123 protein-coding genes, 4 tRNA genes, 1 other RNA gene and 3 pseudogenes (1 of these 131 only partly in view) are annotated in these 106,899 nt (G+C 65.7%); 80 read left to right on the top strand and 51 right to left on the bottom strand.

Translation table 11 applies throughout. The annotated features are described in order from the left end of the window. Together C448_RS13315 and C448_RS13310 are read right to left on the bottom strand one after the other, a co-directional pair. Window positions 1–26 carry the 5' end (the start) of a sugar phosphate nucleotidyltransferase gene (locus C448_RS13315; protein ID WP_004055507.1) on the bottom strand. Its footprint begins 940 nt before the window's first position, so the window shows 26 of its 966 coding nt (coding positions 1–26); its start codon is at window positions 24–26; the stop codon falls past the left edge of the window. Between the two features lie 83 nt (window positions 27–109). Next, window positions 110–1,192, bottom strand: coding sequence for a DUF373 family protein (locus C448_RS13310; RefSeq protein WP_004055506.1), 1,083 nt, complete (start codon window positions 1,190–1,192; stop codon window positions 110–112). Between the two features lie 180 nt (window positions 1,193–1,372). Here C448_RS13310 and C448_RS16185 point away from each other — a divergent pair, with 180 nt between their 5' ends. Both C448_RS16185 and C448_RS13305 read left to right on the top strand, forming a co-directional pair. Further along, window positions 1,373–1,513 (top strand): hypothetical protein, encoded by a 141-nt coding sequence (locus C448_RS16185; protein WP_160162793.1) that lies wholly within the window; start codon window positions 1,373–1,375, stop codon window positions 1,511–1,513. A 138-nt stretch (window positions 1,514–1,651) separates the two neighbouring features. Then, window positions 1,652–2,644: a radical SAM protein gene (locus C448_RS13305; protein WP_004055505.1), complete on the top strand. Its 993-nt coding sequence runs from the start codon at window positions 1,652–1,654 to the stop codon at window positions 2,642–2,644. A gap of 231 nt (window positions 2,645–2,875) precedes the next feature. On the opposite strand, the gene C448_RS13300 is transcribed toward C448_RS13305, so the two are convergent. After that, window positions 2,876–3,367, bottom strand: a complete 492-nt coding sequence (locus tag C448_RS13300; RefSeq protein WP_004055504.1) for a hypothetical protein — start codon at window positions 3,365–3,367, stop codon at window positions 2,876–2,878. A gap of 114 nt (window positions 3,368–3,481) precedes the next feature. Here C448_RS13300 and C448_RS13295 point away from each other — a divergent pair, with 114 nt between their 5' ends. Then, window positions 3,482–4,708: an MFS transporter gene (locus tag C448_RS13295; RefSeq protein WP_004055503.1), complete on the top strand. Its 1,227-nt coding sequence runs from the start codon at window positions 3,482–3,484 to the stop codon at window positions 4,706–4,708. A 29-nt stretch (window positions 4,709–4,737) separates the two neighbouring features. Here C448_RS13295 and pdxS read toward each other — a convergent pair whose 3' ends face one another. Continuing rightward, a complete protein-coding gene (gene pdxS, locus C448_RS13290; RefSeq protein WP_004055502.1) occupies window positions 4,738–5,646 on the bottom strand; it encodes a pyridoxal 5'-phosphate synthase lyase subunit PdxS in 909 nt (302 codons plus the stop codon). Between the two features lie 230 nt (window positions 5,647–5,876). Here pdxS and C448_RS13285 point away from each other — a divergent pair, with 230 nt between their 5' ends. Next, on the top strand, window positions 5,877–6,596 hold the full coding sequence (locus C448_RS13285) for a DUF1405 domain-containing protein (RefSeq protein ID WP_004055501.1): 720 nt from the start codon (window positions 5,877–5,879) through the stop codon (window positions 6,594–6,596). A gap of 66 nt (window positions 6,597–6,662) precedes the next feature. Next, window positions 6,663–7,712 carry a hypothetical protein gene (locus C448_RS13280; RefSeq protein ID WP_004055500.1) on the top strand — a complete coding sequence of 350 codons (1,050 nt, stop codon included), beginning with the start codon at window positions 6,663–6,665 and terminating at the stop codon, window positions 7,710–7,712. 33 nt (window positions 7,713–7,745) lie between these two features. On the opposite strand, the gene C448_RS13275 is transcribed toward C448_RS13280, so the two are convergent. The 8 genes from C448_RS13275 to C448_RS13240 form a co-directional block, all read right to left on the bottom strand. Then, window positions 7,746–8,630: an HFX_2341 family transcriptional regulator gene (locus tag C448_RS13275; RefSeq protein WP_004055499.1), complete on the bottom strand. Its 885-nt coding sequence runs from the start codon at window positions 8,628–8,630 to the stop codon at window positions 7,746–7,748. A gap of 68 nt (window positions 8,631–8,698) precedes the next feature. After that, entirely contained in the window at window positions 8,699–9,040 is a 342-nt protein-coding gene (locus C448_RS13270; RefSeq protein WP_004055498.1) for a tRNA-binding protein, read from the bottom strand. Between the two features lie 322 nt (window positions 9,041–9,362). Continuing rightward, a complete protein-coding gene (gene hemA / locus C448_RS13265) occupies window positions 9,363–10,697 on the bottom strand; it encodes a glutamyl-tRNA reductase (protein ID WP_004055497.1) in 1,335 nt (444 codons plus the stop codon). Further along, window positions 10,694–11,353, bottom strand: coding sequence for a precorrin-2 dehydrogenase/sirohydrochlorin ferrochelatase family protein (locus C448_RS13260; protein ID WP_004055496.1), 660 nt, complete (start codon window positions 11,351–11,353; stop codon window positions 10,694–10,696). The genes hemA and C448_RS13260 overlap by 4 nt, the downstream gene beginning before the upstream one ends. A 154-nt stretch (window positions 11,354–11,507) precedes the next feature. Continuing rightward, complete coding sequence (gene ahbB / locus C448_RS13255) at window positions 11,508–12,638, bottom strand: siroheme decarboxylase subunit beta (RefSeq protein WP_004055495.1); 1,131 nt, start codon at window positions 12,636–12,638, stop codon at window positions 11,508–11,510. 36 nt (window positions 12,639–12,674) lie between these two features. Further along, window positions 12,675–13,070, bottom strand: a complete 396-nt coding sequence (locus C448_RS13250; protein WP_004055494.1) for a DUF5778 family protein — start codon at window positions 13,068–13,070, stop codon at window positions 12,675–12,677. A gap of 75 nt (window positions 13,071–13,145) precedes the next feature. Further along, window positions 13,146–13,340, bottom strand: a complete 195-nt coding sequence (locus C448_RS13245; protein WP_004055493.1) for a cold-shock protein — start codon at window positions 13,338–13,340, stop codon at window positions 13,146–13,148. Window positions 13,341–13,342: 2 nt separating this feature from the next. Next, complete coding sequence (locus tag C448_RS13240) at window positions 13,343–13,537, bottom strand: cold-shock protein (protein ID WP_004055492.1); 195 nt, start codon at window positions 13,535–13,537, stop codon at window positions 13,343–13,345. A gap of 124 nt (window positions 13,538–13,661) precedes the next feature. Between C448_RS13240 and uppS the strand changes: the two genes are divergently transcribed. After that, a complete protein-coding gene (uppS, locus tag C448_RS13235) occupies window positions 13,662–14,591 on the top strand; it encodes a polyprenyl diphosphate synthase (RefSeq protein ID WP_004055491.1) in 930 nt (309 codons plus the stop codon). A 20-nt stretch (window positions 14,592–14,611) separates the two neighbouring features. On the opposite strand, the gene C448_RS13230 is transcribed toward uppS, so the two are convergent. Beyond that, window positions 14,612–15,220 carry an undecaprenyl diphosphate synthase family protein gene (locus tag C448_RS13230; protein ID WP_049916352.1) on the bottom strand — a complete coding sequence of 203 codons (609 nt, stop codon included), beginning with the start codon at window positions 15,218–15,220 and terminating at the stop codon, window positions 14,612–14,614. A 338-nt stretch (window positions 15,221–15,558) separates the two neighbouring features. On the opposite strand from C448_RS13230, the gene C448_RS13225 reads away from it, so the two are divergent. Both C448_RS13225 and C448_RS13220 read left to right on the top strand, forming a co-directional pair. Next, window positions 15,559–16,923 carry a DUF92 domain-containing protein gene (locus tag C448_RS13225; RefSeq protein ID WP_004055489.1) on the top strand — a complete coding sequence of 455 codons (1,365 nt, stop codon included), beginning with the start codon at window positions 15,559–15,561 and terminating at the stop codon, window positions 16,921–16,923. Continuing rightward, a complete protein-coding gene (locus C448_RS13220; RefSeq protein ID WP_004055488.1) occupies window positions 16,920–17,336 on the top strand; it encodes a GNAT family N-acetyltransferase in 417 nt (138 codons plus the stop codon). The genes C448_RS13225 and C448_RS13220 overlap by 4 nt, the downstream gene beginning before the upstream one ends. Here C448_RS13220 and dnaG read toward each other — a convergent pair. Next, window positions 17,315–18,745 carry a DNA primase DnaG gene (gene dnaG / locus C448_RS13215; protein WP_004055487.1) on the bottom strand — a complete coding sequence of 477 codons (1,431 nt, stop codon included), beginning with the start codon at window positions 18,743–18,745 and terminating at the stop codon, window positions 17,315–17,317. The two genes, C448_RS13220 and dnaG, sit on opposite strands and share 22 nt — an antisense overlap. Window positions 18,746–18,927: 182 nt before the next feature. Here dnaG and C448_RS13210 point away from each other — a divergent pair, with 182 nt between their 5' ends. From C448_RS13210 to C448_RS13195, 4 genes are all read left to right on the top strand, one after another. Further along, on the top strand, window positions 18,928–19,203 hold the full coding sequence (locus C448_RS13210) for a 4a-hydroxytetrahydrobiopterin dehydratase (protein ID WP_004055486.1): 276 nt from the start codon (window positions 18,928–18,930) through the stop codon (window positions 19,201–19,203). A gap of 63 nt (window positions 19,204–19,266) precedes the next feature. Further along, window positions 19,267–19,890, top strand: coding sequence for an HAD family hydrolase (locus C448_RS13205; protein ID WP_004055485.1), 624 nt, complete (start codon window positions 19,267–19,269; stop codon window positions 19,888–19,890). A gap of 47 nt (window positions 19,891–19,937) precedes the next feature. Further along, window positions 19,938–20,768: an MBL fold metallo-hydrolase gene (locus C448_RS13200; RefSeq protein WP_004055484.1), complete on the top strand. Its 831-nt coding sequence runs from the start codon at window positions 19,938–19,940 to the stop codon at window positions 20,766–20,768. A gap of 53 nt (window positions 20,769–20,821) precedes the next feature. Further along, window positions 20,822–21,997, top strand: coding sequence for a hypothetical protein (locus tag C448_RS13195; protein ID WP_004055483.1), 1,176 nt, complete (start codon window positions 20,822–20,824; stop codon window positions 21,995–21,997). A gap of 1 nt (window position 21,998) precedes the next feature. Here the strand turns inward: C448_RS13195 and C448_RS13190 are convergent, their stop codons facing one another. Both C448_RS13190 and C448_RS13185 read right to left on the bottom strand, forming a co-directional pair. Further along, the gene (locus C448_RS13190) at window positions 21,999–23,765 is read right to left on the bottom strand and encodes a cbb3-type cytochrome c oxidase subunit I (protein WP_004055482.1); all 1,767 of its coding nucleotides are present in this window, start codon (window positions 23,763–23,765) and stop codon (window positions 21,999–22,001) included. 113 nt (window positions 23,766–23,878) lie between these two features. Beyond that, a complete protein-coding gene (locus C448_RS13185; protein WP_049916351.1) occupies window positions 23,879–24,289 on the bottom strand; it encodes a DUF6789 family protein in 411 nt (136 codons plus the stop codon). 269 nt (window positions 24,290–24,558) lie between these two features. Between C448_RS13185 and aceA the strand changes: the two genes are divergently transcribed. From aceA to rpiA, 5 genes and pseudogenes are all read left to right on the top strand, one after another. After that, window positions 24,559–25,614, top strand: coding sequence for an isocitrate lyase (gene aceA, locus C448_RS13180; RefSeq protein ID WP_004055480.1), 1,056 nt, complete (start codon window positions 24,559–24,561; stop codon window positions 25,612–25,614). A 141-nt stretch (window positions 25,615–25,755) separates the two neighbouring features. Beyond that, a pseudogene (locus C448_RS13175) lies at window positions 25,756–27,231 on the top strand (malate synthase). Between the two features lie 53 nt (window positions 27,232–27,284). Further along, window positions 27,285–28,286 carry an AIR synthase family protein gene (locus C448_RS13170; RefSeq protein WP_049916340.1) on the top strand — a complete coding sequence of 334 codons (1,002 nt, stop codon included), beginning with the start codon at window positions 27,285–27,287 and terminating at the stop codon, window positions 28,284–28,286. 126 nt (window positions 28,287–28,412) lie between these two features. Beyond that, window positions 28,413–29,453: an NADP-dependent phosphogluconate dehydrogenase gene (locus C448_RS13165; protein WP_004055478.1), complete on the top strand. Its 1,041-nt coding sequence runs from the start codon at window positions 28,413–28,415 to the stop codon at window positions 29,451–29,453. Between the two features lie 2 nt (window positions 29,454–29,455). Further along, window positions 29,456–30,325: a ribose-5-phosphate isomerase RpiA gene (gene rpiA / locus C448_RS13160; protein WP_004055477.1), complete on the top strand. Its 870-nt coding sequence runs from the start codon at window positions 29,456–29,458 to the stop codon at window positions 30,323–30,325. A gap of 1 nt (window position 30,326) precedes the next feature. Here the strand turns inward: rpiA and C448_RS13155 are convergent, their stop codons facing one another. Next, window positions 30,327–31,193 carry a fumarylacetoacetate hydrolase family protein gene (locus C448_RS13155; protein WP_004055476.1) on the bottom strand — a complete coding sequence of 289 codons (867 nt, stop codon included), beginning with the start codon at window positions 31,191–31,193 and terminating at the stop codon, window positions 30,327–30,329. Window positions 31,194–31,289: 96 nt separating this feature from the next. Between C448_RS13155 and xacF the strand changes: the two genes are divergently transcribed. Continuing rightward, window positions 31,290–32,753, top strand: coding sequence for a 2,5-dioxovalerate dehydrogenase (gene xacF, locus C448_RS13150; RefSeq protein ID WP_004055475.1), 1,464 nt, complete (start codon window positions 31,290–31,292; stop codon window positions 32,751–32,753). A gap of 71 nt (window positions 32,754–32,824) precedes the next feature. On the opposite strand, the gene C448_RS13145 is transcribed toward xacF, so the two are convergent. Then, window positions 32,825–32,899 (bottom strand) — tRNA-Arg (locus C448_RS13145). Window positions 32,900–32,986: 87 nt separating this feature from the next. On the opposite strand from C448_RS13145, the gene C448_RS13140 reads away from it, so the two are divergent. Both C448_RS13140 and C448_RS13135 read left to right on the top strand, forming a co-directional pair. Next, window positions 32,987–33,826: a geranylgeranylglycerol-phosphate geranylgeranyltransferase gene (locus tag C448_RS13140; RefSeq protein ID WP_004055474.1), complete on the top strand. Its 840-nt coding sequence runs from the start codon at window positions 32,987–32,989 to the stop codon at window positions 33,824–33,826. A gap of 38 nt (window positions 33,827–33,864) precedes the next feature. Then, entirely contained in the window at window positions 33,865–34,272 is a 408-nt protein-coding gene (locus C448_RS13135; RefSeq protein ID WP_004055473.1) for a CoA-binding protein, read from the top strand. A gap of 41 nt (window positions 34,273–34,313) precedes the next feature. Here the strand turns inward: C448_RS13135 and C448_RS13130 are convergent, their stop codons facing one another. After that, window positions 34,314–34,631, bottom strand: coding sequence for a DUF5798 family protein (locus tag C448_RS13130; RefSeq protein WP_004055472.1), 318 nt, complete (start codon window positions 34,629–34,631; stop codon window positions 34,314–34,316). An 84-nt stretch (window positions 34,632–34,715) separates the two neighbouring features. On the opposite strand from C448_RS13130, the gene C448_RS13125 reads away from it, so the two are divergent. Beyond that, on the top strand, window positions 34,716–35,126 hold the full coding sequence (locus C448_RS13125; RefSeq protein WP_004055471.1) for a DUF7548 family protein: 411 nt from the start codon (window positions 34,716–34,718) through the stop codon (window positions 35,124–35,126). A 494-nt stretch (window positions 35,127–35,620) separates the two neighbouring features. Further along, window positions 35,621–35,933: signal recognition particle sRNA (gene ffs, locus C448_RS15690), an RNA gene on the top strand. 66 nt (window positions 35,934–35,999) lie between these two features. On the opposite strand, the gene C448_RS16840 is transcribed toward ffs, so the two are convergent. The 3 genes from C448_RS16840 to mvaD form a co-directional block, all read right to left on the bottom strand. Continuing rightward, window positions 36,000–36,629 (bottom strand): hypothetical protein, encoded by a 630-nt coding sequence (locus tag C448_RS16840; RefSeq protein ID WP_004055470.1) that lies wholly within the window; start codon window positions 36,627–36,629, stop codon window positions 36,000–36,002. Window positions 36,630–36,676: 47 nt separating this feature from the next. Then, complete coding sequence (locus C448_RS13115; protein ID WP_004055469.1) at window positions 36,677–37,801, bottom strand: NAD(P)/FAD-dependent oxidoreductase; 1,125 nt, start codon at window positions 37,799–37,801, stop codon at window positions 36,677–36,679. A gap of 439 nt (window positions 37,802–38,240) precedes the next feature. Next, window positions 38,241–39,212: a phosphomevalonate decarboxylase MvaD gene (gene mvaD / locus C448_RS13110; protein ID WP_004055468.1), complete on the bottom strand. Its 972-nt coding sequence runs from the start codon at window positions 39,210–39,212 to the stop codon at window positions 38,241–38,243. 173 nt (window positions 39,213–39,385) lie between these two features. Here mvaD and C448_RS13105 point away from each other — a divergent pair, with 173 nt between their 5' ends. Together C448_RS13105 and nth are read left to right on the top strand one after the other, a co-directional pair. Beyond that, window positions 39,386–40,912 carry an SLC13 family permease gene (locus tag C448_RS13105; RefSeq protein ID WP_004055467.1) on the top strand — a complete coding sequence of 509 codons (1,527 nt, stop codon included), beginning with the start codon at window positions 39,386–39,388 and terminating at the stop codon, window positions 40,910–40,912. Between the two features lie 71 nt (window positions 40,913–40,983). Further along, window positions 40,984–41,670 carry an endonuclease III gene (nth, locus tag C448_RS13100; RefSeq protein WP_004055466.1) on the top strand — a complete coding sequence of 229 codons (687 nt, stop codon included), beginning with the start codon at window positions 40,984–40,986 and terminating at the stop codon, window positions 41,668–41,670. A 148-nt stretch (window positions 41,671–41,818) separates the two neighbouring features. On the opposite strand, the gene C448_RS13095 is transcribed toward nth, so the two are convergent. Continuing rightward, on the bottom strand, window positions 41,819–42,307 hold the full coding sequence (locus C448_RS13095) for a DUF7321 family protein (RefSeq protein ID WP_004055465.1): 489 nt from the start codon (window positions 42,305–42,307) through the stop codon (window positions 41,819–41,821). Between the two features lie 92 nt (window positions 42,308–42,399). Between C448_RS13095 and C448_RS13090 the strand changes: the two genes are divergently transcribed. Genes C448_RS13090 through C448_RS13055 form a run of 8 tightly spaced genes read left to right on the top strand, consistent with a single transcriptional unit; the run spans window position 42,400 to window position 47,511 of the window. Next, entirely contained in the window at window positions 42,400–43,305 is a 906-nt protein-coding gene (locus C448_RS13090; RefSeq protein WP_004055464.1) for a DUF7319 domain-containing protein, read from the top strand. A 57-nt stretch (window positions 43,306–43,362) separates the two neighbouring features. After that, the gene (locus C448_RS16945; RefSeq protein ID WP_004055463.1) at window positions 43,363–44,016 is read left to right on the top strand and encodes a plastocyanin/azurin family copper-binding protein; all 654 of its coding nucleotides are present in this window, start codon (window positions 43,363–43,365) and stop codon (window positions 44,014–44,016) included. Between the two features lies 1 nt (window position 44,017). Beyond that, complete coding sequence (locus C448_RS13080; RefSeq protein WP_004055462.1) at window positions 44,018–44,407, top strand: DUF7318 family protein; 390 nt, start codon at window positions 44,018–44,020, stop codon at window positions 44,405–44,407. Between the two features lie 2 nt (window positions 44,408–44,409). Next, on the top strand, window positions 44,410–45,321 hold the full coding sequence (locus C448_RS13075; RefSeq protein ID WP_004055461.1) for a hypothetical protein: 912 nt from the start codon (window positions 44,410–44,412) through the stop codon (window positions 45,319–45,321). Continuing rightward, window positions 45,318–46,112, top strand: coding sequence for a cytochrome b (locus tag C448_RS13070; RefSeq protein WP_004055460.1), 795 nt, complete (start codon window positions 45,318–45,320; stop codon window positions 46,110–46,112). Before C448_RS13075 ends, C448_RS13070 begins: the two co-directional genes overlap by 4 nt. A gap of 4 nt (window positions 46,113–46,116) precedes the next feature. Next, window positions 46,117–46,905, top strand: a complete 789-nt coding sequence (locus C448_RS13065) for a cytochrome b family protein (protein ID WP_004055459.1) — start codon at window positions 46,117–46,119, stop codon at window positions 46,903–46,905. Then, window positions 46,902–47,246, top strand: a complete 345-nt coding sequence (locus tag C448_RS13060) for a DUF7315 family membrane protein (protein WP_004055458.1) — start codon at window positions 46,902–46,904, stop codon at window positions 47,244–47,246. Before C448_RS13065 ends, C448_RS13060 begins: the two co-directional genes overlap by 4 nt. Continuing rightward, on the top strand, window positions 47,239–47,511 hold the full coding sequence (locus C448_RS13055; protein WP_004055457.1) for a DUF7314 family protein: 273 nt from the start codon (window positions 47,239–47,241) through the stop codon (window positions 47,509–47,511). Before C448_RS13060 ends, C448_RS13055 begins: the two co-directional genes overlap by 8 nt. 424 nt (window positions 47,512–47,935) lie before the next feature. On the opposite strand, the gene C448_RS13050 is transcribed toward C448_RS13055, so the two are convergent. Both C448_RS13050 and C448_RS13045 read right to left on the bottom strand, forming a co-directional pair. Then, the gene (locus tag C448_RS13050) at window positions 47,936–48,385 is read right to left on the bottom strand and encodes a DUF7313 family protein (protein WP_004055456.1); all 450 of its coding nucleotides are present in this window, start codon (window positions 48,383–48,385) and stop codon (window positions 47,936–47,938) included. A gap of 36 nt (window positions 48,386–48,421) precedes the next feature. Continuing rightward, window positions 48,422–49,156 (bottom strand): NAD(+)/NADH kinase, encoded by a 735-nt coding sequence (locus tag C448_RS13045; protein WP_004055455.1) that lies wholly within the window; start codon window positions 49,154–49,156, stop codon window positions 48,422–48,424. Window positions 49,157–49,260: 104 nt separating this feature from the next. Between C448_RS13045 and C448_RS13040 the strand changes: the two genes are divergently transcribed. Genes C448_RS13040 through C448_RS13035 form a run of 3 tightly spaced genes read left to right on the top strand, consistent with a single transcriptional unit; the run spans window position 49,261 to window position 50,282 of the window. After that, window positions 49,261–49,716 (top strand): hypothetical protein, encoded by a 456-nt coding sequence (locus C448_RS13040; protein ID WP_004055454.1) that lies wholly within the window; start codon window positions 49,261–49,263, stop codon window positions 49,714–49,716. 53 nt (window positions 49,717–49,769) lie between these two features. Then, complete coding sequence (locus C448_RS16380) at window positions 49,770–49,937, top strand: HEWD family protein (protein WP_004055453.1); 168 nt, start codon at window positions 49,770–49,772, stop codon at window positions 49,935–49,937. A 48-nt stretch (window positions 49,938–49,985) separates the two neighbouring features. Further along, complete coding sequence (locus tag C448_RS13035; RefSeq protein WP_004055452.1) at window positions 49,986–50,282, top strand: PRC-barrel domain-containing protein; 297 nt, start codon at window positions 49,986–49,988, stop codon at window positions 50,280–50,282. 2 nt (window positions 50,283–50,284) lie between these two features. Here C448_RS13035 and C448_RS13030 read toward each other — a convergent pair whose 3' ends face one another. After that, a complete protein-coding gene (locus C448_RS13030) occupies window positions 50,285–51,724 on the bottom strand; it encodes a DHH family phosphoesterase (protein WP_004055451.1) in 1,440 nt (479 codons plus the stop codon). A gap of 113 nt (window positions 51,725–51,837) precedes the next feature. Here C448_RS13030 and C448_RS13025 point away from each other — a divergent pair, with 113 nt between their 5' ends. Both C448_RS13025 and C448_RS13020 read left to right on the top strand, forming a co-directional pair. After that, window positions 51,838–52,632: a class I fructose-bisphosphate aldolase gene (locus C448_RS13025; RefSeq protein WP_004055450.1), complete on the top strand. Its 795-nt coding sequence runs from the start codon at window positions 51,838–51,840 to the stop codon at window positions 52,630–52,632. Continuing rightward, window positions 52,632–53,480, top strand: a complete 849-nt coding sequence (locus tag C448_RS13020) for a class 1 fructose-bisphosphatase (protein WP_004055449.1) — start codon at window positions 52,632–52,634, stop codon at window positions 53,478–53,480. The genes C448_RS13025 and C448_RS13020 overlap by 1 nt, the downstream gene beginning before the upstream one ends. On the opposite strand, the gene C448_RS13015 is transcribed toward C448_RS13020, so the two are convergent. Then, window positions 53,477–54,091 (bottom strand): class I SAM-dependent methyltransferase, encoded by a 615-nt coding sequence (locus C448_RS13015; protein ID WP_004055448.1) that lies wholly within the window; start codon window positions 54,089–54,091, stop codon window positions 53,477–53,479. The two genes, C448_RS13020 and C448_RS13015, sit on opposite strands and share 4 nt — an antisense overlap. A 108-nt stretch (window positions 54,092–54,199) precedes the next feature. On the opposite strand from C448_RS13015, the gene C448_RS13010 reads away from it, so the two are divergent. Beyond that, window positions 54,200–55,936 (top strand): acyl-CoA carboxylase subunit beta, encoded by a 1,737-nt coding sequence (locus tag C448_RS13010; RefSeq protein ID WP_004055447.1) that lies wholly within the window; start codon window positions 54,200–54,202, stop codon window positions 55,934–55,936. 27 nt (window positions 55,937–55,963) lie between these two features. On the opposite strand, the gene C448_RS13005 is transcribed toward C448_RS13010, so the two are convergent. Together C448_RS13005 and C448_RS13000 are read right to left on the bottom strand one after the other, a co-directional pair. After that, window positions 55,964–56,395, bottom strand: a complete 432-nt coding sequence (locus C448_RS13005) for a PaaI family thioesterase (protein ID WP_239640586.1) — start codon at window positions 56,393–56,395, stop codon at window positions 55,964–55,966. A 40-nt stretch (window positions 56,396–56,435) separates the two neighbouring features. Continuing rightward, a complete protein-coding gene (locus tag C448_RS13000; RefSeq protein WP_004055445.1) occupies window positions 56,436–56,753 on the bottom strand; it encodes a cupin domain-containing protein in 318 nt (105 codons plus the stop codon). Between the two features lie 114 nt (window positions 56,754–56,867). Between C448_RS13000 and C448_RS12995 the strand changes: the two are divergent. After that, a pseudogene (locus C448_RS12995) lies at window positions 56,868–57,607 on the top strand (ribonuclease H-like domain-containing protein). Window positions 57,608–57,671: 64 nt separating this feature from the next. Here the strand turns inward: C448_RS12995 and C448_RS12990 are convergent. Continuing rightward, window positions 57,672–59,435 carry a PGF-CTERM sorting domain-containing protein gene (locus C448_RS12990; protein WP_004055444.1) on the bottom strand — a complete coding sequence of 588 codons (1,764 nt, stop codon included), beginning with the start codon at window positions 59,433–59,435 and terminating at the stop codon, window positions 57,672–57,674. A gap of 131 nt (window positions 59,436–59,566) precedes the next feature. Next, window positions 59,567–60,019, bottom strand: coding sequence for a MaoC family dehydratase (locus C448_RS12985; RefSeq protein WP_004055443.1), 453 nt, complete (start codon window positions 60,017–60,019; stop codon window positions 59,567–59,569). A gap of 163 nt (window positions 60,020–60,182) precedes the next feature. Between C448_RS12985 and gdhB the strand changes: the two genes are divergently transcribed. The 3 genes from gdhB (at window position 60,183) to C448_RS12970 (ending at window position 63,651) form a co-directional block, all read left to right on the top strand. Continuing rightward, a complete protein-coding gene (gene gdhB / locus C448_RS12980) occupies window positions 60,183–61,463 on the top strand; it encodes a glutamate dehydrogenase GdhB (protein ID WP_004055442.1) in 1,281 nt (426 codons plus the stop codon). Window positions 61,464–61,493: 30 nt separating this feature from the next. After that, window positions 61,494–62,330: an HpcH/HpaI aldolase/citrate lyase family protein gene (locus C448_RS12975; RefSeq protein WP_049916338.1), complete on the top strand. Its 837-nt coding sequence runs from the start codon at window positions 61,494–61,496 to the stop codon at window positions 62,328–62,330. A 67-nt stretch (window positions 62,331–62,397) separates the two neighbouring features. After that, a complete protein-coding gene (locus C448_RS12970; protein ID WP_004055440.1) occupies window positions 62,398–63,651 on the top strand; it encodes a Glu/Leu/Phe/Val family dehydrogenase in 1,254 nt (417 codons plus the stop codon). A 270-nt stretch (window positions 63,652–63,921) separates the two neighbouring features. Here the strand turns inward: C448_RS12970 and C448_RS12965 are convergent, their stop codons facing one another. The 6 genes from C448_RS12965 to C448_RS12940 all read right to left on the bottom strand — a co-directional run bounded on the left by C448_RS12965 (window position 63,922) and on the right by C448_RS12940 (window position 68,301). After that, a complete protein-coding gene (locus C448_RS12965) occupies window positions 63,922–65,163 on the bottom strand; it encodes a tripartite tricarboxylate transporter permease (protein WP_004055439.1) in 1,242 nt (413 codons plus the stop codon). Between the two features lie 99 nt (window positions 65,164–65,262). Further along, window positions 65,263–65,604, bottom strand: coding sequence for a 50S ribosomal protein P1 (gene rpl12p, locus C448_RS12960; RefSeq protein WP_004055438.1), 342 nt, complete (start codon window positions 65,602–65,604; stop codon window positions 65,263–65,265). A gap of 20 nt (window positions 65,605–65,624) precedes the next feature. Beyond that, the gene (locus C448_RS12955; RefSeq protein WP_004055437.1) at window positions 65,625–66,665 is read right to left on the bottom strand and encodes a 50S ribosomal protein L10; all 1,041 of its coding nucleotides are present in this window, start codon (window positions 66,663–66,665) and stop codon (window positions 65,625–65,627) included. Then, the gene (locus C448_RS12950; RefSeq protein WP_004055436.1) at window positions 66,665–67,303 is read right to left on the bottom strand and encodes a 50S ribosomal protein L1; all 639 of its coding nucleotides are present in this window, start codon (window positions 67,301–67,303) and stop codon (window positions 66,665–66,667) included. Before C448_RS12950 ends, C448_RS12955 begins: the two co-directional genes overlap by 1 nt. A gap of 109 nt (window positions 67,304–67,412) precedes the next feature. Beyond that, window positions 67,413–67,676: an amphi-Trp domain-containing protein gene (locus tag C448_RS12945; protein WP_004055435.1), complete on the bottom strand. Its 264-nt coding sequence runs from the start codon at window positions 67,674–67,676 to the stop codon at window positions 67,413–67,415. Between the two features lie 145 nt (window positions 67,677–67,821). Further along, entirely contained in the window at window positions 67,822–68,301 is a 480-nt protein-coding gene (locus C448_RS12940; RefSeq protein WP_004055434.1) for a 50S ribosomal protein L11, read from the bottom strand. 186 nt (window positions 68,302–68,487) lie between these two features. Between C448_RS12940 and C448_RS12935 the strand changes: the two genes are divergently transcribed. Genes C448_RS12935 through C448_RS12925 form a run of 3 tightly spaced genes read left to right on the top strand, consistent with a single transcriptional unit; the run spans window position 68,488 to window position 70,833 of the window. Beyond that, window positions 68,488–69,597: an OBG GTPase family GTP-binding protein gene (locus tag C448_RS12935; protein WP_004055433.1), complete on the top strand. Its 1,110-nt coding sequence runs from the start codon at window positions 68,488–68,490 to the stop codon at window positions 69,595–69,597. Further along, window positions 69,597–70,034, top strand: a complete 438-nt coding sequence (locus C448_RS12930) for a TIGR04206 family protein (RefSeq protein WP_004055432.1) — start codon at window positions 69,597–69,599, stop codon at window positions 70,032–70,034. Before C448_RS12935 ends, C448_RS12930 begins: the two co-directional genes overlap by 1 nt. 31 nt (window positions 70,035–70,065) lie before the next feature. Beyond that, entirely contained in the window at window positions 70,066–70,833 is a 768-nt protein-coding gene (locus C448_RS12925; protein ID WP_004055431.1) for a VOC family protein, read from the top strand. Between the two features lie 377 nt (window positions 70,834–71,210). Here C448_RS12925 and C448_RS17250 read toward each other — a convergent pair. Next, window positions 71,211–73,262 (bottom strand): annotated as a pseudogene (locus C448_RS17250) (IS1634 family transposase). Window positions 73,263–73,522: 260 nt separating this feature from the next. On the opposite strand from C448_RS17250, the gene C448_RS12905 reads away from it, so the two are divergent. Genes C448_RS12905 through C448_RS12895 form a run of 3 tightly spaced genes read left to right on the top strand, consistent with a single transcriptional unit; the run spans window position 73,523 to window position 75,653 of the window. Beyond that, window positions 73,523–74,632 (top strand): glutamate--cysteine ligase, encoded by a 1,110-nt coding sequence (locus tag C448_RS12905; protein ID WP_004055427.1) that lies wholly within the window; start codon window positions 73,523–73,525, stop codon window positions 74,630–74,632. A 36-nt stretch (window positions 74,633–74,668) separates the two neighbouring features. Next, on the top strand, window positions 74,669–75,124 hold the full coding sequence (locus tag C448_RS12900) for a helix-turn-helix domain-containing protein (RefSeq protein ID WP_004055426.1): 456 nt from the start codon (window positions 74,669–74,671) through the stop codon (window positions 75,122–75,124). 40 nt (window positions 75,125–75,164) lie between these two features. Next, on the top strand, window positions 75,165–75,653 hold the full coding sequence (locus C448_RS12895) for a phosphopantetheine adenylyltransferase (protein ID WP_004055425.1): 489 nt from the start codon (window positions 75,165–75,167) through the stop codon (window positions 75,651–75,653). Here the strand turns inward: C448_RS12895 and C448_RS12890 are convergent, their stop codons facing one another. Together C448_RS12890 and C448_RS12885 are read right to left on the bottom strand one after the other, a co-directional pair. Continuing rightward, a complete protein-coding gene (locus tag C448_RS12890; RefSeq protein WP_004055424.1) occupies window positions 75,654–75,962 on the bottom strand; it encodes a transcription initiation factor IIB family protein in 309 nt (102 codons plus the stop codon). It lies immediately after the preceding gene. 199 nt (window positions 75,963–76,161) lie between these two features. After that, window positions 76,162–77,187 carry a tyrosine--tRNA ligase gene (locus C448_RS12885; RefSeq protein ID WP_004055423.1) on the bottom strand — a complete coding sequence of 342 codons (1,026 nt, stop codon included), beginning with the start codon at window positions 77,185–77,187 and terminating at the stop codon, window positions 76,162–76,164. 85 nt (window positions 77,188–77,272) lie between these two features. On the opposite strand from C448_RS12885, the gene C448_RS12880 reads away from it, so the two are divergent. After that, window positions 77,273–77,716 carry a hypothetical protein gene (locus C448_RS12880; protein WP_004055422.1) on the top strand — a complete coding sequence of 148 codons (444 nt, stop codon included), beginning with the start codon at window positions 77,273–77,275 and terminating at the stop codon, window positions 77,714–77,716. Window position 77,717: 1 nt separating this feature from the next. On the opposite strand, the gene C448_RS12875 is transcribed toward C448_RS12880, so the two are convergent. Then, window positions 77,718–78,737 carry an Mrp/NBP35 family ATP-binding protein gene (locus C448_RS12875; RefSeq protein ID WP_004055421.1) on the bottom strand — a complete coding sequence of 340 codons (1,020 nt, stop codon included), beginning with the start codon at window positions 78,735–78,737 and terminating at the stop codon, window positions 77,718–77,720. A gap of 156 nt (window positions 78,738–78,893) precedes the next feature. Here C448_RS12875 and C448_RS12870 point away from each other — a divergent pair. The 18 genes from C448_RS12870 to C448_RS12785 all read left to right on the top strand — a co-directional run bounded on the left by C448_RS12870 (window position 78,894) and on the right by C448_RS12785 (window position 90,186). Beyond that, window positions 78,894–78,978, top strand: a tRNA-Ser gene (locus tag C448_RS12870). 15 nt (window positions 78,979–78,993) lie between these two features. Beyond that, on the top strand, window positions 78,994–79,512 hold the full coding sequence (locus C448_RS12865; RefSeq protein ID WP_004055420.1) for a 30S ribosomal protein S13: 519 nt from the start codon (window positions 78,994–78,996) through the stop codon (window positions 79,510–79,512). A gap of 1 nt (window position 79,513) precedes the next feature. Then, complete coding sequence (locus C448_RS12860) at window positions 79,514–80,041, top strand: 30S ribosomal protein S4 (protein ID WP_004055419.1); 528 nt, start codon at window positions 79,514–79,516, stop codon at window positions 80,039–80,041. Continuing rightward, complete coding sequence (locus C448_RS12855; protein WP_004055418.1) at window positions 80,038–80,433, top strand: 30S ribosomal protein S11; 396 nt, start codon at window positions 80,038–80,040, stop codon at window positions 80,431–80,433. The genes C448_RS12860 and C448_RS12855 overlap by 4 nt, the downstream gene beginning before the upstream one ends. 3 nt (window positions 80,434–80,436) lie before the next feature. Further along, on the top strand, window positions 80,437–81,183 hold the full coding sequence (locus C448_RS12850; RefSeq protein ID WP_004055417.1) for a DNA-directed RNA polymerase subunit D: 747 nt from the start codon (window positions 80,437–80,439) through the stop codon (window positions 81,181–81,183). 126 nt (window positions 81,184–81,309) lie between these two features. Beyond that, window positions 81,310–81,394: transfer RNA gene (locus C448_RS12845), tRNA-Leu, on the top strand. 18 nt (window positions 81,395–81,412) lie between these two features. Then, window positions 81,413–81,763: a 50S ribosomal protein L18e gene (locus tag C448_RS12840; RefSeq protein ID WP_004055416.1), complete on the top strand. Its 351-nt coding sequence runs from the start codon at window positions 81,413–81,415 to the stop codon at window positions 81,761–81,763. Next, a complete protein-coding gene (locus C448_RS12835; RefSeq protein WP_004055415.1) occupies window positions 81,760–82,194 on the top strand; it encodes a 50S ribosomal protein L13 in 435 nt (144 codons plus the stop codon). Before C448_RS12840 ends, C448_RS12835 begins: the two co-directional genes overlap by 4 nt. Before the next feature lie 7 nt (window positions 82,195–82,201). Beyond that, window positions 82,202–82,597, top strand: a complete 396-nt coding sequence (locus tag C448_RS12830) for a 30S ribosomal protein S9 (RefSeq protein ID WP_004055414.1) — start codon at window positions 82,202–82,204, stop codon at window positions 82,595–82,597. Window positions 82,598–82,613: 16 nt separating this feature from the next. Beyond that, the gene (locus C448_RS12825; protein ID WP_004055413.1) at window positions 82,614–82,805 is read left to right on the top strand and encodes a DNA-directed RNA polymerase subunit N; all 192 of its coding nucleotides are present in this window, start codon (window positions 82,614–82,616) and stop codon (window positions 82,803–82,805) included. A 5-nt stretch (window positions 82,806–82,810) separates the two neighbouring features. After that, window positions 82,811–82,990, top strand: coding sequence for a DNA-directed RNA polymerase subunit K (locus tag C448_RS12820; protein WP_049916348.1), 180 nt, complete (start codon window positions 82,811–82,813; stop codon window positions 82,988–82,990). Next, window positions 82,987–84,186: a phosphopyruvate hydratase gene (gene eno, locus C448_RS12815; RefSeq protein ID WP_004055411.1), complete on the top strand. Its 1,200-nt coding sequence runs from the start codon at window positions 82,987–82,989 to the stop codon at window positions 84,184–84,186. Before C448_RS12820 ends, eno begins: the two co-directional genes overlap by 4 nt. Beyond that, window positions 84,183–84,944, top strand: a complete 762-nt coding sequence (gene rpsB, locus C448_RS12810; protein ID WP_004055410.1) for a 30S ribosomal protein S2 — start codon at window positions 84,183–84,185, stop codon at window positions 84,942–84,944. Before eno ends, rpsB begins: the two co-directional genes overlap by 4 nt. A 128-nt stretch (window positions 84,945–85,072) precedes the next feature. Beyond that, window positions 85,073–86,056 (top strand): mevalonate kinase, encoded by a 984-nt coding sequence (gene mvk, locus C448_RS12805; RefSeq protein ID WP_004055409.1) that lies wholly within the window; start codon window positions 85,073–85,075, stop codon window positions 86,054–86,056. A 154-nt stretch (window positions 86,057–86,210) separates the two neighbouring features. Then, window positions 86,211–86,954, top strand: a complete 744-nt coding sequence (locus C448_RS12800) for an isopentenyl phosphate kinase (RefSeq protein WP_004055408.1) — start codon at window positions 86,211–86,213, stop codon at window positions 86,952–86,954. A 168-nt stretch (window positions 86,955–87,122) separates the two neighbouring features. Then, complete coding sequence (locus C448_RS12795) at window positions 87,123–88,469, top strand: ribonuclease J (protein ID WP_004055407.1); 1,347 nt, start codon at window positions 87,123–87,125, stop codon at window positions 88,467–88,469. Next, window positions 88,466–89,509, top strand: a complete 1,044-nt coding sequence (gene idsA3, locus C448_RS12790; RefSeq protein ID WP_004055406.1) for a geranylfarnesyl diphosphate synthase — start codon at window positions 88,466–88,468, stop codon at window positions 89,507–89,509. The genes C448_RS12795 and idsA3 overlap by 4 nt, the downstream gene beginning before the upstream one ends. Window positions 89,510–89,556: 47 nt before the next feature. Continuing rightward, a complete protein-coding gene (locus C448_RS12785) occupies window positions 89,557–90,186 on the top strand; it encodes an SDR family oxidoreductase (protein ID WP_004055405.1) in 630 nt (209 codons plus the stop codon). Window positions 90,187–90,189: 3 nt separating this feature from the next. Here C448_RS12785 and C448_RS12780 read toward each other — a convergent pair whose 3' ends face one another. Further along, the gene (locus tag C448_RS12780; protein ID WP_049916347.1) at window positions 90,190–90,618 is read right to left on the bottom strand and encodes a DUF5804 family protein; all 429 of its coding nucleotides are present in this window, start codon (window positions 90,616–90,618) and stop codon (window positions 90,190–90,192) included. A gap of 182 nt (window positions 90,619–90,800) precedes the next feature. Here C448_RS12780 and C448_RS12775 point away from each other — a divergent pair, with 182 nt between their 5' ends. Both C448_RS12775 and tbsP read left to right on the top strand, forming a co-directional pair. Continuing rightward, entirely contained in the window at window positions 90,801–91,205 is a 405-nt protein-coding gene (locus C448_RS12775; RefSeq protein WP_004055403.1) for a VOC family protein, read from the top strand. A gap of 107 nt (window positions 91,206–91,312) precedes the next feature. Continuing rightward, complete coding sequence (tbsP, locus tag C448_RS12770; RefSeq protein ID WP_004055402.1) at window positions 91,313–92,131, top strand: transcriptional regulator TbsP; 819 nt, start codon at window positions 91,313–91,315, stop codon at window positions 92,129–92,131. Here the strand turns inward: tbsP and C448_RS12765 are convergent. The 3 genes from C448_RS12765 to C448_RS12755 all read right to left on the bottom strand — a co-directional run bounded on the left by C448_RS12765 (window position 92,125) and on the right by C448_RS12755 (window position 94,136). Then, window positions 92,125–92,970 carry an SDR family NAD(P)-dependent oxidoreductase gene (locus C448_RS12765; RefSeq protein ID WP_004055401.1) on the bottom strand — a complete coding sequence of 282 codons (846 nt, stop codon included), beginning with the start codon at window positions 92,968–92,970 and terminating at the stop codon, window positions 92,125–92,127. The two genes, tbsP and C448_RS12765, sit on opposite strands and share 7 nt — an antisense overlap. A gap of 165 nt (window positions 92,971–93,135) precedes the next feature. Further along, window positions 93,136–93,438, bottom strand: coding sequence for an antibiotic biosynthesis monooxygenase family protein (locus C448_RS12760; protein ID WP_004055400.1), 303 nt, complete (start codon window positions 93,436–93,438; stop codon window positions 93,136–93,138). A gap of 68 nt (window positions 93,439–93,506) precedes the next feature. Next, window positions 93,507–94,136 (bottom strand): hypothetical protein, encoded by a 630-nt coding sequence (locus C448_RS12755; RefSeq protein WP_004055399.1) that lies wholly within the window; start codon window positions 94,134–94,136, stop codon window positions 93,507–93,509. 125 nt (window positions 94,137–94,261) lie between these two features. On the opposite strand from C448_RS12755, the gene C448_RS12750 reads away from it, so the two are divergent. From C448_RS12750 to C448_RS12735, 4 genes are all read left to right on the top strand, one after another. Continuing rightward, window positions 94,262–94,777 carry an MOSC domain-containing protein gene (locus tag C448_RS12750; protein ID WP_004055398.1) on the top strand — a complete coding sequence of 172 codons (516 nt, stop codon included), beginning with the start codon at window positions 94,262–94,264 and terminating at the stop codon, window positions 94,775–94,777. Between the two features lie 39 nt (window positions 94,778–94,816). After that, window positions 94,817–94,900: transfer RNA gene (locus C448_RS12745), tRNA-Leu, on the top strand. Between the two features lie 357 nt (window positions 94,901–95,257). Then, window positions 95,258–95,680, top strand: a complete 423-nt coding sequence (locus C448_RS12740; protein ID WP_004055397.1) for a hypothetical protein — start codon at window positions 95,258–95,260, stop codon at window positions 95,678–95,680. A gap of 54 nt (window positions 95,681–95,734) precedes the next feature. Next, complete coding sequence (locus tag C448_RS12735; protein WP_004055396.1) at window positions 95,735–96,244, top strand: hypothetical protein; 510 nt, start codon at window positions 95,735–95,737, stop codon at window positions 96,242–96,244. A 102-nt stretch (window positions 96,245–96,346) separates the two neighbouring features. Here the strand turns inward: C448_RS12735 and C448_RS12730 are convergent, their stop codons facing one another. Together C448_RS12730 and C448_RS12725 are read right to left on the bottom strand one after the other, a co-directional pair. Then, complete coding sequence (locus tag C448_RS12730; RefSeq protein ID WP_004055395.1) at window positions 96,347–96,916, bottom strand: hypothetical protein; 570 nt, start codon at window positions 96,914–96,916, stop codon at window positions 96,347–96,349. Window positions 96,917–96,980: 64 nt separating this feature from the next. After that, complete coding sequence (locus C448_RS12725; RefSeq protein WP_239640584.1) at window positions 96,981–97,499, bottom strand: FxLYD domain-containing protein; 519 nt, start codon at window positions 97,497–97,499, stop codon at window positions 96,981–96,983. Window positions 97,500–97,637: 138 nt separating this feature from the next. Here C448_RS12725 and dacZ point away from each other — a divergent pair, with 138 nt between their 5' ends. The 3 genes from dacZ (at window position 97,638) to C448_RS12710 (ending at window position 99,571) form a co-directional block, all read left to right on the top strand. After that, window positions 97,638–98,450 carry a diadenylate cyclase DacZ gene (gene dacZ, locus C448_RS12720; RefSeq protein WP_004055393.1) on the top strand — a complete coding sequence of 271 codons (813 nt, stop codon included), beginning with the start codon at window positions 97,638–97,640 and terminating at the stop codon, window positions 98,448–98,450. Then, window positions 98,450–99,229: a mechanosensitive ion channel domain-containing protein gene (locus tag C448_RS12715; protein ID WP_004055392.1), complete on the top strand. Its 780-nt coding sequence runs from the start codon at window positions 98,450–98,452 to the stop codon at window positions 99,227–99,229. Before dacZ ends, C448_RS12715 begins: the two co-directional genes overlap by 1 nt. Before the next feature lie 66 nt (window positions 99,230–99,295). Further along, window positions 99,296–99,571 carry a ubiquitin-like small modifier protein 1 gene (locus tag C448_RS12710; RefSeq protein ID WP_004055391.1) on the top strand — a complete coding sequence of 92 codons (276 nt, stop codon included), beginning with the start codon at window positions 99,296–99,298 and terminating at the stop codon, window positions 99,569–99,571. Here C448_RS12710 and C448_RS12705 read toward each other — a convergent pair. Continuing rightward, window positions 99,568–100,293, bottom strand: coding sequence for a nucleoside phosphorylase (locus C448_RS12705; RefSeq protein WP_004055390.1), 726 nt, complete (start codon window positions 100,291–100,293; stop codon window positions 99,568–99,570). The genes C448_RS12710 and C448_RS12705 overlap by 4 nt on opposite strands. Before the next feature lie 34 nt (window positions 100,294–100,327). Continuing rightward, window positions 100,328–100,699 (bottom strand): ArsR/SmtB family transcription factor, encoded by a 372-nt coding sequence (locus C448_RS12700; protein WP_004055389.1) that lies wholly within the window; start codon window positions 100,697–100,699, stop codon window positions 100,328–100,330. Between the two features lie 65 nt (window positions 100,700–100,764). On the opposite strand from C448_RS12700, the gene C448_RS12695 reads away from it, so the two are divergent. The 4 genes from C448_RS12695 (at window position 100,765) to C448_RS12680 (ending at window position 104,164) form a co-directional block, all read left to right on the top strand. After that, window positions 100,765–101,832, top strand: coding sequence for an aminotransferase class I/II-fold pyridoxal phosphate-dependent enzyme (locus C448_RS12695; RefSeq protein WP_004055388.1), 1,068 nt, complete (start codon window positions 100,765–100,767; stop codon window positions 101,830–101,832). Window positions 101,833–101,881: 49 nt separating this feature from the next. Continuing rightward, window positions 101,882–102,259, top strand: coding sequence for a translation initiation factor IF-5A (locus tag C448_RS12690; protein WP_004055387.1), 378 nt, complete (start codon window positions 101,882–101,884; stop codon window positions 102,257–102,259). After that, a complete protein-coding gene (speB, locus tag C448_RS12685) occupies window positions 102,260–103,069 on the top strand; it encodes an agmatinase (protein WP_004055386.1) in 810 nt (269 codons plus the stop codon). It begins immediately after the preceding gene. A gap of 66 nt (window positions 103,070–103,135) precedes the next feature. After that, the gene (locus tag C448_RS12680; RefSeq protein ID WP_049916333.1) at window positions 103,136–104,164 is read left to right on the top strand and encodes a sodium:calcium antiporter; all 1,029 of its coding nucleotides are present in this window, start codon (window positions 103,136–103,138) and stop codon (window positions 104,162–104,164) included. 18 nt (window positions 104,165–104,182) lie between these two features. Here C448_RS12680 and C448_RS12675 read toward each other — a convergent pair whose 3' ends face one another. Then, window positions 104,183–105,520, bottom strand: coding sequence for a tryptophanase (locus tag C448_RS12675; RefSeq protein ID WP_004055384.1), 1,338 nt, complete (start codon window positions 105,518–105,520; stop codon window positions 104,183–104,185). A gap of 524 nt (window positions 105,521–106,044) precedes the next feature. Further along, window positions 106,045–106,899, bottom strand: an 855-nt coding sequence (locus C448_RS12670) for an IS4 family transposase (protein ID WP_004055383.1), incomplete at its 5' end; no start/stop codon positions are given.

The following is a 106,899-nucleotide window of genomic DNA, read 5'->3' as shown; positions in this document are numbered from 1 at the left end:
CCTCCGGCGAGTACGATTGCATCCATGCAAATTCGCTCTCGGCGGCCGGATAAGTCCCTTTCCATTGCCCACTCCGGTGACGGTCGCCATCATCCGACGAGGACGGCCCTCAGACCGGTTCCGGAGTGCTCGGGAAGCGTGATTCGACGATGGCGAACGCGAGCGTGCTGGCGAGCCCCAACAGCGTGCCGGCGGTGAGCGCGACCGCCATGTAGGTCAGCCCAACCTCGCCGAGGAGGAACGCGCTGACCGCGTAGAGAACGGCCGCGATGGCGAGCACGTAGAACGGTGCGTTGAGATACCGCCAGCGAAAGCGCTCGGCGAGATAGGTGTCGGTGATGCGGCCGACGCTGCTGGTGATGCCCGCGGCCGCGAACCAGGGCGTCGCGCCGACGATGAAGGCGGCGACCGTCTCGACGGGGCTGAGCGCCGCCGCGACGCTGTGGGCGTCGAACGTCGTCATCCCGCGGACGCCGCCGATGGCGAGCAGCGCCGCCGCGACCACCGTCGTGATGAGCATCACCCGGCCGGCGTAGAGGCCGCGTCGCGCCCGTGCGACAGCCTCGTCGATGGCGCGTTCGAGGCCAAGCCCGCGAAAGAGAACGTAGAGCCCGAGCAGCGCCGAGATGAGACCGAACACCGCCGCGCCGGGCACGCCGAGCTGGCCGGCGATCTCGGCGAGCGGGTAGATGAGCAGGAGGATGCCGAGCGGGACGAGGATCGTCCCCCTCGTCTCGGGGTCGTCGAGCACCTGCTTCATCGTGTAGTACATCGACTCCAGGTTCTGTGCCTGGCGGACGACGACCCGCTGGACGCCGTCGATCGGCAGTCGCGAACGGATCACCGGGATCACCGATTCGTCTTGTGCGCCGTCGGTGACCACCAGTGCGTGAACGTCCTCGCCGGTGGTCAGCCCCGCGAGGATGTGGTCGATCTCCTCGCCGACCTTCCTGTTGGCCGCGACGCCGCCGCTCTCGACGCCGGTGACGGCCGCGACTTCGACCTGCTCGTCGGTGATGTCGTCGTGGATGTGCAACCCCTCGAAGAGTACGTTCGAGTCGGAGTCCTCCGGATCGGTCGTGGCGAGCGCGACGGCGGCGCTCTCGACGGCCTCCCTGCCCACGACGGGTGTCTCGACGCCGGCCTTCCGTCCGAGGTCGTCGTCGAGATCGATGCACAGCACCAGCAGCATGCGGCCGGCTACGCGACCCGCCGTTAACTGCTTTCGGTGCTGGCCGCCACGCTCCTAATACGTCCTAACCCACACAGGAGTAGTATTACATGTTCTATCATTACATTTATTGGGGCGGCCCGGATCAGTGGTTCGTGTCGAACGATGGCGCACCCGTCGCCGTCGTTCGCAGGACAACAGATGTACACGGATATCGAGAACACCGGCGCGCCGATGGTGCCCGAGATCACTCGCAACGACTCCGACGACCGAACCGACGCGCGACGCTTCCGCGAGGAGATGGTGTTGAGTCACCGACTGCCCGATCGATATCGGGAGTAGCAGTCGTTCCCGACTGTCGGGTCCCTCGGCAGCCACGGTAGCGACAGTCGATCCGAAAGTGCGTGCGGTACTGCTGCTCCCGAGAGCCGATCCGAGTCGTACGTCTTTTCAGGACTGCGCCCCCAGTCGTTTCAACGAATGATTTCGAAGGGCTGTGAACAGTGCGCCAAGGGTGGGAAGATGGTGCTGTTCGTCTACGGCTACTGCGACCAGCGCGACTGCTTTTACTGTCCGCTCGGCGAGAACCGGAAAAACGTCACCGACGTCTACGCCAACGAGCGCCTCGTCGAGGACGACAGCGACGTGATCGAGGAGGCCCACCGGATGGAGGCACTGGGAACGTCGATCACCGGCGGCGAGCCCCAAGAAGCGATGGCGAAGACCTGCCGCTATCTCTCGATGCTCAAAGACGAGTTCGGCGCGGACCACCACACGCACCTCTACACGGGCATCACCGGCGGGCGCGAGAACATGCGCCGGCTCTCCGAAGCGGGTCTCGACGAGATCCGCTTCCATCCGCCCTACGAACTGTGGGGAGACATGCACGGCACCGAATGGGAGGAGATCCTCTACATCGCGCGCGAGGAAGGACTCACCCCGGCGTTCGAGATTCCGGGCATCCGCGCCGAGGAGGAGTTCATCGAGTTCCTCGACGAGGGCGCGGCCGACTTCTGCAACATCAACGAATTCGAGATGAGCGATGGCAACTACGAACGGATGCAGGAGCAGGGCTTCGAGCGCCGCGAAGGCCACATGAGCGCCGTCGAGGGCTCCCACGACATCCTCGATGCGATGGGCGACCACGAGAAGGTCTACTTCTGTACGAGCGTGTTCAAGGACGCCGCCCAGCACCGCAACCGCTTGAAGCGGATGGCGAAGGTCATCAGGCGCGAGTTCGACGAGGTGACCGACGACGGCACCCTCGTCTACGGCAAGGCCTGGGAGAGCGGCGACCGACTGGCGGAGCTCGGCGTTCCCGAGCAGTTCTACAGCCAGAAATCCGAACACGTCGAACTCGCCTGGTGGCTCCTCGAGGAGATGATCGACGAGGGCGACGTGAACAGGGGCGAGATCGTCGAGCAGTATCCGACCGCCGACGGCACCGTGGTCGAGCGGACGCCGCTAGCGTAGTTCTCGATCCGGATTTCGCCGCGAACGTTTGACTGCCGTCTCAAGACGTGTCTCGTGTGCCACGGTGAATCGGACGCGAAACAAGAGGGGATTCAGTCGCTATCGTCGCGTTCGCTGTCGCCTCGTCGGAAGAGCTTGGTGAACAGAGCCGGGGTCTGTTTGCTCCGTTGCCCGTATCGCTCCAGTTCCTCTTTGCTCTTCGCCATACTCGAACGTAAGCCACTCCACATACTAAATGACTGCGGATAGTGCAACGAGGACGACACCAACGAACAGACACGTCTGTGCGACGGTTAGTGCCGCGCCGTTGAACTCGATGTCGTCCGCGTTATCGTCAACGAACCCGGCGAGGAGCTCCGGGAGATCCTTCTCCCACGTCTCGCTTCGCGTGAACTCGTCGGCGATCAGTTCGTCGATGTAGTCCTGATTCAGCCCGAGATACGGATCCGTTTCGTTGTACGTGAAGATGCCTGCGCCCAACGAGATAGCGAGGGCGACCCCACCGATGATACCAGTGATCGGTTCGAAACTGAAGCCGGAGATTTTGACGGCGGAGACGAACACACCGAGCAGTATCGCCGTGATCCTGACGTTCTCGATGGCCTTGTTGTCGATCTGCGTGAGAGCTGCCTGTTGGGCGTTCAACGCCGCACGCGATTCCTGATACGCGATCTGACGGCGTTTGCTCGACCAGTCGGCTTCGCCGCCATCCTCATCGCTCATTTCTCCGATTTCCTCATCGGATGCAACACAGAAATATTCTTCCCCACCCGTTGCCGTTCATCGCGACAGCCGTATCACCACGTTCATACGGCGATCTCTCCCAGTTGAGGCCGAATGGAGGCGTCGTTCGAATCGCTCAGAAACCGCGTGCGACGGACGAGCCGGGTGCTGCGCGGCGACGGGCGCGGCTGGACGCTCGCAGTCGTGGCCGCCGGCTGGCTGACGGTGCTCGGCGGGCGCTATCTCTTTCCGGCGATCCTCCCGCAGGTCAAGGAGTTCTTCGCGGTCTCGAACGCGACGGCGGGCGTGGCGGTCACGACCGTCTGGGCGGCCTACGCGCTGATGCAGTTCCCGGCCGGCATGCTGACCGACCGCTTCGGCGAGCGCGCGCTGCTCGGGACGAGTCTCGCGGTCTCGGCGGTCGCAGTCGTCGCGGTGAGTCTCGCGCCGACGTTCGTGCTGTTTCTCGGCGGGTGTGCGCTGTTCGGTTTCGGAACCGGACTGTACGGTCCGGCGCGCGGGACCGCCCTCTCGGCGACGTTCGGCGAGCACGACGGCACCGCCATCGGCCTCACGCTCGCGGCGGGCAGCGTCGGCTCGGCGCTGTTGCCGTTCGCCGCCAGCGTGCTTGTCGGCCCGCTGGGCTGGCAGACGACCGTCGTGTTGCTCGCGATCCCCTACCTCGCCGTCGCCATCGCCATCCGACGAGTGCTTTCGCGGCGCACGCCGACCGCCAGCCCGTCGGGTCGCCCCTCGGTTCGCGGTCTCCTGCGCGCGCTCTGGACCGCGGTCTCGCGGCGCACGGTGACGGCGGTGAGCGCCGCCACGCTCTCGCTGTTCGTGATGCAGGGGCTGACCTCGTTTCTGCCGACCTACTTCATCGCGGTCAAGGGGTTCTCCCAGGAGCGCGCCGCCGCCCTGTTCGCGCTCTTCTTCGTCGGCGGGGCGCTCGCCCAGTTGGTCGCCGGCAACGCCGCCGATTACTACGGCGATCGCACGGTGTTGCTCGCGACCGCCGGCTTCGGCGTGCTCCCGCTGCTCGCGCTGCCGTTCGTCCAGGGAATCGTCCCTGTCGCGTTGCTCACGGTCCTGCTCGGCTCGCGGCTCGCGATCAACCCGGTGAGTAACGCCTACATCATCGCCGTCGTCCCGAGCGCGGTCCAGGGCACGGCCTGGGGGTTCTTCCGCACGACGTTCTTCCTGATCGCTGCGACCGGCTCGACCGTGGTCGGACTCTTCTTCGACGCCGGACTCGCCGACGAATCGTTCGTCGTGCTCGCGGCGCTCACGGCGCTCGCGGTCGTCTGTTACGTCTTCCTTCCGGCACGAACGCGCGCGTAGAGGAATCGAGCGTGTGAAAAATCGACCGTTCAGACGCCGCGACCCTGGAGCTTCTCTTCCTCGGGGAGGTCGGCGTTCGCGTCGCCCTTCATGCCCGAGCCGGCGTTCGTCGCGATGGCCGCGAGTTTCTCGGGATCGTCCCAGCTGTTGGTCGCCTCGACGATCGCCTCGCCCATCGCTTCGGGGTTCTCGGCACCGAAGATACCCGAGCCGACGAAGATCCCGTCACAGTCGTGATGCATCATGAGCGCGGCGTCGGCGGGCGTCGCGATGCCGCCGGCGGCGAAGTTCACGACCGGGAGACGGCCGGCGTCGGCGGTCTCGTGGACCAGTTCGGCCGGGGCCTCGATCTCGCGGGCGTAGGCCTCGCGCTCCTCGTGAGTCATTCCCTCCAGCTTGCGGATCGCGCCGCGGATGTTGCGCTGGTGGAAGACGGCCTGATTCACGTCGCCGGTGCCCGCCTCACCCTTCGTCCGGATCATCGCCGCGCCCTCGCCGATTCTTCTGAGGGCCTCGCCGAGATCGCGCGCGCCACAGACGAACGGCGCGGTGAACTCGCGCTTGTCGATGTGGTAGTCGTCGTCGGCGGGCGTCAGCACTTCGGACTCGTCGATCATGTCGACACCCGTGGCTTCGAGGATCTGTGCCTCTTTGGTGTGACCGATCCGTGATTTCCCCATCACCGGGAGCGAGACCTCCTCGATGATCTCGGTGATGTCGGCGGGGTCGGCCATGCGTGCGACGCCGCCGCGCTTTCTGATGTCGGCCGGCACGGCTTCGAGCGCCATCACGGCGACCGCACCCGCGTCCTCGGCGATGCGGGCCTGTTCGGCGTTGACGACGTCCATGATGACGCCGCCCTGCTGCATCCGCGCGAACCCGCGCTTGACGAGTTCGGTACCGCGTTTCAGCTCCTCCAAATCCGTCTCATCGGCCATGTTTCGGGTTGGATCCGGACCCACTTAACACCCGTCTTTGATACATTTCACTGGACGACGATGTATGTGGTTGAAAAGCTAGTCTTAGATGTCGTTTTTGTTTGTGATTCAACTGAAGCCGTGATCATCGAACGGTCGACGAACGGCTCTCCCTCTTCGCTCGTCATCGTGTGTCGTTCCCTCCTCGACCGATCAGCACCGTTTTGTCGCGGCCGGCCGACCCTCGGCCAATGGCCGAACGACGGGTCGGCCCGCTCCGTCGCCTGCTCGACGGGGCGGTGCCCGACCGCGAGGCGCTGCCGCGGTACGTCGCGCCGGTGCCGAAAGCGATCGAGGATCTGGGGCTACGGCTCGGCTGGCTCGTCGTCGCGATCAACCTCGCTGGCACGGCCTTTGGCTTCTGGTACTACCGGTTCCAGTTCGGTCTCGAACCCGCTCTCGCGTGGCCGTTCGTCCCCGATAGCCCGGTGGCGACGTTGTTCATCGCGCTATCGATCGCGGGCTGGAAGCTCGGCCACTCCAGGGAGTGGCTTGACGCGCTCGCCTTCTTCGGCTGTCTCAAGCTCGGGCTCTGGACCCCCTACACCCTGCTCGTCTTTCAGGATGCGTTCCTCGCGAGCACCCCGCTGTGGCTCTACCTCTTCCTCTTCTTCAGCCATCTCGCGATGGCGCTCGAAGGGTTCGTGATCCACCGCTATTCCGATTTTCCCGTGTGGGCGGTCGCCGTCGCGCTCGCGTGGTACGGCCTCAATGATCTCGTGGATTACTTCGTCCCCGTCGTCGGCACGTACCACCACACGACACTTCCCATCCAGCCGATCGTCGATGGCGTCATCGAGCACGTCGTGCCCGCCCACCAGTACGTCGCGGCGGGCGCGCTCGCGCTGACGCTGCTCGCGACCTTTCTCGCGCTCGCAACGCGGGTGAAGAAGCTCGAAGCACGGGCCTGAGTGCGTCGTCGCCGGCAACCGCTCGGCCCGAGGCGGATTTAAATAGTCGGTGGGCGTACCGCAGGCATGCTCTACGACCGGGTTGCCGATCTCGATCTCACAATCAATGGCTACGAGCTGGCCCACCGCGAACGGGACACGTCGAGCGGCTTCACCCGAACGACGACCGTCGTCTCGCTGCACGGCGACGGCGAGACCGGACAGGGTGAGGACGTTATCTACGACAACGAAGTCCACTACGCGCTCCGTGACTCGACGGAGACGTTCCCCGTTGCGGGCGACTACACGCTTGACTCGTTCTCTGAGCGGCTGGCCGAAATCGACCTCTTCCCCGACGACGAACCCGACCAGCCGACCGCGCACGACTACCGTCGGTGGGCGTTCGAGAGCGCAGCGCTCGATCTCGCGCTGAAACAGGCCGGGACGAACCTCGCCAACCGCCTCGGTCGATCGTACGATCCCGTTCGGTTCGTCGTGAGCACACGGCTGGCGGAGCCACCGACCGGCGAGCGCGTCGACGACTGGCTCGATCGGAACTCGGCGCTCGAGTTCAAACTCGATCCCACGTCGGACTGGTCCGCCGATGTCGTCGAACGGCTGGCCGCGACCGATGCCGTTCGGATTCTCGATCTCAAGGGCCAGTATCACGGAACGATGGTCGATCAGCCACCCGATCCCGACCTCTACGAGCGGATCATCCAGGGGTTTCCCGAGGCGCTCATCGAGGACCCGGCGCTGACCGACGAGACACGAGAGCTGTTCGCGGGTCACGAGGCGCGCGTGACGTGGGACTACCCGATCCAGGGCGTCGAGACGGTCGAAGAACTCTCTTGGGAACCTGACTGGCTCAATATCAAACCCTCACGGTTCGGTTCAATAGAGTCCGTGCTCGACACCATCGATCACTGTCGAGAGAACAATATTTCGATGTACGGCGGTGGACAGTTCGAACTCGGCGTCGGTCGCGAGCATATTCACGCGCTCGCGTCACTGTTCTACCCCGATGGTCCGAACGACGTTGCCCCGCGGGCGTACAACGACCCGAACCCGAGTGGAGGCCTCCCGACGAGCCCACTCACCCCGCCGTCGTCGCCGCGCGGGCTGGAGTGGGGCTGATCGACGACAGTCCGATCCGCCGGCTCACTCCGCTCACGTCTCCCTGTCGGCGTGCGAACGCACCCAGAGTTCGCCGATACGCGAAAGGCGCGTCCGGTGGGATTTCCCGTGGGCGTCCTGCTCGATGTACCCCTTGCCGCCCGGACCGAGTCTGTCGACGTTGTAGATGACCTTCGAGCGGAAACTGTCGGTGTACTCCTCGCTCAGTTCGCGCGCGAGCGCCTGGGCGAGCTCCGAGACGCTCTCGAAGGGACTGTCCTCGCCGAGTTTGAACAGAATGAGTTCTTCAAACGGTTTGACGTTCGAGAACGACGCCACGGGGATTTCGAGGATGTGTTCGCCGTCGATCGCCTTCGCGCCGATCGTCGTCCCGCGCTCGTCGAACTCCGCAAGCAGGTCCCGCGCGCTTTGGAGCCGTTCGTCGATACGCTCGTCGTCATCGTCGAGATCGGCGAGCAGGTCGATCTGCTGGCGGAGTTCCTCGGCGAGTTCGGTTTCGAGGTATTTCTCGGGGATCGTGTAGTAGGTGTGGATGCGTTCGCGGTCCTCGCTTCGCTCGACGCCGATCGAGTGGGCGGCGGTGGCGAAGGCGAAGCTCACGGTTCGGGGCATCGCGCTGACGTTCGCCCAGACCCCGTGGCCGGCGTCGAGCTCGTCGTTGATGAGCGCGTAGGCCTGCTCGAAGGCCCCGTCGTAGTCGTAGACGTCCTCGACGACGAACCGCTCGGTCTCCGCGCCGAGCAGGTTCGTGAAATCCTGTTCGAGCTTTGCCGCGAGCTTGCGCGAGTATTCGACGTTCGCCTCGCTCCCGACCGCGCCTTCGAGGAGAATTACCCTGTCGACGTCGCGTTTGTCCCGGACGAGCGGCGCGATGAGCCGGTCGTAATCGAAGCCGACCGGCACGATGTGGGTCTGCATACCCGTCCTATCGGTGAACCACGAATAAGGGTTGTCGAGTCGAATCGCCATGCGCGACCTGCTTTGCCTCAGTAGACGCGCGTGCCGTTTTCGACCGGGCGCTCCGGCTGGAGGTGGATCACGCCCTCGTCGCCGTCGACACCGGTCACGAGACATTGGCTCTCGAAGCCTGCGATCGAGACCGTGCCGAGGTTCACGACCGCGACCACCTGCCGGCCGAGCAGTTCCTCGCGCTCGTACATCGTCAACCCGGCGGCCGATCGGAGTGTCTCGTTGCCGAACTCCACGTCGAGCTTGTAGACGTCCTTTCTGGCTTCGGGGAACGCCTCGACGGCGACGATCTCGCCGATGCGCATTTCGATGTCGTCGAGAAAGCGTTCAGGATCGATATCGGGTTCGTCGATGCCCATGTCATCGTTGGACGTGCAGCAGGCATCACTTTAGCGAAAGCGATGTGCGGCCGGCAGCCACGGGGCGGGTGCGGTGCGGCCGCCGTGCGGGTGCGGCCGCGGTTTCCTGGCGGATGAAGGGCGAGGCGCGCGGAGCGCGCCGAGGGCTTCGGCGGTTGCGGTGCGTCGTAGGTGGCGTTGCTCTCCGCGCGAGTGGAACGAGCGCGGTTCACTGCGAGCGAACGAACGTGAGCGAGCAGACGTTTTTAGTCCAGGTTTTTGGACGGGGTTCGACCGAGCGCCGCAGGCGCGAGGGAGGACCCCGTCTAAAAAAGTGGGGTTGTTAGTCGTCGAGATGTTCGCGGACGGCCGAGGCGAGCGCGTACTGCGTTTCTTGAGGAACGTCGTTCGTGCCGAGGGTCGCCGGCGTGTCGTCGGCGTCGAACGACGGGTCGAACAGCCGGAGCGCGCTGTTGATCGTCGCCCAGTCGTCGACTTCGGCGGCGTCGCGCAGGCTCTTGGTGGGTGCGGCGAGCAGCTGGCTCACGAGCGTGTCGGCGAGCGATTCGACGACGGCGCGCTGGTCGTCGGTCATCCCGTCGGTGTCGAGCTTCGAGAGCGCCCGCGAGAGCTCGCGTTCTTTCATCCGTTCGGCGTTCTCGTACATCGCAGCGATGACGGCGTCGGCGCGCTGGCGCTTGTAGCGGGCGAGCAGGTTGTCGAACTCGCGGTCGATCATCGCCTCGACGCGCTCGGCGGCCTCCTGTCGGCGTTCGCGCGTCGCCTCCGTGACGGATTCGAGCGCGTCGAGATCGTAGTGGGTGACGTTCGGGAGTTCGGCGGCGGCCTGTGTCGCGTCGCGTGGCTGGGCGATGTCGATGAGCAGGGTTTCGCCGGCGGTTGCGAGCGCTTCGCGATCGAGCACGGGGACGGGGCTACTCGTCGCCGAGACGACGACGTCGGCGAGCGAGAGCGCCTCGGGAAGGTCGTCGAGATCGAGCGCCGCGCCGTCGGCCTCGATCTGGTCGGCGACGTGAGCGGCCTTTTCCTCGGTACGGTTGGCGACGAACAGCTGTGCGACCGAGCGATCGAGCGACTGGGCGGCGAGCGTCCCCATCTCGCCCGCGCCGACGACCAGCCCCGTGGCGTCGGCGAGCGTTCGCTCCTCGTCGGCGAGCCGTGCGGCGGCGCTGCCGAGCGAGACCACGCCCTCGTCGATGGCGGTCTCGGTGCGTGCGCGCTCGCCGACGTGGATGGCCTTCTGGATGCCCTCCTCGAAGATCGGGCCGATCCCGCCGACCGCGCGGGCGTTCGTGTAGGCGTCCTGCAACTGGCCGAGGATCTGGTCCTCGCCGAGCACGAGCGATTCCAGCCCGCAGGCAACCCGCATGAGATGGCGGAGGCTCTCCTCGTGGCCGAGCTCGCGGACGACTTCGTCGGGACTGTCGGCGACGATCGACGAAAGACTCTCGCGGCCGTGGTCGGGATCGTCGGCGACGACGTACAGCTCCGCACGATTACACGTCTGGAGCGAGAACGCCTCGCGAACGCCCTCGTGATCGAGCAGTGCCTCGACGAGATCGCGCTCGTCCCGGGCACAGGCCGTCTCGATCTGTTCGACGCTCGCGCGTTGATGGGCGATGCTCACGCCGGAAATGATCCCCGTGGCGACAGTCATCGTTCGTTCATCCCCGAGAGCACGTCGCTGATCACCGATTGGGCCTCTTGATCCGGGGTATGGGTTCCATCACCTAAAGCCTTCCAAACCCGATCGGAGCGCACGACCGCCCGGACGGCCGCCCGGCGCTGTTCGGCCGGCGTGTCCTCGCGCAACTGCTCGCGTAGCTCCCCCGTGAGCGTCGCCATCGCGCCCGCGTCGGCGAACTCCTCCTCGAAGCGCTCGCGCAGATATCGACTGAGCGCCGGACTCGTTCCTCCGGTGGCGATCGCTAGGAGGACGGGATCGTCACGGACCGTCGCCGGCACGGTCACGTCGAGATGGCTCCGCTCGCCGGCCCCACCGCTTCGATCGGCCCGATTACGGAGGGTTCCGCGCTCACGCGCGACCCGTGCCACGGCGTCGTTCACCGCTTCGTCGCTCGTCGCCGCGACCGCGAGCGCCGGCTCGATCCGCTCGAACCACTCGGAGACGTCGTCGGGCGATGGCGCGGCACGCACGCGCTCCGCATCGCCGAACTCGGCGTCGGCGAACGCCGGACTCACCACTACGACCCGTGCCTCGCGCGCAAACCGGCGGGCCTTGCGCGCGCCGACCGGCCCGCCACCGAAGATCAGTACTGCTTCCTCGCTGAAGTCGTGCAGCAGCGGAATCATTCACTCCCACCTTTTTTGGCGGGGTCCTCGACTCGCTGCGCTCGCCTCAAACCCCGCCAAAAAATCTGGTCCAAAAAAGGCCGCTCGCTCGTCCTGTCGGACCTCGCTCGCGGTCGAAGTACTTCGACCGCACTGCACACTGGACGGTGACGATTCACAATTCGTTTTCCTCGGATGCTGCGTCGGTGTTCGCTGCGACGCGCTCGTCCATCCTGATGCCCGTCTTCTTCAGGATGCGCGTCGAGAACAGCGTGTCCCAGTCCTCGTCACCGACGTCGAAGAAGTCGCCCATCCGTTCTCGCACCTGCTCGATCCGGCGCTCGCTCTCCGCTTCGGAGCGGCCGTGCGTCATCGCGAAGAAGTCGTACGGCCAGACGCCCTCGTGGCGCGGGCGCTCGTAACAGTGAGTGACGAACTCCAGTTCGGCGATCGCCGGTCCCACCTCCGAGATGAGTTCGTCGGGCACGTCCCAGACTGTCATGCCGTTCTCGGTGTAGCCGAGCGCGTAGTGGTTCGGCACGACGCCGACGCGCCGGAGTTTCCCCTCCGCGAGAAACCGGTTGATCGTCTCGACGACCCACTCGACGTCCTGGCCAATCGCGCCGGCGACGTCCGCGTAGGGTGTCTCGGTGAGCGGCAATCCGCCCTGAAGTTCGATGACGAGATCGCGCTCGGCCGGCGTCAGCGATCCCCGTCCACTGGGTTCGACGTCGGGACCGGGCTCCGACAGATCGAGGTCGCCATCCGAAATCGGCCCGTCGAGCAGGAACTTCGCCTCGACGCGGAACTCGCGCTGTTTCGGGAGGTTGTAGGTCTCCTGTCCGGTCTCGTTCTCGATGGCCGTGAGTACCCCTTCGACGTTCTCGCTCGCGGTTCCACCGCTCGCATCCGAGGTGCTTCGCGCCTCGCCGGCGACCGAGACGACGAACCACATATTGAGATGGGGATGCTCGCGCTCGTAGTTGTGCGCGACCTCGCGGTGGGCGTTCACCTGCTCGGCGATCTCGTCGAAGCGCTCCTCGGGCGCGTGCATCGCCACCAGAGTCGCCGTCCCGCCGATCGCCTCGGCGTCGATGAGTGCGCCAAATCGTGAGAGCGTTCCCTCCTCGTCGAGTCGTCGGATTTCATCGCGCAGTTCGTCGGCAGTAATGTCAATGCCGCGTTCGGTGAGGGCGCGTGCGGCCGGCTCGAACGGGCGTTCGACGACGGGAAAACCCCCCTGGAAAGCGTTGATGATGGCGCGCTCGCGCTCGTTGAGCGCGACCGGCGCGTCCGCGTTCGTCATACCGACTCTCGGCTCGCGGCGGCCATAAACGCCCCGCTACTCCGGAACGCCGGTTACCGTGTAGCCCTCCGCCTGGAGATCGTCGACGATAGCCTCGTGGTCGGCGCTCGCCTCGTAATAGAACACGACGTCGTAGGTTCCCTCGCGGAGGAGCTGCTGGCACTCCCAGACGAACTCGTCGTTCTCGATGGTGAGTCCCTGATGCTGATTGAGGCCGAAATCGGGGTCGTCGGTGCCGGAGTAGACGTAGGTGTCGTCGGCCTCGGCGTGGGCGGCGATCGTGTTGCCGACCTCGATGGTCGCACGGTGGAGCATGCTCTCCTGGTTCGAATCGTACTCGGTGTGGACGATCAGCCCCTGTAACTCGATCTCTCCGGGTTCGAGCAGCGCTTCGGTCCGTCGCCTGAGCTCGTCGTCGAGCGTCTCGCTCATACCCGTCGCTCGCACCCGATAAAGATACGCTCCCCGGTCGCCGCTGCGCCGAGGAGCCGAAAAGTCGTCTGTCGTTTACAGTCGTTCGAGGTTCTCGGCGCGCGGGCCCTTGTCGGCCTGCACGATGTCGAACTCGACGTCTTGGCCTTCTTCGAGGTCGGGGCCGCCGACGTCTTCCATGTGGAAGAAGACGTCCTCGTCGGCTTCGTCGGTCTCGATGAAGCCGTAGCCCCCCGTGTCGTTGAAGAAGTCCACTTGTCCTTCGGCCATGTTTACAGCCGCTCCAGGTTCTCCGCCCGCGGTCCCTTGTCAGCCTGCACGATGTCGAACTCTACCTCCTGTCCTTCCTCCAAGTCGGGGCCGCCGACGTCTTCCATATGGAAGAAGACGTCCTCGTCCGCGTCGTCGCTTTCGATGAACCCATAGCCGCCCGTGTCGTTGAAGAAGTCAACCGTACCTGACGCCATTGCACTCGATGGGATGCACCGGTAACATAAAAACCTGCGCAATGGCCGCCCGGCATGTCCCGCCGTCACACGATCCGTCCGCGTGCCAGAAGATTCATTTCAGCCCCCCAGTTATGAGCTACGAATGGCTTCGCGCACGCACAGCCTGCTGAATCGAGCCTACGAGCGCCTTCTCGAACGCGAGATCGACGGCGCACCCACACACGTCGCCGTCATCCAGGACGGCAACCGACGCTACGCGAACGAACACGGCCAGGACGCCGCCGACGGCCACCGTGCCGGTGCCGAAACCACCGAGGCGGTGCTCGACTGGTGTGCACAGATCGGCGTCGAGGAGCTCACCCTCTACACGTTCTCGACGGAGAACTTCGACCGCTCGGCCGACGAGCGCGACCACCTCTTCTCGCTGCTCGAAGAGAAACTCCGCGAGTTCGCCGACGCCGAGCGCGTCCACGAACGCGAAGTGCGGATCCGCGCCATCGGCGAGACCGACCGGCTGCCCGACGATCTCCGCGACGCCATCGACTACGCCGAGACGAAGACCGCCGACTACGACGCGCTCCAGCTCAACATCGCGCTCGCCTACGGCGGCCGCGCCGAACTGCTGAGCGCGGCCCGCGACGTCGCGCGCACGGTCGAAACCGGTGATACTACTCCAGCCGACATCGACGCCGAAACGATCGAGCGTCGCCTCTACGCCGGTCCTGCCCGCGACGTGGACCTCATCATCCGCACGGGAGGGGACGAGCGCACCTCGAACTTCCTGCCGTGGCACGCCAACGGCAACGAGGCGGCAGTCTTCTTCTGCACTCCCTACTGGCCCGCCTTCGCGAAGAAGGACTTTCTGCGCGCGATCCGCACCTACGAATCCCGTGAACAGTCGTGGCGTCGCACCCGCGCGCGCCGCGCGCTCGCACTGGTCCGTGCAGTGGGTGGTGCGGAACTCGACGAGGCACGCGCTATCGTCGAGCGCTTTCGCGAGTATCTCCCGCGCGGCGAACTCGACGGTGTCGAGAGCAACACGAACGAGACTGAACCGACAACGGCCGACTGAGTCAACGACAGCTATCCGAGTTACTGCCCGTAGCGGCGCTGTCGGTTCTGATAATCCCGCAGCGCGCGGAGATACTCGCGTTTGCGGAAATCCCGCCAGTTCACGTCGGTGAAGTACAGTTCGGAGTAGACCGACTGCCAGATCATGAAGTCCGAGAGCCGTTCGGCACCAGTCTTGATGACGAGATCGGGGGCGGTCGGAAAGACGAGTCGCTCCTCGATCGTCTCGGCGTCGATCTCCTCGGGTGCGAGCGTACCGGCCTCGACGGCGGTGGCCGCGCCACGAACGGCCGCCGCGAACTCGTGTTTGCCGCCGAGACCGATGCTCACGTTGATCGGTGCGTCGGCGCGCTCGTCGTCATCCGGGCCGCGAACGGCGAGCTCGCGCGGGGCGTCACAGCGCTCGAACACCCGGCGGATGGCCGGCACCGCGCCCGTATCGAGCACGCTCACGTAGACCAGCACGCAGTCGGCGTCGTACTCGAAGGCCCACTCGAAGAACTCCTCGACCGTTCGATAGGCACCGTCTTCGAGCAGATCGCGCTCGGCGATGACGACCGCGACACAGCCCGGCAGCGGGGCCTCGGTGCGGCGAATACGAGTGGCGAGATAGCGGTCGTACAGTCCCACGGTGGAACGGAGCGGTTGATTCACCTAAGCCTTCACGTTTCGTCGACGAACGATCATCGATCGCTCTCGGGATCCGTTTTTGAGTGGGTTATCGCAGTAGCGACAACCGAATGCAGACGACAATGAAGGACCGCACCCGCCCCGCACAGCCCACATACCTCCCCAACCGACTGCGCTCCTCGCTCGCTTCGCTCGCTGTGGTGCTCATCCCTCGCACGTTCTCCGGCCTCCGGCCGGATTCATCGCGCGCCACGGGGTTGATTTCGGTTGGGGATGGCTGACGGGCGGTCGCTGGCGGCTTCGGGAGCGTTAAGTAGCTATCGGGGAAACGACGGGCAGTGACGTGGCCTCTCCGGCGGGCGGGCGCGTTCGCGCTCGTCGGCGCGCTCTCGCTCGCCGCCCCGCTGTTGGGACCGGCCGCCGCCGCTCCCTTCGTGGTCGTCGCCGCGCTCGCGGCGTTCGTCGTCGATGACGGGCCGGCCTTCGAACTGTTCGCCCGGCCCGGCGATCACGAGGAGCGCGCGCTCTACGGGCTGGCGGGCTTCGCGCTTGCGGCGGCCGGCCTCGCGCTGTTCGTCCCCCTGTTCGGCATGCCGGTTTTCGTCTTCGTCGCAAGCGTCCTCGTGCTCTCCGGTGGCAACCTCGCCGAGGCGGCGGTCCGCCAGCGCCGACACGAACCCGTCGCCGCCACGGTCGCGTTCACCGTCGGCGGGACGTTCGCCGGCGTGCTCGGCCAGCTCGTCGTCGGACTCGCCGCCCCGGCACCGACGCCCGCACTCGCGGTCTTTTTCGCCGCGAGCGCAGCGTTGCTCGGCGCGCTGGTTCGCCTCGCGCTGTTCGTCCGCGACGACCCGCTCGTGCTGTTCTCGATGGGCTTGCTGCTCTGGCTGCTCGCCGCGCTCGAACCGACGATCGCCCCGGTCGGTATCGCGCTCGCACTCCTCGTCACCGCTGGCTTCGGTGCGCTCGCCTACGCGCTCGACACCGCGTCGATCACCGGGATGGTGACGGGCGTGCTCGCGGGACTGCTGATGGTCGTTCTCGGCGGGTTCGGCTGGTTCGCGCTGCTCATCACCTTCTTCGGCGGCGGCGGGCTCGCCGGCAAGTTCCGCTACGATCGGAAACGAAAACGCGGGCTCGCCGAGGGCAACGACGGCGCGCGCGGCAGCGCCAACGTGCTCGCGAACTCCGCGGTCGCGCTCGGTGCCGTCTTGGGCTACGCCGCGAGCCCGATGCTGCCGCTCACGGACAGCCCCTTCGTGTTCGCCTTCGCCGGCTCGCTCGCCGCAGCGATGGCCGACACGCTGTCGAGCGAGATCGGCGGGCTGTTCGACACGCCGCGGCTCATCACGACGCTCGAACCAGTCCCACCGGGCACCGACGGCGGCGTGACGTGGCAGGGTGCCGTCGCCGGCCTGTTCGGCGCGCTGCTCATCGCCGTGCTCGGCCTCCTCTTCCTCCCGTTCTCGCTGGCGGGCGCGATCGCGATCACGCTCGCGGGCGTCGCCGGCATGGTCGTCGACAGCCTGCTCGGTGCACGCTTTGAGAATCGAGCAGTCGGCGAGCTGTTTGCCGGGGCGCTCGCCGGTCTCGCGTTCGCCGATCGCCGTATCGGCAATCAGACGGTGAACTTCCTCGCCACGCTCGCGGCCGCGCTGGTCTGTGCAGCGCTCGCCGCGGCCACCGGTCTCGCGGCGCTATGAGCCACCGGATCAGGCCGGCGACGCCCGCCGACCGCCCCCGCCTGCTCGCCATCCAATCGGCATCGCTCGCATCGACCTGGCCCGAATTGCTCGAAACGGCGATCAATGGGCCGGGACGCGTGCTCGTTTCGGGTCACACGGCAGTCGGCTACGCGCTCGCGGTCAGCAGCGATCCGACACATCTTGCCGAACTCGCCGTCGCGCCCGGCCACCGCAACGCGGGCCGCGGCTCGGCGCTGCTGAAGGCCATCCTCGACGACGGCGACGACTGTCGGCTCACCGCACGCGCGGACGACGAGCGCGCGCGACGGTTTTACGAGCGCCACGGCTTCCGAGTCGATCGTTTCCTCCCGGACCACTACGAACACGGCGACGGCGTGGCGATGGTGTATCAGTCCGACGATCGAAGTTGATCGGCGGTCCGCACGCGCACGTCGGTCGGCCGTTTGACGAACTCGCCGGTCGAGCGCGCGACGATCTGCTCGACACCGCGTTGGGCAGCCACGTCGAGCACGCGCTGATCGAGTTCGCCGTCGATCACCACCGCCACGGGCACCGCTGACGCCTCCGCGATGGCGTCGAACGTCTCCGCGGCCTCGATGGTCGCAATGACGGTAAAATCGCCGTCGAGCAGCCGTGCCTGATCGGTTTCGTCGTCGATGATGTTCCGAACGTGTGCGCCGAGCGTCGCCGGTTCGTCGGTACCGTCGCCCCCTTCGGTTACCTCCTCCGAACTCTCGCTCTCGTCGCCCTCGACTTCGTTTCCACCGATCGATTCGGTCGGTTCGACCGATGGCTCGCCGGTCGGTTCGACGGCCGACTCGACGGCTGCCGTGTCGGATGGTACGCTCCCGGCGTCCGTCGGGGGTGGGCGAGCGGGTGATGGCTCGCCCTCGGTGGTCGTCGTTTCTCCCGGTTCCGAAACTGTTGGCTCGGCCGTCGCGGGTGCGATGCGGTCGGTCGCGGGCGCGGGTCGTGCGCTGCCGTCGGTCGCGGCGACGGCCTCGCGGGGGTTGCCCGCCTCGGCGACGAGCTCGTGGGCGACCTTCCCGCGCAGCGCCTCGTGGACCTCCTCGCGCGAGAGGTCCTCGACGCTCTTGCCCGCGGGAGCGACCGCGACGTACTCCACCTCGCCGACCTGGGCGAGCTCCTTCAGGATGAGATCGCCGCCGCGGTCGCCGTCGAGAAACGCCGTCGTCGTGCGCTCGGTCGTGAGCGCCGCGACCGCGTCGGGCACGTTGGTCCCCTCGACGGCGATGGCGTTCTTGATGCCGTATTCGAGGAGAACGAGTACGTCCGCGCGCCCCTCGACGACGGTGATCGCGTCGCCGTCGGCCACCCGTGGGCCGGCCGGTAATCCTTCGTACTCGGCGACTTCGCCGGTGCGTGCGCTCTCGCGGACCTGTTCGACGAGTTCGGCCGAGCTCATCGTGCTCTCCTCGAAGGCCCCCAGGAGCCCTTTCGCACGCTCGACGACCTCGCGGCGCTTTGCAGCCCTGACGTCCTCGATGCGCTCGACGTCGACCGTCGAACGACAGGGGCCGATGCGATCGATCGTTTCGAGCGATGCAGCGAGAATCGCAGTCTCGACCCTGTCGAGCCCGCTGGCGATGGTGATGCGACCGAACGACTGGCCGTTCTGCGAATTGATGCTGACGTCGATCCGGCCGACCTTCGAGGACTGTTGGAGCGTCCGTAAGTCGAGATCGGTGCCCAAGAGTCCCTCCGTCTGGCCGAAGATCGCACCGACGACGTCGTTGCGCTCGACGACCCCGTCGGCGGTGACGTCCGCATGGATCAGGTATTTGTCCGTATCCTCCATATCTGAGTGGTGTTCCCCTGTCGGGGTCGGTTTGTGATCGTAATGAACTGCGACACTGATACGTTTCGTACTCGCCCGCCTGAACGGATATACCTACCGCCATGCCCCCTCTCCGTCCGACGTATGTCGGTCGTTGCACCCCAACGGCCAACGTTTATTCCTCTCCTCTTCCATCTCCGACCATGGCAGACGTCCTGTCCGACGAGGAGATCGACGACCGCGCGCCGGAGGGATGGCATCACGAGGGCGACGAGATCGTCCGTACCTACGAGTTCGACGAGTATCTCGACGGGGTCGAATTCGCGAGCGAGGCCGCCGAGATCGCCGACGAGGAGTTCCACCATCCCGAAATCACGATCCGCTACGACGAGGTTGCGATCGCGCTGACGAGCCACGAGGAGGGCGGCGTCACCGATCAGGACATCCAGATGGCCGAGCATTTCGACGACGCACGCTGAGAACCGACGCGTGCTGCCGGCAGAACAGCTATGAGGATCGCGCGCGCGTACCCGATAAGTCCGATGGAGCTACCCCAGTACGATTTCTGGCTGTGCGACCTCGACGGCACGCTCGTCGACGTCGAATGGACGTACGTCCGTCGGCTGTTCGACCGCGTCGGCGAGCGCCTCGGCTACAGCTTCGACGACCGCGAGGCACACACGCTCTGGAACGGTCTCGGCGGGTTCCGCGACGAACAGCTCCGTGAGTGGGGTCTCGACGCCGAGCGCTTCTGGTCGACGCTCCACGCGATCGAAGACCCGAGCGCCCGCGCGGCGGCGACCTTCGTCTACGACGACGCCGCCGCGTTCCTCGCGTCGCTCGACGTCCCGGTCGGGATCGTCACCCACTGCCAGCGCTATCTCGTCGAGCCGGTTCTCTCCGAACTCGATCTGCACGGCCGGTTCGAGACGGTCGTCTGCTGTACGAGCGACCTGGGCTGGAAACCCGATCCCGAACCCGTCCGTCTGGCGATCGAGCGAATGGGTGTCACCGGCGACGACGGCGTCCTCGTCGGCGACGGGCCCCACGACGTCGGTGCGGCGTGGAACGCCGGTCTCGACGGCATCCATCTCGAACGCCACGGCCACGACCGCCGCGGGCGCTGCGTCCGTGGCGATCATCGTATCTCACGGTTCCCGGTCTGATCCGGGCGGACCGGGAGTTTTAGGCGACTCGCTCGCCCGGTGTCGGTATGGTCCATAGCGACTGGGACGACTGGCTCGTCCGCGAGATCGACGCCGCCGATCCCGACGGCGTCGCGCTCTGGTATCTCGGCTGCAACGGCTTCGCGATCACGGACGGCGCGACGACACTGTTCATCGACCCCTATCTCGGTACGGGCGACCCGCCACGAACCGTGCGCATGATCCCCGTCCCGTTCGCGCCGAGCGACGTCAGGACAGCCGACGCGATCTTCGCCACGCACGAACACACCGATCACGTCCACGGCCCCTCGCAGGCTCCGATTCTCGAACGCACCGACGCCACGTTCTACGGCCCTGCCGACAGCATCGCGGTCGCGCGCGAGGGGGAATCCTGGACCGACGAGTGGGACGTTGCAGCCGATCAGCTCGTCGAACTGGCGGTCGAAGACACCGTCGAACTCGGTGAATTCACCGTCACGGTCGAGACGGCACACGATCCCGACGCCACCCAGCCGGTGAGCTACGTCGTCGATCACCCGGCGGGGACCTTCTTCCACGGCGGCGATACGAAACCCGACGCGAGCCTCGAACCCGTCGGCAAGCGCCACGACATCGACCTCGGCGTGCTCGCGTTCGGTTCGACCGGGCTGCTTCCCGACAAACAGACCGGCGAACTGACCGAAAAACGCTGGTACTGCGACGAAAACGAGATCGTCGAAGCCGCCGGACAGCTCCGAATCGACCGACTCGTCCCGACGCACTGGGACATGTGGAAGGGACTGACGGCCGACCCGACGGCGCTGTCTCACCACGCTCGAAGCTACGATTATCCCTCGGATCTCGAAATTGCCGAAATCGGCGATCGCATCGAACTCTGAGAACCGGTGATACGGCGCTGAACGTTTAAGAGGATCGTGGCCGATCGTTCGGTATGAGTGATTCTGACACGGATGGACGGACGATCACCGAGGACGGGATCACGCTCACGAAATCGTACGAGACCGACGAGTTCCCCGTCCCGACGGTCGACTTCCGCCTCCGTTCGGAGCGCGACGACGAGGCGATGGTCCGACTGGTCGATACCATCCCCGAGGGCGTTCCGGCGGCGGATCTCGGCTTCCATCCCGACTACGGTGGCGACGACTGGACCGTCGAGGGCGACAGCGCGGTCTTCGAGCACCGCCTCGCGGCCGACGAGGAGTATCGAACCGTCTACGGCGTGCGAACCGACGATCACGACCCCGAACGGTTCATGACCGATCCGACGGTCGAGATCGGCAACTCCGACGGCGAGACATCGACTACCGAAGTGGCCGACGCCGAGGGTGGAACCGATACCGACGACACCGCTCCCGAACCCGCTACCGACGGATCGGATGGCGACGACACCGAGGATTCGGCCGCCACGTCGGGTCGCGACAGCAGTCAGGCCGCCCGCGACGTCATCGCCGGCGATCGCGACGTTGCGGATCCCGATGGCGACGATGCCATCGAGGAGGTCGACATCTCGGGAGCCGAGGCGGCTGCGGCGGACGGGGCCGGAGAATCCGGCGGAACGAACACGGCAGGTGGCCAGCCACGCGACGGCGAGGCCGATACGGGCGATGGCGGCATCACCGAGGGCACCGTCGGGGCGGCGCTGGCGGCCGAACTCCGCGATGACGACCTCTCGGCGGCCGATCGCGAGCTACTCGCCGAGGAACTCGACACCGACGACGCCGGAAGCGAGGTGCGTCTCACCCATCTCCAGTCGCGGATCAGCGATCTCGAAGCCTACACCGATGCGCTGGAGGAGTTCATCGATGAAAACGGACCGGCCCGCCAGCTCATCGAGGATCTGACCGATCAGGTCGCGACGATCGAGGACGAGCTCGCGGCGCTCGACGAGCGGACGAGCGAGACCGAAGCGGCCATCGAGCGCCTCGACGCGGCCGTCGAGACGAACGCCGACGACATCGCGGCGCTCGACGAGAACATCGACGACACCGAGGGTGCCATCGATACGACCCAGGAGTCGGTCGCGGAGCTCCGGTCGGACGTCGAGGAGATCGAGGAGTGGCGTGAACGGATTTCGAGCGTGCTCGGCGGCGTCTCCGAGGAGTCCTGATTCAGTCGTCGTCTGATTCGCCGCCGTCGGTGCCGTAGCGGTCGGCGAGTTTCTGCTCGAACCACTGCCACTCCCGGGTGAAGGCGTCGTCGCGTTTGAGCTTCCAGACGTCGGCGTCGCGGACGCGCGGGCCGACGCGATAGGACTGCACCATGTTCCACAGCCAGAGCAACACGCCGATGCCGATGATGAACGCGCCGACGGAGGCGACCTGTTGGAGCATGGCGAACTGTTCTGGGTAGTTGGCGTATCGCCGTGGCAGGCCGAGCGCGCCCATGATGAGCATCGAGCCGAACGTTATCGGGACGCCGATGATGGTGAGCACCGCCTGCAGCCGTGCGAGGAGCGTGTCGTACATTCGCCCCGTGATGATCGGATACCAGTAGTAGCTCGCCGCGAACATCATCATCGGGATGATTCCCATGACGATGAAGTGGAAGTGGCCGACGACGAAGTAGGTGTCGTGCACCACGAGATCGATGGGGATCGCCGCCAGGAAGACGCCCGTGACGCCGCCGAGGATGAACGTCCCGATCGAGCCGACGGCGAAGATCATCGGCGCGGTCAGACGGATCCGGCCGTCGTACATCGTCGAGATCCAGTTGAACACCTTGACGGCGCTCGGGACGGCGATCGCGAGCGAGACGAACATGAAACTCGCCCGCACGCGCGGGTCGATGCCGGTCGAGAACATGTGGTGTGCCCAGACGCCGAAGGAGAGCACGCCGATGGCCAGCGTCGAGTAGACGATGAACTTGAAGCCGAACAGTTTGCGCGAGGAGAACTTCGGGAGGATCGTGCTCACCAGCCCCGTGGCCGGCAGAAAGATGATGTACACCTCCGGGTGGCCGAAGAACCAGAACAGATGTTGCCAGAGGATGGGGCCACCGCCCTCGACGAGATAGAACGTCGTCCCGAAGTTGCGATCGAGCAGCATCATGATGACGGCGCTGCCGAGCAGGGGGAAGGCGAACAGGACGATGCCGCTGGTCGAGAGCATCGTCCAGCTGAAGATGTCGATGTCGGGCCAGCCGATGTCGTCGCCGCGCTCGGAGACGACGGTGATGATGAAGTTGATCGCGCCGAGGGTGGTTGCAATACCGCTCAGATGCAGGCCCAGGAGGAGTAGGTCGACCTGCGGGTTTCCGCTCTGAATCGAGAGCGGTGCGTACAGCGTCCAGCCGGTCTCCGGGGGATGGAGCGCTTCGAGAAACGGGATCTTCACGCCGACCGTCGAGAGGAGTTTGCCGAGCGCATCGGCGGGCAGTCCCGCCCGCGAGAGCAGCAGCGACGGCGGCAGCATCCAGAAGGCGATGGCGTTGATCCGCGGGAACGCCATGTCGTCGGCATCGAGCAAGAGCGGCAGGAAGTAGTTGGCGATGCCGAAGAAGACGGGTGTGACGAAGAAAAACAGCATCGTGATGCCGTGGGTGGTGAACAGACCGTTGTAGGTGGCTGCGGTCCAGACGTCGGCCGTCGGCGTCAGCAGTTCGGTCCGGATCATCATCGCCTCCGTACCGCCCCACAGCGCCGCCACGGTGCCGAAGACGAGATAGAGGATGCCGATGTCCTTGTGGTCGACGGTCGTCAGCCAGCGCAACAGGCCCGACTGTTTCTCGGCGTGTTCGGTGTCGGTTTCGCCGCCGGAGAGATAGCCGCCGTCGGGGCGTGGGATCGGCGATGACCAGCCCTTGGTTTGCAGGAACCGTGTCCCGAGTGCAACCAGCAGAACGGCGATGATCGCCAGCACGACACCACCTCCGATCATGGCCGTTCCTCCACAGCTGCCGGTCGTCGATCCGGAACCATGGCTCGCCTACTCGGCCCCCGTGTATAAACGTAAGTTCACCCGTTGGTTTGACCGGTTTCATCGCCAACCGTTCAGCCAGCGAGCCGACCGTAGATGCTGCCGAACGCGAAACCGTAGGCGAGATGGGCGAGCACGGAAAAGCCGACGTAGATGACGAGGATCGGCCCCGTGATCGAGCCCCGGCCGACGACGACGAACACGATCCCGATGACGGCGGCGAAGGCCACCGCCTGGGCTGCGGGGTCGGGACCGAACGGGAGATACTCCTCGATGGCGACGAACAGCGCCGGCCAGACGACGACGGTGACGATCGCGAACAGCGCGATGGCGATCAGTGGCCGGCCATCGATGCCGAGAAAACGGCCGACGACGGCTGCGACCGACAGCGTGCCCCGCGCCTGTGTGTCGAGAACGAGCAGGAATCCGCCCAACACCATCGTCCCGACGAGGCCGCCGGTGATCGCACGCAGCGCCCTGTGCATGTCCGGCCCTCGGTCGACGGGACGAAAAAGTCCGGGCATCCGTGCCGGCCGCGCCTCTCCGTCGATCACCTTTTGGTCCATCGCCCTACCCCATGCTACCGTCCGACATTTATATCTGCTAGATGCCTTCCGCATCGAGAAAGTATCTAATGAATATTATCATGAAAGATCATAACAGTTTTTACCCTCCTCGCTGTCGGTGCCGATGCGGTCGGCGAGCGGGTCGCGCCGTCCCCGCCTGGGGTCCGCTCGCCGCCACGAGACCAACCATGCCAACGCCAACGGAACTCATCGGAGACACGGACGTCTTCACGAAGGACGTCGACAACCCCGCAGCCCGCGAGCTGCGCGAAATGCTGGACAAACAGGACTACGTCTTCGCACCGGGGATGTATCACGCCCTCGACGCCCGGCTCGCGGAGATGGCCGACCACGACGCCGCCTACATGAGCGGCTATTCGACCGTTCTGGGCCAGTTCGGCTTCCCCGACCTGGAGATGGTCACGATGACCGAAATGGTCGAGAACGCCAAACGAATGGTCGAGGCCACCAATCTCCCGGTGATCGCCGACTGCGACACCGGCTACGGTGGCATCCACAACGTCCGGCGCGCCGTCCGCGAGTACGAGAAGGCCGGCGTCGCGGCGATCCACATCGAGGATCAGGTGACGCCGAAGCGCTGTGGCCACATCGCGGGCAAGCAGATCGTCTCGCGCGAGGACGCACAGGCGCGCTTCGAGGCGGCCGTCGACGCCAAGCAGAGCGACGACACGGTGATCATCGCGCGCACGGACGCCTACGGCTCGGCGAACGGCGACTGGGAGGAACATCTCGAACGCGGCCGGCTGTACGCCGACGCCGGCGTCGACATCGTCTGGCCCGAGATGCCCGATCCGAGCCGTGAGGACGCCGTCGACTACGCCGAGACGATCCACGAGACCCATCCGGAGCTCGATCTGGCGTTCAACTACTCCAGTTCGTTCGCGTGGTCCGAACAGGACGATCCGCTCACGTTCCAGGAACTCGGTGATCTGGGCTACAGCTACCTGTTCATCACGCTGTTCGCGCTGCATTCGGGGGCGCACGCCGCCTACGAGGACATGAAGAACCTCGCGGAGAACGCCGAGCAGGGTCAGTTCGACCTGGAGGAGAAGTATCTCGGCCACGAGACCGAGAGCCATCACGAGCTCTCCTTCGTCGACAAGTTCCAGGAGATCGAGATGGAGTTCGACCCCGAGGCGCGCTCGCGCATCGAGGGGTCGGAGGGCTTCTCCGAGGACGAACGTGATCCGCTGACGGCCGAGGCCGACGGCGACGACGACTGAACGCCACGAACGGCGTTCGCGTCGTCGGATCGAAACAGACAGTACCCCATCGGTCCACTGGGTAACTGTCCATGCGACGTGGCAGCGAATGCATGTATAGCCAGCCAGCGACGCCCGGCGGCGATACAGCCATCTACTGATATGACACAAAAAGAACACGACAAGCGACTCCACGAGCGACAGTTCGTGCGGACGTTTTTCACCTCGCCGACGGCGGTCGAAGGTGAGGATGATTCGGCGAAGATGATCCGCAGCGCGAGCGAGCTGCGCGGAATGCAGGCACCGGACGTGTGGGTGCCGGACAACGAGGACGCGACCGCACCGTCGATGCGCGACGAGGGTGCAGCGAACATCGTCGAGGTGCTCTCGGAGAACGGTGACGAGTTCCCCGGCGAGATCCACCCGCGGGTGGTCTGGCATCGCGACAGCCCCGAGACGCGCCATCAGGGGCTCAAGCGGATGCTGTCGATCGCCGACCCGGAAAAAGGGGCCGTCGAGAACCTGGATGGGTTCGTGATCCCCGAGGTGGGTGGGATCGACGACTGGAAGAAAGCCGACGAGTTCATCACGATCGTCGAGCACGAGCACGGGCTCGAAGAGGGGAGCCTGGCGATGTCGGTGATCGTCGAATCGGGTGCTGCGGAGCTCGCGATGGGTGAGCTGCGCGAGGAGATGGGCAAACCCACGAACAACCTCGAACGGCTGTTCATGCTGGTCGACGGCGAGGTCGACTACACGAAGGACATGCNATGGGCAAACCCACGAACAACCTCGAACGGCTGTTCATGCTGGTCGACGGCGAGGTCGACTACACGAAGGACATGCGCGCGATCACGCCCACGGGCAACCTGCCGGCGTGGCCGGAACTCCGGCACAACACTTCGCGCGGTGCGAGCGCGGCGGGGTTGATCTCGGTCGACGGCCCCTACGACGACATCCGCGATGTCGAGGGTTACCGCGAGCGCATGACCGCCAACCAGGCCAAGGGGATGCTCGGCATCTGGTCGCTCACTCCCGGCCAAGTGGTCGAGGCCAACAAGTCCGGGCTGCCGCCGGCGACGGGCTCGTGGCTGCTCGACGACGGCAGCCAGCAGGTCGCCCTCGAAAGCGATGGTGACAAAGAGGTCTACACGGGCGATCGGCTCTCGCTGTCCGAAGACGGCGACGGCTACACGCTCACGGTCGGGAACGACGAACGTCACCTCGACGAGGAGGAACTCAGCGAGGAGCTGCTCGACATGGTCGAGTATGTCCCGAGCATGGACGACATTGTCGACTCGATGGAGCAGTTCGAGGAGGCCCGCGACGCCGGCACGGGTGCGATCGCGATGGAGCGCGCCGCGACCATCGAGATCGACGGCATCTCGGNAGTTCGAGGAGGCCCGCGACGCCGGCACGGGTGCGATCGCGATGGAGCGCGCCGCGACCATCGAGATCGACGGCATCTCGGTCGACGTCGCGAACGACCGAATGTGGGACGAGGCGACCTATCAGGCGTCGATGACGCCCGTCAGCCTCTTTCAGGACGTCTACGAGCACCGCCCGGACCAGCACGACGAGCTCGAAGAGCTCTACAGTCCCGACGTCGTCGAGCGCGCCACCAACGTCGGCAACTGAACCGGTCCGACCCGAACCGAACACCGTTTTTATCGGTAGCGAGTAACGCCGTCATGCCAGCATACGGCAAAGTCGACGGTGCCTTCTTCGACGAACACATCTACCCGCATCTCGGTGCCGAGCGCGAGGAAGTCGTGCTCGGCCCACAGCACGGCGTCGACTTCGGGGTCGTCGATCTCGGCGAGCGCTCGCTGGTCGTCGCCACCGATCCCATCTCCGTTCTTCCGGAGCTCGGCTTCGAGCGCGCGGGTCGGTTCGCCTTCGAAGTTGTCTGTGCCGACGTCGCGGTCTCGGGGCTCCCGCCGGCGTATCTCTCGCTCGATTTCACGCTTCCGCCGTCGATGACCGACGCGGAGTTCGCCACCTTCTGGCAGGCGTTCGACCGTGAGGCCAGTGATCTGGGTGCGAGCGTCGTCGCGGGCCACACCGCCCGCTACGAGGGCTGTTCGTTCCCCTGGGTCGGCGGCGCGACGGTGATGGGTGTCGGCGATCGGGACGAGATCGTTCGCCCGGACGGCGCGCGCCCCGGCGACACGCTCCTTCTGACGACCGGTCCGGCGGTCGAGGCGGTCGGCCTGCTGACGACGCTGTTCGGCGACGAGATGGAGCTGCCCGAGTCGACGCTCGATACGGCCCGCGAGCGCCTCGACGACGCGCGGGCCGTGCGCGACGCGCTCGCGGCCGCGGCCGCCGGCCCGGTGACGGCGATGCACGACGTGACCGAGGGCGGCCTGCGGGGCGCGCTCTGCGAGATGACCGCGAGCACCGGCGTGCGCTTCGACATCGATCGCGAGCGTGTGCCGATGCGTCCCGGTGTCGAGCCCGTCTGCGAATATCTCGACATCGATCCCTGGGCGGCGACCAGCGCCGGCTCGCTCCTGATCGCGGTCGATTCTTCCGGAGTTGATCCCGTTCTCGATGCGCTCGAATCCCGCGGGACGACCGCGGCCGTCGTCGGGGAGGTTTCCGAGGGCAGCGGGGCGTACGTCGACGGCGAGCGGATCGAACCACCCGCCGCGGACCCGTCGTGGGACGTCTACGCCGACTACGTTTAGTGACTCGGACGGGCCGACGAATGCAGGCGACAGTTCTATACTCTCGTGCTGTGAGGTGAGTGACGAACGGCACGCGATCGAGCGGATCGTGGCGATGGAACGACAGCGGCTCAGCAGGACCTATTCATGTCAGACACTGATCTCGAACTCGGCATCGTCGGATTGGGAAAGATCGGCGGCAATCTCGCGAAACAGGCCGTCGAGAAGGACGTTCGCGTGGTCGGCTTCGATACGGCCGATCGTCCGGAGCTCGAAGAGGAGGGCGTCGAAGTCCACGACGCGGGCGCGTACGACACGCTCGTCGACGAGCTCGACGCGCCGCGGGTGATCTACCTCTCGCTGCCCGCCGGCCCGATGATCGACGACGAACTCGACGACCTGCTCGATCATCTGGTGGAGGGCGACGTCGTGATGGACGGCGGCAACTCCTTCTGGCGCGACTCGATCCGCCGCGAGGAGCGCGCGTGGGAGCAGGGAATTTATTATCTCGATACGGGCACCAGCGGTGGCCCGCCGCGCGCGAGCGAGGGAGCTTGCTTCATGGTCGGGGGTAAGGAGGAGGGGTTCGAGATCGCCGAGCCGTATCTCGACCTGCTCTCGGTCGACGGCGGACTGCTCCACGTCGGCCCGCCGGGTAGCGGTCACTTCGTTAAACTCGTTCACAACGGTATCGAGTTCGGCATGCTCCAGTCGATCGCCGAGGGCGTCGAGCTGCTGGAAGCGGGCCAGTTCGATCTCGACATGGCCGACCTCTTCCACAACTGGTCGAACGGCGCGGTCATCGAGAGCTGGCTGGTCGAACTGATGGAGAAGGGGCTGCGCAAGGAGGATCAGCAGGAGGACGTCCCGGATTTCGACGAGATCCCGAACTACATCGAGGACACCGGCGAGGTCAACTGGCTCGTGAGCGAGGCGTACAAGGGCGAAACCCCCATCCCCGTCATCAGCCAGTCGGTCACCGAACTGTTCAAATCACGTGGCAACCAACGCCACGCCTACCGAGCCATCGCGATGATGCGTCACGGCTTCGGTGAGCACCCCTTCGGCGAGGACGAGGGTATCAGGAGCGAACGCCTGCACGGGCGGGTCGACAACGAGGCGCGTCACGATCTCCGCGACGAGGACGACGTCGACCCGGTCGGACCGCTCGCCGACGAGGAGGACTAACCATGGCAAAGGAATTCATCGACGACGAGAACGACGTTCACGTCTGGGCCGCAACCGAGGACGAGGTTGTCGAAAACGCCCGCGAGCAACTCGACGCGGCGGGCGTCGAGACGGACGACTCGGAGATCCGCGAACGGATCGCCATCATTCCCTCACCGCGGCGCATCAAGAGCGGCACCGATGGCGTCTTCGACGAGCGCCGGCGACGGGGTGGCGAGCGCACCACGCAAGAAGTCGTCGAGAGCGGGATGGACGTCGGTCTCGGCACCGGGAGCACGACCGCGTGGGCGGTCGCCGAGATCGGGCGGCTGCTCCGTGAGGGTGAGCTGGAGGGCGTCCGCGGCGTCGCCACGTCGCTCCAGAGCCACGAACTCGCCAAGGAAGTGGGCATCCCGCTCGTCAATCTCGACGAAGTGACCGAACTCGACGTGACGATCGACGGCGCGGATCAGTATTCAGAAGAGGAGCCAACGGTCATCAAGGGCGGCGGCGGCGCACACGCCCGTGAGAAGATCATCGACGCGATGGCCGATCGCCTGGTGATCGCCACCGATGAGGAGAAGGCCACCGACCCGCTCGACTACCCTGTCCCAGTAGAGGTCATGCCCGATGCGCGCGAAGTCGTCGCCGAGGACCTTCGGGCTGTCGGCGGCGACCCCGAACTCCGAATGGCCGAGCGCAAGGATGGCCCCCTGTTCACCGCGAACGGCAACCTCGTCATCGACTGCGACTTCGGCGGGCTCGACGACACCAGCGGGACCGCCCGCGACATCGAGCAGATCCCCGGCGTGCTCGAACACGGGATCTTCCTCGATATGGTCGACGACGTCTATCTCGGGACCGAAGACGACGTCGACACGGTTTCGTTCTGAGCTAAACCGTCGTTACCTCGTTTTCGAGACGACCGACGTTCTCGATTCCGATGGCGATCTCGTCGTCGGCTTCGAGCGTGAACTCTTCGGGAACCAGCGACGTGCCCGTGAGCAGGACGGCGAGTTCGGGCGTCGCGTTGTGGCGATTCAGATACGAGACGAGTTCCTCAGGCGAGCGCACGAGCTGGGAGGTCGAGGTGCTGTCGTCGAACATGACCTCGTCGTCGCGTTCGATCCGCATCGAGAGTTCGAGATCCTGCGGGTCGCCGACGGTTTCGGGCGAGGCGATCGCGGGCCCGATGGCACAGCAGCGGTCGTAGATTTTAGCCTGTGGGAGATACAGTGGATTATCGCCCTCGATCGAGCGGCTGCTCATGTCGTTGCCGACGGTGTAGCCGACGATGTCGCCCCGGTGGACGACGACCGCGAGTTCGGGTTCGGGCACGTCCCAGTCGGAATCACCGCGGATTCCCACTTTCTCGCCCGGACCTACGGTTCGCGAGGCGGTGGCTTTGAAGAACAGTTCCGGTCGATCGCCCTCGAATACGTCTTGATAGATCTCGCCGCGACCGCTCTCCTCCTCGCGGGCGTCGCTACTCACCTGGTAGGTGACGCCGGCGGCCCACACCTCGTCGGGAACAGCGGGCATCGTCGCGCGCGCGGCGACCGAATCGGCGTCGAGCAGCGGCGCGTCCGCAGTCAATCCCTCCACGACGTCGTCGATCCCCGTGCCGAGCACGTCGGCGACGTTCGCCAGCGCGGCGAACGAGTCGAGCCCCTCGCGCGCGGCCGTGAGATCGTAGGCCTTCTCGCCGTCGCGGGCGACGAGTCGCGCCGCCCCGTCCTCGATCGTGCGGTAGTAGCGCATAGTGGATCGTGGTGGGCCGCCCACAAAGTTTCACGGGGTGGGGCTTGCTATCGAAGCCGAAAGAACGGTATACCCTGGTCCCGTAGTCATCCGGAGATGGCAGATACCTACGAGAACTACGTCGACGGTGAGTGGCGCGCGAGCGAGACGGGCAGCACCTTCGAGGTGCGCAACCCGTCGGACACGACCCAGGTCGTCGCCGAGGTCCAGCAATCGAGCGAGGCGGACGCCAACGGGGCCGTCGAGGCGGCTGCGGCCGCGCAGGACGAGTGGGCCGACACGCCCGGTCCCGCGCGCGGGAAGTTCCTGCGCGAGACGGCTAAACGGATGGATCAGCGTCGTGACGAGCTCGCCGAAACGCTCGCGAGCGAGGAGGGGAAGACGCTCTCGGAGGCCTCCGGCGAGGTCGGTCGTGCGGTCAACATCTTCTACTACTACGCCGAGCGCGCGATGGACTACGCCGGCGAGAGCTACAACCCGAGCGCACAGGGCCAGAACCTCTACACCGTGCGCGAGCCGATGGGCGTCGCCGGGCTGATCACGCCCTGGAACTACCCCATCGCGATCCCCGCCTGGAAGATGGCCCCGGCGCTCGCGACGGGCAACACCGTCGTCTGTAAGCTCTCGGGCGATGCGCCGACGGTCTATCTGAAGGTCGTCGAGTGCATGGACGAGGCCGCCGAGGCCGCTGGCGTGCCCGACGGCGTCGTCAACGTCCTCACCGGGAGCGGCGAGGCGGTCGGCCAGCCGATCATCCAGCACGAGGCCGTCGATGCGGTCTCCTTCACGGGCAGTCGACAGGTCGGCGACATGATCTACGAGCAGGCCACCGACGCGCACAAGCGCGTCCAGACCGAGCTCGGCTCGAAGAACCCGACGGTCGTGACCGAGAGCGCCGACATCGAGGAGGCCGCCCGGATCGTCGGCGGCGGTGCCTTCGGCGTCACCGGTCAGGCCTGTACCGCGACCGAGCGCGTGCTCGTCGACGAATCGATCGAGGAGGAGTTCGTCGACGCGCTCGTCGACTACGCCGAGGGTGTCGAGATCGGCCACTCCGTCGAGGACCCTGGGATGGGACCGAAGGTTTCGGAGAGCGAACTCGGAACCACCCTCGACTACATCGAGACCGCCAAAGAGGAGGGTGCAACGGTCGAGTACGGCGGCGGCCAGCCCGAGGGCAGCGAGTATGAGGACGGCCACTTCGTTGAGCCGACGGTCGTCACGGGGCTCGATTCCGACGCGACCGTGATGCAGGAGGAGGTCTTCGGCCCGTTCGCCGGGATCATGACGTTCTCCGATCTCGACGAGGCGATCGAACTCGCCAACGACGTCGAGTACGGGCTCGCCGCAGGGATCGTCACCAACGATCACAGTGAAGCCAACCGGTTCGTCGACGAGATCGACTTCGGCATCGTGAAGGTCAACGAGGCCACGACGGGGCTCGAACTCCACGTGCCCTTCGGCGGGATGAACGCCTCCTCCAGCGAGACCTACCGCGAGCAGGGCGAGGAGGGGATGGACTACTTCACGATCATCAAGACCGTCTACGACAGCTACTGAATCGGCAATTTTCCTTCGTCTCGAACGAACTCCCTGCGGTTCACACTCCTCGCTTCGGTTGTGGTAAAACATGGGCGCTGCAGGATTTGAACCCGCGACAGCTTGGTCCGAAGCCAAGTACTCTGTCCAAACTGAGCTAAGCGCCCGTAGCCATCGGTTGCGCCGAGTCGTAGTTAAATCCCCCGGTCGTCGCGTTTCGCGCCATTTATGCGCACACCGCCGGGAGAAGGGCCATGTCCGGCGAGCGTTCTCGCGGCCTGCTCGAACTCACCAGACCCGTCAACGCCGTCGCCGCGGGGATGCTCACGTTCATCGGCGCGTTCGTCGCCGGTGGTCTCGACGCGTCGGTCGCGGTCGCTGCGGCCGTCGGTGCGACTGTTCTCGCCACCGCCGCGGGCAACGCGATGAACGACTACTTCGATCGCGAGATCGACCGGATCAACGAGCCCGATCGTCCGATTCCTCGGGGTGCGGTCACGCCCCGGGCGGCGCTGTGGTTCAGCGTGCTGCTGTTCGGCGGTGCCGTCGTGTTCGCACTTGCCCTCCCGTTCGTCGCCATCGCCATCGCCGTCGTCAACCTCATCGCGCTCGTCGCCTACACGGAACTGTTCAAGGGGCTGCCCGGCGTCGGCAACCTCGTCGTCGGCTATCTCGGCGGGAGCACGTTCCTGTTCGGCGCGGCGGCCGTCGGGCGGATCACCGAGGCGGTCGTCGTGCTGTTCGCGCTCGCGGCGCTGTCGACGGTCGCCCGCGAGATCGTCAAGGACGTCGAGGACGTCGCCGGTGATCGCCGCGAGGGGCTCCATACATTGCCGATCGCCATCGGCAAGCGCCCGGCGCTCTGGCTCGCCGCCGGTTTGCTCGCGATCGCGCTGCTCGCCAGTCCACTGCCCTACCTGCAGGCGACGTTCGGTTGGCCGTATCTCGCCGTCGTCGCGATCGCCGATCTGGTCATGGCCGTCGCCGCCGTCGAGAGCTTCAGTGACCCCACTGCGGGCCAGGAACATCTGAGCTACGCGATGTTCCTCGCGGGCGGCGCGTTCGTCGTCGGCCGGCTCGCGGTCGCCCTGTAGGCCGGTGTTCTTTTCCTCGCTGGCGGCCTATCACTACTATGCCAGTCACTGACGACGACGAGCTCCGGGCGATCCTCGATCACGAGACCGTGGCGGTCGTCGGCTGTTCGTCGACGCCGGGCAAAGATGCCCACGAGATTCCCCGCTACCTTCGCGAACACGGCTACGAGGTGATCCCCGTGAACCCTCATGCCGACGAGATCTTCGACCGCGAGGCCGCCGACTCGCTCGCGGACGTCGACGAGGAGATCGACATCGTCGATGTGTTTCGACCGAGCGACGAGGTGAGTGGGATCATCGATGCGGCGCTCGATCGCGAGGATTCGCCCGTCATCTGGACGCAGCTCGGCATTCGCGACGAGGAGGCGACCGATCGTGCCGAGGCTGACGGCCGGCAGGTCGTCGAGGATCGCTGTATGAAGGTCGAACACCAGCGACTCTGCTGAACGGGCCGATCAGAAGAACCGAAATAGCGGCGAACGTGTGGTTATTCTCCAGTCGCAGTCGTTCCGTCGGCGTCGTCGGCCGTTGATCCGGTATCGGTCGCGTGACTGGGTTCGGCCTCATCGATGGCTGCCCCGGCGAGCAGCGAATCGACGTCGATGTCCTGCTCGCGCGCCAGGGCATCCAGGATGGCGCGCTGGTCGTCGAGATCGCGCTCGATGCGCTCGACGCGCTCGCTCGTCGTCTCGACGTGTGCCTTGACATCGTTGACCTGCGAGCGGAGTTCGTCGACCTTCTCGTAGAGCGTTTCGGCCATGTCGGCCACCCGCTGGAGCTTCTTCGCCGTGTTGCCGAGTCCCATGTCGGTCGGTTGGCGCGGAGCTACGTGGCTCTTTGGTTCGTGCTCGAACGGGGCGATTAAGACGCCGCCGATCGAAACGTGGGTATGGACGGGTCGCGGGTTGCCCCGCTTGTCGGCATCGTCGGCTGTGGTCTCGTTTTGCTGGCGCTTCTCGCGCCCTATCTCGGTGCCGACGCCGGCGCGATCGGCATCTACTACGGCGACGGGGCAGTCAACCCGCTTGTCGGCGGGCTGTTCGCCGCGGTGACGGTGATCGTTCTCGCCGCCGGTCGCTCGGGACGGACCGCTCCCGCGACCGCCGCCGGCGTCGCGCTCGTGTTCGGCCTGGTGATCGCCGGCGTCTCGCTCGTCTGGAGCCTGACGGTGCCCGAGAGCACCGTCTTCCAACTGTCGACCACCTCACTTATCGAGTTCCATCGCTGGCTGCTGGCGCTCGTCTCGCTCGTGGTTCCGGCCAGCGGTGCTTGGTACGCTCGCGCGCTTGCACTCGTATAGATTCTTGCCACAGTTGGCTGGGCAGCTGAAGAAGTGGCCTCTTCTGGCGTCTGTGCACTGTGGCTGCTGGCCGAGAGAACGCGTCCTGGTGGATGAAGGGCGAGCATCCCGAAGGGATGCGAGGGCTTCGGCGGTGCGGTTGCGGAGCGGCTTGCGGAACGTGTAGTGATTTTGTACCGCGAACGAGCAGCGCGAGTGAGCGGGCCGAGAAGTGACCGAAGCGAGGCGCGAAGCGTGGTTCGAGACGGCGAAGCCGTCTCGTCATCACGAGAGGCGCTTTGCGCCTCTCGAACGACCTCGAATGTCGAGCGGCGAAGCCGCGAGACGAGGGAACGACGAGGCTTTTGGTCCAGATTTTGCCAGCGAGGCGCGGAGCGCCTCGGGCCATTCACGCGGCGGAGCCGCGCGAAGACAGCGAAGGAGCGACCGAAGGGAGCGACTGAGTGCAGCAAACGGTGGAACGAAAAGTCCTTATGCGGGAGTTGGCTATCTCAAACCGGACTAGGTCGGGCAGTTAGGCCCTGCTCTCCACCCGCACCACGGTCTTCAGCGGGGACCGAACCCTGGGCGCGTCCGGACAGACCGGCACGGGCCCCGCAAGCCAACGTCGAAGCCTCGTCCGTCGGGGGCGGCGGTCCGCGGGCGTTCGTCCGCAGGGACGACCGGCCGCGGTTAGTCGGCGGCAGTCCGTCAGGCGCGGAAGCGAGCAGCGGACCGCCGGACAGCCATCGCTCGACGGGTCGCGGGGTGGAGGAGGCACGCGGGCTTCCCCGTGCTGGAACGCCGGGCAACCTCGGGCGTCCGTCTCTCGTTTCATACCCATCAGCGCGGCGTATCGAACGGCTCTCAGAGCAAAAACAGCACGCGCCGTCGCTACTCAGAATCGACGTCGGTCTCCTCACCATCGACGTACACTTCGACGTCGTCCCCGCCCTCGAAGTCCGTGATCTCGCCGGTGATCCGGTAGGCGTCACCGCCACCGCCGAGCCGCCCGGCGACGGTCGAGCCGGAGATGATGTCGAGATCGGGGTCCTGCGTCACGCCGCTGTCGTCGATCGGCGCGCCGTAGCTCTGCCCGCGACGCTCGATCGAGCCCGTGACCGTCATCCGGTAGTTCACCTTCTCGTCGGGCTCGCCGCCGATGATGACGACGTACTTCGCCTCGCCGGTCGATGTCTGCGTGTCGGTCGTCGTCGGCGTGGCTGCTGCAGTCGGTGTCGGAGTTGCCGTTGCGGTCGACGTCGCCGTGGCCGTCGGCGATGGCGTGGCCGTCGCGGTCGGTGTCGACGATGCCGTCGTGGTCGCCACCTGTCCCTGGATCGTCGGCGTCGGCGCTCGGGTCGCCGTCGCCGTTTGCGCCGTCTCGGTCACGTCGGTCGTGGTCGCGTTCGATTCGACGGTGGTCGTCTCGCCGGCCTCGTTCGGAGCCGTTGCGAGCTGTGAACAGCCCGCGAGCAATAGCATGGCTGCGAGCACCACGGTCAGCGCGACGCGTCTGGTCATATCTCAATCAGCCGGCGTGCGGCCTATAATACCCTCGATAGTCGTCGTCAGTCGCCTGCGAGCTCCTCGCGAACGAGATCGGCGGCGTTCGCGATCGCGCCGACCGAGGAGAGATAGCCCGCGCCGACGGTGGTCTTCATCGCTTTCGCCGCCGTTCCGCGGAAGACGGTCGGCCCGACCTGTGCCACCGCGCCGTCGCCGACGCTGACGAGCCAGCCCGGCGCGTCGAACCTGAACCGCTCCGGCCGCGGATCGAACATCTCGGCCGACCCGTCGTGTTCGACGATATCGACGATGCTCCCGGCGACGCTGTGTGCCTCGCGTACGGCGGCCGCGGCGCTCGCGGGCACCGCCGCCCCGTCGGCGTCCGTAACCCGCCCGGCGTCGCCAACGACGAACGTGTCGCCGCCGAGTTCGAGCGTGTCGGAGACGATCGGTCGCTCGCCGGAGAGTGCGCCCGGCCCGCGGATGCCGCCAGTCCAGAGGAACTGATCGTAGTCGATCGTCTCGTGCTCGCACTCGATCGTCTCGTCGGTGGCACGCTCGACGGCCCGGCCCGTCCGCACGACCACGTCCCGACTTTCGAGCTCCTCGCGGACCGCCTCCTGGAACGCCGCCGGGAAGTTCGGCGTGACGCTGTCGAGGCGTTCGAGCAGGAGCACCTCGCGGTCGATCTCCTCCTCGCGCGCGAGCGCGGTCAGCTCGCCCGCCACCTGCACGCCCGAGAGCCCCGCACCGCCGACGACGACCCGCCCGCCGGCATCGAGATCGAGAAACTCCTCGCGGATGCGGGCGGCGTCGGGCAGTCGCTTGAGTGGGGTGGCGTGCTCCTCGACGCCGGGCAGGTCGTGAAACGCCGTTTCGGCACCGAGACAGACGGCCGCGACGTCGTACTCCAGCCGGCCGTCGTCGAGTTCGGCGACACCCTGCTCGTGGTCGACATCCGTGACGCGCGCGACGCGGACGGTCGCACGGTCGAGGGCATTGTCGAGCCCGACCGTGATCTCGTCGGCGAGTGCCGGCCGACGCACGACCCGATGGAGTTCGTGCTGGACGAGGTGTTCCGGGCGGTCGTTGACGACGACCAGCTCGGCCGATTCGGGCAGCTCCTTCTCCAGCTGGCGAGCGAGCGTGAGACCGGCGTAGCCGGCCCCGAGAACGGCAATTCGCATCGTTCACCGTAGGGGATCGTCGGTTAAATGGCTTGAGAATGCGGCTCTTCAGGTGTTCCTTTTCCCGAATCGTGTTCCTGCTCGTCGGCATCACATCGTTTTTCACACAGGTCGCTATAGCCAAAGTTCCACACTCACGCGTTGCAACTGAGGACCGCAGGCCACACCCTTCCCAACCGACTCAGCTCCCACTTTTTTACTTTACCCGCTCGCTCCGCTCGCGGGTTCGCAAAAACCTGGACTAAAAACTCCCGCTCGCTCGGCCTGCGGCCTCGCTCGCGGTTCAACACCTGACCTTCCGCCACCGAATCGTACCGCACCACAGCCTCCCCAGCCGATTCGCTCGTTCGCTGCACTCACTCGCTCATCCCTCGCACGAGTCGCGCACCTTCGGTGCGCTCCCGCGCGCCACCGCAACTACGTAGCTGTGGCCGATGATTTAGAACAAGGCTTCCGACTCGTCGAGCACGCGCGCGGGGCCACCGACCTCCCACGTTCGGGTTTCGACGCCGCAGTCGGCGACGGCGCTCTCGACGCGTTCGACGTGTTCGGCCGTCGTATTGACGTAGACGCTCGCGCCGGTATCGGTCGAGAAGTAGGCCGGAACGCCCGATTCACGGAGATCGCGCACCACGTCGAAGATCTCGAGCGTCGCGGGCTGCCAGTAGACCCAGCCGGAGGGGCCGGTCATCGTCGTCGCGGCGAGCGAGAGCGAGTCGTGTTCGGCGAGTTCGAACGTCCGATCGAAATCGCCCTCCCGAAGCGCGTCGCGCATCTCGGCGAGCTGACCGTGGACGTGCGCGAGGCGCGCCTCGAACATGTGGCTGTCGGCGGCCTCACGGTGGGCCTCCTCGGTTTCCTTGTACGCGGGCACGAGCGCGCTCACGATCCGGAGATCGTCTTCGAGCTCGCTCTCGATGCGCTCGGAGCGACAGTCGGTATCGTTCAGCCCGGCGTGGAGATCCGAAAACCCACCCGTCACCGCGCGTGCGGCCGAGGCTGATCCGCGCCGCGCGACCGTCGAGATTTCGGGCAGCGAGAGGTCGAGCTCCGCTGCCGCACAGAGCGCCCGCGCCGCCGCCGCGAAACCAGACGACGAAGAGCCGAATCCCACGTTCGTCGGAAAGTCGTTTTCGCTCTCGAAACGCACGGGTTCACTGACTCCCGCACGCTCGCGCACGTGCGAGACGACCGCTTCGATGCGCTCGCGACCCCGCCCGTCGACCGTTTCGCCGTCGATGACGTAGCGATCCTCGTCGAGCGATTCGTCGAACGCCACGGTCGTCGTGGTGCTGCTCGGCGCGGTACAGACGCTTATCGAGTCGTGGTAGGGGAGTCTGAGTTCGTCGTCGCGCATCCCGTGGTACTTCACGAGCCCCTGGATCGGGTGTGCCCGCGCAGTGGCTTTCATACCCGTGTGGCGAGCGACGCGCGAATAAACGTCCCGGAACGCGGGAGCGCCGTGCGGTTCGCGACCGCTGCGGACGGTCGCGTCGATGTCGGGAATGAAAACCGTTAAGCGGAGAATATCCCGGATTTTTCATCGTGAACCTTCCGAGCCGAGACACGACCGCTGGACGACTGTTGCTGTTCGCCATCGCCATCGCCGGGACGGCGCTGATCGCCAACGCACCGACGCCCGCCGGGCTCTCGATCCGCGGCCAGTACGCCATCGCCACCACCTTCTTCGCAGGAACGCTCTGGGTGACGGGCGCGCTGCCCCTGCCCGTGACGGCGCTGTCGATACCCGTTCTGCTCACCGCGTTCGGGGTCTACGACGACATCGACCCGGCGCTCACGGGCTTTGCCGACCACCTCATCTTCCTCTTTATCGCGGGCTTCATGATCGCCAACGCGCTTCAGAAGTACAACATCGACCGCCGCATCGCGCTCTGGATGATGGCCCGGCTCGGCTCCTCGGCGCGCCTGTTGATTCTCGCCATCATGCTCGCGACCGCCTTCCTCTCGATGTGGGTCTCGAACACGGCGACGACCGCGATGATGACGCCGATCGCGCTCGGCGTGCTCGCGCAGGTCATCGGTCGCGACGAGATCCAGGACCAGGACGACGAGGCGGCCTCGTTCTCGAACATGCAGATCGCCACCCTCCTGGGAACGGCCTACGGCGCGAGCGTCGGCGGCGTCGGCACGCTCATCGGGACACCGCCGAACGCGGTGGTCGCCGCCCAGCTCGCCTCGCTGTCGAACTACAGTCTCACCTTCTTCGACTGGCTGCTCGTCGGCATGCCGGTCGTGATCGTCACGCTGCCGATCGTCTGGTACGTGCTCACCTTCGTGCTCTACCCGCCCGAAGTTTCGGACGTGAGCGAGGCCAGAGCACAAGCGGAAGAGTACCTCGAAGAGGAGGGTTCGTTGAGTACGCGCGGACGGCGCGTGGCGTGGATCTTCGCCACCACGGCCGGGCTGTGGGTCGTCGGTGGGCTCGACATCCTCTTCGAGGGTGTGCTTCCGCCGCGCGTGTTCACGACGCTGTTTGGCGGCGACGGCCCGACGATTTTCGGCGTTTCGGGCCACCAGGGGCTGCTTTACTACGTGATGGTCGGGCTGTACGCGATCCCGGCGCTCGTGCTCGCCGACACCGTCGAGTGGGACGATCTCGTCGATATCGACTGGGGGACGATCCTCCTGTTCGGCGGCGGCATCTCGCTCGCCGACGCGTTCGCCGAGACCGGTGCGACCGAGTGGCTCGCCGACACGATCTTCGGATCGCTGGCGAACCAGCCCGCCGTCCTCGTCATCGGCGTCGTCGTCGTGCTGGTGATCTTCCTCACCGAGATGACGAGCAACACCGCTACCTCGACGATCATCGTCCCGCTGCTCATCGGTACGGGCGGGGTGTTCGCGTCGACCTTCGGGATCACACCGGTCGAGACCGGCATCGTCCTCGCGGTCAGCGGCGCGATCGCGGCGAGCTTCGCCTTCGCGCTCCCGGTGGCGACGCCGCCGAACGCCATCGTCTTCGGCAGCGGCCGGATGAAACAGTCGCACATGCTCCGGGCCGGGATAGTGCTCAATCTGTTGATGACGGCCGTTCTCACCGTCCTGATCATCCTGCTGTTCCGATTCGTCTGGCCGATCGTCCTGTTCTGAGCAAGCGATGTGTGGCCGGGGCTGTCGACCCCGATCGAACGCCTCAAACCGCGCTCGGTCGGAGGCCGCGCATGGGCACGCCGCTCGACTCGCGCGAGGCACAGGCCACTGCCGTCATCGACCGCCTCGACGCGGAGTATCCCGATACGACCATCTCGCTCGATTTCTCGAACCGGTTCGAACTGCTCGTCGCGGTGGTTCTCTCCGCACAGTGTACCGATGCGCGGGTCAACGAGACTACCGACGAGCTCTTCGAGAGCTACCCCTCGCCGGAAGCGTTCGCGAACGCACCCCAGGAGGAGCTCGCCGAGGCGCTGAACTCGATCACCTACTACAACAACAAGGCGAGCTACATCCGTGAGTCGGCCCAGCTCGTCGTCGAGGAGCACGACGGAGAAGTTCCCGACACGATGGGCGAACTCACCGAACTGCCGGGGGTCGGCCGGAAGACCGCGAACGTCGTCCTCCAGCACGGCTACGACGTGGTCGAGGGAATCGTCGTCGACACGCACGTCCAGCGGCTGACGCGCCGGCTCGGACTCACCGAGGAGCAGCGACCCGAGCGCATCGAGGAGGATCTGATGGAGTTCGTCCCCACCGAACACTGGCAGGCGTTCACGCATCTGTTCATCGACCACGGGCGGGCGACCTGCACGGCGCGCAACCCGGAGTGTGGGGACTGTGTGCTCGAAGATATCTGTCCGTCGTCGAAGGTGGATTCGTCGACCGATCTCGCCAGCGGTGAGGAGTGGACGTAGGTCGTTTCGGACGGTTCCGTGTCGTTTCGTCGCAAAACGAACGAACGATCGACGGTGGTTTTTGTGTGGGGGTCGAGCGACGAGACGCAGCCGGCGGGGCTGCACGTGGCATCCACCGTCCGATGGAGGTCGGACGGTGTGACGTTCGTCAGACGAGATAGGCGAGAACGTAACGAGCGATGCCGACGAAATAGGCCAGCAGCCAGAGGATCACGTAGCCGAAGACGCCGATGCGCAGCCGGGTCCGCCAGTGGTCCATCCGATCGGAGCCGATCTCCGAGAGCAGGACGTCCTCGTCGTAGTCGTGATAGAGGTTGTATTTCCGTTTCGCCCGGAAGATGCGGACGATCCCCGTGAAGGCGAAGGCGAGCAGCGCGTAGGCCTGCAGCCCGAGAAAGGCGTGCAGGGCGGATGCACCGCCGAGCTGGCCGAACAGGCGAGGGAGCATCCAGACCAGCAGCGGCACGGTCGTGAGCGTCAGTCCGGTGACGATGAACTTGAGATGGTAGACGAGTACGCCCCACGTCACCTTCTCGGTGTCGATCATGATCCACGCACCGTAGAGAAAGCAGGGAAAGCTCGCCGTGACCAGTATCGCGACGATCGTCGCCACCGTCGCGTCGGTCAGCCCGAACATGGCGAAGATCGCCGTCGCGGGCGCTAAAGGCTGCCGAAACCCGTGCGCTGGCGGTCGGAAAGCCTAACCCGGTCGGTGACGTACGAGAGACGATGGCCGACTCCCGACCCACGGCGGACGAGGGAGACGAGCGTGCAGATGAGAGCGGCACCGACGCCGACAGCCGTACCGCTGTCGGTGAGGGAGCCGACACCGGGAACGAGGGTGAATCCGCAGCGACCGACGCAGACGCGGCGGAATCGACCGATCAGCTCCGCCAGCGGGTCGATGAGACGTACGATTTCGACGATTTCGGGCCGACCGACATGGCCCAGATGAGCGCCGACGAGTGGGAGGCGGCCTTCGATGCCGACTCCTGGATCACCGGCGATGCACTCCTCGCGCGCGTCGAGGCCGATCTCAGAAACCGCATCGCTGAACGGGACGTCTTCGCCAGGCTCGAAGGCGTCGAGGACGGACTGCTCGCCTACTCCGACGAGGGCTACGCCGTCGTCTACCCCGACGGTAGCGTCGAGGGGCGTGGCACCGTGTTGCGGGACGTCAAACCGACCGTCGCGCTCTGCTCGATGGACGACTACGACGTCGCGGAACCGCCGGAGGGGGAGCTACTGCCGGAGCCGTCGGCGGTCCCTGAGGGTGGCGGCGAGCTCGGCAACTGGATGCTCCAGCTCGTCGCCGTCGCCCAGCTGCTGGCGGGGCTTGGACTCATCGTTGCGTGGGTGTTCTTCCCCGTCGAGACGCTGTTCGCGCCGGTCGCCGGGATCGTGTTCGTCCTCTTCGCCCTCCTGTTGTTCGTCCAGGTGGCGAACGCGCGGCTCTCCGACAAGTTCCGTTCGGAGGAGTATCGCGACCGGCTGCGTGCGGTCGGCATCGGCTCCGACGAGCGTCCCGATTTTCTCCCCGAGCGCTATCGCAAGCCGGCCGACGCTTCCGCCGTCGAGGGCACCGACGACGACCCACAGACGGACGAGCTGGACGATTCGGCCTCCTCCGTCTGAGGCGCGATACCCGCATCCGGTGGACTTATGCGAAGCCAGTCCAGAGTGTGGATACACATGAACAGGCGGGATTTTCTGCTGGCAGCAAGCGCCGCGGCAGGTGGTTCAGCCGCCGCCAGCGGGACCGCCGCCGCACAGCAGGACAATGCGTCCGGCGGTGGCGGCGGGAACGCTTCCGGTGGGGGTGGCAACGCCTCCGGCGGCGGTGGCAACCAAAGCGGTGGCGGCAATCAAAGTGCCGGCGGGGGCGGTGGGGGCGGCGGTGGCCCGACGAAGACGGTAAAGGTCGGCCCCGGCGGCTCGCTGAAGTTCGAACCCGAGACGCTCTCGCTCCCGACGGGTGGCAAGGTGAAGTTCGTCTGGGAGTCGGACGGACACAACGTGAGCCCGAGCAACGGCGACTGGGGCCACGAGCCGATCGAGGACAAGGGGTTCAGCTACACGACACCCGCCTTCCAGGAGGCCGGCGCGCAAGAGTACGTCTGTGTACCGCACGAGTCGGCGGGGATGGTCGGGACCATTCAGGTCGGTTCGAGCGGTGGTAGCAGCGGTGGCGGCGGGGCGGAGGAGCCGAGCCCCGAGGAGATGGGTGTTCCCTTCCAGGCGCACTTCGTCGGGATCGCCACCATCCTGATGATGGTGCTGTCGCTGGTCTACACGTTCTTCGCCGTGAAATACGGCGAATCACCGAACGCGAAGGGAGGAAACTGAAATGTCCACGTCAGGCAGTACATACGGCGATATTCACCGTTACGAACCGGCCAGAGAGAGCACCGCCGCGGCCGTCGCCATCGTGTTGCTCACCATCGTCGAGGTCGTGTTCGTCGGTCTGTTTGCCTACGGACTGATCAACGGCTGGGGGACCAGGGAGGTCGGCAACATGTATCTCGGCGCGGTGTTGGCGGTCGTCTTCGTCGACCTCGCGTTCGTCCTCCTGCTCTACCGCAAGGAGTTCCTCCCGGACGTGATGATCGTCAAGAAGCGCCGGCGCAAGTGGGAGGACCTCTACATCCGCGAGGAGCAGATGGAGGGGACGAGCATGGCCGGTGGCGGGATGTGGGACAGTGTGAAACGAGCGGTCTATCCGTATTACAAGAAATAACAATGCCAGAAGACGAAGACAGCTATCCGGCTGAATCGGGACGCAGACGGTTCGTGAAGGGCGTCGTCGGTGCATCGGCGCTCGGCGCGACCGGCATCACCGGTGCGACCGGGATCAAATACGCCACCACCTCCTCGGGCTCCGGTGGCGGGGCGACGCAGTATTTCGGTATCGAGAACATCGCCGGCCCGGCACCGCGCGGAATGCCACAGATACCGATCGAGATCGACTCGGACGGCTATCTGAAGGGCGTCTGGCCGGAAGTGAAGACGAAGACGGTCGACAACGAGGAGGTGAAGATCGCGGAGACGCAGCTCGGCGGCATCACCTACTCCAGCGAGTGGTTCCAGTACTGTGGCGTCCAGACGTACGCCGGCATCGCGCCCGACGCCGATCAGGACAACTTCTTCCGCGTCTCCGAGTCGGCCTCGACGAGCTACGACTGGATGAGCGATCTGAGCGCCGGTGACAAGCTCAAAGTCAGCGATTTTGACGACTACGAATCGTGGGGCAACGACATCGGCAAGGACGGGCTCGGCAAGCCGGCGATGGGTCGCTGGCGATCGGAGGATCTCCCGCCCCAGGAGACGGCCCCGATACAGATCCTCAGGAGCACGCGCATCGAGGATCTCGCGAAGGAGAGCGACCACCCCGAGTGGGTCAAGGCGAGCACCGAGAAGGGGTTCATCGCGTGGCTGAACAAGTGTACCCACTTCTGTTGTGTGCCGGGGTTCAAGTCCTCGGCCCAGAGCGCGAAGTTCGGCGGTGCGAACGACGTCTACTGTCCCTGCCACCAGTCGGTGTACGACCCGTTCAACCCCGTGAAGCTTCAGTTCACCTCGCTTCCGCGACCGGAGGACAGCGGGGAAAGCGGCGGTAGTAGTGGCAGTAGCGGCGGGGAGAGCAGCGCATGAGCCTCGAACGCCCCGACGAACACGATCACGCGGGCTGGATGGAACAGAAGGAGCTGACACCGATCGAGAGCACGTATCTCACGGTGTTGATGTGGCTCGACAAGCGCCTGCGCATCGTCGACTATCTCGAAGTCCTGGAGAACCTCTACTACAAGGTCAACCTCCAGATGCCGAAGAGCCACACCGAGCAGTACAACCTCGACAACAAGTTCTGGTACTGGTACCCGTTATATGCGCTCGGGAGCTTCTCGACGATCGCGTACGTCGTCGCCGCGCTCTCGGGCGCGCTGCTCGGGTTCTATTACGCCCCATCGACCGCCGGTGATCCGTCGGCAGCCTACAACGCGCTGACGATGATCATGACCGATCTCAACTTCGGGTTCTTCCTCCGGAGCCTCCACCGGTGGGCGGCGCAGGTGATGACCGCCGCCGTCTTCCTCCACATGCTGCGGGTGTATTTCACCGGCGCGTACAAGGAGCCGCGCGAGCTCAACTGGATCCTCGGCATCGTTCTGATCAGCCTGACGATGGTGTTCGGTTACACGGGCTACCTGCTGACGTGGGACCAGCTCGCCTACTGGGCGGGCCAGATCGGCGTCGAGATGAGTCTCTCGATCCCGCTGATCGGCGAGTGGGTCGCCCAGCTGATCTTCGGCGGGTTCGCGCTCGGACAGGCGACGCTCATGCGGATGTATCTGTTACACGTCTTCCTGTTGCCGTTCGTCGTGACGTCGCTGATCGCCGTCCACATCGGGATCGTTTGGATGCAGGGGATCGCGGAGCCACACTAGTACAATGACAGACACTACCGACACCGACGAGAGAAACGACGCCACCGAGGAGGTCGCCGCCGACGGTGCGGGCATCGTCGCGCCGGACGACGAGACGCCGACGTGGCGCGAACGTAAGGAGCGCCGCCAGGGGCTCTCACGACTCACCTACGAGTATTTCGAGCGCTCTCGGCGCGAGGATCAGGATCTGCGAACGGAATCGAGCTACGTCGAGCGTGACGTGCTCGCGTTCCCGACGTGGCCCCACGAGATGATCCGCAACCTCTCGCTGACGAGCTTCTTCGTCGGCCTGATCCTCTTTCTGGCGGCCGCGCTGCCGCCGCATCTCGGCGCGCCGGCCGATCCGTCGACGACGCCGGCGATCATCCTGCCCGACTGGTATCTCTACTGGTCGTTCGGCCTGCTGAAACTCGGGCCGCTGAACCCCGATCTCGCCATCCTCGGCGGCCAGAAGCTGATGAAGGACGCCACCTACGGCGTGCTCGCCAACCTGGTCGTCGTCGGGTTCATCGCCCTCGTACCGTTCCTGAACAAGGGGAGCGCGCGCCGGCCCGTCGAGCAGCCGTTCTGGTCGGCCGTCGGCGTCTTCGGCGTCGTCTTCGCCGTGATGATCAGCGGTCTGTCGATCAAGAACCTCTGGCCGGCGTGGGTGAACGTCCACCTGCTGTTCGACCTGACGTTCCTCCTGCCGTTCGTGGCCGGGTTCATCACCTACGGTATTCTGAAGGCGATGCGTGAGGGCTACATGTTCGAGCTCAACCGGCGGTACTACCGGCTGCGGCCACCGCGGTGAGCGACGACAGCGAGGGCGCGAGCGAGTCGCGCGAGATCGTCGTCCCGCTGCGCGCCTACAAGGCGGTGACGGTGTTCTCGACGCTGCTGGCGATCGTCTGCGTCATTTTGGGATTCGGCTTTCTCGACGCCGCCACCGGCGGTGCCGGACCGCTCTCGGTACTGTTCGAGACGATCGGGCTCGCGGACGCCGGCGGGAGTCTGTTCACACTCGTGAGCGCGCTCGTCGGTATCGGTTTCATTGCGCTCGGAGCCGGCATCTACGTCCTCGGCACGCGCTTTCGCACCGAGGGGATGGGAAAGGCTCAAGACGACAGCGGTGGAGATTCGGACAATGAGTGACGAATTCGTCAAGGGGCTCGCCACCCTCTGTGGCGGGCTGTTCGGCTGGATGGTCTTCTCCGGCTGGTACACGACCGAGGGGTTCGAGAGCACGCAGCTCATCGCCGAGGTTCCGACCGATCCCGCGATCTACGGCAACATCGCGCTGACCCTGCGCGAGGCGCTGTTCTGGTTCGCCATCTTCGGCGCGATCACCTTCTGGGTGCTCATCCCGGCCGGCCGGCAGGCCCGTGCCGCGCTGCGCGACCGCCGCTCGTCGAACTGATTCGATACTGCATTTTCTGTCGGTCGCGACGTTCTACGAGCAGCGATTGCGGATGCCCTCACTACTCTCGATGGTCTGATGACGCACTAGCTTCCAGGCCTGAGATCGTCCTGCAGGTGTTTGTCGTCCGGCTTACAGAACCAATCTGATTCGTTGAGAACACAGATGGTTCGGCTACCAGTCTACCGTCAACCACATCATGACAGTCACATCTCCCAGCCGAATCGCTCCGCTCGTTCCACCCGCTGCTCATCCACTATCAGAGCGTAGCTCTCACGAGTCTGCGCTCGCTGTGCTCCAGAGCCCGCTTGGGCCACGCACGGGCGCGTGCTGACCGCGGCTCGTTAAGCGAAGAGTAGAAACAGCTCATCCCGACGGCGTTGCAAAACAGTTCTCGACCGGTGGTTCGATCGATTGCGTCGTCTCAGACGACCGCGTTCCACAGCGGGGCGATGACGAAGAAGACGCTGAGGTAGGCCGCATAGAGCACGACGAGCACGGAGGCGGCGACGGCTGCCTTCGGCTGGCCGATCTCGCGGTCGTTGCGCACCTCGACGCGTCTGGCTTCGAGCTCGAAGAAGTCGGTGACGAACATCCCAACGACGAGCACCGACAGCACCATCCCCGAGTGGAGTTCGACGGTGCCGAGGTAGAACGAGCCGAGGATGAGCAGGATGGTGGTGGCGATGTGGGCGGGATGCTGCTCGATGGCGTCGGCACCGCCTTCGTCCGCCTGCGAGACGTTCGAGCGGTGCGAAAGCGCACGCGTCGCAAGGTTCAACACGGCGAGGACGACGAGCACGTAGACGATCAGCGGTGGCTCGCCGCTACCGAGCACGGCATCGACCGGGCCGAACAGCGAGAGCGGATTCATAGGGTATCGTCCAACGCGACTCCATTAGAAGGTTTCTCATTCCCGGTCGCCATCGGGCAACGAGACGATCGGTAGCGTTCCGGCGCGCGCCAGCTCCACCGTCGCTCCCGGCTCGACCGTCTCGACCGTCCGCCCATCGACCAGCAGCTCCACGTCGGCGTCGTCGCGCTCGACGGTGAGCGAAAGCCCAGCCAGCGGCACGACCCAGTGATTGGGGTCGGTCGCAAAGGGCGAGATCGGGACGGCGGTCAGCACGTCGCTCCCGGGGGCGACGATCGGTCCGCCGACCGTGTGAGCGTAGCCACGACTGCCCGCTGGCGTCGTGACGACTACACCGTCGGCACGAAATCGGGCGATCGATGTGCTCCGATCCGGCCGATTGAGCGAGAACTCGGAGATCGTCGCCGCGGCCGCCGTCGCCAGGGTGACGTCGAAGAGAGCGTGAGCGGCCCCGCCAGCGGTCTCGACGGCGACGAGCGGCCGCTCCGCGACCGTATACCGTCCGTCGAGAAGCCGTTTGGCGGTTTCGGGACGGAGATCGTCGGCGATCGGCAAGACAGGTGTGGAAACGTCCGCTGTAGCGAGCTCGGCGATCGCATCGCCGGCGGGCGCTATCACGAGATCGGTTCCGGCGACCGTTTCCGCGGTGGCGGTTCCGGCGACGCCGCCGGCGGCCCGGATCGTCTCGACGACATCGGCCGCCCCGTCGGCGGACACGAGCACCGCGATGTCCGGTCGTCCTGTTTCGTCGACCGCCTCGCCGTCACTCATCGCGATCGGTTGTGGCCGGCCGGTCAAAAGACTGCGGGCTCGTGGCAACGTTCGCGCGACGGCGACGGGAAACGCTTTATCAGCGCCGGCCGCCATCGCTCCGTATGAGTCTCGCCGTCGAGACGCCGCCACCGCCGACGCTCGAAGCCGGCGTCGACGCCGACGCCTACGAGGACGCCGACGTCGGCGGCGACGAGTATCGCCGCGACGAACTCGAATCCTTCCTCCACGCCGGCGCGTGGGACGAGGCGTTCGAGCACTGGGCGGCCGACACCGAGATGGACGAACGCGAGTTTGCTATCGTTCGCGATCTCGGGCTCGTCGATCGCTTCGATTTCTTCTGGGACGACTTCGCCGACCGGGTCGGCTACCATGCCCCCGGCCTGCCCGAGGACTGGAAGGAGCGCGATCTCCATCCGGATCTCGACTCGTGGGGCGCGGTCTCCTCGATCAATGCCGGACTCACCGAGCTCGGCCAGCTCGTCTGTGAGGTGCTCAAGGAGGAGTACATCGACTGGGAGGCCGATTACGACGCGCCGGACGATCTGCCCGATTTCTGATGACCGTCCGCTCCCGTTCGTGGGGTTGATGTGCATGGACGCGAACGGCTCGCATGAACGAGACAGCTACCCCGCCCGACGAGCGCGAATGCGAACGCTGCGGTCGTCGTGACGTCTGGGACGAGGCGACCGACAACTGGCGGATCGTCGAGAGCGGTCGCAGCCACTGCATCCACGAGTGGGATATCAACGGTGCGTACAACCCCTTCGCCGAGTCGTAGCCGGTCGAACTCGCCAACAGTTAAGTCCCCGTCGGCGTACGTTCGCGTATGGATGCGACGGAAGCCGAAATCGACTCGCTCGTCGGCCGTGAGGTCTACTCGAACAACGGTCTGTTCGTCGGCGAGGTCGAGGACGTCCGCCTCGATCTCGATCGCGAAATCGTCACCGGCCTGGCGGTCGGCGGACTGAACCGCGAACTGCTAGCCGGGCGTGCGCGCACTGCCAGCGGCGTCGTCGTCCCGTTCCGGTGGGTGCGGTCGGTTGGTGATATCGTTCTCGTCACCGAGGCGATCGAGCGCCTGCGCGAACCGAGCGAGGAGACGGAAAACGAAGCTGCGGTCTGAGTCTAATTTCCGTTGTCGTCGACGCCGAGTGCGTCGAAGAGCTTTCGCCGGACGGCCTGTTTTGTGAGCGCCAGCAGCGTTTCGCGGTTGTCGTCGGTCGTCTCGATGCCGGTGAAGATGCCCAGCGGGATCGAGACCGTCGCGTCCGTCGAGTGGCCGACCGTCTCGCCGTGTTCCTCGAAGGCGCTTTCGAGCACGTTGCGGATGTTGATGCGGATGTCCTTCGAGCGCGCCGACAGCGTGATGCGCTCGTCGTCGATGGCGAAGACGGCGGTCGTGCTCACCCCTTCCAGGTTCAGGAGCTGCTGGGCGGCCTGTGCGAGCGCGTCGCGATCGTGGATGTAGCCGGCGTTCGAGACGAGATACGAGCCGTTGACCTCGCGGTTGCCGATCGCCTCGGCGAGCACGTCGAGCGTTTCGGGCGACATCGACGGCGATTCGACCTGTTCGAGAGTGTCGTGGTCGGCGAACGGGTAGAGATAGGAGGCGGCGGTCAGATCGGCCGGCGTCGTGTCCCGCTTGAAGTCGAGCGTTTCGGCGCGGATGCCGTAGAGCAGCGCGGTCGCGACGGTGTCGTCGAGGCCGAGATCGAACTCCTGGACATATTTCGTCATGATCGTCGACGTCGAGGAGACGTTCGCGCGCACGTCCGAGAAGGCCGCCTCGTAGTCGCCGTCGGGCTCGTGGTGGTCGATGAGGACGTCGATCGGGCGGTCGATCGTCTCCTCCATCGACTGGGCGTGATCGACGAGCGCGAGCGTGTCGTACTGCTCGAAGTCGACGTCGGCGCGCGCCTGCAGGTCGACGCCGATGAGGTTGACGAACGCGCGGTCCTCCTGGTGGCCGATCTCGCCCTCGTAGAGGATGTCCGCTTCGATGCCGCGCGCGTCGGCGATCGCCCGGAGCGCGACCGCGCTGGCGATCGAGTCCGGGCCAGGGTTGTCGTTGGCGAGGATGGCCAGACGATGCTCGGTACCGTCGAGCACGTCGGCGAGCAGACCCGCCTTGTGTTCGAGCTCGCCGGTTTCGAGCGCGCGCAGCGCGGCGTCGGCGATCACCGTCGAGGGGTTGATGACGGCGTCGGCACCCGCCTCGCGGAGCTCGTCGGCAGTGACCGGATCCGAGGCGCGTGCGATGACGAACTGTTCGTCGCCGCGGGCGCGGACGTTGGCGATGGCCGCCTCGTTGGCCTCGATATCCGTCGACAGCACGAGCAGTACGTCCCGATCGGCGACCGCCTCGGGCACCCCCTCGTCGGCGATGTCGGCGGTCTTGGCGTTCATGTCCTGGTCACGGAGGGCCTCGACGCGGCTCTCGTCGACGTCGACGATGAGGACGTCCTTGTCCTCGTCGACGAGCTCCTCGGCGACGGCGTAGCCCACGCTGCCACAGCCCAAGATCGCATAGGAGGACATCGAGGCCATCGTGATGCCGGTGCTCATTGTCCGTCCGCTCTGGGGGAGCCATGTTTATAGTCTGCGTGTTCTCGGCGGTCGTCCCCGGCGGGCGCTGCTCTCACGCAAACTATTTGTCGCTGTCGGTGGACAATTCGAATATGCTCTCGCTCGAAGACTCGCCGCTCGCACGCGACGGCAAGATCCTGATTCTCGCCTACGATCACGGTCTCGAACACGGTCCCTCTGACTTCACCGAGCATCCCGAACGGATGGCTCCCGAGACCGTCTTCGACGTGGCGACCCACGACGCCGTCACCTCGGTCGCCGTCCAGAAGGGGCTCGCCGAGGGCTACTACCCCTCCTACGAAGACGACGTCTCGCTGCTGACGAAGCTCAACGGCACCTCGAACCTCTGGATGGGCGAGCCCGACAGTGCGGTAAACTGTACGGTCGACTACGCCGCCGACATCGGTGCCGACGCCGTGGGGTTCACCCTCTACGGCGGCTCGAACAGCGAGATCGAGATGGCCGAAGAGTTCCGTGACGCCCAGGAGGCCGCCCGCGAACACGATATCCCGATGGTGATGTGGTCGTACCCCCGTGGCCAGGGGCTCAGAAACGCCTCCGACGCCGACACGATCGCCTACGCCGCACGCGAGGCGCTCGAACTCGGTGCCGACGTAGCGAAGGTCAAATCCCCCGGTAGCCGCGAGGCGATGGAACACACCGTCCAGGCCGCCGGCGGGGAGAACGGCGCGAAGGTCGTCATGTCCGGCGGCTCCAAGGTCTCCGACGAGGCGTTCCTCAAGAACGTCAAGGCCGTGATGGACGCCGGCGGTGCGGGACTCGCCGTCGGCCGGAACATCTGGCAGCGCGAGAACCCGACGCAGCTGCTCGATGCGCTCGAAGCGGTCATCCACGAGGGACGGTCCGTCGACGCCGCGCTCTCGTGATGGACACCATCGAGGCGGTCTTCACGACGATCGCCGAGACGGCCCCCGAGATCCGCGCGGGGCTCGTCGGCCGGCGCGAGTACCAGGAGGGTGAGAACCCGAGCGGCGAGGAGCAGCTCGCGGCGGACGTCCACGCCGACCAGCTCCTGGAAGAGCGCCTGCTCGCGATCGACGGTGTCGGGAGCTACGCGAGCGAGGAACGCGAGGAAGTCGTCGGCGACGGGTCGGGGCTCTCGGTCGCGGTCGATCCGCTCGACGGCTCCTCGAACATCAAGCCGAACAACACGATGGGGACGATCGTCGGGATCTACGACGCCCAGCTCCCAGCCAGCGGCCACGATCTCGTCGGGGCGGCCTACACGCTCTACGGTCCGATCACGACGATGGTGACCGCCGTCGACGGCACCGCGACCGAGTCCGTCGTCGAGGACGGCGAGCGCCACACGGTGAGCGAAGACGTCTCGCTGCCCGACGCGCCGACCGTCTACGGATTTGGTGGACGTGTGCCCGACTGGACGGACGAGTTCACCGACTACGCTCGCGAGATCGAATCGGATTCGTCGCTCAAGCTCCGCTACGGCGGCGCGATGATCGGCGACGTGAACCAGGTGCTCACCTACGGCGGGATTTTCGCCTATCCGGCACTCGACTCGGCTCCCGAGGGGAAACTCCGCCTCCAGTTCGAGGGCTACCCGATCGCGTACATCGTCGAATCGGCCGGTGGACGCTCCTCCGACGGCGATCGCTCGCTGCTCGACGTCGAACCCGACGGACTCCACGGGCGGGTTCCGGTTCACGTCGGCAACGAGGCGCTGATCGACCGGCTCGAAGCGACGCTCGACGGCTAGTTCTCGCGATTTTCGGCGAACAACAGTTCGAACGTACTGTCCTCGATCGATCGTGTTTCGCGGATTTCGAACCCAGCGTCGGCGAACTGGCGTGCGCTCGTCTCGGTGTCGGGGAAACTCCAGCGCATCTCGACGCCCGTCTCCAGCCAATCGGGGTTGTTGCCGTTCCAGCCCTCGTCGCCGCCGACGGTGGCCACGGCGAGTCCGCCGGGTCGCAGCACGCGATGGAACGCCGCCGCGACGCGGGCGTGTTCGTCGAGCGGGACGTGGATCAACGAGAAGAGCGCACAGATCGCGTCGAAACTGTCGTCGGCGAATCCGAGTGCGCTCATGTCGCCCTGAACGAACCCCGCCTGCTCGATGTCCTCGCGGGCACGGCGGAGCTGTTCACGCGAGAGATCGATGCCGACCACGTCGTGATCGTCGGCCAAGCGCTCGGCGACCGGCACGCCCGCGCCACAGCCGGCGTCGAGAACCCGTGCGCCGTCGGCGAGCCGGTCGCATAGCCAGTCGAGATGGGGTCGATCGGCGTGCTCGCTCGTGCGATGGGCCAGATACTCGTCGACGATCGCGTCGTAACCGTCCCTGATGGCGCGCTTGTCGCCCGTCATTCGTCGGTACCGACACGGCCGATGGACAAACCGTTTCGCCGTCCGCGTTCGATCCGGTCGGGTCGACGACATGGAAAAGTCTTTCCGCAATTATTGCACAGTATCGGTATGGAGATCCGCATCGGCGAGGGGGCGAGCGACGAGGAGGCACGCGTCATCGGCAGCGCGCTGGCCGAACACACCGGGACGGCGATCGAGGTGTACGTCGGCGACGGTGACGCGCCCGCGACGACCGCCGACCCGCCGGCGAGCGACGATCGATCCGCAACGAACGGAGCGGGCGGATCACGGGCGTCGACCACGGACGGGCCGACCGAGCGCGAGGAACTCCTTCGCGAGGAGATCGCCGACATCGAGCAGGGGGGACCGGAGAAGTACAAGGACCGCCTGGACGATCAGGGCAAACTGTTCGTCCGCGATCGCCTCGATCTCTGGTTCGACGACGGGTTCGCCTTCGAGGACGGCAAGTTCGCCAACTTCGACAGCGAGGACCAATTGCCGGCCGACGGGCTGCTCACGGGGGCCGCCGAGTTCGAGGGACGGACGCTCCACGCGATGGCCAACGACTTCACCGTGAAGGCCGGCTCGATGGCCGGAAAGGGCGTCGAGAAGTTCCTCCGCATGCAGCAGCGCGCGCTCAAGACCGGCAAGCCGGTCCTCTATCTGATGGATTCGTCGGGCGGGCGCATCGATCAACAGACCGGATTCTTCGCCAATCGCGAAGGCATCGGCAAATATTACTACAACCACTCGATGCTCTCGGGGCGCGTGCCACAGATCTGCGTGCTCTACGGCCCCTGCATCGCGGGCGCGGCCTACACGCCCGTGTTCGCCGATTTCACGGTGATGGTCGAGGGGATGAGCGCGATGGCCATCGCCTCCCCGCGGATGGTGGAGATGGTCACCGGTGAGGAGATCGACCTCCAGGAGCTGGGTGGTGCGCAGGTCCACGCCGCCGAATCCGGCAGTGCAGATCTCGTGGCCGAGGACGAAGAGCACGCCCGTGAACTCGTCGCTCAACTCGTCACCTATCTGCCGGACAACTCCGACGAGAAACCCCCGCGATCCGACTCGCGCCCGCCGTCGCGCTCGCCCGCCGGCATCGATTCGGTCGTGCCCGAGCGTCCGAACCGCGGCTACGACATGCACGAACTCATCGATCGCGTCGCCGATCAGGGTTCGGTGCTCGAACTCCGCGAGCAGTACGGCCCGGAGATCGTCACGGCGTTCTCGCGCATCGACGGCCGACCGGTGGGGATCGTCGCGAACCAGCCGGCCCAGCGCGCGGGCGCGATCTTCCCCGACGCCGCCGAGAAGGCCGCCGAGTTCATCTGGACCTGTGACGCCTACAACATCCCGCTGCTCTATCTCTGCGACACGCCGGGGTTCATGGCCGGCTCGGGGGTCGAAAAGGAGGGCATCCTCGAACAGGGCAAGAAGATGATCTACGCGACCTCCTCGGCGACAGTACCAAAGCAGTGCGTCGTCGTCAGGAAGGCCTACGGCGCGGGCATCTACGCCATGTCCGGACCGGCCTACGAGCCCGAATCGACGCTCGCGCTCCCGTCGGGTGAGATCGCCATCATGGGTCCCGAAGCGGCGATCAACGCCGTCTATCGAAACCGCCTCGACGATATCGAGGACGACGACGAGCGCGCCGCACGCGAGGCCGAACTCCGTGAGGAGTATCGCGAGGACATCGATGCTCACCGGATGGCGAGCGAGGTCGTCATCGACGACATCGTCCCGCCGAGCGAGCTTCGCGAGGAGCTCGCCGCCCGGTTCGAATTCTACGAGGGGATCGACAAATCGCTGCCCGACAAGAAACACGGTACGATCCTCTGAATCACCGGTATCGAGCGCTGTGATCGCTCACTCGTAGCCGATATCGGCGGTGAGTTCGCTGTTGCTTCGCTGGAAGACGCCGGAGCCACGCGCGAGTTCGTTGCCGGCGTCGTCGTGGGCGACCGCCTCGGCGATCAGTTGGTTGGGATTGTCGTTGACGACGCGCCCCTCGGCGTGGATCGTACCGTCGGAAACGGGGCGTTCGAGATGGATGGTGAAGTTCGTCGTGAGCACGAAGACGTCCTCGACGAGCGAGTTGGCCGCGAAGAACGCCGCGTCGTCGAGCGCTTTGAAATATACCGCGCCGTGGACCGCGCCGAGCGGATGATGGCTCTCCGAGGAAACCGGGACGTCGAGCGTCGCCGTGCCCTCGGCGACGGTGAGGTTCGTCTCCTCGTCGGCGTTGATGGGCGCACGCTGATACATCCGCTCTAACTTCCGAAAATGCGTCTCGTTCACGGTCGTGAACGACTCTGACTGTGGATACCGGTTTCGATGATTACGGCGCGCCGGTGATGACGAACTGACTTTCGGTGTCGCCGTTCGTCACCTGTCGCGTCGCGCCGGGCGCGACCCGAACCGCGTCACCGCTTTCGAGCGACAGCTCCTCGCCCTCGACGGTCATGGTCGCCTCGCCCTCGACGAGGAGATACACTTCCTCGTGGTCCTCGTCGCCGTGTTCGTGCTCCGGGCCCTCCCAGCCAGGTTCGGCGTCGACGACGGTCACACCATGAGCCTCGCAGTCGAGCGGTTCTCGGAGGAAGTGCATTCCGTACGTCGTCTCGGTCTCTCCGTAGTTCACTTTCGTGTGTGACATCACTTCCGGTTGGCGGGCCGGACGGAAATGCGCACTGCCGGCCAGGTCGCCGCCCGCTGCGCGCCCGCACGCTCCATGAGCAACGCTTAGGCGTCACCGTCGCCTTGTATCCACGTGCGCATCGAGAACAGCTTCGTGCCCGTGCGCGGCGTCGGCGAGAAGACCGAGCGCCGGCTCTGGCGCGAGGGGATCACCCACTGGGACGACTTCGAACCGTCGTCCGTCGGCGACGTGCAGGGCGACAACATCATCGACTACATCGACCGCGCCCGCGACCGCCTCGCGGCCGGCGATGCGGCGTTTTTCGACCGTGCTTTCCCCTCGGGCAGTCGCTGGCGGCTCTACGAGAACTTCCGCGGGAACGCCTGCTTTTTCGATATCGAAACCACCGGTCTGGACGCTCGCCACAGCGACGTGACGACCGTCAGTTTTCACCGTGCCGGCGAGACGACCACGCTCGTCCGCGGCGAAAATCTCACACGAGAGGCCGTCCGACGCGAACTCGACGCCGCCGATCTGCTGGTATCGTTCAACGGCAAGCGCTTCGACGTTCCCTTCCTCGAACGCTCGTTCGATCTCGACATCGCGCAGCCACATCTCGACGTCATGTNGCGATGACGGGTGCGGGCGACGAGATGGAGGACGTCGGCCGCTCGATCGAGCGCGACCGACCGGATATCTCCGGGCGGGACGCAGTCCGGCTCTGGCATGCATACGAACGTGGCGACGAGGACGCCCTCGACACGCTGGTTTCGTACAATCGCGCCGACACAGTAAATCTCAAATCACTGCTCGATACCATTACGCGCCGCCTTCACGAGTCGGTGTTCGTCGGTGGTACCGAACAGCGCTGACCTCACAAGCGATCCCGTCTCCGATCCGTTTTCGCCGAGAAAAACGTTCGTCGAAAAGTTGTGATCAGCTGCGTCGCGTTGCAAGCAGCGCCGCACCGAGCAGCGCGACGACCGCGACGGCGATGCCGAAGCCCGGACCGCCCGCTTCGGTCGCCTGTCCGCCGCCCGTTTCACCGGCGGTGCCGGCTGCGGTCTCGCCGCCGGTTGCCGTCGTCGCTCCGCCGTCGGTCGCTGCGGTGTCGGCTCCGCCGCCGGCGGTCGTGGCGGGCGCGGTCGATTCGGTGATCTCGAGCGTCGCGTTCCGGACGCTGCCGTTGTTGAGCGTCATCGAGACTGTGTAGTTGCCCGCCTCGGGCGGGTTGGTGACGCCGCCGTAGGTCATGCTGAGCCGGTCGCCCTCGCTGACGGAGATCGTGCCGTCGAAGCCGACGGTGAGATTTCGACCCTGGGCACCGATCGTCGGCGCGGTCGTGTTGTTGACGACGCTCTGACCGCCGAGCGTCGCAGTAGTGATACTGCCGCCGACGAGGCCGATCGAGGCGTTGCTCTCGCCGTAGTCGATCGTGAGCTCACTCAGGTTGCCCGTCGCGTTCGGCCCGGCGACGATCGACGCCGTGTGGTTGGTGCTCTCGTTGCCGGCTGCCGAGGGATCGGCCGTGATCGAGGCGTTGCCGCTCGTCGCGGCCGCCGATCCGCTGCCCATCTCGGTTTCGGTCGCCGCGCCCGCCGTCGCGTTCTCGCCGACGGTCAACGTCGTGTTCTGGCTGCTCCCGTTGTTGACCGCGACGCCGACCGTGTAGTCGCCGGCCTCGGGCGGGTTGGTGACGCCGCCGAAGGTGACGTTCAGCCGGTCGCCCTCGCTCGCGTCGACCGTGCCGTCGAAGCCGATGGTGAGGTTCTGGCCCTGAGCACCGATCGTCGGCGCGGTCGTGTTGTTGACGACGCTCTGGCCGCCGAGCGTGGCGGTAGAGATGCTGCCGCCGACGAGGCCGATCGAGGCGTTGCTCTCGCCGTAGTTGATCGTGAGCTCGCTCAGGTTGCCCGCCGCATCCGCGCCGACGACCGTCGAGACCGTGTGGTTGGCGCTGGTGTTCGGCGCACTCGGGACGGCCGTGATCGTGGTGTTGGCGTCAGCCCCGGTTGCCGTCGCGGTGCCGATCTCGGTCTCGCCCGTCGCGTTGGCCGTCGTCGCGTTCGACGTTTCGTTCGCCGACGCGTTCGCGGTCGTCTCGTTCGTCGCGCCGGTCGTCGTTTCGTTTGCCGACGCGTTCGCCCCGTCGGCCGACTCGTTTGCCGTCTCGGTCGTTTCGTTCGCTGCATCGGCCGATTCGTTCGCCACTGCGCCGTCGTCGCCGGTGACTTCGAGGGGGACCGTCTGCTCGGCCTCACCGTCGGCAACGCTCACGGTGAACTCGTAGTTGCCGGCCGGCAGACCGGAGATATCCATCCCGACGATGTCCGTTCGGTCGAGCTCCTGCGAGTCGTATCCCGACTCGTCGAAGGTCGCCTCCTCGATCTGCTCGTCGCTGAGGCCGGGCGCGCTGATCTCGACGTCGTAGGGGCCGTCGAACAGCCCGTAGACGATGTTGAGATTGAGTACGCCCTCGGCGATCGACTCGACGGTGTTCGCCGCGCCGTCCCTGAAGCGGACGTTCAGCGGTTCACCGCCGGATGGGCTGTAGAACTCCTCCTCGCTCGTGCTCGCGTTCGTGGCGTTGTCGCCGTCCTGGGCGGCGACCGTCCCCGCGGTGGCGATGCCGCCGACGACCGCGGCGAGCACCACCAGCGCGACGAGAGCCACGCTTCGATATGGCTTGTCCTGTGTCATGATTTCGTTTGTATGGTCGGCGAGGACGGCCGGTGATTTCGGTCATCGAATCGCCCGCCGTCGCTCCGTTCACGTCGATGGGTATGATACACCACCGTACTATATTCTTTTCGGTGGTGCCGATTCCGAACTCATTCTGTCGGGCGTTTCAGCGAGAGCACGGTCCGATCGAACGCACAGACGAGCTCGTCGTCCTGGTTGAACGTCTCGACGTGCATCGTGACGACTCCGCGCTCGCCGTCGCTGGTCTCGCGCTTCTCGACGACCGTCGAGCGCGCGTGGATCGTATCGCCGTGAAAGACCGGTCGTGGATGCTCGACATCGTCGTACGAGAGGTTGGCGACGATGGTACCGTCGGAGGTGTCGGGGATCGTCAGTCCCACGGCCAGCGAGAGCGTGTACAGCCCGTTGACGAGCCGCTCGCCGAACTCCGTCTCGGCGGCGAACTCGCTGTCGAGGTGGAGCGGCTGTTGGTTCATCGTCATGTCGCAGAACCGCTGGTTGTCGCCCTCCGTCACCGTCCGCCGCTTGTCGTGCTCGATCGTTTCGCCCTCGGTGAATCCCTCGTAGTAACGCCCCGTCATGGACGGACGCTCGCGCGCCGGGGGCAAAAGCCATCGGTCGCTGCTCGCAAATGATGGCGCTGCCGATGCAGTTATACCAATATCTATAGGGCCGGACGTCCAACGGCTACGGCACGGTCGCCGATGCCGTCCCGATCGGCCGGCGGCGAACACCCATTCCATCATGACGACGACAGCTCCAACCGAGTCCGAGGACCCGCCCGAAACCGCCGCCGAGACCGCCCGCCACCAGCTCGATCGTGCGGCGTCACACATCGACGTCGATCCCGGCGTCGTCGAGCGGCTCAAACACCCAAAATCCGTCCACCAGGTCTCCGTACCGATCGAGATGGACGACGGCGAGATGCGGATCTTCACCGGCTATCGCGCCCACCACGACAGTGCGCGCGGACCGTTCAAGGGTGGACTGCGCTATCACCCCGACGTGACCGCCGAGGAGTGCGTCGGGCTCTCGATGTGGATGACCTGGAAGTGCGCGGTGATGGACATCCCCTTCGGCGGCGGCAAGGGCGGCGTCGTCGCCAACCCGAAGGCACTGAGCGAGCGGGAAAACGAGCGTCTCACCCGCCGCCTCGCCGAGGAACTGCGCGACGTCGTCGGTCCGATGCGAGACATTCCGGCCCCCGACATGGGCACCAACGCCCAGACGATGGCGTGGTTCATGGACTCCTACTCGATGCAGGAGGGCGAGAGCCATCCCGGCGTCGTCACCGGCAAACCGCCCGTGATCGGCGGGAGCTACGGCCGCGAGGAGGCCCCCGGTCGGAGCGTCGCCGTGATCGCCCGCGAGGCCATCGATCACTACGACAACGAAATCGAGGAGACGACGGTCGCGATTCAGGGCTTCGGAAGCGTCGGCGCGAACGCCGCCCGCCTGCTCGACGAGTTCGGCGCGAACGTCGTCGCCCTCGCCGACGTCAACGGGGCCATCCGCGATCCGGACGGGTTCGACACGCACGACGTCATCTCCCACGAGGAACAGCCAGGGATGGTCTCGGGCTACGATGCGCCCGAGAGCCTCGCGAACGACGAACTGCTCGAACTCGACGTCGACGTCGTGGTTCCCGCCGCCCTCGGCAACGTTCTCACCGTCGACAACGCCGACGATGTCCAAGCCGACCTCATCGTTGAGGGGGCGAACGGCCCGACGACGACGCGCGCCGACGAGATCTTCGCCGAGCGCGGGATCCCTCTCATTCCGGATATCCTCGCCAACGCCGGCGGCGTCACGGTCTCCTACTTCGAGTGGCTGCAGGACATCAACCGTCGCGCGTGGACGCTCGAAGAGGTCAACGAGGAGTTGGAAAGCGAGATGCTGACCGCCTGGAACGACGTTCGTGGGGCATACACGGCCCACGACGACGTGACGTGGCGCGAGGCAGCCTACATCGTCGGTCTCCGGCGCGTCGCCGCGGCTCACGAGGTCCGCGGTCTCTGGCCGTAGATTCAAACCACGCGCCCGTCTCCGTTCGGCATGGCCAGACGAAGCGTCCTCTTCACACCGGCCGATCGCCCGGAAATGTGCAGGAAAGCCCCCGACAGCGGTGCCGACGTCGTCGTCTTCGATCTCGAAGACGCGGTCGCGCCCGCTCGGATGGACGAGGCGCGCGACGCACTCGCCGACCTACTCACGACCGGGTTCGACCCCGACTGTGAAGTCTGCGTTCGCGTTACGTGGGAATACGACGCCGATCTCGATGTCATTCTCGACGGCGATCCACGCCTCGACGCGCTGATGCTTCCGAAAGTCGAGCGTGGCGAGGACGTCGCGGCGCTCGCCGACGCGATCGCTGCACACGACGCTGCCTACCCCGTGTTCGCGCTGATCGAGACCGCTGCCGGCGTGCTCGCCGCCGACACCATCGCCGCGGCCGACGCCACGACGGCGGTCTGTTTCGGAGCCGAAGACCTCGCCGCCGATCTCGGTGCCCGGCGCACCGACGCGGGAACGGAAGTGCTCTACGCGCGCGAACGGACCGTGCTCACGGCGAGCGCGGCCGGCGTCGACGCCATCGATACGCTCGTGACCGACATCGACGCGACCGAGCACCTCCGCGAGGACGCCGAACTCGCGCTCGATCTCGGCTACGACGGCAAGCTCGCCATCCACCCTGCACAGGTCGCGGTCATCAACGACGCCTACACGCCGGCCGACGAGCGCATCGCGTGGGCCGAGCGCGTGCTCGACGCGAAAGCGGAGGCCGACGCCGAGGGTCGGGGCGTCTTCCGCGTCGACGGCGAGATGATCGACGCGCCGCTGATCGCCCAGGCCGAGCGCGTCCTCGACCGCGCTCGCACCGACGATCCATAACGATAGTTGGACCGACAACTCCGGGGGAATGCGACGCTCTTAACAGCCATCTCTGCAAGGCGGATGTATGACAGAGACAGTCAACCCCTTCGAGAGCTTCCGGACGCAGCTCGACGAGGCTGCGGGCTTTCTCGATCTCTCTGACGGCGAGCTCGAACGGCTCAAACAGCCCGAGCGCATGCTCGAAACCACCCTCTCGGTCGAACGCGACGACGGCTCGCTCACGACGCTCACCGCCTTTCGCTCGCAGTTCAACGGCGATCGCGGCCCGTACAAGGGTGGGATCCGCTACCATCCGAACGTCTCGCGCGACGAAGTGAAGGCGCTCTCGGGCTGGATGGCCTACAAGTGCGCGCTCGTCGACGTCCCCTTCGGTGGCGGCAAGGGCGGCATCGTCATCGACCCGCACGACTACTCCGAGACGGAGCTCGAAAGCATCACGCGCGCGTTCGCCACCGAACTCCGCCCGCTTGTCGGCCCGGATCGCGATATCCCCGCACCGGACGTCAACACCGGCCAGCGCGAGATGAACTGGTTCAAGGACACCTACGAACAGCTCGAAGACGTCACCGCCCCTGGCGTCGTCACCGGCAAATCGCTCGACGCCGGCGGCAGCGAGGGCCGCGTCGAGGCGACGGGCCGCTCGGTGATGCTCACCGCCCGCGAGGCCTTCGACTACCTCGACATCGAGATGGACGGCGCATCGGTCGCCGTCCAGGGCTACGGCAACGCCGGCGCGATCGCCGCCAAACTGCTCGAAGACCGCGGCGCGAACATCGTCTCGGTCTCCGACTCCAGCGGCGCGATCTACGACCCGAACGGGCTCGACGCCGACGCGGTCAGCGACCACAAGACCGAAACCGGCTGCGTCGCCGACTACCCGAGCACGAAAGAGCTCACCAACGAGGAACTGCTGACGCTCGACGTCGATCTCCTCATCCCGGCAGCGCTCGAAAACGCTATCGACGAAGAAACCGCCGAGGAGCTCGCCGCCGACATCGTCATCGAGGCTGCCAACGGCCCGCTCACGCCCGCTGCCGACGACGTGCTCGCCGACCGCGACGTCTACGTCCTCCCGGACATCCTCGCCAACGCCGGCGGCGTCACCGTCTCCTACTTCGAATGGGTGCAGAACCGCCAGCGCTTCCACTGGACCGAAGAACGCGTCAACAACGAGCTCGAAGCCGTCATCGAGAACGCCTTCGCAGCACTCATCAACGCCTACGAAGACCGCGACCTCCCCACCCTGCGCACCGCCGCCTACGTCATCGCCATCCAGCGCGTGCTTGACGCCGCCGAGAAGAACGGACGCTTCCCCTGAAAGCCCTCGGCGCGCCTTCGCGGCGCGCCTCGCCCTTTTCATTTCCACCAGGCCGCAACCGCAACGCATTGCGCGCGCCGGGCGCGTGGCCCGGCCCGCGCTCAAGCCCCCGCCCCTCCCCGTGCGGCTGCGATGAACGCCATCGCAGCCGCGTGGCACTCCTCCCGCAACCGCACCGCACAGCTACCGCTACCGCAAATCCCACCGCTACCGTACCACCCGCCACCCGCAACCGCACTGCCATAGACCACCAACCGCCGACAGCACCGCTCAGATTCCCAGCATCAGCGGCCCCATCAACACACCCATCAGATGCACGCGGCGCGTGCCGAGCATCGCGGGCACCAACCCGACCAGCGCGCTCGCACAGAACGCGCCGATGCCGATGAACCCCGAAAAGAGGTACGCGAGCACGACCAGCAAGCAGAGCACGCCGACTGAGAGATACGTGTAATCGACCCGCCCGACCGTCCGCAGATACCGATCGCCGACGAGCGGCACGAGCACGAACCCGACGCCAGCGGCAAGGCCGACTCCTGCCAGCAAGAGCGGGAGATCGAGCGGCACGCCGGACGAATCGAGCGCGACCAACACTCCCGTGCGGGGCGATCCGAGCGCGACGAGCGCGAACAGGGCGAAGATCGTGTTGCTGGTGTTGACGCCGCTCGTCGCGACCAGAAATCCACGCGCACCGTCGTCGTTCGGAACCGCGGGCAGCGTCACCGTCGCTGCGACGGCCGCCGACACACCCGGCAGATAGCCCACGATCGCACCCGACACCGTCCCGACGAGCGCCGTCAGTCCGATCGTTCGCCGGGGCGTCGTCACCGCCGCATCGGCCTGCTCGGGCACCCCAGCCCCGTCGATCGCCTCGATCAACACCGGCGCACCGAACAGCCCCGCGAACAGCGGCATCAACATCCCACCGCTCGCGAGCGGCGCACTCGGCTCGATATCGAGCGTCAGCCAGCCCAATCCGGCACTCAGGAGAAACGAGAGCAACCCACCGATGCGCGCCGGATTCGATCGTTCGGTGACGACGAGAAAGAGCACGATCCCGGCCAGCACGAGCGGCAGCCGTGCCCGCACCATCGGATACACAGCCACCATTAGCTCCGTCATCGGGAGCGCGAGCGGAACGGCGAGAACGACAGCGAGCGCACTCCCGAGCGCCGACAGCCGCAACGCCTCGCGCCCGCGCCCCGCGATCACGAGCCGATGACCCGGCAGTGCCGACGCGGCCATCGCCGCATCGGGAACGCCGAGCGCGAGCGTCGGCACCACGTCGAGAAAGGTATGCGTGACGCCGGCAGCCAACATCGCCGCCCCGACGAACAGTGCTGGCCCCGGCACCTGCGGTGCGGCCGCCGCCAACAGCAGCGCGAAGTTGTTCGCGTGCAGCCCGGGCACGAGACCACTCACTGTCCCGAGCGCGATCCCGCCGGCGACGAACCCGAGCGCCGGGAGTGCAGATTCGGGGGCGAACACCACGCTCTCGGCCAGCGACATCATCCGCTATGGGATGGCTGCGTCATCCGACGTAAACGCTCGCACCGCTATCCACGACGAATAAATCGAGAAGTGGGTGAGTCGAGAGGGGGGGGGGGCTGCTTAGCCGAACAGCTCGCCGAGGCCCTCGCCGCCAGCGTCGTCGTCTTCATCGTCGTCCGCTTCGGCTTCCTCTTCGGCCTCGTCGGCTTCCTCTTCGGCCTCGTCGGTGTCGGCCTCGCCGCCGGCCGCTGCGCCACCGGCACCGCCAGCGCCGCCCGCGGGCACTGCGGCGGCCTGCTCGACGGCATCCTCGATGTCGACGTCTTCGAGGGCGGCCACGAGTGCCTTCACGCGTGACTCCTCGACGTCCGCACCGGCCGCGTCGAGGATGTCCGTGACGTTTGCTTCGTTGATCTCTTCGTCCGTCTCGTTCAGGATGAGTGCTGCGTAAACGTATTCCATTGTTGTATCAGTGGTGTTTTTCAGCCGAACATTTCGCCGAGACCCTCGCTCGCGTCGCCGTCGTCATCATCATCGTCCTCGTCGTCGGCGTCAGCATCGGGTTCGGACTCGGTGTCGGCCGATTGGTCGTCGCTCGATTCGTCGTCGCCCGTCTCGGCAGGGGCCGTGACACCGCGGAGCTCCTCGGGCAGGGCCTCCTCGTCGTCGATGTTGGCCGCGAGCGCACGCATCTGCGCGTCCGCGCGGCTCACGAGATCGTCGGCGAGGGCCGGGCTGGCGATTGCCGCCTCCAGGCCGAGGCTCTTTGCCTCGGTGCTGCCCTTGCCGAGCAGCGTCCCGGCGGTCTCTGCGGTCGGGTAGGCTGCGTTGACCGAGAGGTTCCGCCCGGCGGCGGCGGCCGCCTCGACGTCCGCCCGGTACTCGTCGATGTCGATGGCCAGCTCGTCGGGCTCGAACAGGATGCCGTCGGCGTAGACGCTTCTGAGATCGAGGCCCACTTCCTTGGGCTCGATCTCGAGCTCGCCGAGCACGTTCGCGAGGGTCTGCGAGACTTCCTCGCCCTCCTCGAGAACCGTCGAGTCCTCGGTGACCTGGATCGAGCCGTCCATGATCCGCGCGGCTGCGCCGACCTGCTGGAGCTCGCCGACGAACGGCCCCGGGTCGATCCCGGTGTCGCCCTCGGGGATCTCGATCGGGTTGGGTGCGACCTCGCCGGCGTTGATCGGTGCCGGGGTCTTCGAGGCTTCGAGCTCCCGGTAGAGACCGAACGGGTTGGCGTCGGCACCGATGAGTCCGACCTGTCCGTCGACCTCGTCGGTCAGCTCCTCGACGCCGTCGTCGGCGTCATCAAGTGCGCGCACCAGTAGTGTGTTGCGCGCGACGCGGAGCTCGGCCGAGCCGTGCAGGTCCCGGCGCATCGCCTGAAGCTGCCGGCTCGGGATCCCCGCGATGGAGACGATGCCAACGCTCTCGTACGTGTCGATGAGCTCGGCGAGATCGGCGACCTCCTCGCGCTTCCAGTCGGGAACCGTCTCGGTCTGATGGTCGCCCTCGGCGGACATCAGGCCACCTCCACGGACGGTCCCATCGTCGTTTTCACGTACATCGTGTCGATGTTGAGGGGACCCTTTTCGAGGTTGGCTTCGAGCCGCCGGACGATGACGTCGATGTTGTCGGCGATCCCGTCGGCGCTCATGTCTGCCGCGCCCACTCGTGTGTGGAACGTCCGCCGATCGCGGCTTCTGAGCTGCACGGTGTTCTTCATCCGATTGATCGTCTCGACGACGTCGTCGTCGGGCTGGAGCGGCGTGGGCATCTTCCCACGTGGGCCCAGCACCGTCCCGAGATACCGACCGATATCCTGCATCATGTCGGCCTCGGCGATGAAGAAGTTCGTCTCGCCGGCCAGATCCTTCGCTTCGTCGTCGTCATCCCCGAGCTCTTCGAGCTCGTCACCGTCGAGGACGTCGTCGGCGACCTCCTCGGCGCGGAGGGCGGTTTCGCCCTCGGCGAAGACGACGATGTGGGTCTCCTGGCCGGTGCCTTCCGGAAGAACGATGCTCTCGTCGACGCGGTTCGATGGATCGTCGAGGTCGAGATCGCGCAGGTTGACAGCAAGGTCCACCGTCTCACCGAAGTTTCGCGGTGGGGCCTCGTCGAGTGCGCGTGTCACGGCCTCCTCTATGTCCTGATCTGCCATTTTCCACCTCCGTAGTACGCCTTCACGGCTGCTACGGCGTGAAACAGGCGACGCCTGTCTCGTCGTAAAACCACCGCCGTGTCCGTTTAAACTCGTCGAAGCAAACCGACTACTCGACGAGATCGGGTTCGTCGTCCTGTCGCGTCCACTCCAGCTCGAACTCGACGGTTCGCTCGGCCGCGCCGAATCGCGGCGACTCCTCCTCGACTTCGACCTCGAACTCGCAGGGGTCGGTCGGATCGATGCGGACGTGCTCGCCGCCGACGGCGAGAGTGAGTTCGCCATCGCTTCGCAGCTCCTCGGCGAAGCTCTCGAAGATATCGGCGACCGCATCACGGCTCAGTTCGCGTTCGGTTTCGTACTCTTCTGACATGCCCGCGGGCCTACTCCGGAACGATGCCTAAACCTACCGGTATCGTTCGGATATGTGATACTGGAACGAGCTGGTCGTTCGTGCGCATTACGACTGTGAGAGAACAACGAGGGACGCCAGCGCGCCCCGCGCGACGCTCGCGTCGTTATGCTTCCGCGAGCACGTCGTCGTACTGCCCGTCGTCGACGCGGTCGTCGAAGGTGCGTGCATCCTCGCCGTCGATGGTCACGCCGAGCGAGACGCAGGTGCCGGCGACTTCCTTGGCGGCGCTTTTGGTGCCGTAGGCCAGCAGATCGGGGCCTTTCTGCTCGGCGACCTGTTTGACCTCCTCGACGCTGATGTCGGCGACGAAGTCCTTCTGGGGTTCGCCGCTGCCCGTCTCGAAGCCCGCCGTGTCCTTGACGAGCGCCGCGGTCGGCGGCACACCGACCGAGATCGAGAACGCGCCGTCGTCCTCGTAGTCGACGGTGATGGGGACTTCCATCCCGTCGAAAGCGTCGGTCTGATCGTTGATCTCCGCCACTACCTCCTGGACGTTCACCGGCGTCGGGCCGAGCTCCGGACCCAGGGGCGGGCCGGGATCGGCCTCCCCGCCGGGAACGAGCGCTTCGATGGTTCCAGCCATACCCGGAGAATCGTCGCCGCGAGGTTAAGGATTGCTTTTCGACTGTCGGCCGGAAATACCCACCACGCGTCGTCGAGTGCTTCGCTGTCTCCCGATCGTAGCGAAAGAAACGTATCGAGTTCCGACCGACAGTATCGGCGAGCGGATGTGAAGGACTTTTCGACGCCCGCCACCCAGGGCTACGCGATGGGGCTTGAAGACGAGATCGAGGATCTCCGTGAAGAGATAGCGGAGACGCCGTACAACAAGTCCACGGAGGCCCACATCGGGCGGCTGAAGTCGAAACTCGCCGAGAAAAAGGAGAAGCTCGAAAACCAGTCCTCCGCCGGCGGTGGCCAGGGCTACTCGGTCGAGCAGACCGGCGACGCGACGGTGGCACTCGTCGGCATGCCGAGCGCGGGCAAATCCACCCTTTTGAATGCACTCACGAACGCCGAAAGCGAGGTGGGCTCCTACGAGTTCACGACACTCGACGTGAACCCCGGCATGCTCAAACACAAGGGAGCCAACATCCAGCTGCTCGACGTGCCCGGGCTGATCGAGGGCGCGGCGGGCGGTCGCGGTGGCGGTCGAGAGGTGCTCTCGGTGATCCGGACCGCCGACCTCGTCGTGTTCGTTCTCTCGGTGTTCGAGATCGAGCGGTACGCACCGCTCGCGCGCGAACTCTACGAGAACAAGATCCGTCTCGACAGCCGGCCCCCGAAGGTCCGTATCACGCCGAAGGGTAAGGGCGGTATCGACGTCACGACCGGTCCGGACGTGGCGCTGGCGGACAACACCGTCCGCGAAGTGCTCCGCGAGCGTGGCTACGTCAACGCCGACGTCGCCATCACCGAATCCGTCGATCTCGACGGGCTGCTCGATGGGATCCTCGACAACCGGGTGTATCTCCCCTCGCTGGTCACCGTGAACAAGGCCGATCTCATCGAGCCCGACTATCTCGATACCGTGAACGAGGAGCTCCGTGCGGAGGAGATCGATCCCGAGGAGGCGATCTTCATCAGCGCCGCAGAAGGGAGAGGTCTCGACGCGCTCACCGATCGGATCTGGGAGGCGCTGGGACTCATTCGCATCTACATGGACAAGCCCGGTCGCGGGACGGACTACGAGGAGCCGTTGATCCTGAAAGCCGGTCAGACCGTCGGCGATGCCTGCGAGAAACTCGGCGGGGAGCTGGAAGACCGATTCCGCTTCGCGCGCGTGTCCGGTCCGAGTGCGAAACACGACGACCAGCAGGTCGGGACGGACCACCAGCTCCGCGACGAGGACGTCCTCCGTATCGTCGCGCGCCGCTGATGGCTCGTGTCTCCGCCCGGCGACGACTGCTCGCCGTGGTCGTACTCGGGCTCGTCCCGTGGACGATCGTCACCGGGGCCGTGCTCACGTTCGTCTTCCCGTTCGGGCTCGCGAACACGACGCCGCTGCATCTCACGCCGCTCACCGACTACCTCCGGTTCGCCGGCGGGTTCGCCGCGCTGCCCGGATTCCTGCGCGCGTGGCCGACGAGCGTGTTGCTCTATCTCGGCGCGCTGGCCAGCGCTGTCGGTGGTGTTCTCGGTCGCGAGGATCGGCGCGTGACGGGTGGGCTGCTCGTCCTTGCCGGCGTGAGCCATCTGGGCCTCGCCGTCGGCTTCCTGCGGACCGGTCGGCTGGCGATCCCGCTCGGGCCGGTTCTGGCGCTCGCGCTCGCGTGGTGGTGTTATTGGCCCGCGCTGCGGCGGACGGTCCCGTAGTCTTTTGCCCGCGCGACGGGTACGGCAGCCCATGGACGCACTGCTCGATCACACGATGATGCGGGTCGAAGACCTCGACGAATCGATCGACTGGTACGGGAAGCATTTCGATTACGAGGAGAAGGGTCGGATGGAGGCCGACACGTTCACGAACGTCTTCATGGGCCCTGAAGACGCCCACGAGGACGCCGCCCTCCTCGAACTCACCTACAACCACGACGGGCGCTCGTACGAGCTCGGCGATGCGTGGGGCCACATCGCGGTCAGAGTTCCCGAGGGCGAACTCGAAGCCGCCTACGACGAGCTGATGGACGAGGGTGTCGCGGACTATCGCGATCCCGAATCCTGTGGCGGGCGCTACGCGTTCGTCGAGGACCCCGACGGCCACGAGATCGAGATCGTCCAGCGCGACCACGGGGCGAAATGGAGCATCGACCACACGATGATGCGCGTCACCGACGCGGACGAGCAGATCGGCTTTTGGACCCGGAAGTTCGAGTACGACGAGCGCCCTGAGGGCCGCTGGGAGGCCGATTCCTTCGCGAACTACTTCGTCGAGCCAATCGACGCGCCCGAGGAAGCAATGAGCGTCGAACTCACCTACAACTACGACGACCGCTCCTACGAGCTGGGCGACGCCTGGGGCCACGTCGCGGTGCGCGCCGACGACCTCGACGACGCCTGGGACACGCTCATGACCCGCGGCGCGGCGGACTACCGCGATCCCGAATCCTGTGACCACCAGTACGCCTTCACGAAGGATTCGGATGGCCACGAAATCGAGATCGTGACGCAGTAGCGGCGGCGGTTGCGGTCCGGTGCCTGGTGGATGAAGGGCGAACGAGCGACCGGAGTTCTCGTGAGCGAAGCGAACGAGAGCACGGAAGAGCTTCGCTCTTCCGGAGGGAGCGAGTGAGGGCTTCTGCGGTGCTGTGTGGTTTGCGGTAGCGGAAGGTGAGCGATCGTACCGCGAGCGAACGATAGTGCCCTCTTTCAGTACCTGATTCCGATCTCATGAGTTATTTTGCGGAATCGGCGTGATTCAGACGTCTATTTCATACGAATCAAGTAAGCGATTATCTAATATATTACGACACAACTATCGATAAGTGATTGAATCAAGATAACTACCGAAACAAACGCGCGAGCCAGAGAGGTCTGCCTCTCTGGCCGCGTTCACACCTCTGGCTCGATTCCATACGCAGCAACACTTAGATCGAGCAAGTCAAGCACCCGTCTCGGGAGATTGTCATTGACTGGGAGCTCTCGTTCGCCGTCAGTTTGCATCACAAGCACGTTTTCGAAGCGTTCCAAGACGCGTCGGCCGGTGGGCCGAAAACTCGTCNCTGGGAGCTCTCGTTCGCCGTCAGTTTGCATCACAAGCACGTTTTCGAAGCGTTCCAAGACGCGTCGGCCGGTGGGCCGAAAACTCGTCGGCCCACCGGCCAGATCCATGGGTTCATCCGCGTCCTTCAATGCCTCGCGTGCGCGTCGTTCAATCAGGGAATAGACGAGTAACGCCATCAGTAGCACGTAGCCCAAAGCTTCGACGCGGTCGGGCCGGTCGAGNATGCCTCGCGTGCGCGTCGTTCAATCAGGGAATAGACGAGTAACGCCATCAGTAGCACGTAGCCCAAAGCTTCGACGCGGTCGGGCCGGTCGAGGTAGACCGGCCCGACGCGCTTCGGGTCTTTGAGCACTGGAAATCGACGCTCAACCGCCTGTTGCTCCTTGTACTCCCGCAGTACCCGCTCTGCTGGCCACTCTTCTGTATCGTCCAACGACGTGACGACCACGAAACAGCTGGCGCGCTTCTTGCGGTGGGCGATCGCCGCCGCGTCCCGTTGGACGCTGGCGGCGATCTTGTACACGGTTTCGTACGGATCCCACTCCTTCGGTGGTCGTCCNGCCGCGTCCCGTTGGACGCTGGCGGCGATCTTGTACACGGTTTCGTACGGATCCCACTCCTTCGGTGGTCGTCCCGGTTTGTCGCGGCTTTTCTTCTCCTCGGTTTCGACGACCTCTGCTTCGAATTCGAAGTAGGGGTCGTCGTGATCGTCGAGCCATGTCTCCCACGCTTCCTGGGCGTCGGGTTCACAGGCGAACGAGCGGTCGGTCAGCTGACCGACCGCGTCCTCAAGGTCTTCCTCAGTGCTGTCGAGGTCGTTGTCGATGCGTCGTTCAGAACGTCCGTCGAGTGAGGACGAGTGGACAACGACACACCGCATATCGTGTTCAGAGATGGGTTTCNCGTCCGTCGAGTGAGGACGAGTGGACAACGACACACCGCATATCGTGTTCAGAGATGGGTTTCTGGAAGGTTTGGATTTGGTAGGAGGCAGCGTCTTCGTCGTCTTCATCGTCGACGAACGTCCCAAGATCGGTCCAGTCGTTGACCTCCCACGCGCGGTCGATGAGCGCATCGACCGCGTTGTAGGTGCGGGGAAGTCGGCTGATGATGGAAATACCTTCAGCAGCAGCTTGGTCAAGCGATTCTTCGTTCACGACCTTGCTATCGGCGACATAGACAGGAGGCTCGTCAGCGGCGAGCCGCTGACGGAGCCGGCCGATTAGGTCAGTGTTCCAGGCAGTGTCAGAGGTGTTCCCGTCGAGGATGTCTCCGACGACGGGAACGCCGGCCCGGTTGACACCGAGGCCGACTTGGAATTGCTTGAGATCAGGCCGATGGTCTTTGCTGTAGCCATGCGTGATAGAGAGCGTCTCGTCAGCGTCTTCGTCAGTTTCNTGCTTGAGATCAGGCCGATGGTCTTTGCTGTAGCCATGCGTGATAGAGAGCGTCTCGTCAGCGTCTTCGTCAGTTTCGTAGAGCCCGTGAACGGAGAAAGAAGTGGTATCGGCGTGAACCACGTCAGTAGAAACGTCTTCGCGAGCAGCAGCTTCGACCAGCACGGTCCCGAGGACCGTGCCTGGGTCGGCGTCAGAAAGCTTATCGAGCGCTCGTCCAAGCGTGTGGTCGTTCAGATCTTCAGGCGAGATTCCTTCGCCAAAGAGGTTCTCTGTGTCGGTATCGTGGAAGAATTCAGGCAGCCGATACATCGGCTGCCCTCGGGTCAGACAGTTCGTGATCAACGCCATGAGCCGCAGACCAGGCGAGAGCTGAGAGCGTTGTTCGTCCCAGTCTAGCTCCTCGTTGAGAACAGCAATGAGACCGCTTTCCTTGCAGATGGCACAAATAACTGGAAGAGGACCCGGTGCGAGGATTTTCACAGACGAACTCACGGTGCCGTGAGTTTGTCTGAGAGCCTCAAGAAGCTCACCCTAATCATCAGCAGAAAATAACGTCGTCAATCTGGACGAGGTACTGAAAGTGGGATAGTGAGCGAGCGGGCCGAGGAATCCCCCGAGTGAAACGAGGGGGTGACGACGGCTTTTGGTCCAGATTTTGCCAGGGAGGGAGCGCGCCTCGCGCGCGACCGACCGCAGCAAAAGGTGGGCTTTTAACCGCCCGAGCGGGTAGCTGTGGCGCAATGGACGTGGGTTCGGCCGACAATTTCACGCGGATGGGAACGCTGGGCGTCGAGGAGGAGTTCTATATCGTCGACGATGCGGGGCGGCCCACGGCGGGCACCGACGAACTCGTCTACGAGACGGAGCCGCCGGCGATCCTCGACGACCGGCTGGCCCACGAGCTGTTCAAGTTCATCATCGAGACCCAGACGCCCATCTGTGAGGATCTCGCGGATGCTCGCGAGCAGTTCGTCGCGGTTCGCGAAGCGCTCGTCGATCATGCCGCAGCCCACGGTTACGGTATCGCGGCGGCCGGCCTCCATCCCGCTGCCCAGTGGCGCGAGCTCGAACACGCCGAGAAGCCGCGCTATCGCGCCCAGCTCGATCGGATTCGCTATCCACAGTTCCGGAACACGACGGCGGGGATCCACGTCCACGTCGGTGTCGACGACGCGGAGAAGGCGACGTGGATCGCGAACGAACTGCGCTGGTATCTCCCCGTGATCCTGGCGCTGTCGGCGAACTCGCCGTTCTGGAACGGGTTCGACACCGAACTCGCCTCCGCGCGCGCGAAAATATTCGAGGGATTGCCGAATACGGGGATGCCGACGCCGTTCGAGAGCTTCGCGGCGTTCCAGCGCTTCGAGCAGCGGATGGTCGAGTTGGGTTCCATCGACGACCGTGGCGCACTCTGGTACGACGTCCGCCCACACACCGGCCACGGCACCGTCGAGGTGCGCGCGCCCGACGGTCAGGCGGATCCAGAGATCGTCTTCGCGTTCGTCGAGTACGTCCACGCGCTCGTGATGGATCTCGCCGAACGGTACGACGAACAGAGGAAACCCTGGGCGGCCTACCGGTCCGACGGTCGTGGGTCGTCGGACGGGCTCCGCCGGGAATTCCTCGACGAGAACAAGTGGCGCGCGCTCCGGCACGGCCACGACGCGTCGTTCGTCGATCGCGAAGGGACGGGAACGATTACCCTCGATACGCTCGTCGAGCGCGAGTCTGATCGGCTCGGGATCGACGGTATCGGTGCGGTCGCGGCCGCCGAGAGCGGCGCAGCCAGACAGCGCCGGCTCCTCCGCGAGGAGGGTCTCGACGCGCTCTGTCGGTCGCTCGTGCTGTGAGGAAGGCTTTTGCCCGGCGATCGACTCCATTGGGACATGGACGACGATACCGACGAGATCGAACCCGACGACGTCCGTGCGGAACTCGACCGCCAGCGAGCGGACGTCGTCGACGACCGGATGGACGAGGGGCTCGTCGATCTGCTCTCGCGGGCGCTCGATACGGACACGCGCACGCGAGTGTACGTCTACCTCCGACAACAGCCGGAGTCGACCGTCGAGGAGATCGCCACCGGAACAGGGTTGTATCCGGCTGCCGTCCGGCGCGTTCTCGACGAGTTCGACGACGAGCAGGTCGTCGAGCGCCACGACGGCGAGGAGCCGACCTACACCGCCGCGCGACCCGACGAACTGATCGACGCCGCGATCGATCGGTTCCGCGACGAACTCGAAGGGCTGTTCGCGCCGCGTCGTCGCGAGCGCCGAAACGAGGATAGACGCTCCGAACCGGTGACGATCCCCGTCGAAGCGGCCGATAGCGACGAGCGGTAAGGAGCGACATCCCTAAGCCACGGGCGAATCTCTGACGGGTATGCAGGTCGCGCTCGGCGGCACGTTCGATCCGATACACGACGGCCATCGACGGCTGTTCGAGCACGCCTTCGAGCGTGGCGACGTCACGGTGGGGCTGACGAGCGACGAGTTGGCTCAGGAAACCCGACACGAGGAGCGCTATGTTCGTCCGTTCGAGCAGCGACGGGCGGATCTCGCCGATGAACTGTCCGCTCTCTCTGACGAACACGATCGTTCGTACGAGATCCGCCGTCTCGGCGAGCCAACCGGCATCGCCGTCGAGGAGGGGTTCGACGTACTCGTCGTCTCGCCCGAGACCGAAACCGGCGGCAAGCGCGTGAACGAGCGCCGCCGCGAGCGCGATCTCGACCCGCTCGACATCGAAGTCGTCGACCATCTCACTGCCGAGGATGGCGGTATCGTCTCCAGCACGCGCATCGTCAACGGCGAAATCGACGAGCACGGCAGCCTCACGCCCGAGCGCGAGGGTCGCCCGCGACCGAGCTGATCACCACTCCGGCGGGTCGAGACCTGCTTCTTCGAGGACGTCCCGCCAGCGTTTCTGGACCGTGAGCCGCGCGACACCGACCGCCTCGGCGACGGCCGACTGGGAATGCCGATCGCCGGCGATGAGCGCGCCGGCGTAGAGGCTCGCCGCCAGCACCGCCCGTTTCGAGCGCTCGCGTTCGGGCACCGTCGAGAGGAACAGGTCGGCGGCGCGCTCGCGGGCCCTGTCGTCGAGCGAGAGCTCGTCGGCCGCCGTATCGAGTTCGGCAAGCCACTCCTCGTTCGCGAGTTCGTCGCGCGCCCGGTACATGGCCGAGGATAGGGTCTACAGGGGATAAATGGTCCGTGGGCTGTCGTTCGGCGACTCGAAACGGCCGGACATGCCGGCCCCGACTGTCAGCCAGTTTCGATGCTGTTCCCGGGTTACATAGAACCAGAGTAATGACGTGAGTCGCGTATCATGTCACCGGCGGATTGGGAAGGGAGAGAGGAGGGAGAAGAGTCGGTCGCTACTCGTACGCCTCGGGGTAGGCCGTCGCCAGCCGATCGGTATCGATCCGTTCGCGAACGGGGTCGATGACCGACGAGACGTACTCGGCGGCGGCGTTTTTCAGGTCCTGTGGATGGAGGTCGCCGCTCACGAAGTCGTCTTCGAGCCCGTCGTAGCTCTCGTAGGTGAGATCGCCACCGTACTCGTCGGGTCGCTCGATCTCGAACGGCTCACCGCGTTCGTCGAGGATCGGGAAGACGAGGTAGTCCATGTATTCGAGCACGCCGTTGTCCTCGACCTCGCCCTGCGGGCAGTACGCACCTTGAAGTTTCTCGGCTACGGTGTCGGGGTCGTCGGTGAGATTGACTTTCGAGGTCGCGTCGGAGGCGCTCATCTTTCCGCCCGAAAGTCCCGCCAGCAGCGGCGCGAACACACAGACCGGTGGTTCATCGCCCCGGTCGGCGAACAGCTCGCGACTGAGCATGTAGATGCCGCGCTGGTCGATTCCCCCGTAGGCGATGTCGGCGTCGAGCGCGTCGATGTCGAGGGTCTGCATCAGCGGGTAGATGAGGCCGCCCAGTTTGGGGTTCTCGGACTGGCGGACGACCTCGCTGCCGGCGCGCTGCACTCGTGAGATGGTGGTGTCGGCGGCCATCCTGAGCAGTTCGAGCGAGTATTCGGCATCGAGTTCGAACTCGCGACCCTCGACGAACTCGATTTCATCAGGACTGGCCCCGGCCGCCGCGACCATCCCTTCGATCGCCTCGCGGTAGTAAGCCGTGCGCGCGTCGAGCAGCTCGAAGGGGCTCTTCTCGTCGTCCAAATGGGCGTGGAGATCGGCGATCAGGACTTTCACGTCGAGATCTGCCCGGAGGAAGTCCGCGAGCTTGCGGATCGTCGTGAAGTGGCCGATATGCATCTCGCCGGTCGGTGCGTAGCCGACGTAGATCGTCGGATCGTTCTCAAGAAGGTCGTCGAGCTCCTCGTCGGTGACGACCTCGGCGGTGTTGCGCGTCACGAGCCGTCGGCGCTCGCTGTCGTTCATACCTGTCGTGTCCTGTGCGCGCTGTTAAGCGATTCCCTTCGTCCGACGGTGAAAGACCCATTCCGCCGGAGCCCCTACCGATAGCGTGTACACCGGCAAGACCGGGCAACCCTGCTGTCTCTGCGGCGATCCCGACACCACCACGCGCCTCGATCTGCCCCCGCGAGCCGTTCAACTGCTGAAGAACTCGGGACCGATCGCCTGGCGCGACATCGTCGGCGAGGTGTCGATCCACTTCTGCGCGAGCGACTGGGAGCTCGTCCGCGAGCTGGTACTCGACATGGGTCTCAACCCGCTCGCGCGCTGTAACGCCGCCCGTGCCTCCCTCGATATCCGCGAGGATTTCGAGGCGCTGCTCAACGACGTACGCGACGAGCCCGACCAAACCGATCTCGAAGCGCGCATGCAGCGAGAAAGCCGGCGGGTCATTCGGGAGTTCGACGAAAACGAGCTGAGCGAGCAGCGCGATCTGGTGGAGGCGAAGATCCGGCTCTGGAGCTTCGAGGAACTGGGCGTCGCGGCGGTCTGAGCTATTCGCGCCGCCGGTTGCGGTGGACGATGCCGACGTTGTTCGCGGTGGTCTCGGTGAACGATCGCAGCGCCTCGGCGGTGTCACCCTCGCCGAGGACGAGCGGTGCACCATCCTCGCCCTCGCGCACGCGTGGATCAAGCGGTATCTCGCCCAAAAACGGCATGTCGACGTCGGCGGCGAATTCGCGGCCGCCGCCCCGTCCGAAGAGGTCGTGCTCGCTGCCACAGTCCGGACAGACGAACCCGCTCATGTTCTCGACGATACCCAGGACCGGCGTCTCGTGCTTGCCGAACATCTCCAATCCCTTGCGGGCATCGTCGACGGCGACATCTTGTGGTGTGGTGACGATGACGGCACCGGCGATCGGCACGCTCTGGAGGAGGGGGAGCTGCGTGTCGCCAGTGCCGGGCGGGAGGTCGACGACCATGTAATCGAGTGCGCCCCATTCGACGTCCTCGAACAGCTGGGTGAGCACCTTGTGGACCATCGGACCGCGCCAGATGACGGGATCGTCCTCGCCCACGAGGAAGTCCATGCTCATCAGCTTCATCCCGTACTTTTCGGGCGGGATGAGCTGCTCCTCGGCGGTGGCCTTCGGACGTTCGTCGGAGCCGACCATCCGCGGGACGTTCGGGCCGTAGATGTCGGCGTCGAACAGGCCGACGCGCGCGCCGAGCTGGGAGAGGCCGGCCGCGAGGTTCACGGCGACGGTGGATTTCCCGACGCCGCCCTTGCCCGAGGCGACGGCGATGACGTTCTTCACGCCCGGCAGCACCTCCTCCTCGCGCTCGATGTTTGCCGTGAGTTCGCTTTCGATCCCCTCCGCATCGAGTACCTCGCGCACGCGGGCAGCGATGGCGCTCTCGGTGGGCGAGTAGGGTGCGCCGAGCGCGAGCGAGACGTGGGCGACGTCGTCCTCGATACGGACGTCGTTGACGAGGTTTCCCGAGACGATGTCCGTGCCGAGATCGGGGTCCTCGACCTCCTCAAGCAGCGAGCGCACGTCGGATTCGTTCATGCTGAATCCTGCCCTGCGCGAGCGATAAGGATTGGGACCTGGTGGGGGCCCGAATCGGGGCGGTTCGTTGTTCTTAAATACCCAGGTCGGGATAGGGTGTATACGACGTACTGTAGGGGATCGCCCCCGAGTCCGGGAGGGCGCAACTACGAACGGGTCGTGGTAGCCAAGTCTGGCCCAAGGCGCAGGGTTGCTAACTCTGTGGCGCACAGCCTCCGGGGTTCGAATCCCCGCCACGACGCTCGAATCACCCACCATGAGTGCAGAAGACCCAGACACACAGGCCGAGGACGAAGAGGAGGAGGACATCCGCTATTTCGTCCGCATCGGCCAAACCGACCTCGACGGGACGAAAAGCGTCGAGCGCGCGCTAACCGGCATGAACGGCGTCGGCCGGCGCACCGCTCGCATCATCGCCGAACAGGCAGAGATCGACCGCACGGCGACCCTCGGCCGTCTCGACGACGACGATGTCGAATCGATCGTCGAGCACGTCGAAGGGTTCGCGTCGGACGTACCGGCGTGGCTCACCAACCGCCCGAACGACTACTTCACGGGCGAGTCGAGCCACGAGGTCGGCAACGATCTCTCGCTCACTCGGCAGCAGGACATCAACCGCATGCAGATGATCAGCTCATACAAGGGCGTGCGCCACGAGCGCGGCCAGAAGGTCCGCGGTCAGCGCACCAAATCCACCGGCCGCTCGGAGGGTACCATCGGCGTGAACGTCGAAGCGCTTCAAGAAGAGATGGAAGAGGAGGCGGAGGGCGAGTAGAATGGCCCTCGGCTCCAACACCAAAGGCTACGAGACGCCGAACCACCCCTTCCAGGGCGAGCGCATCGCCGAGGAGTCGAACCTCATCGGGCGCTACGGCCTGGCGAACAAGGAGGAACTCTGGCGCGCCCAGTCCGAGCTTCGTGGCTTCCGCCAGGAGGCACGACGACTGCTCGGCGACGCCCAGGGCGACGCCGACGAGGCCGAGCGCAAGGGCGAGGCGTTCCTCGACCGACTCCGACGGCTCGGCATCCTCTCGGAAACCGACAGCATCGACGACGTGCTGAGTCTCGAAATCACCGACGTGCTCGAACGCCGACTTCAAACTGTGGTCTACCGCGAAGGGCTGGCGAACACGCCGAAACAGGCCCGTCAGTTCGTCTCGCACGGACATATCGTCGTCGGCGAGAGCCGGGTGACGGCACCGTCGCGGAAGGTCGCCACCACCGAGGAAGACAGCGTGGCCTTCGACGAGACGAGCTCGCTGGCGGACGAACTGCATCCCGAACGCGCGGAGGGGCAGGAATGAGCGCCGACAACGAGACTGAGGATCGCTGGGCGGTCGCCCACGTCTTCGCGTCGTTCAACAACACCATCATCTCCGTCACGGATCAGACCGGTGCCGAGACGCTCGCCAAGTCGAGCGGCGGTACGGTCGTCAAGCAGAACCGTGACGAGGCGTCGCCGTACGCGGCGATGCAGATGGCCGAGACCGTCGCCGAGGAGGTGCTCGCACAGGGCATCGAGGGCGTCCACGTCAAGCTCCGCGGTCCCGGCGGCAACCTCCAGCAGAGCCCGGGGCCGGGCGCACAGGCGACCATCCGAGCGCTCGCGCGCGCCGGTCTCGAGATCGGCCGTATCGAGGACGTCACACCGATCCCGCACGACGGGACACGCGCCCCCAAATCGAGCGGGTTCTGACCGATGAGCACCGAGTACGACGTCGAGTTCGTCGACCACGACGAACGCGCGGCGCGCTTTCTCGTGCGAGGGATCACGCCCGCGTTCGCCAACGGCATCCGCCGAGCGATGGTCGCGGACGTGCCGACCCTCTCGATCGACACCGTCCGGGTGGTCGAGAACTCCTCGGTGATGTTCGACGAGCAGATCGGCCATCGCCTGGGGATGGTGCCCCTCGCCACACCGCCCGACGAGTTCGAGATGGGCGAGAGCGTCACCCTCGGCCTCGACGTGTCGGGGCCCGACACGGCCTACTCGGGCGATCTCCAGAGCATGGACTCGATGGTCGAACCCGCCGAGCAGAACGTTCCCATCATCGAGCTCAAGGACGACCAGCGCCTCGAAGTCGAGGCCGACGCCGTTCTCGACACCGGGAAGAGCCACGCCAAACATCAGGGTGCCGTGGCCGTCGGCTACCGTCATCTTCAAACTGTGGACGTCGTCGGCGACCGCGAGGAGTTCGCCGACGAGGAGCCGAACATCCTCCGTGGCGTGATCGAGGACGACGGTGAGCTGATCCCCACGGAGGAGTTCGACAACGACCTCACCGAGCGCTATCCCGGGAAAGAACTCGACGTGCAGGACGTGCCGAACGCGTTCGTCTTCGACGTCGAGACGGACGGCTCGATGAGCGTCGAGGAGCTGGTGCTCGCGGCGGTCGATTCGCTCGACGCGCGCGCGACCGAACTCAGCGAGGCCGTCCAACTGTGATCGATCGCCCCACGAACCAGTCGCGAGCGCGCGTGCCGACGGTCGGCGAGCCAGCGGTGGCGACGCCGAGCGGTGTGTCGGCGACCGAAACTGGTTTGTGGGGACGGGAGAAAAACGAATTCGCGTGCAGGGATAGCCAAGTCAGGTCAACGGCGCAGCGTTCAGGGCGCTGTCTCGTAGGAGTTCGCAGGTTCGAATCCTGCTCCCTGCATGGTTTCTCAGACAACTTATGAACAAAACGAACCCGAGACTCACGAGTCTCATCGCCGAGTTACAGTCGGCCGCCAGCGAACGGGATAGCCCCGTCTGGCAGACGGTGGCCGACCGCCTCGAAAAGCCCCGGCGGACGTACGCCGAGGTGAACCTCGGGCGGATCGAACGCTACGCGAACGAAGACGAGACGGTCGTCGTCCCCGGCAAGGTGCTGGGCAGCGGCGTGCTCGAAAAGCCCGTCACCGTGGCGGCGGTCGATTTCTCGGGCACGGCCGAGACGAAGATCGAACAGGTCGGTGAACCGCTCACGCTCGAGGACGCGCTCGAACGGCATCCCGAGGGAGCCGACGTACGGGTGATCCGATGAGCGCCGAATTCGAGCCCGACATCGTGATCGACGCGCGCGACTGCATCCTCGGTCGCGTTGCCAGTCAGGTCGCCGAGCGCGCCCTCGACGGCGAGACGATCGCGATCGTCAACGCCGAGGAGGCAATCATCACCGGCAGCGACGACGACGTGATGGACGTCTTCGAGACGCGCGCCGAGCTCGGCTCCGACAGCGGGCCGTACTACCCGAAACGCCCGGATCGCATCATGAAGCGCTCGATCCGTGGCATGCTGCCCTACAAGCGCCCGCGCGGTCGCGAGGCGTTCGAGGGGATCCGGGTCTACATCGGCGATCCCTTCGATGCCGACGCCGAGATCCTGGATGGGACGTCGTTGGATCGACTCTCGAACATCAAGTTCGTCCAGCTCGGCGACGTCAGCGAGAACCTGGGCGCGAACGTCACGTGGTGATACACTCATGGTAACGAACACATCAGGAAAGAAGAAGACCGCCATCGCCCGCGCGACCGTCTCGGACGGCGAGGGTCGCGTGCGCGTCAACGCACAGCCCGTCGAACTCGCCGAACCGGAGCTCGCGCGGCTGAAGATGCTCGAACCGTTCCGCATCGCCGACGAGCAGCGCGAGGACGTCGACATCTCGGTCGACGTGCGCGGCGGCGGGACGGTCGGACAGGCCGACGCGGTGCGGACGGCGATCGCGCGCGCGCTGGTGCAGCACTCGAACGATGCCGAACTCCGTGACGCGTACATGGAGTTCGACCGGTCGCTGCTGGTCAACGACGTCCGCCAGTCCGAATCCAAGAAGTGGGGCGGTCCGGGCGCACGGGCACGCTACCAGAAATCCTACCGCTGATGGGTGGTCGATAGTTATGATGGTCCCGGTCCGGTGTTTCACGTGTGGTAACGTCGTCGGCGAGCACTGGGAAGCGTTCGAGTCCCGCGTCGACGAGGGCGAGGATCCGAGCGACGTCCTCGACGATCTCGGGGTGGACCGCCACTGCTGTCGGCGGATGCTCGTCTCGCACACCGACCTCGTGGACATCGTGGCTCCCTATCAGTGATGTCGATGGCAAGCCAACGCTACAACCGCTACGAGAAGGCACGCATCATCGGTGCGCGAGCGCTCCAGATCGCCTACGGCGCGCCCGTGCTGGTGGGGACCGAGAGCACCGAGCCGATCCTCATCGCGGCCGAGGAGTACGACGCCGACGTGTTGCCGTTCACCGTCAAGCGGGGTGAGCGATGACGCTCGTCACCGAGATCCGCCTCCGCGAAATACTCGACTCGCGCGGCAACGCGACCGTCGAGGCCGAGATCACGACCGAATCCGGTGGGTTCGGCCGGGCGGCTGCCCCGAGCGGGGCGAGTACGGGCGCTCACGAGGCGACTTCGCCGCCCGCCGGTGAGGCGATCGCGGCCGCCCGCGAGCACGCCGTCCCGCGCATCGAGGGGCAGGTATACGCCGGCGATCAGCGCTCGATCGACGCGGCGCTGCGCGCCGCCGACGGCACCGACGATTTCTCGACGATCGGCGCGAACAGCGCCGTTTCGATCTCGATGGCCGCAGCGAAGGCGGCCGCCGACACGCTCGGCGCGCCGCTGTATCAGCATCTCGGCGGCGCGTTCCGCGGCGACGAGCTGCCCACGCCGCTCGGCAACGTCATCGGCGGCGGCGAGCACGCGGCCGACGCGACAGATATCCAGGAGTTCCTCGCCGTGCCGATCGGCGCGCCGAGCGCCACCGATGCGGTCTTCGCCAACGCGGCGGTCCACGAGGCGGTCGGCGAGATCCTCGCCGATCGTGGCGTGCCGGCCGCGAAGGGGGACGAGGGCGCGTGGGCACCGAGCATCGACGACGAGGAGGCGTTCGAGGTCGTCGCCGCAGCGACCGACAGGGTGGCCGACGAGGTCGGCTTCGCGATCAGCATGGGCCTCGACGTGGCCGCGGCGGAGATGTACGACGCCGACGACGGGGTGTATCAGTACAGCGATACCGAGCGCACGCCCGACGAGCAGATCGAGTACGTCGCCGAGCTCGCCGACGAGTACGATCTCGCGTACGTCGAGGACCCACTCGACGAGGAGGACTTCGCGGGCTTCGCCGAGCTCACCGATCGGGTCGACGAGACGCTGATCTGTGGCGACGATCTGTTCGTGACGAACGTCGAGCGCCTCGAACGCGGCATCGAGGTCGACTCGGCGAGCGCCATTCTCGTCAAACCCAACCAGATCGGGACGCTGTCGGACGCCGTCGATGCCGTCGAACTCGCCGTCGAGAACGGTCTCACGCCGGTGATCTCTCACCGGTCGGGCGAGACAGAGGACACGACGATCGCACACCTCGCCGTGGCGACCGACGCCCCGTTCATCAAGACGGGCGCGGTCGCCGGCGAGCGAACAGCGAAACTGAACGAACTCATCAGAATCGAGGAAACCGCATGAGCGACAACGAAGAGGGTCTCGAAGCGGCCGAAACGGAGATCGAGGAGGAGCCGACCGGCGAGGCCGGCGCGAATCCCGCCGAGGACCCCGACACAGACGTCAGAGACGAATCGAGCGACGACCAATCGGACACCGACACGGGTCCAACCTTCGACGAGGACGTGATGGCCGACGAGGAGGCCGACCTCCTCATCCCCGTCGAGGACTATCTGGGCGCTGGCGTTCACATCGGCACCCAGCAGAAGACCCAGGACATGGAGCGGTTCATCCACCGCGTGCGAACGGACGGGCTCTACGTCCTCGACGTGGGGCGCACCGACGAGCGGGTCCGCACGGCGGCCGATTTCCTGTCGAACTACGACGCCGAGAACGTGCTCGTCGCCTCCTCGCGTCAATACGGTCGGTTCCCGGCCGAGAAGTTCGCCGACGCGATCGGTGCGCGCGCCCGGACAGGACGGTTCATCCCGGGCACCTTGACGAATCCCGACTACGATGGCTACATCGAGCCCGACGTGCTCGTCGTGACCGACCCGATCGGCGACTCACAGGCCGTCACGGAGGCCGTCACCGTCGGTATCCCGGTGATCGCGATGTGTGACTCGAACAACTCCGTGAGCAACGTCGATCTCGTCGTGCCGACGAACAACAAGGGTCGACGGGCACTCTCGGTCGTCTATTGGCTGCTCGCCAACGAAACCGTGGACCGCACCGGCGGCGATCCGGGCTACGCGCTCGAGGACTTCGAGGAAGGCATCTGAGAACCGATCACGGGCGGACCGGCGTTCGACGATAGCGACTTACGGCACTCTTTCATCACTTCGAGAATCGATTGGACGGTAGCCGATGCATTCGCAACGACTGTTAGGCTCGCCCGCAGAGAACGCGCATGGCGGTTTCAAGCGCCCCCGGGAAGGTCTATCTCTTCGGCGAGCACGCGGTGGTCTACGGCGAACCCGCAGTGCCCTGTGCCATCGAGCGCCGCGCGACGGTCGAGGTGTCGGCGCGCTCGGACGGTCGGCTTCGGGTCGATGCCGGCGATCTCACTCTCGATGGGTTCACCGTCGAGTACGGCGGCGACGGTGCGCCCGACGTGGACGTCCCGCAGTCGCTGGTCCAGGCCGCGACGGGCTACGTCGACGGTGCGGTCGCACAGGCTCGTGACGCGGCCGATTCGCCCGATGTGGGCTTCGACGTGGCCATCGAGAGCGCCATCCCGCTCGGCGCGGGACTCGGTTCGTCGGCAGCGGTCGCGGTCGCGGGCATCGACGCCGCGACGCGCGAACTCGGGATCGAACTCTCGACGGAGGAGCTCGCCAAGCGCGCCTATCGAGTCGAACGCGAGGTCCAGAGCGGCGAGGCCTCGCGCGCGGACACGTTCTGCTCGGCGATGGGCGGGGCGGTCCGTGTCGAGGGCGACGACTGCCGACGGCTCGACGCGCCGAATCTCCCCTTCGTCATCGGCTACGACGGCGGTGCGGGCGACACCGGCGAACTGGTCGCGGGCGTGCGCGCACTCCGTGAGGAGTACGATTTCGCCGCCGATACGGTCGAAGCCATCGGCGATCTCGTCCGCCGGGGCGAGCGCGCGCTCGACGAAGGCGATATCGCCGAACTCGGGCGGCTGATGGACGTCAATCACGGCCTCCTGAGTGCGCTCGGGGTCTCGTCGCGCTCGCTCGACGCGATGGTGTGGGCCGCCCGCGAGGCGGGCGCACACGGCGCGAAACTGACCGGCGCGGGCGGTGGTGGCTGCATCGTCGCGCTCGACGAGAGCGAGGCCAGTCGGACGGCGCTCGGCTACACGCCGGGCTGCGTCGAGTCGTTCCGCGCCGAACTCGACTTCGAGGGCGTGCGCCGGGAGGACGGATGACGCTGTCTTTGCGAGCGAAGTCGTTCGAAACGGCGAACCCGTTTCGTGATCTCGAAGTGCCTTCGGCACTTCGAAGAGTCATCGGAAGACCGCAGGTCTTCCGAGATGACGAAAGGCGCGAAGCGCCTTTCGAACCACGAGCAAACGGCAGGGAATGGAGCGAAGCGGAATGACCGTGATTCTCAAGCTCGGCGGGAGCGTCATCACCGACAAGCAGCGCCCGGAGACGCTCGACGAGGAACATCTCGCCCGGGCGGCTGCAGCGATCACGGACTACGACGGAGAGTTGGTGCTCGTCCACGGCGGCGGGAGTTTCGGCCATCACCACGCCAGCGAGCACGGCATCAGCAGCGAAGCGGGGAGCCACGACGTCGCCGGTGCGTTCGCGGTCCACGACGCGATGCGACGACTGAACGACGCGGTGCTCGCCGCCCTCCAGGAGCGCGACGTTCCTGCGCTGCCGGTCCACCCCCTCTCGACCGCTGCGCGCGACGGCGATGGCGAGCTCTCGCTGTCGACACCGGTCGAGACAATGCTCTCCGAAGGGTTCGTGCCGACGGTGCAGGCGGACGTCATCGCTCACACGGGGGCTGGCGTCACGGTCGTGAGCGGTGACGAACTCGTCGTGGAGCTCGCCGAACAGTTGGACGCCGAACGCGTGGGACTGTGTGCGGGCGTTCCGGGCGTGTTCGACGAAGAGGGCCGAGTCATTGATCGTATCGAGTCGTTCGCCACGGTCCGGGCGGCGCTCGGCGGGAGCGACGCGACCGACGTCACCGGAGGAATGGCCGCGAAGGTCCGGGCGCTGCTCGACATGGATGCGCCGGCGTCGGTGTTCGGGCTGGACGGATTGGAGGCATTTCTCGACGGCGAGTCACCCGGGACGCGCGTCGGCTGAGCGACGGTTTCTACACTGCGCAGTGACCCACGGAGTTTATACCACCCCTGCCCATACCCCCACCTATCCGAGAGACCGCCCCGGGTGCGGTTCGGGGCGGGCGGGCGGGTCACGTGACCGGCCAGCCAGTCCTTCATGTACTCCGCGGGCGGCTCGGGAGCAACAACTATGGAAATCGATATCGCGACAATCGGCGGCTACGAGGAAGTGGGCCGGCAGATGACGGCCGTGCGGGCGGGCGAGGACATCGTCGTCTTCGACATGGGGCTCAACCTCTCGAAGGTGCTCATCCACGACAACGTCGAGACCGAGCGAATGCACAGTCTCGACCTGATCGACATGGGCGCGATCCCCGACGACAGGGTCATGTCTGACCTCGACGGCGAGGTCCAGGCCATCGTCCCGACCCACGGCCACCTCGACCACATCGGGGCCATCTCGAAACTGGCCCATCGTTACGACGCACCCGTTGTGGCGACGCCGTTCACGATCGAACTGGTCAAACAGCAGGTCGAATCGGAGGAGAAGTTCAGCGTCGACAACGACCTCGTCAAGATGGACACTGGCGACTCGATGGCGATCGGCAACGGGCTCGAACTCGAGTTCGTCAACGTCACCCACTCGATCATCGACGCGATCAACCCCGTGCTCCACACGCCGGAGGGCTCGATCATCTACGGGCTCGACAAGCGGATGGACCACACGCCGGTGATCGGCGACCCGATCGACATGGATCGCTTCCGCGAGATCGGCCGCGAGGGCGAGGGCGTGCTCTGTTACATCGAGGACTGCACGAACGCGGGTCGCAAGGGCCGCACCCCGAGCGAGCAACACGCGCGCAATCACGTCAAGGACGTCCTCTACAGCATGGAGGACTACGACGGTGGGATCGTCGCCACCACCTTCTCCAGCCAGATCGCCCGCGTCAGCTCCATCGTCGAGTTCGCCAAGGACATCGGTCGCCAGCCCGTGCTGCTGGGCCGATCGATGGAGAAATACTCCGGCACTGCCGAACGCCTCGACTTCGTCGACTTCCCCGACGACCTCGGCATGTTCGGCCATCGCCAGTCCGTCGATCGGACGTTCAAGCGAATCATGAACGAGGGCAAGGAGAACTTCCTGCCGATCGTCACGGGTCATCAGGGTGAGCCGCGCGCGATGCTCACTCGGATGGGTCGCGGCGAGACACCCTACCAGATCGACGAGGGCGACAAGGTGATCTTCTCGGCACGGATCATCCCCGAGCCGACCAACGAGGGCCAGCGCTACCAGTCCGAACAGCTCCTCAGAATGCAGGGTGCGCGCATCTACGACGACGTCCACGTGTCGGGCCACATGTCCCAGGAGGGTCACTACCAGATGCTCGATGCCATCCAGCCCCAGCACGTGATCCCCGCGCACAACGACATGGAGCATCTCGCGCGCTACGTTGACCTCGCCGAGAGTCAGGGCTACCGGATGGGTCGTGACCTCCACGCGACGCGCAACGGCAACGTCATCTCGCTGGTGGAATGAGCGCGCCGGCGCCAGCGGTGAAAGCGGCCGTCGAGAGCCGGCGGGAGCTCGTCAACGCGGCGTTCGACGAGCGACTGCCGATCGAAGAGCCAGAGCGGCTCTACCGTGCCTCGCGTCATCTGCTCGACGCCGGCGGCAAGCGGCTCCGGCCGGTCGTGACGCTGCTGGTCGCCGAAGCGCTGCTCGATGGCGACGTCACCGACGAACGGTACGAGGCCATGTCGACGCTCGACGGGAGCGACGAGATCGATCTGATGGCGGCGGCGGCGAGCATCGAGACGATCCAGTCGTTCACGCTGATCCACGACGACATCATGGACGACGACGACCTCCGGCGTGGCGTTCCGGCCGTCCATCGGGTATTCGACACCGAGACGGCGATCCTCGCCGGCGACACGCTCTACTCGAAGGCCTTCGAGTTCATGCTCGAAACCGGCGGCCGACCCGAGCGCATGGTACAGGCGCTCTCGGAGCTCGCACAGACCTGCACGCGCATCTGCGAGGGCCAGTCGCTCGACGTCGAGTTCGAGCGCCGCAGAGCGGTCACGACCGACGAGTACATCCACATGGTCGAGCAGAAGACGGCGGTGCTCTACGCGGCGGCCGCGCGGATCCCGGCGCTCCTGCTCGGCGCGGATCAGGAGACCGCCGACGCGCTCGGTGCGTACGGGCTCGATGTCGGCCGTGCGTTCCAGATCCGCGACGACGTGCTCGATCTGACGGTGCCGAGCGAACAGCTGGGCAAACAGCGCGGCAGCGATCTCGTCGAGGGCAAGCGAACGGCGGTGACGCTGCACGCCCGCGAGCAGGGCGTCGATGTCGAATCACTCGTCGCGACCGACGACCTCGATGCCGTCACCGAAGACGAGATCAACGCTGCCGTCGCCACGCTCGAAGAGGCCGGCAGCATCGAGTACGCGCGAACGCTGAGTCGCGATCTTGTCGAGCGCGGCAAGTCCCGGCTCGACGTGCTGCCGGACAACGAGGCACACGAACTGCTCGCCGGGCTGGCGGAGTATCTTATCGAACGCGGCTACTGACCCCGAGGAAGCGGACGATTTAGGGATCGGCGGGCCGTACGGTGCCCATGAACGTTCTCGTTGCGGGCGCACATGGGCAGGTCGGCCAGCATATCACCGAACTCCTGAGCGACAGCGATCACGAGACGACGGCGATGGTGCGCGCCGAATCACAGGTCGACGGGATGGAGTCGTTCGGCGTCGAGACGGTCGTCGCGGATCTGACCGAGGACGTCGCGCACGCGGTCGCCGGCCACGACGCGATCGTCTTCGCGGCGGGATCGGGTGGCGAGGACGTCGAGGGTGTCGACCGCGACGGTGCGATCGGAATGATCGAGGCCGCCGAGGCCGAGGGCGTCGAGCGGTTCGTCATGCTCAGTTCGATGAACGCCGACGATCCCGAGGCCGGTCCCGACGAGCTCACCGACTACCTGCTCGCCAAGCAGGCGGCCGACGATCGCCTGCAGGAGAGCGAGCTGACGTACACCATCGTCCGACCCGGCGCGCTGACCGACGAGCCCGCGACCGGGGAGATCCGGGCGGCGAGGAAACTCGACCCCGGCGAGATCACGCGTGCCGACGTCGCGCGGACGCTGGTGACGGCGATCGACATGGCGAGCACCCACGGCGAGACCTTCGAGATCCTGGCGGGCGACGAGCCGATCGAGAGCGTGCTCCGCTCGCCCACGAGCGAGTGAGTCTCAGCCCTCGTATTCGTCCTCGGTGATTCGGACGACGAGTTCGTTTTCGTGGTCGAACGCGTCGCGTCCGCTGGCGAACGATGGCGCGGCGAGCGCCCCGTCCTCGATCGGGTAGCGTTTGTACGTATCACCGGTCTCGTCGGGCTGGAGCCGTCCGTCGCGGATCGCCTCGGCAAGCGGGCGCGAGAGCCATTCCGTGTCGCTGATCGATGGGTCGCGGACGAGCGCGTCGCTCGCGAAGCGGACGAGATACCAGTTCAGATCGTTGAGCAGCGAGACGGCTGCGCCGAGGCTCACGGTGGTGAGCGAGAGCGTGTTCGTGTACGGCTCGGTGAGATCGTACGTCGAGAGCGCGCGGCGGGCGGTCTCGCGCGAGAGCAGTTCGTAGCGGATATCACAGTCCCCGCCGACGAGACAGACCTGCGTCACGGCCGGGAGGACGACGGGCGCGCTCAAAGCCGTTTCGTCGCCCGTTTTCGATCAGCGCTCGCCGAGACGGCACACGGCTGTCCGGGTGACGTCGTTGCGAAACGGGACCCCGACCGCCCGGATCGTGGTCGGTTCACCACCCCATGCAGCGGGCTTTTGCCCCGCTGGCCACAATCGGTTGCATGACATTCGAACCGGTCGATCTCGACCACGTCGCGATCCGTGTCCGCGATATCGACGAGGCGCTCGAATTCTATCACGATCTGCTCGGACTCTCGATCCGCGATCGGGAGCGTTTCGAACGCGACGAGGTGCCGTTCGTCGCCGTCGCCGCGGGCGGGCGACATCTCCATCTCGTCCCGACCGACGAACCGTTCGACGTCGACGGCGAGCACATCTGTATCCTCCTGCGCTCGAACGAGACCGACACGCGCGACGCGATCGAACAGCTGCTCGACGAACTCCGCGAGGCCGGCATCGAGGTCGAAGACGACGAGCCGCGCGAGCGCCTCGGCGTCTACGGGCGCGACTGGGCGGCGTACGTCCGTGACCCCGACGGCCGCCGGATCGAGCTCAAGCTCTACTGATCGGATGCAGGACGGTTGATCGACGGCCACGGTGAAGTGGGGGTTAAACAGCTAGAGTCATTCGTTACGTCGCTTCGGTTCATTGTCCCATCCGGATGAGTCTCACAATGCAGCCACCCTTGATCGAAAGGAACGTCGCCGATGTCTGCCGGACGGTTCTCGACGACGCCACCGAGGACGTGCTCGCGGTCGGCCCCTCGCCGACGGTCGTCGACGGACTGGTAGCGATGCTCGCCGACCGTGAGAACGGACCATCGGTCCGCCTGCTGGCCACCGAATCGGTGCTCAAAGCGTCGGTGAGTGAGTTCACCGACGCGAGCGTCATCGCCGATCTGGTCGCCGACGAGAGTCTGTCGCTGCGGACGAGCGCCGAGCGCCTCGACGGGCCGCTGTTGGTCACCGACGAGCGCGTCGTCTCGCTCGTCACCACCGATGAACGGACCGCCGGGCTCGCCACCGACGACGCGGCGTTCGTCGATGCGGCGCGCGAGGAGTACACCGACCGCTGGGCGGACGCCGAATCGTTCAGGCTCCGCACGCCGCCGCTGTCGCGCGTCCAGGAGAGCCTCGAACGGGAGTTCGATGAAGAACTGGCCGCCGACTTCGAACGCATGCGCATCGCACTCGCCGAAGCGGACGGCCATCTCGACGAGGTGGACATCAGCCTGCTCGCGGCCGCCCGCAACGAGGCGCTGCTGTACGACATCAGCACCTGGGGCGAAGGCGTCGGCATCGCCAGCCGGGCGACGTTCTCGCGAAAGAAGACGCGTCTCGAAGAGGGCGGCCTCATCGAAACGGAGAAAGTGCCGATCGACGTCGGTCGCCCGCGCCTGCGCCTCCTGCTCGGTGACGATCACCTCCGAGGAATCGACGCCGACGAGGTCGTGAGCGTGGCGGCGGAGCTGCTCGCTGCGGCCCGTCAGTAGGTCAGCGTGTAGCCGCCGTCGAACAGCAGATCGCCGCCGTCGAGGTGGTTCGCGTGCTCGGAAAAGCCCATCGTGAAGACGTTCGCCACCTCGATCGGATCCATCATCTCCTTCACTCTGGCCTCGCCGAGCATCACGTCCTCGACGACCTCCTGTTCGCTGATCCCGCGTTCCTCGGCGGTGTCGGCGATCTGGTCCGTGACGAGCGGGGTCTTCACGTAGGCCGTCGAGAAGGAGAAGGCGCGGACATCACCGTCGCCCTCGGCGGCGATCGACTGTGTGAGCCCCCGGAGCCCGAACTTCATCATGTTGTAGGCGACCTTGTCGCGCGTGACGTAGTGGCCGTGGATCGAGCACATGTTGCCGACTGCGCCGCCGTCGCCCTCGCGCATGTGTGGGAGACAGCCCTTCGTCAGCGCGAGCGGCGCGCGGAGCATCGCCTCCTGCATCATGTCGTATTTCTCCATCGGGAACTCCTCGATGGGTGCCACGGTCTGCAGGCCCGCGATGTTCGCGAGGAAGGTGATCTGCCCGCAATCGGCTGCCCGATCGACCACGCGATCGATGTCGTCGTCATCGGTCAGATCGCCGGCGACCGTCTCGACCGTTCCGTCGAGATCGAGTTCGTCGTGTTTGGCGACCGTCTCGTCGAGTCCGTCCTCGTCGATGTCGGTCGCCATGGCCGTCAGCCCGTTGTGGGCGAGCGCGAGCGCCGTTGCCCGGCCGATGCCCGAGCCAGCGCCGGTGACGAGTGCGACGTTTTCGCCCACGAATCGTGCGTCGTCGAGCGTCAGTACGTCGTCGCGTCCGAGTTCCGGTGGCTCCGTGGGGTCGGTCATGGTAGCGATGTGAACTGCTCCGGCGATACCAATAACGTTTCTGGGGGATGCGTTCGCTGGCGGGGCTGAGAGCACGACGGCAGCGAGTGGAGCGAACGTTTTCCGCTGGAACGGATGATCCAGTTATCGCTGCAGTCGCGTTAGAAGCGACGGTTGTGACGTGTGCTATTCGTGTGTGATGGCCGTCTCGTAGGTTTCGAGCGTCGGATGGCCCTCGAACATCTCCGTCGGCGCATCGCCGCCGTGGGCGTTCGCGAACTGCTCGCTCTCGGTCCACGCCTCGAAGTCGTCCTCCGATTCCCAGTAGGTCTGTGCGATGTAGGTGTTGCCGCCCTCGGGCGGCGTCAGGAAGTCGAATCTGACGAACCCCGGCTGTTCGGCGATGTCCTCGGAGCTCTCGGTGAAGCGCTCGACGAGCTCGTCCCCGTAGCCGTCCGCGACCGTGAATCGGTTCGCTGCAACGAACATACTCCCTCTTGTCTCGCAATCGGCATAAATCTACCGCAACAACGGACGACACAATAATCCAAAATGGATTATAGAGTCAGTTCGACGCGGTTCGGCGGTCGGTGAGTGAGCCCGGCATCGAGATAGCTCGCGAGTCGATCCAGGACGCCGTCGTCGGCGTCGGTGCCGTGGGGCAGCCGGACGAGGATCGTCTCCGCTTCGGAGACGACGGGATCGTCGGCCATCGCGACGGCGAACAGCTCCTCGGGGGTTACTGGCGTGTCCGAGCGGATGCGGTCGGCGGTGTCGGCCACGGAGGTTCCGTACTCGGCGCGGACGTCGAAATCGACGGCGACGTCGGCGGTGCTACCCAGCGTGTCGGCGGCGTGGACCTCCTCGGCTCGGCGGACGGCGGGGACGAGCACGCGCTCGAAATCCATCCCGCTCTCCTTCAATCCGAGATAGGTAAAGGAGAGCATCGAGAGCACGCCATCGACGAACGCCGGATCGTCGACGGTGTCGAAAACCCCCTCTCTGTCCTTCGGTTTGAGCGTGTGGACGAGCAGCGTGAAGTCCTCGATGGCGTTGACGATGCGCTTGCGGATGCGTGCCTCGGCGTTCCGGCGCGACTGGTCGTGTGTCATCTCGGTCTCGCCGCGGAGGAACGCTCGATCGGCCGGCGAGAGGACGCCACGCGGTCTGTCGGCGTCGTGGTCCATGCCATCTCTCGGTCGTCCGACGACAAAGGGGTTCGTGGTCCACTCTGTGACGGTTCCCGTTCGACGCGCCCGGCCCCACTGGACTCGGAGCGAAGGATTTTCCAGCACGCTCGCCAACCGGAGGCATGGCCACCGTCGAGACGATCTACACCACGCCGGAGGGCTCTGCGCCGATGGAGACCGTCGAGGAGATCGAGGCGGTCGAGCGCCAGGGGCTGCGCGGCGATCGCTACATGATGGGCACGGGCTACTACTCGGGCATGGACGAGTGCGAAGTGACGCTCATCGAGAGCGAGGCCATCGAGGAGATCCACGAGGAGTACGACATCGATCTCTCGGACGGTCGCCACCGGCGCAACATCGTCACGCGCGGCGTTTCGGTCCAAGAGTTGCTCGATCAGGAGTTCCGCATCGGTGAAGCGATCTTCGAGGGGACGCGCCCGCGCCCGCCGTGTGCCCACGTCGAGCAGGTCGCCGACGAGTCGGGCGTCGCCCGTGCGCTCAAAAACCACCGCGGCGGAATCTGCGTCAGCGTCGTCGAAGGTGGCGATCTCCACGTCGGCGACGAGCTCGAACCCCTCGGCGAGACCGACGGCGAGGACGTGGCCGACGCGATCAAGAGTCGGCTGATGGGCCAGTAAGCGACAGGTTCTTTTTCGACTCGCCGGAAGGCAGACTGCGCGCGGGTAGCCAAGCTTGGAAACGGCGCAGCGCTTAGGACGCTGTCCCGTAGGGGTCCGCCGGTTCAAATCCGGTCCCGCGCAGTGAACGACGCCGCGAGCGCAGCGAGCGGCGGAGTGAGCGAGCAGGAGCGATTTGAACCCTGCCAGTCGCAGCCGGCGAGCGTAGCGAGCCGGACCGTCTGGCTTCGGTTCAAATCCGGTCCCGCGCATCCACCTTTTGCTGCGCTCCGCTCGCTGGCGCTCGCTCCGCTGGCAAAATCTGGACCAAAAGCCGGCGTCACCCCCTTCGGGGGTTCCTTGGCCCGCTCACTCACTGCGCTCGTTCGCGGTCGGTGAACTTGACCGCAAAATCGAATCAACCTGCGTGTAGCTGACCATCGAAATCAATCCGATATCGTTCAGCACAAGCTACTTGTTATCGTGGCAGAAAACGTTCGTATGAAGCGGCGCTGGTTTCTGGTGCTCGGTCTCGGGATGATCGTGGCCAATCTGGGATTCCTCTTCGCCTTCCGTGCGACGATTCTCGAAAATCCGGCGACCGCCGCGACGAACACCGTGCTCGTCTTCGGTGGTGTTCTGATGGCCATCGGCGGTGCCGGCGCGCAGCCTCGGGGCACGTGGTATCAGTTCGTCGGCACCGGTGACGTGCTGATCGGTATCGGAATGTCTTCCTCGTACCTGCTGCCGATGGTGTACGGGATGTCACCCTACGGCAGCACCGAGGGCATTCTCCTCGCTATCTGCGCCGTGGCCGGCGGCGGCTCGCTCGCGTTCATGGGATTCGACTGGATCCGTGGCGGGCGACATTTCGATCTCTCGACGTACGAGCGCGGCCCGATCCTCGACTCGATACGGACTTAAAGTACCGCGTCACGCCGTCACGACGACTATGCGTCAGGCGTAGCAAAGATCGACATGAGCATCCGATCGCGAACGAGCGAGCGCGTGCAGACGGTGCGAACCGGCGTCGCCGAACGCATCGAGGCACTCGCGGGCACCATCGACAAGAAGGCACTCTACGCCGGCATCGCTGCCACGTTTCTGATCGGACTGCTCTCGCTGGTCGTCCCGATCATCCCGTTTTTCGGCTTCGTCACCGGCGGCGTCGTCGGCGGGTTCATCGCGGCCTACGCTGCTGGCGGGCTGGTGCGCGGGATCGTTCACGGCGTCGTCGCGGCAGTCATCGGCGGGATCATCCTCGCCGGTCTCGGGGTGGGCCAGGGGCTACTCCTGGGATTCGTCTTCATCGAGACACCGACGATCATCGGAGCGTTCACACCGGCGATTTCGGCGGTGTTCTCCCGGCAGCCGCTGTTCGCGCTCGTCGCCACGCTCGTGGTGCTCCCGATGCTCGTCGGTTTCGATGGGGCCGTCGGCGGTGTGGTCGGCAGCGCGCTCCGCTGGGTCCGCGACCGACTCGCCTGATACTGTCGGACGGAAGTATGTGAAGACCGGATCGTGGAGATCCATCGCATGGGCGGTGTTTCGCATCATGGATCTCCAATCAGTTCCGTCCGACAGTATGACCTATCCCGTGGAGTTTTCGAGGATCAGTCCGTAGACGAGCCCCATCGCCCCGCCGTAGAGCGCCCATGCCACGACGCCGACGATCCCGCCGACGGTGAGATACGGTGCCGGCACCGATAGCCCCATCACCAGTCGGAGCCAGATCGGCATGGCGATCAGCTGGAAGAGCACGCCGACGGCGATCCCGTAGAGCTGGCCCACGCCGGCACAGGTGACGCCGAGCGCCGAGCGCTTGAGCAGCGGGACGAGCAGCTTCTGGAGCACCGAACTCCGCGAGGAGAGCATGATGACCGTGTTGGCGAAGGAGTTGATCGATCCCGAGACGAACGCGACGAACGGGATGCCGAACAGGATCCCAAGCGCCAACAGCACGTACCAGCCGCCGTTGAGCGAGTAGAGACCGACGATGCCGCCGATCTCGTAGACCATCTCGGTGCGATAGAGACTCATGACGAGACCGGCTTGCAGCGCGCCGAACAGCCCGCCGATGACGACGCCTTCGACCGCGCTGGTGTCGATGCTCGGCGAGAGCCGCGAGCGAAGCGCCGCGAGACGCGAACGGACGGCCATGTTCGATGCACTCGTGCATCGAGGCAAAAGCCTTCGGCGGGGTCAGTACGGTCTCTTATATTACTCAGCTCGTGCTGGCGAACGGATCGACTTCTGAGGAGCGCTGGTCGATGAGTACGAGCTGGTAGCGCGCGACGTTCGCGGGATCGGTGTCGAGCGCCTGTGCGTCGAACGCCCACGTCTCGCCGACTGCGAAGTCGCTCTGGCTATCGGAGGCGCGACCGATGTCGGTGCCGGAGCGGTCGAAAAACCGGGCGTGCGCCGCGATGAAATCGAGATCGACGTCGCCGCGGTTTTCGGTGCGTCCGCGGACGCCGCCCGAACCGTCCCGATAGAACTCGTGATCGAGCAGGACGAGCCCCTGACTCGTCGGTGCGTCGGTCGTTTCGGTGAATTCGGTGGCTCCGGTCGTTTCGGTGGCCCCGGTAGCTTCGGCAGTACCGGTTGCTTCGGTCGCCGCTGCGGTGGGAGAGCCGTTGATCGCGATGCGCCGTGCGTATTTGCCCTCGCCAGCGCCGAGACAGCCGGCCAGAAGCCCGGCGCAGCCGCTGCCCATGCCGACGAGCACTCGGCGTCGTTGCATACCGATGCGTTAGCCGCGGCACTCAAAAACCTGTGGTCGATGATGAAATTTAGTGGTGAGCATCGTGATACGACCACGGACCGAGAAACGCCGCTGTCACAACCTTTTTGCGGGTTCGGCTGGCGCTATGGTATACGAATGGCGAACGTACGCGACCTGCTCGACGAACTCGTCGAGGGGGTCGAGACGGTGTTGTTGTTCTCGCCGAGCGAGGCCTACTACGAACGCTGTCGGGAGATCGAGGACGTCTCGGTGGTCGTCTGTGCCGGCGACAACGGCGTCGGGGCCGAGCGGTTCGTCGAACTCCCGCTCGAATTCGTCGCGGCCAAAGAGCGCATCCGCTTCGGCGTCGAGGGGGCGACCGAGGAGGGTTTTCTCACCAAGGGTGACGAGGTAGTCTGCGCGCTGCAACTGTTCGACGACGCCATCGACAGCGTCTGTCGGGTGCGGGTGGGCGATCTCGACCGCTCGGGCGTCTACGATCTCTTCACGACCTCGCGCGCCGATCCGGCGGTCATCAGCGCAGTCGTCGACGTGGCGGTCGAACTCGGTCAGAAAGGGCAGAAGGGAAAGCCGGTCGGCGCGCTGTTCGTCATCGGTGACGCCGGCAAGGTGATGAACAAGTCCCGCCCTCTTTCATATAACCCGTTCGAGAAATCCCACGTTCACGTCGGCGATCCCATCGTGAACGTCATGTTGAAGGAGTTCTCCAGGCTCGACGGCGCGTTCGTCATCAGCGATTCGGGGAAGATCGTCTCGGCCTATCGCTATCTCGAACCGAACGCCGAGGGCGTCGACATCCCGAAGGGGCTCGGGACGCGTCACATGGCGGCGGCGTCGATCACGCGCGATACGAACGCGACGGCGGTCGTGTTGAGCGAGAGCGATCGGCTGGTGCGGGCGTTCAAAGGCGGCGAGCTGATTCTCGAACTCGATCCGGAGGAGTACTGATGGCTTTCGGCGCGCTGCTCCAGAGCCTTCTGGACGGCCGGTTCGATCTCGTGTTGATCGTCATCATGCTGGTGGTCGGCGTGGTCGTCGCCTATCTCGTCGGCCAGGTGAGCGAACGGATGCTCGTGGCCGCCGGCGTCGGCGAGGCCGTCGAGGGCACCGCCTTCGAGCGCACCGTCGGTCGACTCGGCACATCGACGGTGTCGATGCTCGCGGGGCTGTTCGCGCTGTTCGTCGTCCTCGTGTTCGTCGTGCTCGCGCTCACCATCTCCGCCGTGCTCGACGTGCGAGTGTATCTCCGCCAGTTCATCAACTTCCTCCCGCAGCTGTTCGTCGCCGCACTGGTGGTCGTGTTCGGGCTCGTCGTCGCGGACAAGGCCGAGGTGTTCGTCTCCGAGCGACTGCGCAGCGTCAAACTTCCCGAGATCGGGCTGCTCGCGCTGCTGGTCAAATACAGCATCATCTACGTCGCGGCGCTGCTCGCGCTCGGCCAGATCGGCATCTCGAACGTCGCCCTGCTGGTCCTTCTCGGGGCCTACGCCTTCGGGCTCGTCTTCCTCGGCGGGCTCGCCTGCCGCGATCTCCTCGCCGCGAGCGCCGCCGGCTTCTATCTCCTGCTCGCCGAACCGATCGCCATCGGCGACGAGGTCCGCATCGACGGGCGCTCGGGCATCGTCCAGGAGGTGGACGTCCTCGTCACCCACGTCGAGAACGACGGCGAGGAGTTCATCGTCCCGAACGACCGCGTCTTCCGCTCGGGCATCATCCGCGTTCGGTAGCGCCGGACGGGCCTGTCGACCCGGGCCCAGGCGAACCCCTTTGTGGTCGCCGACCGTGGCGTGGGTATGCAGTGGAAACTGTTCGCCACGCTCGCCGAGACCGCCGGCGAGCGCGAGGTCGCGATCGAGACGGAGCCGAACGCGACGCTCGACGACGCGCTCGCGGCGCTGTTCGATCGCCACCCGAGGCTCGAAGACGAGATCGTCGACGACGGCGAACTGCGCGAACATATCAACCTCCTCCATAACGGCGAAGACCCCTTCACCGCCGGCGACGGGTTCGATACGGAACTCGACGAGAGCGACGAACTCGCCGCGTTCCCGCCGGTCAGCGGCGGTTAGAGCGCGACCGCGGCGTCGAGTGCAATGGCGATGGCGCGTTCGACGTTGTCCTTCGCCTTTTCCGGGAGTTCTTCACCGTCGGTTTCACCCTTCTGCGTGCCCGCGACGAGGTTGCCGTCGACGGTACAGAGCGCGCCCGCGCGGAGGCCCTTCCGGCGCGCGAGCGTGAAGATCGCCGCGGCCTCCATCTCGACGGCGAGCACGCCCGCCCGTTCCCACGATTCGATGTATTCGTCGGTCTCGGCGTAGAAAGCGTCGTCCGAGGCGATCGCGCCCACGTGGACGGGTTCCTCGCGTGATTCCGACGCTTCGACCAGCCCCGAGAGCACGTCGTAGTCGGGCACCGCGGGGACGGTATCGCGCTCGTAGCGCCCCGTCGTCCCCTCGTCTTTGGCCGCGCCGGTCGCGACCACCACGTCACCGACTTCGATCTCCTGCTGGAGCGCGCCGGTGGTTCCGACGCGAATGACGCTCTCGACGCCCACGTTCGAGAGCTCCTCGACGGCGATCGCCGCCGACGGACAACCGATGCCCGTCGAGCAGATCGTCACGGGAGTACCCTCGTAACTCGCGTTGACGATCTTGTACTCGCGGTTTTCGGCCACCGTAGTCGCGTCCTCGCAGTGGCCCGCGATGCGATCGACGCGTCCCGGATCGCCCGGCAGCAGCGCGACGTCGTTCAGATCGCCCGGTTCGACGAGCAGGTGTGGCTGTTTTGCCATGCCGAGTGGTCGGCGGCCGGCATGAAAAGTCGGTCTATCCGTATCGTTCGAGCAGTTCGCGTTCCTCGGCGAGTAACTCGGCGACCCCGTGGGTCATGATCGCTTCGCCGAGCGCCGTCGCGGCGTAGTACGAATACAGCCCATCCGCGCCGCGTTCCTTCCGTTTCCGATTGGCGATCAGCCCCACCGTTTCGAGCTTGTCGAGGTGGTAGTGCAGCCGGTTCGAGGGGATTTCGAGTGTCTCGGCGAGTTCCGTTGCGCTCAGTTCGCTTTCGGCGAGGAGTTCGGAAAGCACCCTGTAGCGTGTCTTCTCGCCGATGGCGCGCTGCATGGCGAGGTATTCTTCGAGCGAGAGCACGCTGTCTTCGGGCAAATAGGGTGCCCCGTAGCGGTGTGATTCGGTCATGGAGTCACGAGTTTGTAGTCATTTCCGTACTACACCGTTATCATTCTCGGTGCTGTAACCGAGCTATGGAGATCGAACCGTTCGCGCTCGAACGCTGGTTCGGGAAGTACGAACACGACGCCGATATCATGCTCGCCGAGAGCGGCATCAGAAGCCTTCCCGCCACACGCTTCGACACCGATCCGGGCGATCTCGGCTACGTGATTCCGACCGACGGCGATCCTGACTTCCGAAAGGAGATCGCCGCACGCTACGGCCGCTCGGCCGACGAGGTGGTGTTCACCTGCGGCACCCAGGAGGCCAATCTCCTCGCCATGCTCGCGACGCTCGACGATGGGGATCACGCGGTCGTCGTCACGCCGACCTACCAGTCGCTGCACGCGCTGCCCCGCTCGATCGCGGACGTCTCGACGGTCGAACTGGCGCCTCCGGAGTGGGACCTCGATCCCGATGCCGTCGCCGACGCGATCGAGCCGAACACGCGGCTCGTGGTCGTGAACAACCCGAACAACCCGACCGGAAAATACCACTCACAGGACACGATCGACGCGCTCTCCGATCTCGCGGCTGACAACGACGCTTATCTGCTCTGTGACGAGGTGTACCGGCTGCTCGCCGACGATCCCCTCCCGCCGGTGGCGAGTCTGGGGCCTCGTGGGATCAGTACGACGAGCCTGACGAAGGCTCACGGGCTGGCGGGACTGCGCTTTGGCTGGCTCGCCGGTCCGCCCGAAATCGTCGACACCGCCCGTCGCTGGAAGGATTACACGACGATCTCGCCGTCGATCTTCGGTCAGCATGTCGCCCGACAGGCACTCGCCGATGAGGATACAATTCTCGACGAGAACCGTGCGCTCGCGCGGGACCATCGCGAGCGCGTCGGCGAGTTCCTCGCAGCATACGGGCTCGACTGGTACGAACCCGTCGGCGTGAACGCCTTTCCCACGGTTCCGGAAGAATTCGACGACTCCCGGGAGTTCTGTCGCACGGTGGTCGAAGCGGAATCGGTCGTGCTCGCGCCCGGCGACCTGTTCGGCTTCGACGATCGCTTCCGGCTGGGTTTCGGTCTGCCGACCGACGAGCTGGCGGAGGGACTGAAACGGGTCGGTCGGGTCATCGAGAACGCCCGATAGCATCCGGGCTATCCAAACCGTTTATACAGCCCCGTCAGCAATCGCGGACATGGCTAGGCAACAGAATCAGGTCCGCGAGCTCGACGAGGGAAGCTACGTGATGATCGACGACGCGCCGTGCAAGATCACCGCCTACAGCACGGCGAAACCCGGCAAACACGGCAGTGCGAAGGCACGCGTCGAGGGCAAGGGCGTCTTCGACGACAACAAGCGAAACTTCACCCAACCCGTCGACGCGAAGGTCTGGGTACCGATCATCCAGCGCAAACAGGGCCAGGTCGTCAGCGTCGAGAGCGACGACGTCGCGCAGGTGATGGATCTCGACACCTACGAGACGTTCACGATCAAGACGCCCGGCGACGCGGAGCTCTCGCCGGACGACGAGATCGAGTATCTGGAGATGGACGAGCAGCGAAAGATCGTCTGAATGGGCTTTCCCGGCGCGAACGACGCGCGCGAAACGGCCGACTACGTCCTTCTGGGCGCACCGCTCGACGTCTCGACGAGCTTTCAGCCCGGCACCCGATTCGGTCCTCGCGAGGTGCGCCACCACGCACATACCTTCGACGACTACGATCACCGTACGGGAATCCACTTCACCGATCTCGGCGTCCACGACGCCGGCGATCTCGACGCCTGGGAGGACGCCGCCGAGTATCTCGACTTCCTCCAGGGGATGGTCACGGACATCGAAGGCGAGGGTCGCCTCCCGCTACTCGTCGGCGGCGAACACACCGTCAGCGCAGCGGGCGTGCGTGCAACTGACCCCGATGTCTTCGTCTGTCTCGACGCCCATCTCGATCTCCGCGAGGAGTTCGCGGGCAACGAACTGAGCCACGCGACCGTCACCCGGCGCACCCTCGACGTCGTCGACGAGGTAATCGTCCTCGGCGCGCGGACCGGCAGCGAAGCCGAGTGGGAGCGCGCCGACCGCGACGACGTCACGGTGGTGCCGCCCGAGGACGTGCTCGATTGGGAACCCGAGTTCGACGGCGACGCCTATCTGAGCGTCGACATCGACGCCGCCGATCCCGCCTTCGCGCCGGGCACGGGGACGATGGAGCCGTTCGGACTGACCCCTCGCGGGCTGCGCCGGGTCGTCCGGGCGGTCGCTCCCCGATCTGTCGGCTTCGATGTCGTTGAGGTCAACGACCGCGACGACGGACAGGCCGCCGCCCTCGGTGGGAAACTCCTCCGTGAGTTCGTCTACGCGCACGCAGCACGAGCGGACGACTGAGTTCGCAGGTCCTTTTCGCCGCGGATTATCGACGGCTTGATTCGGCGGGTGGTCGAACGGCCCACGATGGTCCTCGGTGGCGTGCTCCCCGACAGCCCGATCGTCCACGGCCTCGTGATCGTCGCCGCGACCGGTTTCATCTGGTTCGGCAGCGGCTGGCTGGAGGAGTCGGCCGAACGGCTCGCCGCCCACTACGGCCTGCCGCCGGTCGTCCAGGGCTCGGTCGTCGTCGCGGTCGGATCGAGCTTTCCCGAACTGTCGAGCGTCGTGTTCACGGCGCTCGCCGGTGCCTTCGACATGGGCGTCGGGGCGATCGTCGGCTCGGCGGTGTTCAACGTGTTGATGATCCCCGCGCTGTCGGGCATCGCCACCGACTCGGATCTCGACGCGAACCGCGAGATCGTCTACAAGGAGGCGCAGTTCTACATGCTCGCGGTCGCCACGCTCGTCGTTACGTTCTCGCTCGCGGTGATCTACATCCCGACGGGAACCGGCCTCGTCGGGCAGGTCACGCGCCCGCTCGCGCTGATCCCGCTGTTGCTCTACGGGCTCTACCTATTCATCCAGTGGCAGGACGTGAACGATCACGACGCCGTCGGCGGGACCGAGACCGATATCGGGCGCGCCTGGGGCAAGCTCGCCGTCGGACTGGTCGTCATCCTCGTGGCCGTCGAGCAGCTCGTCGGCAGCGTCGAGGCGCTCGGCACCACGTTCGGCGTCCCCGAGTTCCTCGCTGGCGTCACCGTCATCGCGGCGGCGACGAGCCTGCCTGATCTACTCGTGAGCGTGCGTGCGGCCCGTGCGGGCAACTCCACCACCAGCCTCGGCAACGTGCTCGGCTCGAACACGTTCGACCTGCTCGTGGCGATCCCGATCGGCGTCCTGATCGTCGGGAGCGTGCCGATCGACTTCGCCGTCGCCGTGCCGATGCTCGGCGTGCTCACACTCGCGACGGTGCTCCTCTTTACCGTTCTCCGGACCGAACTCTCGATCACCACCCTCGAATCGTACGCGCTGCTCGTCGGCTACGGGCTGTTCGTCGCGTGGGTCATCGCCGAGACTGCCGGCGTAACACACCTGCTTCGCGGTTCGTGAGCGCGGTCGCTGGGGGATTCAGTCGAGCGGCCGGAGTTCGGCGCTGAAATGGCGGAGTTCGGCCATCGCGGGCTCGTCGACGATCTCGTAACCCGGGAGCTCCTCGCGGCGGTCGGCGACCGTCGCGAACGTCTCGGCGACGTGTTCCAGGTGATCGCGGAAGTAGGTCCGTCGCGGGAGGCAGAGCCGGACGAGTTGGGCCCGATCCTCGCCGGGGAAGGCGAGCTCGCCGAGTTCGACGGCGCGCACACCACCCTCCTCGTAGAGCGCACAGACGAGCGCCTGCCCAGGGAATTCCTCACGTGGAATAGAGGGGAGGAACTCGCCGGCATCGACGTAGACCGCGTGGCCGCCGGTCGGGGTCCGGATCGGGACGCTGACCTCCTGGAGGAGCGTCCCGAGTTCGGCGACCTGTTCGACGCGCGATTCGATGTATGGCCTCTCGACCGCCTCGCGCAGTCCGACGGCCATCGCTTCGAGATCGCGACCGGCCATCCCGCCGTAGGTCGAAAACCCCTCGAACAGGATGCCGCGCTGGCGGGCCTGCTCGTAGAATTCGTCGTCGTTCTCGCGGACGCCGACGAACCCACCGACGTTGGCGAGGCCGTCCTTCTTCCCGCTCATCACGATCGCGTCGGCCATCGAGAGCTGCTCGCGGGCGATGCTGGCAACGCTCTCGCCATCGAATTCGGCCTCGCGCTGGGCGACGAAGTAGGCGTTCTCGGCGAACCGGCAGGCGTCGATCACGAGCCGTGCGTCGAGCTCGTCCGCGACCGCACGGGCTTCCCGGAGGTTGGCGATGCTGACGGGCTGACCAGCCAAGGAATTATTCGTGATCGTGACGACGACGGCCGGGATCCGCTCGGCACCGACCTCGTTCGCGAGTTCGCGTACCGCCTCGGTGTCGAGGTTCCCCTGGAAGGGATCGCCGGGGTCGCTCTCGATCGGGCAGTCGACGGGCTCGCCGCCGGCGTTGACGATATGTGCCCGCGTCGTATCGAAGTGGGTGTTGTTCGGGACGTACTCGCCCTCCGAGACGAGCGCGCCGTAGAGGACGTTCTCCGCACCGCGACCCTGGTGAGCGGGGACGATCCGCGAGAATCCCATCACGTCTTCGATTGCGGCCTCTAAATTCTGAAAACTCTCGCTGCCGGCGTAGGACTCGTCGCCGCGATGGATCGCCGCCCACTGTTCGTCGCTCATCGCGCCCGTTCCGCTGTCGGTCAGCAGATCGACGAACACCGCCTCGGCATCGAGATTGAAAACGTTGTAGCCCGCCTCATGGAGATGGCGCTCACGCGCCTCGCGATCGGGAAGCTCGATACGCTCGACCGACTTCGCCTTGTACGCTCGCATACCCCATTGACGGTCGAGCGCGTGAAAACGCTAATCGAGGAAATCAGTGGCTCGGAAACCGATTTCGGACCTCGATGTTCGATTTCGGCCATCGCTGTCCGACGTACCGCAGCTCTCGATGATATTTCGGTACGCCGTGGTGAGCTCTCCGTACGACGACACAACTACGCCGTCACGGCGAACGATTCGACCATCGCACCGGCAGTCGCAGCGAAAGCGATGGCGTCGCGCCAGTCGATACCGAGACTCAGTACCTCACAAAGCACGCCAGTTGACTACTTCTGAGACGTGAATCCGATGGAGAAATCGATGCCGAGCAACTGCTGAGGAAGGCGNCTCAGTACCTCACAAAGCACGCCAGTTGACTACTTCTGAGACGTGAATCCGATGGAGAAATCGATGCCGAGCAACTGCTGAGGAAGGCGGCTCGACACCGAGAGCATCGAACCTGTCGCAGTCGGCGGCGTTCCGCCGCCGACGCGACGGCGTTGCCACTCGCCGAGCGGGCGGTCCCGGTCGGTGGATTACCGCTCGAAGCGGTCGTCCGGAGGCTTGTTTGCGGGGACGGCGCGACGCACCGCGAGCGCCGTCTCCGCTGCTCGCCGTACCATCCCAAGGAATTCGTCGAATCGCCATGACCAGAGGCGTCGCGCGCCTCGGCGCGGCGACGCCACGTACTCCCAGTGGAGATATCGCCACGCATTCTGAAGGAGGAAGCTGATCAGCACGTACAGAAACCGCACCGCCGGATTCTGTGTCGTCGTCATCGCAATACTTCGTTCGGACAGACGATAAGTCGATTCGATACCGAATCGACGGCTGTAGTGTTTCCTGGCTTGGCGTGGCGTCTCGATGAACGGCGCGTCGACGGCGTAGCCGTGACGCGCCACACCTTCTTCGTCATATTTCCCTTGCTGGTACGTACAGTCGATGTAGACCGGGAAATCGACGGTCCACGTGTGACCGTCGATTTCACCTTGGAGGTCGTGGTCGATCACGCGGCTCCAGCCTTCACTCAGTTCGGTCTGAATCTTCTCGCCCCACTTCACGATCGGCATGATGAAAGCGTAGTTGTGGGCNTCGATCACGCGGCTCCAGCCTTCACTCAGTTCGGTCTGAATCTTCTCGCCCCACTTCACGATCGGCATGATGAAAGCGTAGTTGTGGGCAGCGAGTAGCGTCAAACAGTACGTATCGTAGAACTCGCGGTCGAGGTAGACGGCCTTGACTTCGAGGTCAAGGCCGTCAAGCACGCCGAGTAGTTCCGCGAGGATCGAGCTGGCGGTGTCGCCGTCGGTCAGACGGCGCACCGCCAGCGTGTAGCGTTTGTTACGTACGCGAGCGTAGAGCGTGGCATAGCCGTGGAACGTCGTCGTTCC

The sequence above is a fragment of the Halococcus morrhuae DSM 1307 genome (assembly GCF_000336695.1).
Taxonomy (GTDB): domain Archaea; phylum Halobacteriota; class Halobacteria; order Halobacteriales; family Halococcaceae; genus Halococcus; species Halococcus morrhuae.
This window is presented reverse-complemented; position numbering and strand designations above follow the sequence as displayed.

What these genes read in the sequence shown, in the direction of transcription:
- C448_RS12675 (WP_004055384.1), bottom strand. Translation starts at nt 105,520, where the DNA reads ATGCGAGCGTACAAGGCGAAGTCGGTCGAGCGTATCGAGCTTCCCGAT.
- C448_RS13190 (WP_004055482.1), bottom strand. Translation starts at nt 23,765, where the DNA reads ATGATCGGAGGTGGTGTCGTGCTGGCGATCATCGCCGTTCTGCTGGTT.
- C448_RS13125 (WP_004055471.1), top strand. Translation starts at nt 34,716, where the DNA reads ATGGACGGGTCGCGGGTTGCCCCGCTTGTCGGCATCGTCGGCTGTGGT.
- C448_RS12945 (WP_004055435.1), bottom strand. Translation starts at nt 67,676, where the DNA reads ATGTCAGAAGAGTACGAAACCGAACGCGAACTGAGCCGTGATGCGGTC.
- C448_RS12940 (WP_004055434.1), bottom strand. Translation starts at nt 68,301, where the DNA reads ATGGCTGGAACCATCGAAGCGCTCGTTCCCGGCGGGGAGGCCGATCCC.
- C448_RS12950 (WP_004055436.1), bottom strand. Translation starts at nt 67,303, where the DNA reads ATGGCAGATCAGGACATAGAGGAGGCCGTGACACGCGCACTCGACGAG.
- C448_RS13130 (WP_004055472.1), bottom strand. Translation starts at nt 34,631, where the DNA reads ATGGGACTCGGCAACACGGCGAAGAAGCTCCAGCGGGTGGCCGACATG.
- C448_RS13205 (WP_004055485.1), top strand. Translation starts at nt 19,267, where the DNA reads ATGGAGCTACCCCAGTACGATTTCTGGCTGTGCGACCTCGACGGCACG.
- C448_RS13065 (WP_004055459.1), top strand. Translation starts at nt 46,117, where the DNA reads ATGACAGACACTACCGACACCGACGAGAGAAACGACGCCACCGAGGAG.
- C448_RS12990 (WP_004055444.1), bottom strand. Translation starts at nt 59,435, where the DNA reads ATGACACAGGACAAGCCATATCGAAGCGTGGCTCTCGTCGCGCTGGTG.
- C448_RS12825 (WP_004055413.1), top strand. Translation starts at nt 82,614, where the DNA reads ATGATGGTCCCGGTCCGGTGTTTCACGTGTGGTAACGTCGTCGGCGAG.
- C448_RS13245 (WP_004055493.1), bottom strand. Translation starts at nt 13,340, where the DNA reads ATGGCCGAAGGACAAGTGGACTTCTTCAACGACACGGGGGGCTACGGC.
- C448_RS13000 (WP_004055445.1), bottom strand. Translation starts at nt 56,753, where the DNA reads ATGTCACACACGAAAGTGAACTACGGAGAGACCGAGACGACGTACGGA.
- C448_RS16840 (WP_004055470.1), bottom strand. Translation starts at nt 36,629, where the DNA reads ATGACCAGACGCGTCGCGCTGACCGTGGTGCTCGCAGCCATGCTATTG.
- C448_RS13140 (WP_004055474.1), top strand. Translation starts at nt 32,987, where the DNA reads ATGTCCGGCGAGCGTTCTCGCGGCCTGCTCGAACTCACCAGACCCGTC.
- C448_RS12730 (WP_004055395.1), bottom strand. Translation starts at nt 96,916, where the DNA reads ATGGCCGTCCGTTCGCGTCTCGCGGCGCTTCGCTCGCGGCTCTCGCCG.
- rpl12p (WP_004055438.1), bottom strand. Translation starts at nt 65,604, where the DNA reads ATGGAATACGTTTACGCAGCACTCATCCTGAACGAGACGGACGAAGAG.
- C448_RS13030 (WP_004055451.1), bottom strand. Translation starts at nt 51,724, where the DNA reads ATGAGCACCGGCATCACGATGGCCTCGATGTCCTCCTATGCGATCTTG.
- C448_RS13025 (WP_004055450.1), top strand. Translation starts at nt 51,838, where the DNA reads ATGCTCTCGCTCGAAGACTCGCCGCTCGCACGCGACGGCAAGATCCTG.
- C448_RS13185 (WP_049916351.1), bottom strand. Translation starts at nt 24,289, where the DNA reads ATGCACAGGGCGCTGCGTGCGATCACCGGCGGCCTCGTCGGGACGATG.
- C448_RS12760 (WP_004055400.1), bottom strand. Translation starts at nt 93,438, where the DNA reads ATGTTCGTTGCAGCGAACCGATTCACGGTCGCGGACGGCTACGGGGAC.
- C448_RS12750 (WP_004055398.1), top strand. Translation starts at nt 94,262, where the DNA reads ATGGCCACCGTCGAGACGATCTACACCACGCCGGAGGGCTCTGCGCCG.
- C448_RS13300 (WP_004055504.1), bottom strand. Translation starts at nt 3,367, where the DNA reads ATGAGCGATGAGGATGGCGGCGAAGCCGACTGGTCGAGCAAACGCCGT.
- C448_RS13035 (WP_004055452.1), top strand. Translation starts at nt 49,986, where the DNA reads ATGGATGCGACGGAAGCCGAAATCGACTCGCTCGTCGGCCGTGAGGTC.
- ahbB (WP_004055495.1), bottom strand. Translation starts at nt 12,638, where the DNA reads ATGACGAACGCGGACGCGCCGGTCGCGCTCAACGAGCGCGAGCGCGCC.
- C448_RS12865 (WP_004055420.1), top strand. Translation starts at nt 78,994, where the DNA reads ATGAGTGCAGAAGACCCAGACACACAGGCCGAGGACGAAGAGGAGGAG.
- C448_RS12900 (WP_004055426.1), top strand. Translation starts at nt 74,669, where the DNA reads ATGGACGACGATACCGACGAGATCGAACCCGACGACGTCCGTGCGGAA.
- C448_RS12690 (WP_004055387.1), top strand. Translation starts at nt 101,882, where the DNA reads ATGGCTAGGCAACAGAATCAGGTCCGCGAGCTCGACGAGGGAAGCTAC.
- C448_RS12970 (WP_004055440.1), top strand. Translation starts at nt 62,398, where the DNA reads ATGACAGAGACAGTCAACCCCTTCGAGAGCTTCCGGACGCAGCTCGAC.
- C448_RS12855 (WP_004055418.1), top strand. Translation starts at nt 80,038, where the DNA reads ATGAGCGCCGACAACGAGACTGAGGATCGCTGGGCGGTCGCCCACGTC.
- C448_RS13195 (WP_004055483.1), top strand. Translation starts at nt 20,822, where the DNA reads ATGAGTGATTCTGACACGGATGGACGGACGATCACCGAGGACGGGATC.
- C448_RS12850 (WP_004055417.1), top strand. Translation starts at nt 80,437, where the DNA reads ATGAGCACCGAGTACGACGTCGAGTTCGTCGACCACGACGAACGCGCG.
- C448_RS13115 (WP_004055469.1), bottom strand. Translation starts at nt 37,801, where the DNA reads ATGCGAATTGCCGTTCTCGGGGCCGGCTACGCCGGTCTCACGCTCGCT.
- C448_RS13275 (WP_004055499.1), bottom strand. Translation starts at nt 8,630, where the DNA reads ATGCAGACCCACATCGTGCCGGTCGGCTTCGATTACGACCGGCTCATC.
- C448_RS13070 (WP_004055460.1), top strand. Translation starts at nt 45,318, where the DNA reads ATGAGCCTCGAACGCCCCGACGAACACGATCACGCGGGCTGGATGGAA.
- C448_RS12905 (WP_004055427.1), top strand. Translation starts at nt 73,523, where the DNA reads ATGGACGTGGGTTCGGCCGACAATTTCACGCGGATGGGAACGCTGGGC.
- C448_RS12925 (WP_004055431.1), top strand. Translation starts at nt 70,066, where the DNA reads ATGGACGCACTGCTCGATCACACGATGATGCGGGTCGAAGACCTCGAC.
- C448_RS12965 (WP_004055439.1), bottom strand. Translation starts at nt 65,163, where the DNA reads ATGATGTCGCTGGCCGAGAGCGTGGTGTTCGCCCCCGAATCTGCACTC.
- C448_RS13020 (WP_004055449.1), top strand. Translation starts at nt 52,632, where the DNA reads ATGGACACCATCGAGGCGGTCTTCACGACGATCGCCGAGACGGCCCCC.
- C448_RS12860 (WP_004055419.1), top strand. Translation starts at nt 79,514, where the DNA reads ATGGCCCTCGGCTCCAACACCAAAGGCTACGAGACGCCGAACCACCCC.
- C448_RS12985 (WP_004055443.1), bottom strand. Translation starts at nt 60,019, where the DNA reads ATGACGGGGCGTTACTACGAGGGATTCACCGAGGGCGAAACGATCGAG.
- C448_RS12695 (WP_004055388.1), top strand. Translation starts at nt 100,765, where the DNA reads ATGGAGATCGAACCGTTCGCGCTCGAACGCTGGTTCGGGAAGTACGAA.
- C448_RS13045 (WP_004055455.1), bottom strand. Translation starts at nt 49,156, where the DNA reads ATGAGTGACGGCGAGGCGGTCGACGAAACAGGACGACCGGACATCGCG.
- mvk (WP_004055409.1), top strand. Translation starts at nt 85,073, where the DNA reads ATGGCGGTTTCAAGCGCCCCCGGGAAGGTCTATCTCTTCGGCGAGCAC.
- C448_RS16380 (WP_004055453.1), top strand. Translation starts at nt 49,770, where the DNA reads ATGAACGAGACAGCTACCCCGCCCGACGAGCGCGAATGCGAACGCTGC.
- C448_RS12830 (WP_004055414.1), top strand. Translation starts at nt 82,202, where the DNA reads ATGGTAACGAACACATCAGGAAAGAAGAAGACCGCCATCGCCCGCGCG.
- idsA3 (WP_004055406.1), top strand. Translation starts at nt 88,466, where the DNA reads ATGAGCGCGCCGGCGCCAGCGGTGAAAGCGGCCGTCGAGAGCCGGCGG.
- C448_RS12785 (WP_004055405.1), top strand. Translation starts at nt 89,557, where the DNA reads ATGAACGTTCTCGTTGCGGGCGCACATGGGCAGGTCGGCCAGCATATC.
- C448_RS12795 (WP_004055407.1), top strand. Translation starts at nt 87,123, where the DNA reads ATGGAAATCGATATCGCGACAATCGGCGGCTACGAGGAAGTGGGCCGG.
- speB (WP_004055386.1), top strand. Translation starts at nt 102,260, where the DNA reads ATGGGCTTTCCCGGCGCGAACGACGCGCGCGAAACGGCCGACTACGTC.
- C448_RS13155 (WP_004055476.1), bottom strand. Translation starts at nt 31,193, where the DNA reads ATGCGCTACTACCGCACGATCGAGGACGGGGCGGCGCGACTCGTCGCC.
- C448_RS13210 (WP_004055486.1), top strand. Translation starts at nt 18,928, where the DNA reads ATGGCAGACGTCCTGTCCGACGAGGAGATCGACGACCGCGCGCCGGAG.
- C448_RS12800 (WP_004055408.1), top strand. Translation starts at nt 86,211, where the DNA reads ATGGAGCGAAGCGGAATGACCGTGATTCTCAAGCTCGGCGGGAGCGTC.
- C448_RS12725 (WP_239640584.1), bottom strand. Translation starts at nt 97,499, where the DNA reads ATGCAACGACGCCGAGTGCTCGTCGGCATGGGCAGCGGCTGCGCCGGG.
- C448_RS13305 (WP_004055505.1), top strand. Translation starts at nt 1,652, where the DNA reads ATGATTTCGAAGGGCTGTGAACAGTGCGCCAAGGGTGGGAAGATGGTG.
- C448_RS13295 (WP_004055503.1), top strand. Translation starts at nt 3,482, where the DNA reads ATGGAGGCGTCGTTCGAATCGCTCAGAAACCGCGTGCGACGGACGAGC.
- C448_RS13010 (WP_004055447.1), top strand. Translation starts at nt 54,200, where the DNA reads ATGGAGATCCGCATCGGCGAGGGGGCGAGCGACGAGGAGGCACGCGTC.
- aceA (WP_004055480.1), top strand. Translation starts at nt 24,559, where the DNA reads ATGCCAACGCCAACGGAACTCATCGGAGACACGGACGTCTTCACGAAG.
- C448_RS12975 (WP_049916338.1), top strand. Translation starts at nt 61,494, where the DNA reads ATGGCCAGACGAAGCGTCCTCTTCACACCGGCCGATCGCCCGGAAATG.
- C448_RS12835 (WP_004055415.1), top strand. Translation starts at nt 81,760, where the DNA reads ATGAGCGCCGAATTCGAGCCCGACATCGTGATCGACGCGCGCGACTGC.
- C448_RS12755 (WP_004055399.1), bottom strand. Translation starts at nt 94,136, where the DNA reads ATGGACCACGACGCCGACAGACCGCGTGGCGTCCTCTCGCCGGCCGAT.
- gdhB (WP_004055442.1), top strand. Translation starts at nt 60,183, where the DNA reads ATGACGACGACAGCTCCAACCGAGTCCGAGGACCCGCCCGAAACCGCC.
- dnaG (WP_004055487.1), bottom strand. Translation starts at nt 18,745, where the DNA reads ATGGAGGATACGGACAAATACCTGATCCATGCGGACGTCACCGCCGAC.
- C448_RS13280 (WP_004055500.1), top strand. Translation starts at nt 6,663, where the DNA reads ATGCTCTACGACCGGGTTGCCGATCTCGATCTCACAATCAATGGCTAC.
- C448_RS12765 (WP_004055401.1), bottom strand. Translation starts at nt 92,970, where the DNA reads ATGACCGACCCCACGGAGCCACCGGAACTCGGACGCGACGACGTACTG.
- C448_RS13200 (WP_004055484.1), top strand. Translation starts at nt 19,938, where the DNA reads ATGGTCCATAGCGACTGGGACGACTGGCTCGTCCGCGAGATCGACGCC.
- C448_RS16945 (WP_004055463.1), top strand. Translation starts at nt 43,363, where the DNA reads ATGAACAGGCGGGATTTTCTGCTGGCAGCAAGCGCCGCGGCAGGTGGT.
- C448_RS13270 (WP_004055498.1), bottom strand. Translation starts at nt 9,040, where the DNA reads ATGGGCATCGACGAACCCGATATCGATCCTGAACGCTTTCTCGACGAC.
- C448_RS12840 (WP_004055416.1), top strand. Translation starts at nt 81,413, where the DNA reads ATGAACAAAACGAACCCGAGACTCACGAGTCTCATCGCCGAGTTACAG.
- rpiA (WP_004055477.1), top strand. Translation starts at nt 29,456, where the DNA reads ATGGCAAAGGAATTCATCGACGACGAGAACGACGTTCACGTCTGGGCC.
- C448_RS12935 (WP_004055433.1), top strand. Translation starts at nt 68,488, where the DNA reads ATGGGGCTTGAAGACGAGATCGAGGATCTCCGTGAAGAGATAGCGGAG.
- C448_RS12930 (WP_004055432.1), top strand. Translation starts at nt 69,597, where the DNA reads ATGGCTCGTGTCTCCGCCCGGCGACGACTGCTCGCCGTGGTCGTACTC.
- C448_RS13170 (WP_049916340.1), top strand. Translation starts at nt 27,285, where the DNA reads ATGCCAGCATACGGCAAAGTCGACGGTGCCTTCTTCGACGAACACATC.
- C448_RS13090 (WP_004055464.1), top strand. Translation starts at nt 42,400, where the DNA reads ATGGCCGACTCCCGACCCACGGCGGACGAGGGAGACGAGCGTGCAGAT.
- rpsB (WP_004055410.1), top strand. Translation starts at nt 84,183, where the DNA reads ATGAGCGACAACGAAGAGGGTCTCGAAGCGGCCGAAACGGAGATCGAG.
- C448_RS12700 (WP_004055389.1), bottom strand. Translation starts at nt 100,699, where the DNA reads ATGACCGAATCACACCGCTACGGGGCACCCTATTTGCCCGAAGACAGC.
- xacF (WP_004055475.1), top strand. Translation starts at nt 31,290, where the DNA reads ATGGCAGATACCTACGAGAACTACGTCGACGGTGAGTGGCGCGCGAGC.
- C448_RS13240 (WP_004055492.1), bottom strand. Translation starts at nt 13,537, where the DNA reads ATGGCGTCAGGTACGGTTGACTTCTTCAACGACACGGGCGGCTATGGG.
- C448_RS13075 (WP_004055461.1), top strand. Translation starts at nt 44,410, where the DNA reads ATGCCAGAAGACGAAGACAGCTATCCGGCTGAATCGGGACGCAGACGG.
- C448_RS12735 (WP_004055396.1), top strand. Translation starts at nt 95,735, where the DNA reads ATGAGCATCCGATCGCGAACGAGCGAGCGCGTGCAGACGGTGCGAACC.
- C448_RS13040 (WP_004055454.1), top strand. Translation starts at nt 49,261, where the DNA reads ATGAGTCTCGCCGTCGAGACGCCGCCACCGCCGACGCTCGAAGCCGGC.
- C448_RS13095 (WP_004055465.1), bottom strand. Translation starts at nt 42,307, where the DNA reads ATGTTCGGGCTGACCGACGCGACGGTGGCGACGATCGTCGCGATACTG.
- C448_RS12890 (WP_004055424.1), bottom strand. Translation starts at nt 75,962, where the DNA reads ATGTACCGGGCGCGCGACGAACTCGCGAACGAGGAGTGGCTTGCCGAA.
- C448_RS12775 (WP_004055403.1), top strand. Translation starts at nt 90,801, where the DNA reads ATGACATTCGAACCGGTCGATCTCGACCACGTCGCGATCCGTGTCCGC.
- C448_RS12875 (WP_004055421.1), bottom strand. Translation starts at nt 78,737, where the DNA reads ATGAACGAATCCGACGTGCGCTCGCTGCTTGAGGAGGTCGAGGACCCC.
- C448_RS16185 (WP_160162793.1), top strand. Translation starts at nt 1,373, where the DNA reads ATGTACACGGATATCGAGAACACCGGCGCGCCGATGGTGCCCGAGATC.
- C448_RS12680 (WP_049916333.1), top strand. Translation starts at nt 103,136, where the DNA reads ATGGTCCTCGGTGGCGTGCTCCCCGACAGCCCGATCGTCCACGGCCTC.
- C448_RS13165 (WP_004055478.1), top strand. Translation starts at nt 28,413, where the DNA reads ATGTCAGACACTGATCTCGAACTCGGCATCGTCGGATTGGGAAAGATC.
- nth (WP_004055466.1), top strand. Translation starts at nt 40,984, where the DNA reads ATGGGCACGCCGCTCGACTCGCGCGAGGCACAGGCCACTGCCGTCATC.
- C448_RS13220 (WP_004055488.1), top strand. Translation starts at nt 16,920, where the DNA reads ATGAGCCACCGGATCAGGCCGGCGACGCCCGCCGACCGCCCCCGCCTG.
- C448_RS12955 (WP_004055437.1), bottom strand. Translation starts at nt 66,665, where the DNA reads ATGTCCGCCGAGGGCGACCATCAGACCGAGACGGTTCCCGACTGGAAG.
- C448_RS12885 (WP_004055423.1), bottom strand. Translation starts at nt 77,187, where the DNA reads ATGAACGACAGCGAGCGCCGACGGCTCGTGACGCGCAACACCGCCGAG.
- uppS (WP_004055491.1), top strand. Translation starts at nt 13,662, where the DNA reads ATGGCTTCGCGCACGCACAGCCTGCTGAATCGAGCCTACGAGCGCCTT.
- mvaD (WP_004055468.1), bottom strand. Translation starts at nt 39,212, where the DNA reads ATGAAAGCCACTGCGCGGGCACACCCGATCCAGGGGCTCGTGAAGTAC.
- dacZ (WP_004055393.1), top strand. Translation starts at nt 97,638, where the DNA reads ATGGCGAACGTACGCGACCTGCTCGACGAACTCGTCGAGGGGGTCGAG.
- C448_RS13015 (WP_004055448.1), bottom strand. Translation starts at nt 54,091, where the DNA reads ATGACGGGCGACAAGCGCGCCATCAGGGACGGTTACGACGCGATCGTC.
- C448_RS13135 (WP_004055473.1), top strand. Translation starts at nt 33,865, where the DNA reads ATGCCAGTCACTGACGACGACGAGCTCCGGGCGATCCTCGATCACGAG.
- C448_RS12820 (WP_049916348.1), top strand. Translation starts at nt 82,811, where the DNA reads ATGGCAAGCCAACGCTACAACCGCTACGAGAAGGCACGCATCATCGGT.
- tbsP (WP_004055402.1), top strand. Translation starts at nt 91,313, where the DNA reads ATGCAGCCACCCTTGATCGAAAGGAACGTCGCCGATGTCTGCCGGACG.
- C448_RS12895 (WP_004055425.1), top strand. Translation starts at nt 75,165, where the DNA reads ATGCAGGTCGCGCTCGGCGGCACGTTCGATCCGATACACGACGGCCAT.
- C448_RS13055 (WP_004055457.1), top strand. Translation starts at nt 47,239, where the DNA reads ATGAGTGACGAATTCGTCAAGGGGCTCGCCACCCTCTGTGGCGGGCTG.
- C448_RS12710 (WP_004055391.1), top strand. Translation starts at nt 99,296, where the DNA reads ATGCAGTGGAAACTGTTCGCCACGCTCGCCGAGACCGCCGGCGAGCGC.
- C448_RS13250 (WP_004055494.1), bottom strand. Translation starts at nt 13,070, where the DNA reads ATGAGCGAGACGCTCGACGACGAGCTCAGGCGACGGACCGAAGCGCTG.
- C448_RS13050 (WP_004055456.1), bottom strand. Translation starts at nt 48,385, where the DNA reads ATGAATCCGCTCTCGCTGTTCGGCCCGGTCGATGCCGTGCTCGGTAGC.
- hemA (WP_004055497.1), bottom strand. Translation starts at nt 10,697, where the DNA reads ATGACTGTCGCCACGGGGATCATTTCCGGCGTGAGCATCGCCCATCAA.
- C448_RS13310 (WP_004055506.1), bottom strand. Translation starts at nt 1,192, where the DNA reads ATGCTGCTGGTGCTGTGCATCGATCTCGACGACGACCTCGGACGGAAG.
- eno (WP_004055411.1), top strand. Translation starts at nt 82,987, where the DNA reads ATGACGCTCGTCACCGAGATCCGCCTCCGCGAAATACTCGACTCGCGC.
- C448_RS12715 (WP_004055392.1), top strand. Translation starts at nt 98,450, where the DNA reads ATGGCTTTCGGCGCGCTGCTCCAGAGCCTTCTGGACGGCCGGTTCGAT.
- pdxS (WP_004055502.1), bottom strand. Translation starts at nt 5,646, where the DNA reads ATGGCCGATGAGACGGATTTGGAGGAGCTGAAACGCGGTACCGAACTC.
- C448_RS12740 (WP_004055397.1), top strand. Translation starts at nt 95,258, where the DNA reads ATGAAGCGGCGCTGGTTTCTGGTGCTCGGTCTCGGGATGATCGTGGCC.
- C448_RS12705 (WP_004055390.1), bottom strand. Translation starts at nt 100,293, where the DNA reads ATGGCAAAACAGCCACACCTGCTCGTCGAACCGGGCGATCTGAACGAC.
- C448_RS13260 (WP_004055496.1), bottom strand. Translation starts at nt 11,353, where the DNA reads ATGATTCCGCTGCTGCACGACTTCAGCGAGGAAGCAGTACTGATCTTC.
- C448_RS13080 (WP_004055462.1), top strand. Translation starts at nt 44,018, where the DNA reads ATGTCCACGTCAGGCAGTACATACGGCGATATTCACCGTTACGAACCG.
- C448_RS13285 (WP_004055501.1), top strand. Translation starts at nt 5,877, where the DNA reads ATGGCCGAACGACGGGTCGGCCCGCTCCGTCGCCTGCTCGACGGGGCG.